This is a genomic window from Micromonospora endolithica (assembly GCF_003626595.1).
Classification (GTDB): domain Bacteria; phylum Actinomycetota; class Actinomycetes; order Mycobacteriales; family Micromonosporaceae; genus Micromonospora; species Micromonospora endolithica.
In genome coordinates, this window is sequence record NZ_RBAK01000001.1 from 114,765 (window position 1) to 228,210 (window position 113,446).

A 113,446-nucleotide genomic window follows, 5' to 3' on the forward strand; every position below is an offset into this window, starting at 1 on the left:
GGCCGCACCGAAGTGTTCGTCGACTCCGTGCCGCCGACCCGTTCCGGGGTTCGCCCTGCGGTGATCGCGGTAGGACGGACGGTGTCGAGTCCGGCACGGACCTGCCTGACTACGGTCGCGTACCGGTCGAAGGCGACGGTGCCGGGCCAGGTGAGCCGGGCAGCGCCGAACTCCTCTGGAGTCGGCGGCCGGTCGAGCGCCTCCTCGATCTGGACGAATCGTGGGGCCTCGGCGGCCAGCCTGCGGAGGTCCCACGAGAGGCGGTTGCCCTCAATGTCCTCAGCCGCGCGACTGTTGGGGACGTACCGGCCACCGAGGGCGGTGAAGACCCGGTTGCAGAACGCCGCCCGGCCATAGGGCATCAGCTGCACGCGAGCCTGCTCGACCGCTGCCCTTTCGCCGACGGCGGCGTAGAGCGCGGCGAGGTCTCCACCGAACCACGAATTGGCGACCGGCGCCCCGAGGGTGGCGAACTGCTTGGCGGTAGGGAGCTTGCCGCGGCGGGTGACGGCAAGGTTCACCTGGCGGGCGAGCTCGCGCAGCGGCACCTCCCAGGCGCGGTTCAGCGCAGTCTCCAGGTTCTGGGCGGTCCATGCGCGGCGATGCGCGGTGACGATGTCGCGGAGGATCTCGAACCCGTCGCGGCGAACGCCCCCGCCCATCGACATCGTCACGGTGACGCCGATGCCTGCGTCGAGGACGCGGCGGTCGGCCCACAGTTCCTTCGGGGGACCTAGCCGCCGCTGCGCGGCGCGCAGGTCACCGAACAGTTGCGGGTCGACCGGTGTGCCGGCAGCGGCGAGGGCCTTGACGTCGCGGCTGTAGTGCTCTGCCGCGCCGTCGATGTCAGTGCGGGAGTACGGGCCTTCGCAGTAGTACCAGCAGGTGAGCGCTATGTTGTTCCAGAAGGTCAGAGCGGGGCCGAACGCGGCGACCATCTCCGCGTGTGGGAACAGCGTCGAGACGATGCGGTCGGGGTAGCGCGGAACGCACGCGCCGCCCCACAGGGCGTCGATGTCGACGAGCACGGCTGAGGGCAGAACCCGCTCGAAATCGGGGCGGGTGAACGGCACGTCCTCGCCGATGCCGAAGCCGCGGCCTGGCGCCAGGTCCGGTGGCGCCGGCATGCCGGACACCTGCCGCGCGTGGATGGTGTCGAACGCGGCCCAGTAGCGGCGCAGGACGTCGAGGCGGCGCTGGATGGGGGAACGAATCTCGTCGGTGCCGAGGTAGCTGGCGAGGATCTTCGCGACCTCCTCGACCGGCAGGTTCTTTTCAGCGGCGGCCTGCTCGACCTTCGCTGAGGCCTGCACATACAGCCGCGGCTCAGGCAGAGCGGTGGTGATCTCCTCGCCCGCGGCTACCGCCTCGCCGAGGTAGTCCAGCAGCGCCAGCCAGTTGCCGCCGAAGTAGGCGGCGGCCGCTGGTTGCAGCGCCTTTGTCAGTACCGCGCGTGCGGTGGGCGCGTCCTTGTTCGCCTTCGCGTAGTACCGGCGAACCAGCGGCCGGAGCACCTCGGCGCGCCAGCGGCTCACTGTCTGCCGGCCGACGACCTGGCGGAGCGCGTCGAGCAGCGCTACCTTCGTCGCGGTCTGCTCCGCGGTCGGGAGCTGTGACCAGCCGTTGCCCGGACGCATCCGGGTCAGCGCGGAGTGCACATGCTCGCTCGTGAGTCCGAGCGCGGTGTAGGAGACGTCGACCGCGGCCCAGGCGGCGTCTCGGGCGGCGGGCACGTGCGCGCCGGCGTCGGGGCCGCGCAGGATCAGTGGTGCGTAGAGGGTGTTGGCGAACGGGATAAGCAGCGCCCAGTTGGCCAGCGCGTCCGGGTTGCCGCTGAACTTGACGCGTACGCCGTCGGTCGCCGCGGTGTTCATCGCCCACCGCGGCTCGATGGCGTAGTACGCGGGGAGGTTGACCGTTCCCGGCTTGATCGGCGCGGACTCCGGCAGCCACCACGCGCCCGCGGCCTGTTGCGTGGCGAGGTCGAACCCCTCCTTGAGCGCCGCACGGGTCGAGGCGGGAACGTGCCGGAGCGTGAGTGCCCTGGTGGCTCCGGCGGCGGTCACCTGCACGGGGGGCTTGCCTGCGAACGCCGCAGCGGTGACCGCGGCCAGCAGCTCGTCCACCGCGGCGAACCGCTTGCCGGCACCGGCCTCGTCCTCGACGGCCAGCCACTCCTCTGCATTTGTGGTCGCGGCCAGTCGGCGCCCCAGGCTGTCAGTCACGCAAGCCTCGCATCACCTCGACGTACTGCTCGAACGTCACCGGGTTGGCGGTGCTGGCCGCGTAGGCGGCGTACCGGGCGGCCAGCGCCTCCCGTTCGCGTTCCGCGCGGCGGGTCTCGACCCGATCGGCGTCGTACACCACGCGGGTGGCGATCTCGCCGCGCTCGAACAGGACGAAGGCGTCCATCCGGCCGGCTTCGTCACCGCCGGTAGTTCCGGGCGACGGCGGCCGGGTGCCGCCCGGGCGGGCATCGAGCGTCGCGTCCCCGGTGACCGGGTCCATGTCGTTCTCGGCGTAAAGGGTGTCCAGGTGCTCGTTGAGGCCAAGCTCAGCGTGCAGCACGACGTCGAGGAATTGCTGCTCCGGGCCGACCCGGCCGATCAGCGCCGGGTGGAGCAGCACGCGGATCCCGCGGCCGATGAACTGGTAGAACTCGCTGAAGCTGCCGTACGGGCGCATCGGGACGACGACGCAGATTGGCGGGAAGTCGTAGCCCTGGCCGAGCATCTTCAACTGCACAATCGCGTCCAGGTCGCCGGCATCGGACTCGAACCGCTCGCGGACCCGCTTGATCTGGGTGTCGGTCATCGAGTGGTGCAACACGTCGCAGGCGATGCCGTGCTCGTTGGCGATGCGGGAGATCTGCTCGGCGTGCGCCTGCCCCATCGCCGCGAACAACACCCTCGGCTTGACCGGGAACAGCAGCTCCCGCTGAGCGTCCAGCGCGCTGGCCACCGCCCGCATGACCTGGCGGATGGGTTCGGTGGACCGTGCGGTGATACGTGACAGTTTGCGTTCGTCTCCGAGTACGGCGAGCAGCGCGTCGCGGCCGACGATCTCCTCTCGGCGCCCGTCGGGCCACACCAGCTCGTAGGTGGTCACTGCGGTGTCGGGGACGAAAGGCAGCACCCGCAGGTTCTTGGCGTTGCCGTCTGCGATGGAGTCGATCAGCCGGTAGCGGTAGACGACGTCGCCGTCGATCGGTTTGCCGTCCAGGCGGGTGAAGCAGGCGCTCATCAGCAGCGACCGGGCGCCAGCAAAGTGCGCGAACAGTCGCTGGTAGGACTCCGCGGCGGCGATGTGCGCCTCGTCGACGACGATCATGTCCACGTCGCCGGGGGCGAGCTTGGCCAGCAGGTCGTCGGGGTCGTCACCGGTGCCCAGGGAATGGAAGTTGGTCACGATCACGTCGGCGGCGAGCAACTGTTCTCGCGTGACGCGCCGGATGCCGCCGGTGTCCCGGTCGAGCACCCGCACCACTGGCGGGCGGCGGCCGGGGATGAGCGGGCCGCCGGGGAGCCCGTAGAGGGCGTTGCCAGGCGTCTGGTGGTCGAAGGCGCGATCGAATGCGCCCCGGATGACATTGCCCGGCGTGACGACCAACGCGCGGCGCCGGGTGAACGCTAGGGCCGCGACCACGCCGAGGACCGTTTTGCCGGCACCGACGCTCATCACGCAGGCGGCCTTCGTGCCACCGGAGCCGTAGTAGTTGCCGAGCGCGGCGAATGCTTGCTTCTGACACTCCCGCAGCGTGCGGAGGTCGACGGCGGATCGGACGCCGACGAAGTACCCGGAGGAGGTCGGCGTCGCAGCGCGTGGTGAGGGTGCCAACGCCCACATCGGGTCGGGGGCCATGTCGGGCGTCTCCACATGGGGATCGGGAATGACGAGGAGGGCAAGCGCGGCGTCGCGAGTGAGTACCGCTTGAAGCTGGGCAATGCAGCGGGCGGCGTCGGTGCGGATCGCGTCGTAGGAGAACCGGACGACGGCACGGCCGGTGGCGGTCAGGTCGTTCTGCCGGAGCCGGTCGTACGTGAACGCCGCACGGGTGCCATGCACGGCGAAGCCGTCGAGCTCGACAGCGACAGCCAGCTCGTCGCCGACGATCTCGTAGTCCAAGCGATAGGTGTGTCCGTCGACGGTGACCTCGGCCTGCGGGCGGACGCGAGCGGCGATCGCCCGGGACGCGGCCGGCGTGAGTACCCACCGCAGGAACGCCCACTCGAGGAACGAGTCGCTGGGCAGCACATCCGCCAGCGACGTGACCTTGCCCGCCTGGGTGGGAATCATCCGCCGTTGTCCTCCGCGGCGAACGCTACACACCGCTCCCGTGCGCGCCGGGCAGGTGGAGTGTCGCTGTTGTCGAACTGGTCGGCGAGCTCCAGCACCCGGGCTGCGTCGCCGAGCGCCCCCTCGGTGAGGTAGAGGTCAAGAAGTGTCCGGAACGCCGTGATGCTGACGAACCGCACCCCGCCGTCACGGTGCTCATAGGTGACCGCGCCGGGGCAAGCCTGGATCAGTTGGAGGTCTAGCCAGCACAGCCGTTCCAGCTCGACGAATGCCTGCGGCCCCTCGGCGCGACGCGACCACAGCAGCGAGATGACCTCCTGGATCGCGAAGTGGTAATCGGCGGGTTCACCGGGTAGCTCGAGAGCTTCGGCGAGGGTGCGCAGCACCCGGGCCGTTGTCGCCTTACGGGAATCATCGAGACGGTGAGCACCGGCAGGGGCCTGACTGGTGGTTCCGTTTGGCAGCGGCCAACTCAGCGACGGCGGCATGTCCGGCCAGCGGTTCACTGTCGGGCGGACGCTGCGCTGCCTGAGCTTGGACACGTCCAGCCCGGGCGGCGGGGAGTAGCGGACGCCTGGCATATCCGCGAAGCGCGGGAACCACAGCGGCACCTGCGAACTCATCGGACGCCCTTCCCCGCAACGGCGGCGGCGGGGCCGCGTTGCTGAATCAGCACGTAAAGTACCGACGGCCGGCTACGTTGTCACGCTGCGCCGCCCCGACGCACCCTCATCAATGAGTAGCCGGGCTGGCCGTCAGACTCCGTCTCGATCGCTGTCCGTCAGCCGACCGGCCGGATGCCGCCGATAGCACCCGAAAGGGTGACAGAGCTGCGTGAACCAACCGCTCCTCCTACTCTGGACGTGAGAACCATGACGGGGGTAGATGCGCCGATCGTGGAGGTCCTATGGCGACGAGGATGACGGCAGCCGCGGAACGGGGCACTCTTTCGTCGTGGGCCGCCGGGCAGCGGAAGCTACGGCCGCAGCGGTTCACCACCGCTACGGATGGGCTGCGGTTCGCGTTCTACGGCCGGATGTCCACCGTCGACTTCCAAGACCGGGCTTCGTCCTGCCGGTGGCAGCGCGACTACGCCGAAGACTTGATCGCCAGTCACGGCCGGATCGTGGTCGACTTCTTCGACGAGGGCACCTCTCGCCGGGTGGCCTGGTCGGACCGGCCGCAGGCGGCACGGCTGCTCGCCGCCGTGACAGACGCGGCACGCGGGTTCGACGCGATCGTCGTCGGTGAGTACGAGCGCGCCTTTCACGGCCAGCAGCTTGAACAGTTGACCCCTCTCCTCGTTCGGCACGGCGTGCAGCTGTGGCTGCCGGAAACCTACGGGCCGGTGGACTTCGACAACCCCCGGCAGTTGGCGCTGCTGGACCTGCTGGGCGTGCACTCCCAGCGGGAGGTGTCCCGGGCCCGGCATCGCACAACTGCAGCCATGCGCGCCCAAGCCGAGTTGCAGGGTCGACATCTCGGCGGTCGGCCACCCTATGGCTATCGCCTTGTGGACGCCGGCCCGCATCCGAACCGCGCTCACGCCGCTTGGGGACGCCGTCTGCATCGCCTAGAGCCCGACCCTGCCACCGCGCCCCCTGTGCGGTGGATTTTCGAGCAGCGGCTCGCGGGGCGCAGCGTGGCCAGCATCGCCCGCGCCCTCAACGACACCGGCATCCCCTGCCCGTCCGGCGCCGACCCGGCACGTAACCCGCACCGCAGCGGCCGATGCTGGATACTGACCACGGTCGCGGCGATCCTGGCCAATCCCCGATACACCGGCCGCCAGGTGTGGAACCGGCAGCGCACCGACCAGGACGACGTCGAGCCCGATGGAACTCTCGCGCGGCACCGCGAGGTCCAGCGCTGGAACACCGCCCCGCACTGGGTCATCTCCCGACAGATCGCGCACCCACCGCTGGTCACCGAGGAGCAGTTCGTCGCGGCTCAGGCGATCCACACCGCGCCGACGCCAACCGACGGCGCCCATCGCCACTACCTGCTTGCCGGCCTCGTGTGCTGCGGCATCTGCGGCCGGATCATGGACTCCCATTGGGTCCACGGCCGACCAGGCTACCGCTGCCGCCACGGCCACACCAGCAGCCGCACCAAGACCTCACCGCGGCCGAAGACTCTGTACATCCGGGAAGACCACCTCCTCGACCGCATCCGCCACGAACGCGGACTTCACCGCCACCACCCCGCGCTGCGCAGCCCCGACTCAGTGAAGGTCGCTTCCTACCTGTGCACGGCTACAGGACGCCGACGAGCTGCGGTGCGGGTGTGAGGTTGAGGTGGCTGACGGCGTCGCGGAGGTCCGTAGGCCAGATCCACAGCCGGTATTCCGGGTCGATGTCGGCGTAGTCCTCGGGGCCGTGCAGGACTCGAGTGCGCATGTCGGCGCAGTATCGCTCGCGCCAGGACCGCTCATGGACGGTGAGCGGCTGGTCGGTGACCTTCTTGCGGGTGATCTGAAACAGCTTCTCGATGGCCCGGTACTCGTAGGCCAACAGCGTCTGTGGGTCGGCCCAAATCCCGGCGCGGTTGGTGCGGGCATCGGCGGCGGCCTGAATCAGCAGGGCCAGGTCCTCAGCGCCGGGAATGGACGGGTAGATCACGAATGGGGCGGCCCAGCCGGCGGTGACGAGGTCGAGGTTGAACGTTGGCCGCTGGTGCTTGGGGATCTCGCGGCGTTCCTTCTCGGTGTAGTTCGGGGCGACGTAGGCCAGCAGCCGGTGGTTGTCGTCGAAGGGGCTGTCGGCTGTTCGGATGAAGATGGACCGCGGTGTCCCGCCCGGTCGGGCCAGGCGGGTGGTGATGTTCTGCTTGCCGAACGCGGACGCGGCCTGGCCCTGGGTGAAGTGCAGGCTTCCCGCTTGTCCGGTCTCCAGCTTGGGAAGTAGGAACTCGGCCAGGCCGGGGCCGACGGGCGCCTTGCCCTGGCGGATCCACTGCGCGAGCTGCGCGAAATCTTGGTCGATCTCGCTGGCCCGCTGGACGCTGCGGGCGGTGACCTCGGGGGTGTCCACGGACAGCATCCGCACCGGCATGCGCAGGTTCGGGGTGTCCCCGTCGGTGACATCAACCAGAGCACGAGACCCCAGCGACGGCATGCTCTCCCCCGCCGGCGACCAGAAGATCTGCACAGCCTCGATCACGGGTCGCCTCCAAGACCTACACGGCACCACTGTCACCAGCGAGTGCACCACGACCAGAGCAGCAGGCCAGCGATAGTGGCAGGAATCCGACCACGAGGTCCAAGCCAAAGCGGATGGCAGCCGCGATCGCTTCTCTACAGGCGGCCCTCGACCATCACCTGCCGCAGTCGACGTTGGTCGATCACGTGCGTCAGGTACGTGGCGGGTCAGCCGCCAGCGCGCCGTCCTCGACGCTGCCGCTCAGCGGGTTTTCCTTGTCGCTCGTTTGCGGGGCGGCGTCAACAGCTCGGCGATCGCGGTGATCGCTGATGGCACCAGACGGTAGTACGCCCAGACTCCGCGCTTCTCGCGCTCGATCAGGCCGGCCTCGGTGAGGATCCGTAGGTGGTGACTCACGGTTGGCTGGGACAGACCGAGCGGCGCGGTGAGGTCACTCACGGACGCCTCGCCTTCGGGGGCCGACTGGATCAGACTGAGCAGTCGCAGCCTGGCCGGATCAGCGAAGGCTTTGAGCACTCCCGCGAGCCGCTCGGCATCGGCACGTTTGATCGGCTCGCCAGCGAGGGGCGAGATCGCAGGCGTTGACGTTTTCGCGGTTCCCACGTCTTGCATCGTTGCAGCAACACCCCTGCAAGGCTTGTGAAACGAGGGGCGAATCACGCTAACTTCACCGCGTAGGCCCTCCACGGCTGTTGCCGTCTTGTCGGTGTCTATATGGCGAGGACCCGGTCGACAGAGATCGGCGGAACCAGTAACCGCTGACTCCGAGGAAGGCTTGGTCAACTTCCATGGGCGACGAGTGGCGTTCGTGGTGGTCGCGGACGGTGACTGCAAGGTACCGCATCTGTTGTGGTCCGCTCGGGAACGGGTCACCGCCGCTCGTGCCGATGGTGGCATCGCGACAGTCTGAAAGCTGCCGACGACCCGGCCAGCGCCGGTGCCAAGGTCTCGCACGTGCAGCGGGGTCCGTTGGAGGTTTGGCGCCTACGACGGAACGACGAATTCGGTGTTGACGTAGCTTGGGCGGAGGCGGCCGATCCAGGCGAGGTCGACGATGAACGCGCAGCCAAACTGCTGCGGATGGCTCATCCTTTGAACCCGCTTCACGACGGTGGCGTCGACCTCGGGCCAACCTTGATGCGGGCAGTCAGGGCGCCCTCTTCGTCTGGTACCAAATGTTCCAAGGCTAAGCTGGGAGTGCGCCTGACCTGACTCGTGGCGCCGTTCCTGTTGGCACGTAGACGGGGCGGCAAGGGGCGTCGGCGCTCAGGGGAGAGTCTTTAGTCTGGTCCGATGGACGGGTCTGGTGCCCCGCTAGGAATCTCGCTGTCATGGTCAGGCCCAGATACTGCGCCGAGGCTGCCGACTGCGGCTGCGCCGTCAAGGGCACCAATCTGGCCGGGGCTTGCACCCTCATCGAGAAGCTCGGCGAGGTGCTCCTGCTGGCCCTCGGTGGTGTTTCCCGCGGCAGCCACATCGTCTCGTTCTCCGGCGCCAGAGCGCCGCTCATCACTGTTGTCCATAACGGAGTGCCTTTCCCGGTTCAAGTTGAGGCAAACACACCGGCCGGCCTGGTGTGAACAGGGGCGTCACCGGCGTCACTTGGGGCAAGTAGGCTCGGCGCCTCGCCCCTGCTTGACCGAAGCGCTGGGCGACTGCGCCTGCCCGCGTTGCGCCGGGCCGCCTCGCTACGCCATGAGCGCCCGGCAGTGTCGCCGGGCTTGTGGTCGCGTTCTCATCGAGCAGGACAGCCTTCGACACTCGAGGCGCCAGTCGGCTCGCTGCCCAGCGCGTTGTGTAGCCGGGCGGGCCTGGTAGACAGCCGGTGGACAGGCTGAACGTCGGCGTGGTTACATCATTAGGTGATGATATCACCGTCGCCTGATGTAATCAGGTTGCTGGCGGACCCGATGCGAGCGCAGATCGTCGCGCTGCTCGCCGACGGCCCTGCCTGCACCTGCCACTTGGTGCAGGACACCGGGGCGAAGCAGTCGAACGTCTCGAATCATCTCCGGCTGCTACGCGAGGCCGGCCTGGTGGTCGCCGAACCGTACGGCCGGTTCACCTACTACCGTCTGGTGCCCGAGGCGCTGGAGGCCGCTGCAGGGCATCTCGCCGATCTGGCGAGCAGGGCTCGCGCCCGGTCCGGGGCTCGCAGGGAGTGCCCATGAGCAGCGTCGACCAGCGCGGGACGCAGCCCTCCGCGGTGGTGGCCCGGTTGTCCCGCCTCGATCAGTTCCTGCCGGTCTGGATCGGTGTGGCGATGGTGGCCGGCCTGCTTCTCGGTCGCCTTATCCCGGGCTTGAACAGTGCGCTGGAGGCGGTGAAGGTCGGCGGGATCTCCCTGCCGATCGCGGTCGGCTTGTTGGTCATGATGTATCCGGTGCTGGCCAAGGTCCGCTACGACCGGCTGGACACCGTCACCGGTGACCGGCGGCTGCTGCTGTCGTCGTTGCTGCTGAATTGGATCGTCGGGCCGGCGCTGATGTTCGCCCTGGCGTGGATTTTCCTGGCTGACCAGCCGGAGTACCGCACTGGTCTGATCATCGTCGGTTTGGCCCGTTGCATCGCCATGGTGATCATCTGGAACGACCTGGCCTGCGGGGACCGGGAAGCTGCTGCCGTCCTGGTTGCGCTGAACTCGGTTTTCCAGGTCCTCGCGTTCGGTTTGTTGGGCTGGTTCTATCTGACCCTGCTGCCGCAGTGGCTGGACCTGCCCGGCGCCGAGTTGGCCGTGTCTGGTTGGGACATCGCCGTCAACGTTCTGATCTTCCTCGGCGTCCCGCTGCTCGCCGGGTACCTGACCCGCCGGCTGGGCGAACGCGCGCGAGGCCGTGACTGGTACGAGGCCTGTTTCCTGCCGAGGATCGGTCCGGTCGCCCTGTACGGGCTGCTGTTCACCATCGTCATCCTGTTCGCGCTGCAGGGCGGGGCCATCACCTCCCGCCCCTGGGACGTGGTGCTGATCGCGGTGCCGCTGCTGGTCTACTTCGCGCTCATGTGGGCCGGGTCCTACGCCCTCGGTCGGGTGATCGGTTTGACCTATGAGCGCACCACCACCCTGGCGTTCACCGCCGCGGGCAACAACTTCGAACTCGCCATCGCCGTTGCCATCGGCACGTTCGGGGTAACCAGCGGCCAGGCTCTCGCCGGGGTGGTCGGTCCGCTGATCGAGGTGCCGGTGCTGGTAGCGCTGGTTTACGTCAGCCTCGGCCTGCGGCGTCGGCTGTTTCCCGACGCTGCGCCGGCGGTGCTGCGATGAACTGCCTGGACTGCGGCGCCACCGGCGTCGTGGGTGTCTGCACCGACTGCGGCGCCGCCGTGTGCCGCGATCACGTCGTCGTCGCCGAGGTGCACCTGACCCGCATCGCACCGGTCGACCGGCAGGAGACGGTCGAACCAGCGGCACGTCAGTTGCGCTGCACCACCTGCAACGCCGCCTATCTCGCCGCCACCAGCTGACCACCGCAAGGAGTGCTGACATGAGTGACAAGCCCAGCGTTCTGTTCGTCTGCGTGCACAACGCCGGTCGCTCCCAGATGGCCGCTGGCTGGCTGCGTCACCTCGCCGGCGATGCCGTCGAGGTCCGCTCCGCAGGCTCCGCGCCCGCCGACACGATCAATCCCGCCGCGGTGCAGGCCATGCGGGAGGTCGGCATCGACATCACCGGCCAGAGTCCCAAACTCCTGGAGTACGCCACCGCGGAGGCCTCGGACGTCATCGTCACCATGGGCTGCGGCGACGTGTGCCCGGTGTTTCCCGGCAAGCGTTACGAGGACTGGACACTCGACGACCCCGCCGGCAAGGGCGTCGAGGCCGTGCGTCTGATCCGCGACGACATCCGGGACCGGGTGCAGCAGCTGGTCCACGAGCTTGTCCCCGGCGCAGCCCGCTCCTGACGCCTTCTCGCCGTCGGCGACAGGACCGGCAGGTTCAGGCCACCGACGCCGCCGCCGTTCGTGCGGTTGCAACGCGACGTGGGTCGCCGCGCTGCGCCGAACAGCAGGTGGCGTTGAATCCAGGTCGGCGCGGCGCGCAGGTCTCGATCTGAGTACCCCCGCCGGTGCAGCCCAACATGCTGTCGCTGCCGAGCTCACCTACCCGGCCTCGTCGATCCGGCGGGCACGAGCGGTCCTGCCGGCAGGTCAGGAAGCCGGTACGGTTCTGGGCAGACCCTGCCTGCCGGCGGCGACGCTCGGCGGCCCGACGCCGGCCGGCTGAGGTCGCGGCCCAGTGGGGCAGTGGCGGAGGAGGGACGCGGGTGAGCAGGGACAGCTACGGCGAACAGCTCGACCGGCTCACCGGACTCCTCGCGGCGATGAGCCGAGACGCCGCGGCGGCCATCCGGGGCGCCAGCAGCGGCCTGCTGCAGGTCGACCGCGACGCCGCGGAGGCGGTGCTGCGCGGTGACGCCCTGCTCGACGCCCGGCGCACCGACGTGGAGGCGATGATTCCGCTGCTGGTGGCACGGCATCAGCCGGTCGCCGGGGACCTGCGGCTGGTGCTGTGCGCGATGCGCATCGCCGGGGACCTCGAACGCATGGGGGATCTGGCGGTGCATGTCGCCAAGGTCGCGCTGATGCGTCATCCCGTCACCGTCGTGCCGCCGATGGCCACGGGCGTGCTCACCACCCTGGCCGACGCCGCCACGCGGATCGCGGACAAGACCGCGGTCGTCCTGGCCACCCGGGACCCGCTGGACGCGATGCAGCTGGGTCTCGACGACGACGAGGTCGACGCCGCCCACGCCAGCCTGCTGTCGATGCTCGTATCGGCGTGGCCCTACGGCATCGAGTCCGCGATCGACCTGGCTCTCGTGGGCCGCTACTACGAGCGCTACGCCGACCACGCGGTCAACGTCGCCCGCCAGGTGGTGTACCTCGTGACCGGTGACATCCGGCTCTGACAGGGCTTCATTTTCCGGACATCTGGGCATCCGCCCGCCGCCATGTCACATTTCTGCAACGGTGGGCCACTTTCCGCGCCGTGGAGTTCACTTTTCGTTCACCTGCGTCCGGTGGGCCGGCTACCTGGCCCTCCTACCTTGGCTGACGTACGGCCCGGACGGGCTGATGCACCCCGATAGAGAGGCTTACCTGGTGAACCGCAACGTGCTTTCGCGGCGCGTCCTCGCTGGCGTCGCAGTCGCCGCGCTCGCGCTTGCCGGCTGCAGCGATAACGCCGAGAACACCGACGCCGCCGGTGGCGAGACCAAGCTCTCCGGCGAGGTGAAGGTTGACGGGTCGAGCACCGTGGCCCCTCTGAGCGAGGCCGCCGCCTCCATCTACAAGGAGGAGGGCGGTCAGGCCGGCGTGAACGTGTCCGTCGGCACCTCCGGCACCGGTGGTGGGTTCGAGAAGTTCTGCAAGGGTGAGACCGACATCTCCAACGCCTCCCGCCCGATCAAGGACGCGGAGAAGGCGGCCTGTGAGGCCGCTGGTATCAAGTTCAAGGAGCTGATCGTCGCCAACGACGCGCTCACCGTGGTCGTCAGCAAGGACAACACCTGGGCCGACTGCCTCACGGTCGACCAGCTGAAGAAGATCTGGGAGCCCAACTCCAAGGTCAACAACTGGAACCAGGTCGACCCGAAGTTCCCCAGCGAGCCGCTGAAGCTGTTCGGCGCGGGTACCGACTCGGGCACCTTCGACTACTTCACCGCCGAGATCAACGGTGAGGAGGGCGCGAGCCGCACCGACTACACCGCGTCGGAGAACGACAACGTTACGGTGCAGGGCGTGTCCGGCACCAAGGGTGGCCTCGGCTACTTCGGCTTCACCTACTTCGAGGAGAACGCCGCCAAGCTCAAGGCGCTGAAGGTCGACGGCGGCGCGGGCTGCGTCGAGCCGAGCCTGAAGACCGCCCAGGACAACACCTACAAGCCGCTGTCCCGCCCGCTGTTCATCTACGTCAGCGACGCCGGGGCCAAGAAGCCGCAGGTCGAGAACTTCGTCAGCTTCTACATCGAGTCGATCGACGACATCGTCAAGGAGGCGAAGTTCGTCCCGCTGACCGAGCAGCAGAAGGGCACGCTGAAGAGCGAGTTCGACGCCCTGAAGGCCGCGGTCTGACGTGACCACCAGCACCCAGAGCGCCGGTTCTGTCGCAGGGAACTCCCTGCGGCGGGGCCGGCGCCGCCCCATAGAGAGCATCGTCCAGGTGCTCCTTGTCGCCGCCGCGCTGGTGTCGATCGTGACCACGGTCGGCATCGTGATCGCCCTGGCCGATCCGACGATCGAGTTCTTCCAGCAGGTCAGCCTCGTCGAGTTCTTCACCACCACCAGCTGGACGCCGACATTCGCGCAGAAAGCGTACGGCGTGCTGCCGCTGGTGTCGGCGACCCTGGTGGTGACGGCCATCGCCCTGATCATCGCGGTGCCGATCGGTCTCGGTTCGGCGATCTACCTGTCCGAGTACGCCAAGCCGGCGACCCGTAGGGTGCTCAAGCCGATCATCGAGCTGCTCGCGGGTGTGCCGACCGTGGTGTACGGCTTCGTGGCGCTGTTCGCGCTCAACCCCCTACTGCAGAAGTGGTGGCCCACCGACAACGGTCCGGGCTTCCAGAACCTGCTCATCGCGGGTATCGCGATGGGCATCATGATCGTTCCGACGATCGCCAGCATCTCCGAGGACTCGATGGCCGCCGTGCCGCGCAGCCTGCGCGAGGGCGCGTACGCGCTGGCCTCGACGAAGATGCAGGTGTCGACCCGTGTGGTGGTCCCGGCGGCCATCTCCGGCATCGTCGCCGCAGTCGTGCTGGGCGTCTCCCGCGCGGTGGGCGAGACGATGATCGTCACCATCGCCGGTGGCCTGACCTCCGACCGGGTGGTCTTCAACCCGCTGGAGGGCGCGGCCACCATGACCGCGTTCATCGCCAACATCTCCTCCGGTGACATCCCGGTCGGCTCGCTCGACTACGACTCGGTGTTCGCCGTCGGCGCGCTGCTGTTCCTGATCACTTTCGCGCTCAACGCCGTGTCGATCCGGATGGTCCGTCGCTTCAGGGAGGTCTACGAGTGAGCGCCCCCACCCTCACCCCTACCCGGCCGGAGCCCTCCGCGCCGGGTGCCGCGCTGACCCAGCGCCGCAGCCGCCCCGGCGAGGTGGCCTTCCGGCTGGCCATGCAGTCCTGCCTGGTCATCGCCTTCGGTGTGCTCGCCTCGCTGCTGGCCTGGGTGCTGATCAAGGGTTGGAACCGGTTGGACTCGCGGCTGTGGACCGAGATGCCCACCGGCCTGACCAGCCGGCTAGACGGTGCCGGCGTGCAGTCCGCCCTGGTCGGCACCTTGTGGATCATCTCGTTGGTCGCGGTGATCTGCCTGCCGATCGGCATCCTCTCCGCCATCTACCTGGAGGAGTACGCCGACAACACCCGCTGGTACAACCGGCTGCTGGAGCTGAACATCCAGAACCTCGCCGGCGTGCCGTCGATCATCTTCGGCATCCTCGGCCTGGGTATCATCGCCCGCGCACTCGGGCTCGGCTTCACCGTCATCACCGCCGCGATCGTGCTGTCGCTGCTGGTGCTCCCGGTGGTCATCATCGCCACCCGGGAGGCCATCCGGGCGGTGCCGCAGTCGATCCGTCAGGCGTCGTACGCGCTCGGCGCCACCAAGTGGCAGACCGTCTCGCGGCAGGTGCTGCCCTCCGCGGTGCCCGGCATCGCCACCGGCTCCATCCTGGCCCTGTCCCGCGCCATCGGCGAGGCCGCACCGCTGATCGTGCTCGGTGCGGTCACCTTCATCACCTTCAACCCGGACGGGCTGGACAGCGCCTACACGGCTCTGCCGATCCAGATCTACACCTTCATCACCCGCCCGCAGGCCGAGTTCGCCGAGCTTGCGGCCGGTGCGATCGTCCTGCTGCTGGCCATCGTGCTGGTGATGAACTCCATCGCGATCTTCGTGCGGAACCGGTTCGAGAAGCGTTGGTGAGCACCCGTGACGTATCAGCCGCTGCACCGCCGCCCCAAGAACGAGTCTGAGGTGAGAACCGTGAACCCCGATACCACCAGCCGCCCCGCGGTCAACATCGCCGGCGTCGGCGCCCAGCCGGTCGCCGGGCACCAGCCCCGCGCAGCCGCACCGGTCATGGAGCTGTCCGGCGTCAGCGTGTACTACGGCGCCTACGAGGCCGTGCGCGGCACGTCGATGCCGATCCAGGAGAAGCAGATCACCGCGATGATCGGCCCGTCCGGGTGCGGCAAGTCCACGATCCTGCGCTCGCTGAACCGGATGAACGACCTGATCCCCGGCGCCCGGGTGACCGGCTCGGTGACCTACCACGGTCAGGACCTGTACGCCAAGGACGTCGACCCGATCGAGGTCCGCCGCCGCATCGGCATGGTCTTCCAGAAGCCGAACCCGTTCCCGAAGTCGATCTACGACAACGTCGCCTACGGGCCCCGGGTCACCGGCATGAAGGTCGCCAACATGGACGACCTGGTCGAGAAGGCACTACGCGACGCCGCCCTGTGGGACGAGGTCAAGGACAAGCTGAAGAGCAGCGGGCTGTCGCTGTCCGGTGGTCAGCAGCAGCGCCTGTGCATCGCCCGGACCATCGCGGTCAAGCCGGAGATCATCCTGATGGACGAGCCCTGCTCGGCGCTCGACCCGATCGCCACGGCCAAGATCGAAGACCTGATGTTCGAGCTGTCGAACGATTACACGATCGTCATCGTCACGCACAACATGCAGCAGGCCGCCCGGGTCAGCCACTACACCTCGTTCTTCACCGCCGAGGTCGACGAGAAGCAGGAGCGCCACGGCCGGCTGGTCGAGTTCACCAACACGAGCAAGCTGTTCACCAACCCGACCGACAAGCGCACCGAGGACTACATCACCGGCCGGTTCGGCTGACAGCCGCACCAACGGTGCCCGTGCCGGCAGGACTCACCGCGGAGGTGCAGTCGGCGAATCGTTACCTCACGTGGGGCTTCGCAGGTGTGGCGAAGCCCCACTACTGAGGCCCGTGACCTGCACGATGGGCTCACGGGCCGTTGTCTCATGCCGTGCGTGCGGGCCGCAACACGGCGGACCGTCCTCAGCCCACCGCGAGCCGGCCTGAGGGCCATGAGCTGAACCGGAGCCGGTACCGATGAACAACCTCGTCGAGGCCACCACCGGCGACCGACGCAACGACGGTCGCCTCGTGCTGCTCGTGGTCGATGACGACGACGTGCTCGGCGCGGAGCTGGTCGACAAGCTGTCCGCCCACCGGATCCGCGGGCACCACTTCCCGCACCCCGCGGAGGCGCTGCTCGGCGCGGGCGCCCTGCAGCCGGACGCCGCGCTGGTCGCGGCGGGACTGGCCACCATGAGCAGCACCGACATGGTGCGGCTGCTCGCCGGCCGGGCGGGCATCCCCACCGTCGTCGGGGTCGGCGACGACGACGGACCGTTGGCCGCCGCCGTGCTCAAGGAAGGCGCGACCGCTTGCGTGCGGCGCCCGTACCGCACCGACGAGATCATCCCGATCCTGCGGGCCATCCGCCCGGACAGCGCCAGCTCCCTCGACCCGCCCGTCGAGATCGGCGGACTCAGGGCCGACCCCGCCACGCTGGAGGTGCACCTGCATGGCCGCCTCGTGGCGCTGCCGATGAAGGAGTTTCAGCTGCTGTACTTCTTCATGACCCACGCCGACCGCACTGTCACCCGCGAGCAACTGCTGTTGGCGGTCTGGCACGGGTTGTCCGGGGACGCCTCCAACACCCTGACCGTGCACATCAAGCGGCTGCGCAAGCGGCTGGGCATGGACGACGGCCAGCCACCCATGATCGTGACGGTCCGGGGGTTGGGCTACCGGTTCATCCCGTCCACCATGACGGTGTCGGCCTCCCCGCCCCTGCCATGACCACCGCGGACGAAGCCGCGGAGCCGGCCGAACCCGCGGAGCGGACCGAACCAGCGGAGCTAATCGGACCGGCGAAGCCGTCCGAACCGGCGGAGCTGATCGCGCCGGCGGAACCGACCGACCCGGCGGAGCGCGCGGAGCCGATCGAACCGGCGGAGCTCGCGGAACCGACCGTGCCGGCTGCGGAGCAGGCGCCCGCCACGGTCGATCAGGACTCGGACGTGGTCATGGTCGCCGTGCCCGTCGCCTACGTCGCCCACGTCGCACGGCTGCTCGCCGAACTCGACGCCGAGGCGAAACCACGCCCCGTGCCACGAGGACCGCTGCGTCCCAAAGAGCAGCCGCCGGCCAGGCCCTGGCCGGTGGAGGACCTACGCCGACTGAGCACCGGACGCAGCCTCACCCACCGGACCGTGATCCAGGTCCTGGACGCGCTCGCGCGTCGTCCGGGGGAACTGTTGAGCAGCCCGGAGCTGGCAGCCGAGGCCGGCACCACCCGGGACAAGATCGTCGGGGCGTTCGCCGGTCTGACACGACTGCTGAAGGCGCACTACGACTTCCCGGCCCTCGGCCTGCCATTCACGCGCGTGGCGGGTGGTCCCGAAGGGCGACCGCCGGAGATGTTCTACCGCCTCGACGAGGAACAGGCGATGCGATGGAGGCAGGCACGCGGTCTCGCCCCTGAGTGAGGTCGGTGCGGCGACGTGGCCACGCAAGCACCGGCGACATGCTCCGTTCACCTGTCAGATTTATGCCTGTCGTTTTCCGTCGTGTCTGCGGTCCACCTCGCCTGCCTAGCGTCCCGGGTGACAACACTTCGGACCTGCTCAGGAGAGACCCCATGACGGAGTTCCGGCCCTCACGCCTGTTGCCGGTCCTGACCGGCCACGGCGGGCGCAGCGCGATGACCTGCCAGTACCGCTGCGGCAACGCCTGCTCCCACCCGGCGCCCAACACCTCGGACAACCCGTACTTCGGTGACATCGCCGGGGAGGTGTCGCGCCGCGGCCTGCTGCGCGCCGGCGCCCTGGGTGCGCTGGTCGTGGGCGCCGGCAGCACCGTGGGCGCGATCGGCGTCGGCGGCGAGGCCGCCTATGCCGCACCGGCTGCCCCCGACGCCGCGGCGGCGCCGGCCGGCTCCGGTGCGCTGACCTTCAAGCCGATCCCCCCGAACACCCTGGACACGGTGATCGTGCCCAACGGCTACGACCACTCGGTCCTGCTCGCCTGGGGTGACGAGGTCGTGCCCGGCGCGCCGGCGTGGCGGGCCGACCGGCAGAGCCCGGCGGCGCAGGCCAGGCAGTTCGGGTTCAACAACGACTGGCTGGTCACCCTGCCGCTGGACCGGCGCGGCCGTCGGGCGCTGCTGGTGGTCAACCACGAGTACACCAACGAGAACCTGATGTTCCCCGGCTTCACCACCCTCGACGCGCTCACCGTCGAGCAGATCAAGATTGCGATGGCCGCCCACGGTCTCAGCGTCGTCGAGGTCGAGCGCGTCGGCGACAGCGGCGAGTGGCGCCCCGTCGGCAAGGGCGCCCGCCGGCTCAACCGGCGGATCACCGCCTCCACGAAGATGCGGTTCACCGGTCCCGCCGCCGGCAGCCCGCTGCTGCGCACCGCCGCCGACCCGCGCGGGCTGACCGTGCGGGGTTCGCTGAACAACTGCGCCGGCGGCCTCACCCCGTGGGGCACGATCCTGTCGGGTGAGGAGAACTTCAACCAGTACTTCGTCGGCGGCGACGGCGTCCCGGCGCAGACGAAGCCGGCGCTGGCCCGCTACGGCATCGACACCGTCAACCGGTACCCGTCGGGCTCGCGCAAGTGGGAACGGGCCGACGAGCGGTTCGACCTGACCCGCAACCCGAACGAGGCCAACCGGTTCGGCTGGATCCTCGAACTCGACCCCTACAACCCGGACTCCACGCCGCGCAAGCACACGGCGTTGGGTCGGTTCAAGCACGAGGGCGCCGAGATCATCCTGGCCAAGGATGGGCGGGTCGTGGCGTACATGGGCGACGACGAGCGGTTTGACTACCTGTACAAGTTCGTCTCCGACAAGAAGATGCGCCGCGGGAACGGCCCGGCGCAGCGCGCGCACAACATGACGCTGCTGGAGTCCGGCACGCTGTACGTGGCGCAGTTCGAGGCGACCTCCGCCGCCGAGATCGACGGCAGCGGCACACTGCCCACCGACGGGGCGTTCAACGGCGCCGGCCGCTGGATCCCCCTGGCTCGGGGCAACCAGTCGCTGGTTGCGGGAATGACCATTGACGAGGTGCTGGTGCACACCCGGCTCGCCGCGGACAAGGTCGGCGCGACCAAGATGGACCGCCCCGAGGACGTCGCCCCGAACCCGCGCACCGGCAAGGTGTACGCCGCGCTGACCAACAACACCCGCCGCGGCGCCGCCGGCCAGCCGGCCGCCGACGAGGTTAACCCGCGCGCCAACAACAAGCACGGCCACATCCTGGAGATCACCGAGAACAGCAGCGACAACGCCGCGGAGACGTTCACCTGGACCATCCCCATCGTCTGCGGTGACCCGACCGACCCGTCGACGTTCTTCGCCGGCTACGACAAGACCAAGGTGTCCCCGATCTCCTGCCCGGACAACCTCGACTTCGACGCCCACGGCAACCTGTGGATCTCCACCGACGGCAACGCGCTGGGCTCCAACGACGGCCTGTTCGCCGTCCCGGTCGAGGGCCCGGAACGCGGACACGTCAAGCAGTTCCTCACCGTGCCGACCGGCGCCGAGCAGGCATCGGCGCACATCGCTCCGGACAACCGCACCGCCTTCGTCTCCGTGCAGCACCCCGGTGAGCTCGACGGCGCCAGCATCGACAACCCCGCCTCCACCTGGCCTGATGGGGACTTCGCCCGCCCGGCCGTGATCACCGTCTGGCGACTGGACGGCCGCCAGATCGGCGCCTGACCCCACCTCCCCGACGAGGGTGCCCTCCCCGCCAGGGAGGGCACCCTCGTCCCATATCCGCGGCCGAGCCGCAGGGCACGGGCACCGACTCCCCCCGCCTCCCCAACCCGGCCGATCGCCGAGGCGAGGAGCAGAGTCTTCCGATGGACATCGCCGCTGATCGCGGCGTGCTGCGCGCCGACTACCACGACCGTGGGCCAGGTGCCCACTACGTCACCCTGACCGGTGCGCTGCTGGTGCGCGACGCCCGGATCGCCTGGTTGAAGCCGATCTGGCTACCGCCGGTCAGCTCGCGCACGACCTTACGCGCCTGTTGGCCCCCGCCTGGGCCACTCCGTCTCGCCGTTGATCTGACCGCGCTGCGGAACCTCGACTGCGCCGCGCTCGCCGTCCAACTGCCCGTCCGGGACTACGCGTCGTCGCTCGGCCAGCAGATCGTGATCACCGCCGCCGCCGGTGCGCCGGCACGTGTTGTGAGACTCAGCGCAGTCAACCCGCTTCTCGGCTATCCAGCGCTGCCTCCTCGGCCGGGCGGTGAGGACCCGACACGATCGAAAGCGGCCTGACCGGTCGGGCAGGTCCCCGTGCCGACGGTGTTCGATCAACCTCAGTCTCTCTGGCCGTGACGGCGGCTCGGGTCCGTTCGGTCGCACCTGGCCGGGTACCCGAACCTGTTCACCGACATCGAGGCCGATCACGTGAGCTGCGCTCCTAGCAGCAGGTCGTCAGGTATGCCTGTAGGTCCGCCAGCGCCGTCATCACCCCGTCGCGGTCAGCCCGGTAGTACACCGACTTGCCCTCACGCCGTGCCGCCACCACCCTGCCGCGTCGCAGCAGCGTCAACTGCTGCGACGCGGTGGCCTGGCTGATCCCGACCCGCTGCGCGATCTCCCCGACGGACAACTCCGCTCCCTGGGCGAACAGCATCATGATCCGTTGGCGGGTCGGGCTGCCCAGGGCCTTGAGGAACTCCTGCGTGTCCTGCGCCAGCGCCGCGTCGCCGCTGTCTGTTCCGGTCTCGGGGGTCCGGTGAGCCTGCTCGGACCTCGACTGCTCCATGCCTTCCACCCTCCCCCACAAGCATCGTATTGTCATTCAACGAAATGACGATACGATGATGAGGTGACCACCTCTACCGAACCCGTCATCATTGTGGGCGGCGGGCAGTCCGGCCTCGCCGCCGCCCGCACGGCCCTCGCCGCACGCCTGCGACCGATCGTGCTGCAAGCCGGTGCGGAGCCGGTCGGCTCGTGGCTGGACTACTACGACAGCCTCACCCTGTTCTCCCCGGCCCGGTACAGCGCGCTGCCCGGCATGGCCTTCGACGACGGCGACCCGGACCGCCACCCGACCCGCGACGAGGTCGTGGCGTACCTGCGCCGCTACGGCGAAGGCATCGACGCCGACATCCGCACCGGCGTGCGCGTCACCGCCGTGCATTCGCGCCCCGGCGGCGGCTACCTGGTCCGCACCGGCGCCGGCGACGAGATCGCGGCGGCGGGCGTCGTCGCGGCCAGCGGCTCCTTCGCCAACCCCTACCTACTGGTGCTGCCCGGCCGGGACGGCTACACCGGCGAGGTTCGCCACGTCGCGCACTACCGCCGCCCCGAGCCCTACGCGGGCAGGCGGGTCGTGGTGGTCGGTGCCGGGAACTCCGCGATCCAGGTCGCCTACGAACTGGCCCCGCACGCGCAGGTCACCCTGGCGACCCGGGCACCGGTCCAGTTCGTGCCCCAGCGCATCCGCGGCCGGGACCTGCACCACTGGCTGCACGTCACCGGCACCGACCGCCTGCCCCGATCCGTGCTCACCCGGCTGATCCGCCACGCCGCCGTCCTGGACACCGGCGCCTACCGCGGGGCCATCTCCTGCGGGCAGCTCGCCCGCCGGGAGATGTTCACCACCTTCACCTCCGACGGCGTCACCTGGCCCGACGGGACGTCCGAGCCGGTCGACGCGGTGATCTTCGCGACCGGCTACCGTCCGCACCTCAACTACCTCTGGCCCCTGCCCGGTGCCGTTGCGGCCAACGGCTCGCCCCACCAGGCAGGTGGCGTCTCCACGACCCATCCCGGGCTGGTCTACCTGGGACTGGAGTTCCAGCGCTCGTTCGCGTCGAACACCCTGCGCGGCGTCGGCCGCGACGCCGCGCACGTCGTCGCCGCCCTGGCCGAGCGCGGGTCGGCGCGAACGCGACGCGCAAGCCTCACGAAGCAGGCGTCGACTCGACGGTGAGCAGTGCCGCGAGCTGGCGCAGGACCGCCGGCCGGGCCCGGTAGTACACCCACGTGCCGCGCCGCTCGGCGTCGACGAGGCCGGCCTCGCGCAGCGCCTTGAGGTGATGCGAGATCGTCGGACCGGTCAGCTCGAACGCCGGTGTCAGGTCGCAGACGCACGCCTCCCCGCCCTCGGCGGAGGCGATCATCGACAACAGCCGCAGCCGTACCGGGTCACCGAGGGCCTTGAACGCCGGCGCGAGCACCGCGGCGGCCTCCGCCGGCACCCGCCGCTGCGCCAGCGGCGCGCAACAGGGGGCGTCGGCGTCCAGTTCGACGAGCGCGAGAGGCGACGCTTGTTTCAACATGCCTCTAGGTTGACATCCCTCTAACCAACGTGCAACTCTCTGGTTAGACAGACATCAAGACAGCCGCCGAGGGAAAGGGCAGCAGCATGTTCCACGTCACGGGTCGGCCGAACAGGCGCACTGCGGATGTCCGGTTCTGCGACTCCTGCGCCGAGGTCACGACGAGCAGGCAGCGGGCCGAGCGCCGCTACGACCGCGCCCGTACGGCCGTGTACGCGGCCATCGGCCCGCGATAGCCGGCCGAGACCGGCTAGACTCAATCGCCTATCGGCGATAGACGATCGAGGGCAAAAACGTGGACGAGCTACTGGATCGGGCGACCGCGCAGACGTACGCGTCGTGGTTCCGGGCCCTCGCCGACCCGACCCGGGTGCAGATCGTCGAGTACCTGGCCCGCCACGCCCGGCCCATGAGCGTGGGCGAGATCGTCGCCGCCGTCGGCCTTGCGCAGTCCACCGTCTCCCAGCACCTGAAGATCCTCACCGAGGTGCGCTTCGTCCTCGTCGAGCCGGTCGGTACCGCCCGGCACTACCACATCAACGACGCCTGCGTCGACTGCTTCCCCTCCGCCGCCGACGTCGTCATGGGCCGACCCGCCCCGAGCCCGAACGGAGCCTGCTGATGGCCGACCTCACCGTCCGCCCCATGACAGCCGACGACGCCCCGCCGGTCCTGGCCATCTACCAGGCCGGCCTCGACGGCGGCCACGCTAGCTTCGAGACCACCGCACCCACCTGGGCCGCGTTCGACGCCGGCAGGCTGCCCGACCACCGCCTCGTGGCGGCCGACGCGCGCGGCCCGGTGGTCGGCTGGGTCGCGGTCTCGCCGACCTCGACCCGCGCCGTGTACGCGGGCGTGGTGGAACACTCCGTCTACGTGGACCCCGCCGCCCGCGGCCGTGGCGTCGCCCGGCTGCTGCTGGACGCGCTCGTCGCCTCCACCGAGGCGGCCGGCATCTGGACGATCCAGTCCGGCGTCTTCGGCGAGAACGCCGCCAGCCTCGCCCTGCACCAACGGGCCGGCTTCCGGGTCATCGGTGTCCGAGAACGGGTCGCGCGCCACCACGGCCGGTGGCGCGACGTCGTCCTGCTCGAACGGCGCAGCCCCGCCATCACCTGACCACCCCTCGGTCCTAGGCACCGGGGCCGCCGTCTACCTGTTTGATTCGACAGTTCTCGACACAGAGGAGTTTCCGATGAGCGCCTTAGACAACCTTCCGGTCGTGGTGATCGGCGCCGGCCCGGTCGGTCTGGCCGCCGCCGCGCACCTGCACGAGCGCGGCATCGCCTTCACCGTACTCGAAGCCGGGGACACCGCCGGCGCCGCCGTGCGGCAGTGGGGACACGTGCGGGTGTTCTCGCCGTGGCGGTACAACATCGACCCGGCCGCCCGCCGGATCCTGGAGGACGCCGGCTGGGTCGCCCCCGACGCGGATGCCCTGCCCACCGGCGGCGAACTCGTCGCCGGCTACCTGCAGCCCCTCGCAGAGCTGCCGGCGCTCAAGCACCACCTGCGCTACGGCGCCCGGGTCGAGGCGATCAGCCGGCTCGGCCTGGACCGGCTGCGCACCGCGGGACGCGAGACGACCCCGTTCCTGATCCGTCTCGCCGACGGCGAGGAACTGCTCGCCCGCGCGGTGATCGACGCCTCCGGCACCTGGGGCATCCCGAACGTGCTCGGCGCGTCCGGCCTGCCCGCCCGGGGCGAGGCCGACGTGGCGGCGTACCGGGAGCACGCGCTGCCCGACGTGCTCGGGCAGGCCCGGGACCGGTTCGCCGGCCGGCACACCCTGGTCGTCGGCGCCGGCCACTCCGCCGCCAACACCCTGCTCTCCCTGGCCGAGCTCGCCGGGTCCACGCCGGGCACCGAGGTGACCTGGGCGATCCGATCCGCCTCGCCGTCGCGCACCTACGGCGGCGGCGACGCCGACGCCCTTCCCGCGCGCGGCGCCCTCGGCTCGCGGCTGCGCGCCCACGTCGACGCCGGCCGGATCCGGCTGCTCACGGGCTTCTCGGTGCAGGCCCTCACGCCGGCCGGTGACCGCGTGAGCGTGGCCGTCCGGCACACCGCCGGTGGCGAGGAGGCGATCACCGTGGACCGCATCGTCGCGGCCACCGGATTCCGTCCGGACCACTCCATCACCGCCGAGCTGCGCCTGGACCTGGACCCCGTCATGGGCGCCACCCGCGCCCTGGCACCGCTGATCGACCCGAACGAGCACTCCTGCGGCACCGTGCCCCCGCACGGCGTGGACGAGCTCGCCCACCCGGAGACCGGCTACTACGCCGTCGGCATGAAGAGCTACGGCCGCGCGCCGACGTTCCTCATGGCCACCGGCTACGAGCAGGTCCGCTCCGTCGTCGCCGCTCTCGCGGGCGACTGGCAGGCCGCCCGCGACGTGCAGCTCGACCTGCCCGAGACCGGCGTCTGCAACAGCAACCCCGACGACTCCGCCACCGGCGACAGCTGCTGCGGATCAACTTCGGCCACCGAGCCGACGGGACGGGGGCTCGCCACCGGCATCTCCGGTGGCCTGCTCGCCGCGCCGTTGGGCCTGGTCACGCTCGACGCCGCTCCCGCCGACGCTGCGACCGGCGGCTGCTGCGGCAGCTGATGCCCACCACCACGACGGTGCCCGCCGACCTCACTGTCGGTGGGCACCACGCCCATGGCTGGCGGATCGTCGCCGCTCTCGCCGTCACCTCGACCATCGGTTACGGCGTCCTGTACTACGCCTACCCGGTCCTGATGACACCCATGGCCGCCAGCCTTGGTGCGTCCACCACCGCGGTCACCGGCGCGCTCACCGCCTCCGTCCTGGCCGGTGCCCTGGTGGCCATTCCGGTCGGCCGATGGCTCGACCACCACGGTGGGCGCGCGCTGATGACCGTCGGCTCGATCACCGCCACCGCGCTTCTGATCGCCTGGTCCCAGGTGCAGACCATCGGCCAGCTCTACGCCGTCATGATCGGCATCGGGATCACCGGCGCGATGGTGCTCTACGAACCCGCCTTCGCCGTCATCGTCTCCTGGTTCACCCCCCGATCGGCGCGCCACCGCCCTGCTGGTGGTCACGATCGTGGCCGGGTTCGCCAGCACCGTTTTCATGCCCCTGACCGGCCTGCTCACCGCGCACCTCGGCTGGCGCGGCGCGCTGCTCGTCCTCGCCGCCATACATGGCCTGGTCACCGTTCCCCTGCACGCGCTCACCGTCCGCCAGCCCCGACCACCAGCGACGACAGCATCGTCCGGCTCGGCGCGGCCCGAGCACGTCCAGCGGCGGGCGGTCGCCCGGGCAGCGATGGGCGACGCCCGCTTCTGGATCCTCGCCGTGACCTTCATCGCCCACGGCGCAGCCACCAGCATCATGACCGTGCACCTCATCGGCTACCTGATCAGCCGCGGGCACCCCGCTACCTTCGCCGCCACCGCCGCCGGCCTGCTCGGCGTCCTGTCCGTCGCCGGCAGACTCGTCCTCACCGCCGCCCGCCGACGACTGCCGGTCGTCACCATTGTCGCCGCGGTCTTCGCCACCCAGGCCACCGCCGTGCTCGCGATGCCGCTGCTCGCCGGCACCCGCACCGGAGCGATCATCAGCGTGGTCGGCTTCGGGCTCGGCTTCGGCATCACCAGCCTCGCCACCCCCGCCCTGCTCGCCGACCGGTACGGCACTACCGCCTACGCCACCATCGCCGGCCGACTCGCCACCCCCGTCACCGTCGCCAAAGCCGCCGCGCCCCTCGGCGCTGCCACCCTCCTGCACACCGCCGCCGGCTACACGCTGCTGCTCACCACCGTCGCCGCCTGCTGCGCGCTCGCCTCCACCGGCATGCTCCTGCGCGCTACCGCCACGCCGCCGGCCGCCAACGGCTGAGCTGGACACCCCTCGAGCGAGAGAACCGCCGCTGCCGGGCAGTTCGGTGTGGCGATCAGTGGGATTGTGGTTGCACGGACAGCAGGCGCGCAACAATGCCGCTGTCACGCGGGCGCCAGTGTCGACCCGGCCAACAGCCACCCGATCAGGATGAGGTGGTGATGTCGTCTACGCCCGGCGTCCCCGCAAGCCGCCGTCAATCAACCTGTGGTGGCGTGGCGCCATACCTTGATCGAGGACAGGGCCAGCAGGACGGCCAGGCCGGGGACGAGAACCGCGTCGGGGATGACGCCGAGCAGCAGGCCGCCGCCGATGGTGCCGGTGATCGAGCCGAGCGCGAGGACGCCGGTGAGGCGGGCGTGGCGGCGCAGGACGGCGAAGCTACCGTCGCGGCTGTAGCGGGCGAAGGCGACGAGCATGGTGGGCAGCGACACGGCCAGGGATAAACTCCCGGCGATCTTGATGTCGGTGCCGAACAGCAGCACGATCGTGGGGATCAGCAGTTCACCGCCGGCCACGCCCATGAGGGCGGCGACAACACCGATGAAGAACCCGGCGACCACGCCGGCGGTGACGACGACGGCCGGCGCCAGGGCGATGTGGTGCAGCGTGCCGGTGTGGTTGCCGATGAGATCCGCGGCGATGGCGACGAGCAGGACGGCCAGGACCCGGTAGAGGGTGGCCGAGCGCATCCGGGTGGCCCAGAACGCTCCGGCCCACGCGCCGGCGAGGCTGCCGAGCAGCAGGTTGGCGACCACGTCCCCGTGCGGGGCGAGGGCGGACAGCGGCACCGCGCCCAGCCGGGCGGGCAGTGCGGTCAGGACGACGACGAGGCTGAGGGCCTTGTTGAGGATGACGGCTTGCAGCGCGGCGAACCCGAGCATGATGAGCAGCGGCAGCCGGAACTCGGCCCCGCCCAGGCCGATCATGCCGCCGAGGACCCCGACGGCCGCGCCGGCGGTGAACGCCAGAGGCAGCCAGATACGAACGGCACGGCGGTCCGTGGCTGGCGATGTCTGCACAGGCGGACCCTACGGGGCGATCAACGTGCCGGCGGTTGAGGGCCAGCAGGCGGTGCTGCTCACGCCGTTTCGCGCGCGTCGGTCCTCGATGGATTGGCGGACAGGGCTCGCGGCCGGGCTCCCCGCTACCCGTTTGGATCGTTTCCGTCTCGGGGATGGGGCGCCGATCGGTGACGGGCGGGTGAGTCGTGGGGAACTATGGGACGCCGAGGCGCGGTGTCCGGTGGTGGTGATGTCTCCTCCATCAGCCTGGCCAGTCCGGCCCGGGTGGCAACCACCAGCAGTTTCTCGCCGCGCTGTAACCGGCGGCCGGAAGGCAGGGAGGACGGCAGGCGAGCGCCGAGCGTGTTGGTCACCTCAAGTAGCCACGCTTCGCCGGGACGCCGTAGATCACCAACGGTCTGTTCCTCGACAGCCGAGTACGGGGCGACCACGAGGTCAGCCATCAGCAGGACCCGTCGGTCGATCGGTATCGCCTCCAGGTTCTGCCCGAGCAGGCGCGCGGCGAAGAACGGCACCGCCAGGTAGCTGACGCTGCGCGAGATGGTCAGATCGAAGGCCTGCTGTACTTGTTCGGCGAAATCGCCGTCGAAGAGTCTCAGGACCACCCGCAGGTCGCGGTGAACGGCCCGGCTGATCAACGCTGTCTCCAGATTGACAGAGTCGTCGGACGTGATCACCACCAACGCACGACTGGTGGGCACCGAGGCGGCCAAGAGTGTGCCGCGCCTGCTCGCATCGCCGATGATCAACGGAACACCCAGGTCCCTGGCGACCTGCACACCACGCGCGTCGGCCGATCTGTCGATCGCGACGACGTTGACGCCGAGAGCGTGCAGCCCTTCGATCACATGACTGCCGACGCCTCCCAGCCCCACCACCACGACGTGGTCCGCTACCCGCTTCGGCAGCGTGCCGTCGAGGACCTCAAGCCGGGCCTTGACGACGGCGTCGACCACGGCACCGGTCAACAGGGGGATCAGCGCGATACTGACGATCGTCAACACGAGAAGGGTCACCTGTTCCAACGCGGTAGCACTCAGCTCAGCGTCGGCTCCACCGAACGCGGCGAGAACAGCTGCGTAGATCACCTCCCGCCAGGAGTCGTCCGGACGCTGCAGCGCCAGAATCGCGGCCCCGGCGACCAGGAGGCCCACGAAACCCGCCAGCACGAACCGCAGCCTCCGCCACACTCGTTCGAGGATGGCCCCGACAGGATGGCGCTGAGTGCGCCGGGAGTGAGTCAACGCTGCCGGCTTGCGGGGTACGGCGGAGGCAAGAACGAGATCAGCTGCGTCTTGGTCCGCTGGTAGAACGTCCGCTCCCTCGCGCCCCTCGCTGACAGCCAGACCACACAGGACCGCGCGGGCGGGTACGTCTTCTCGGCGTGCCACGACGATGGTGCCGCCACGCAGCCCTTCCGTGGGCGTCACCTCCCCCACGGTTGCCGCCACGAACGCCGGCGCAGCCAGAGCCCCATCCGACAGCACCGTGCAGTACGGCAGCTGCGCGATGCCCTCACTCAGGCTCGTGTTGAACATCCGCACGACGATCCGCAGGCCCGGGTTGAGGCCGTGCGCCAGCAGAGCCGCCTCGATGTTCGCGACATCGTTGCGCCCCACCAGGGCCAAGGCGTCCGCCTCGCCGAGCTCCGCCGCCCGATACGCGTCGGCGTCCGGCCGCTCCGACTCGATGATCCTCACGCCGTCCAGCTTGCCGATCCGGCGTCCGTAGGTGGACGCCCGCGAAGGCATGATCACCGTGACGTTGCGCTTGTGCCGGTTGACCAGTTCATCGGCCAAGCGGTAGGCCAGGGTGTCATCGCCACAGATGACGAACCGACGTGCTTCGCCGGCATCTACCCGAACCTCGGCGGACGCCGCGGTGACAGCCACGCCACCGATCGTATCGAGGGCTGACAAGACCGCGCGACCGGCGAGATCGCGCGAATCCGTTGCAGCGGAGGAGGATGCGAGATCACGCATCAGGCCAGAGCGGTGAACTCGCCCAGCTCGACGCCGACGGGTACAGGCCCTTGCGCCCGACGGCCGCCACTTCGGCCGACTGACCCGGGGTGGAAGCGACGGCGACGCCCCCCGCCCGCCCGGATCAACGGGCCTGGCGTCGGCGTCGGACGATCAGCAGACCGACGACCACGGCCAAGAGCACACCGGCGGCGAGCAGCGGGGCGGCGTTCGCGGTGGCAACACCGAGGGCGGCGCTGATGCCGGCGAGACCACCGGTGACCAGCAGAACATGCACGGTGCAGCACACGGCCAGACCGCCGGCCGCCCACAGAACGCTTCGGCCGCCGCCGTGTGGGGTGTCAGGAACAGCAGGAGGTCGGTAGCTCGTTGCGGAACGTTCCGGCGACGATCCGCAGGCTTTCCGCCATGGTCAGATACGGTGCCCAGGTGTCGGCGATGTCGTCGACGTTCATCTGGGCCTTGATGACGTACGTGGCGGCGAGCATCATCTCCCCGGCGCCGTCGGCCAGGGCGTGCACACCCAGTACCCGGCCGGTGGCGGTGTCGGCGACGAGCTTGACAGCGCCGCGGGTGTCGCGGTTGACCAGCGCCCGCGGCACGTCTGCGAGGTCGAGAACCCGGCAGGTGCAGTCGTGCCCGGCCGCGAGGGCGTCGGCTTCGGTGAGCCCGGCTGAGGCCATCTGCGGGCGGGTGAACACCACCGACGGCAGGCCGGTGTAGTCCACCCGGGCCGGGCGCGTCCCGGTGTCGGCCAGGGCGTTGACCGCCGCGACCCGCCCGGTGGCGGCGGCGGCGTAGACGTAATGCGGGGCGCCGGTGACATCGCCCGCGGCGTAGATGCGCGGGTTGGCGGTGCGCTGCGCGTCGTCGACGTTCACGAACCCGCGCCCATCGGTCGTCACTGCGGCGGCGGCCAGGTCTAGGCCGTCGGTGCGGGCTCGGCGGCCGGTGGCCACCAGCAGCCGCTGCCCGAGCACCCGCCGCCCGGATGCGGTGACGACCTGCACCCCGCCGTCGACGTCTTCCACCGCAGTGACGTGTTCCTCGATCACGGTGATGGCGTCGCCGGCGAACACCTCCCGCAGCGCCGCGGCGAGTTCCGGCTCGGCCCGCGGCGCCAACCGGCCGACGACCGTGACCCGGGTACCGAGGTGGGCGAACAGCTGCGCCTGCTCCATGCCGACGTACCCGCCGCCGATCACCACCAACGAGGTGGGCAGCACGTGCTGCCCCATCGCCGTGGTCGACGTCAGGTAGTCGACGTGCTCCAGGCCGGGCAGGTCCGGGCGGTCCGGTTCGGCGCCGGTCGCCACGACGTAGGCACGGGCGTGCAGTGGCTGCCCGTCGACGGCGAGGGTGTCGCCGTTGACGAACGTCGCCTGGCCGGGGCGGATCTCGAAGCCGTAGGCGGCGGCGACGTCGGCGTACTTGGCCTGCCGCAGCTGATCGACCAGTTCGTTCTTCTGCCCGACCAGCGCACCCAGATCGACCCCGCCGGCCGACGTCGGCGCGCCGGGGAACGGGTTGGCAAGCGCAGCGTGCCTCGTGCCGGCCGCTGCCAGCAGCGTCTTCGACGGCACACAGCCGATGTTCACGCACGTCCCACCGAGGGTCGCCCGCTCGACCAGCACCACCCGGGCGCCAGCCTGCCGGGCGGCGATCGCCGCGGCCATCGCCGCCCCACCTGTGCCGATCACCGCGAGATCGACGCCGTAGTCCTCATCCATGAGATGCCCTTCGCTGGTCACCGGCCGGGTACAGGGTTCAGACTGGACCTTCCAGTGCAGGGGAAGGTCAAGGGCGGGAGGTGACCGGGGTGCGGATCGGGGAGCTGGCGGCGGCGACCGGCACGACCACCAAGACGCTGCGCTTCTACGAGGACGCCGGCCTGCTGCACCCCGCCGGGCGTACGCCCGCCGGATACCGCGAGTACGGCCAGGACGCGGTCGCCCGGCTGGACTTCATCCGCCGCGGCCGCGCCGCGAGCCTGACCCTGGCACAGATCCGCGAGGTCCTCGACGTGCGCGACCAGGGCCACGCGCCGTGCCGACACGTCGAGGACCTGCTCGCCACCCGCCTGCGCGCCCTCGACGCCCAAATCGCTGACCTGCAGGAACTACGCGCCACCGTCGCGCAGCTGCACGACGCCGCCCGCGGCGGCGACCCAGACACCTGCGGCGCCGAACAGGTCTGCCGCTACCTGTAACCCGAGGAGACCACAGTGACCGCCGCCGAGACCCCTCGAACGTTCGACCACGAACACTGCGGCTGCTGCGGCCGCCAACTCCCCGCCAGCGAGGTCGTCGAGCTGGGCACCACTCCCGGGGTGTTCATCTGCGTCGGCTGCGCCCTCTGGGCTGCCCGCCGCGCCGGTCCCGTCGCGGCGCTACGGCAGCTGCGGTTCACCCCGCTCGGCGCGTTGGCGCGCCGGCTCACCGGCAGCCGCGCCACGCCGGGAACGGCCCAGGCAGCCGTGCCGATCCTGCCCAGCGCCGACCTGGACCGCACCGCCGCGTTCTACACCGCCGCCGGGTTCAGCGAGACCGAGCGCCACGACGGCTACCTGCTGCTGCACAACAGCGGGGTCGAGCTGCACTTCACTCACGAGAGCACCCCGACGCCCGGGCAGTGCTTCGTCCACGTCGCCGACGCGGTGAAGCTGTGCAAGCAGCTACGCGAGCGCGGCACCGCCGGCGCGGGCGAGGTCGCCGAGCAGGACTACGGCTTGCACGAGTTCGTCCTGACCGACCCCGACGGCAACCGGATCAGGTTCGGCAGCCCCACCAGCTGAGCAGCTTTCAACACCCCCGGCGCTCTAGCCTTGCATCCGGTACCTAGGTACAGGCTTACCGTCATGGGTATGACCAGCGATGACCAGGCGTGGGTGCCCGAGGCGTGCACCCTGCCGACCGTGGACCGGCCGCTGCGGCTGGCCGAATTCGACCACCTGTTCGCCACTGCCGTGCGTGCGCAGCAGCGGCTGTCCCCCACCGCGCTGCGGTTGCTCCTCGACCCGGCCGCCGAGGCCACGGCCCGGGACCTGACCGGCCGGGAGAGTTCCTGCTGCTCGTTCTTCACGTTCACGTTCGCCGGTGACGACGCCGGTGACAGTGGCGGGCTGCGCCTGGACGTGCAGGTGCCGGCCGGGCACGTCGACGTCCTGGACGCGCTCGCCGGCCGGGCCGCCGCCGGGATGGCCGGGTGAGCGGGTTGCGCAGCAGCCAGGTCGCCGCAGCGACCGGGGTGAACCTGCAGACGCTGCGCTACTACGAGCGCCGCGGGTTGCTCGCCGAGCCGGACCGCAGCCTCGGCGGGCATCGCCTCTACCCGGAGCACACGGTCACCGCGCTGAAGGTGATCAAGGCGGCGCAGCGGCTCGGGTTCACCCTCGATGAGGTCGCTGACCTGCTGGAGGCCGGCCAGCACCGGCATGCCCGGCGTCAGGACGCCGGGTTACAGGCCCGTGCCCGGGCCAGGCTGTCCGAGGTGCAGGCGAAGATCGCTAACCTGCAGGTCATCGCCGGCACGCTGCGCGCCGCCGTGGACGCCGGCTGCGACGACCTCGTCGCCTGCACCGATCAGCCGTGCTGCCCCATCCCGTTCGCGACCATCGCCGTAGGAGCCTCCGATGCCGACCCTCGTTGACCGTGCCCGCCGGGTGCTCCCGTCCGGGTTGACCGGCCTAGCCGGGGTGGCGTGCGCGGCGTGCTGCGCCATCCCGCTGCTGCTGGCCGCCGGGGTGTTGTCCGGCGCCGGGTGGGCCGCCGCCGGGGCGTGGATGCCCGGCATCGCCGTCGCCCTGGCCGCCCTGGCCGGCGGCGCCTGGTGGTGGGCGGCCCGGCGCCGGCACCGCGGCGACTGCGCCGACGGCACGAGCTGCGGCTGTTCGACCGGATCACCGGCATGACCGCGGGCCGCGGCCGGGCCGGTACGGTCCCGGCATGACCGTCGCCCGTTCCATCCTGTTGTTCGTCGTCGCCGCGCTGTTCGAGATCGGCGGGGCGTGGCTGGTCTGGCAGGGCTGGCGCGAGCACCGCGGCCTGTGGTGGATCGCCGCCGGCGTCATCGCCCTCGGCGCGTACGGGTTCGTCGCCACCTTCCAGCCCGAGGTGAACTTCGGACGCATCCTCGCCGCCTACGGCGGCGTGTTCGTCGCCGGATCTCTCGCCTGGGGCATGGTTGTCGACAAGTTCCGGCCCGACCGTTGGGACATCATCGGCGCCGGCATCTGCCTGATCGGCGTCGCCGTGATCATGTACGCGCCAAGGACCGCCGGCGGCTCCTGATCGCCAGAAACCACCGCTTCTTGACGATCGTCGACACAGCCTGAAGATTCGACCCCGTGTCTCGGCCAGGCCGGTGAGGAAGAGCGTGCCTGCGGTCACGAGCCGGCCTCAACGAGGAGGACGAACACCGAGGGCCGTGGTGACAACCGCCAGCGGGCCAGTGACACCTACACCAGCGTCCTACCTGCCGTGAAACGCCGCTGCGCCACCGCCCCCGCCAAACTCGTCCTCGCCGCCGCCCCGCCGCGCCCGCACCAGAATCCGCAAGAAGGGCCGCCGCAACCGACCCGCGCCGCAGCCGCGACGGGTGTTCCCGTCAAAGCACAGCCACCACAAGCTAGAAGCAGCGGCAGGTCAGAGCCCAGTCGACCCAATCGACGTCACGGACGGTCATGACACCTTTGGGGCGCCAGGCGACGCATCTCGCGCGCGGCGCTTAAACGATATCGATCGTGTACTGCGCGGTGTGCACCCGGCCGTCGACCTGGAAGTCGAAAAAGGCCCGGTACCGGCCGGCGCTCGGCGCGGTCAGCCAGAACGTGATCGCCCCGTTGACCAGGTCCGGCTCCGGGTGGACGTGCACATAGCCCAGGTCGCCCTCGCGGACGACGACCAGGTGCCCGTACGCTCCCAGGTACCGCTGCACCTGCACCGGGCCCGCCGTGCCGTCACGGCCGACCCCGAATGCCATCGGCACGGTCACACCCGCCGTGGGGGTGCCGGTCATCTGCACCGTGAACGGTCCAGCCTTCGCCTGTGTCTGCGCCGACGGCAGCGTGACCGGGGCGTATGCGCCGGGCACGTGGTGGTCGGCACCGAGAACCAGCGGCTTCGGTGTGGCGTCGTCGGTGGTGACGGTGAAGTCGGCGTAGATGCGGTAGGTGCCGGCGCGGGCCAGTCGCAGGGGGACGCTCCAGGTGCCGTCGGATGCCATCGTCGGATGCAGATGCTGGTAGCCGCTCAAGTCCCGGCCCACCACAACGAGGTGCAACGGTTTGTCGTGAACGGTCACGAACTGCGTCGCTGCCTGCCGGTTGGTCCCCAGGATGCGGAACCGGTAGTCGACGGTCTGGCCCGCCGGCTGGGACCGCTGCACCGGCTGCAGGGTGTACCCGCCGGCGCTGACCGTCGTTCCGGTTGCCTGCGCCTGGCCCGCGCTGCCGTCACCCGGATGCGTGTGCGGCCCGGTACCGGGCGCATGTTGGTGCCCGGCTGCCGCCGACGCCGCCTGCTCTGTCGCCGCTGCCCCGACGGATGCCGGACCCGCCTGCGTGCCGGCGGCGGTCGGCTCGCCCGCACCGGTCCGTCCGAGGCCGAACCCGACCAGTAAAGCGACCACCAGGCTACCGACGAGCACCGCGAGGCGCGCGGTGCTTGTATGAGGCCCGAACGTCGAGGCGACACGGGGCCCATCGAACTGGCCGGCCGGTGCGGCTGCCTGCTGGTTACCGTTTGTCGCTGCGGTCGCCGGGCCCGCATCCTGTCCGGCCGTCGACCCGGTCGCGGCGGCGATGCCCGCGGTGGCAGCCTCCACGCGCTTCCTCGCCGCGGCAACGGCAGTCGGTCGTCTCGTGTCCCCGGAGTGTGCGGAGCTGGCCCTGCGATCGGCGCCGCCGCGACCAGGTGTTTGCCCCTTGCGCGCCGAGGACGCCCCCGTGGTGCGGGAGCCCGCACCGCGCCGGCGCGAGGCCACGCCAGAGGTGCGGGAGCGCCCGGAGGGCCTGCCTGCCGAAGTTGGGCGAAGTCGCCACACCACGAATCCGGCGACCATCGCGACCAACGCCACCGCTACACCCCACCAGAGCAGCAGGCCGGGTCCACCGTCGTCATCTGCTGCGGGGCCGGTCGCGAGCGCGGGGGGCGCCGCCGAGACCGGTGGTGCGGCCGAGGTGGTTTCCGCCCCGGGCCCGTGTCCGGACGTCTCGTGCTGCTGAACGGCGGCCATCAGCGCCGCGTCCGGTTGGTCGGTGGGCCGGCTCCAGCCCGCCGGCGCGGCCGTCGGGCGCCCCGTGTAGCGGAAGGTCATGCTGCCTCGTACCGGCTCACCGTCCGATGCCACCGACAGGTAGCTCACGGAGTACTGCCCTGCGGCGGGCAGGTGCGCAACCTGCACCACCGCCGGGAACCCCGTGGTGTACTCGCGCGGCTCGAACGTCCCGTTGACCAGGACGTACTCCCGCACCGGCTTGTCCAGCGGCTTCGGCTCGCCGTAGCGCCAGCTGTGGTCAACCCGACCGCCATCGGGGGCGGTGATCGTGAAGTACGCGTTCGAGGCGACCTTCTCGGTGAAGTAGAGCTGCACGTCGGTCATCGCCTCGGTCACCGTGGCACCCGGCGCGGGCGTGGACATCGCCAGGGATCCGTGCGCCGCAGCCGGCTGTACGGGCACGAGGACGATGACCGCTACAACAGAGAGCGCGAGGATCCCGCAGACAAGCCCTCGGGGTGATCGGCGATGAGGACGCATCAGCACATGCTCGTGACAGAACCGTCTTTAGTCGAGATCGAACTATCTTTTTGTTCGCATGGCAGAAGCTGCGGCCCGCCTCGATCGAAGTCGCTGCCCGATGTGACCTCGACCTGATGATCGTGGCGGCGCCGCTCCTTCGGTCTGCCCTGGATTGCCACCCGGGTGTGGCGATCCGTCGCCGACCGGGCTGTCAGCCGGTGATGACCTGCCACAGCAAGAAGCCGTTGAGGGCGATGACCAGGGCGGCGATGGCGCAGGCGGCGGCGGTGGTCGCGGGGTGATTGACCAGGTTGCCCATCAGGTCGCGGCGGCGGGTGAAAACGACGACGGGGATGAGCGCGAAGGGGATGCCGAAGCTGAGCACGACCTGGGAGAGGACCAGGGCGGTGGTGGGGTCGAGGCCGAAGGCCAGGATGGCCAGGGCGGGGATGAGGGTGATCAGGCGGCGCAGCAGCAGCGGAATGCGCCGACGCAGGAAGCCTTGCATGATCACCTCGCCGGCGTAGGTGCCGACGCTGGTGGAGGCCAGCCCTGATACCAGTAGTGCGATGGCGAAGCCGAGCGCCGCGGCGGTGCCGACGCTCTGGGCGAGGCCGGCGTGCACGCCGTCGAGGGTGTCGGTGCCCGGGACGTCAGAGCGGTGGAAGCTGGCAGCGGCGATGAGCAGCATGGCCAGGTTGACGGTGCCGGCGGCGGCCAGGGCGAGCAGCACGTCGGTGCGCTGGCCGCGGAACAGGGTCCGCCGTTCGGCGTCGCACGTCGGCGGGATGCGGTCACGAGTGAGCGCGGAGTGCACGTAGATGACGTGGGGCATGACGGTGGCACCGAGGATGCCGGCGGCGAGCAGAACGCTGTCGGTGCCCTGCAGGCGCGGCACAAGGCCGGCGGCGGCGGAGCCCACGTCGGAGCCGGCGGCGAGCAGGTTCGCGGCGAACGCGACCACGATGACGCCGAGCAGGCAGGCGATGACGATCTCAAAAGCACGGAAACCGCGGGCGCGCAACGCCAGGATGGCGAAAGAGGCAACACCGATGATCACCCCGCCCGGCAGTAGGGGAATGCCGAACAGCAGGTACAACGCGACCGCGCCGCCGATGACCTCAGCCAGGTCGGTGGCCATCGCGACGAGTTCGGCCTGCACCCACATGACCCGGTTGACCGGACGGGGCAGGTGCTCACGGCACAACTCGGGCAGGCTGCGCCCGGTGGCCAGGCCGAGCTTGGCGGTCAGCGTCTGCACGAGCATCGCCATCAGGTTGGCGACAACAACCACCCAGACCAGCAGGTAACCGTAGCGGGCGCCGGCGGTGGAGTTGGTGGCGAAGTTGCCGGGGTCGACGTAGGCGACGGCGGCCACGAACGCCGGGCCCAGCAGGATCAGTCGCCCACCCAGCCGACCGCGGGCCCGGGCGAGCTGCAACGGCGACGCCGCCGATCCAGCGGCGAGTTCATTAGTGACCACCTGGCACCTCCCGACAACACCGATTAGACGCGGGTGCTGTTCCCGCTGGTGGTGGCCTCCTCGGGCCACGTCGGGTCCCGGCAGGGCCAAGCCCGCTGCATCACGGGAGAGGACAGGTGTTGGCGACGCTTCAGGCGGCGTCCGGTGTCAGACAGGAAGTGCTGCTTCAGCCGAAGGCGCCCATCGCGGCATCATGCGCTGTGAGGTCAGCCGATCTGCCGTCGTACCCAGGCTGTCGACAACTCAGCCAGGCAGGCCAGGGCGCGCGAACCTTCCGGCGCCGACCCCAGGCTCGCCGGTCGGGATGTGACGCTCGACGCTCATCAAATGCCGATTTGCCCAGGGCCCAGCGTGGCGCGCAGCCAGATCGTGAAGTCGCCCCACGCGCCGGTGAGCAGGGCCAGACCGATGGCGATGAGCAGGATGCCGCCGACCCGGGTGACCCACTGGTGGTGGCGGCGGACGAAGCCGGTGAGCGCGAGCGCCCGGCGCAGACCGAGTCCGACGAACAGGAAGGGCAGGCCGAGTCCGGCACAGTAGGCCAGCGCGAGGATCGTCGCCCGCCCGGCCGTCGATTCGACCGCCGCCATACCGAGCACGGCGCCGAGGGTGGGCGACACGCACGGAGTCCAGGACAGGCCGAACGTCGCGCCGAGCACCGGAGCGCTGGCGAGTCCCGCCGTGGGTAACCGTGTGAGCCGGACCTGCCGTTGCAACAGTGGCAGGGCCCCAAGGTAGGCGACCCCGAGCAGGACGGTCAGCGCTCCGGCAGCGATCTCGATCGGACGGGCGTTGCTCACCAGCGCGCGACCGGCGGTGTTGAACGCCACCGCCACGGTGACGAAGACGACGGCGAAGCCGGCGATGAACCCCAGCGTGCCTGCTGTCACCCGGCTTCGGGCCCATCGGCGCCGGGCCGCGTCCGGACCCGGTGCCTCAAGTGCGGTCGCCCGCGAGGTGCTCGACGACGCGACGGTTACCGGAGTCGGCACGGGTACGCCGGTGGAGCGCCGTGGACGGGCGGCGTTGTCCAGGTCGGCGCCCGCCAGTCCCGTGATGTATGACAGGTAGCCGGGCACCAGCGGCAGCACACACGGTGACAGGAAGCTCACCAACCCGGCTGCGGCAGCAACGGCCATCGCCACGACCAGAGGTCCGGACGAGGCAAGGGACGCGAACTGCTCACCCACACCGCACCGCCGCAGCCGCGCGTGCTGCCGCTCCGGTATGACGCCGCATCCGCACCAACTCCCCAGTTGAACTCCGACTATCTGATCCTCGCAGGTCCTACTACTGGAAGTAGTATCGGGGTGGCGGGCAGGCTGACGACACCAGATGCACCGAAAGTTCCGGGCCTGCGACGAGAGCGTCGGTTCCGGTAATCCGTAACCAACACCCCGGGTCAGCGCCTGTTCACGTCTTGCGCGATCAGCGGACCGTCACGGTGGCGGTCACGGTGGCCTGGTCGATGTCGGTGGTACGGGCGGTCATCTTCAGCGTCCAGTCTCCGGCGACCGGGAAGCGGATCTCTGCGCTGCCGTGGTTGGGCTCCAGCACGTCGACCCGGACGGCGATCGGCTCGATACCGGCGCCGGGCAGAGCGACGCTGAGGGTCCACTGGGCGACCGGCAGTGCGCGGCCTTGTGGGGTGTAGACGAAGGCGTGCAGGCTGTTGGCGGTACCCGCCTGCGCCGGATAGATGTCGAACTGCAGCGTGTACAGGTCAATGGTCACCGACTGGGCGATTCCGGCACGGTCGGCCCGGGCGGCCTCGGCATTGGCGGTGCGGCCGGGCGGGGTCTGCACCAGCACCGCGGCCAGCGCCAGCACCACAGCGGTGACGGTGAGTTCCACCCCCGCGGCCCGGGCGACCCGCCGGGGATGCTCGGCGGCGGTGCCACGCTGGACGAGGCGCCGTTGCCGCGCCGCCACCGCGAGGACGCCGGCCAGCAGCGCCGCCTTGGCGATCAGCAGCTGGCCGTACGGAGTGTTTACCAGCGCTGTTGGCCGGCCGAGCTCCATCACCGCCTGGCCGGTCCCGGCGACGATGAGCCAGCCGACGGCGAGGGTGGCCCAGCGGGACCAGGCGGGCAGGATCCGGGCGAGAACCCGCTGGTGGGTGCGGCGCAGCAGAAACACGGTCACCGCGAGGAGCCCACCCAGCCAGACGCTCATCGCGGCGAGGTGCACGGCGCCGGCGGCGACACTGACCACCGGTATCGGTGCGGCGACAGGGTGCCCGGCCAGCGGCCAGGTGAGGAACACGCACACTGCCACCACGACAACCCCGACGACACGGCCCCGGCCGGCGATGCCGCGCACGGCGGCGGGAAGCAGCACCGCGGCCAGAGCGGTCAACGCGAGTCGGGCGGCGAGCACCACCCCGACGTCGCTCTCGCCGACGGCCCGAAGGTCGGCTGGCCCCAACTCGCCGACGGGCGCGCCGACCGTGTCGGCGGCCTGACCGATCCAGGTGCCGGCCGTGGCCACCGCGACCAGGGCCAGCCCGGCGTACACCGTGACGGCCACCCCGCGGCGAGACCGTCGGCGGGGCCACATCGTGGCCGCCAGCAGGGTCGGTCCGACCGCCAGGACAAGGCCCAGGTAGCCGGTGAACTTGGCTGTCGGCAGCAGCAGCCCGGCATTCTGGCGGGCCTGCTCGTCCGGTGGGCGCGGCGGCGTGGCCGACGGGGCCCCGGCGGAGTAGACGAAGCTGCCGGCTATCGGATGGCTGTCGGCGGAGACGACACGGTAGCTGACCAGATAGGTGCCCAGCGGCCGCTCGGGCACCCGGACCGGGATGCGCATCGTCCTGTCCCGGACCTCGGGTCTACCGACGGTGATCCGCCTGCCGTCGGGCGCCAGGACCTGCACCCGGCCGGGCACGGCGGTGACCGGCTCGCTGAAGGTGAGCAGCACCTCCCGCGGCGCGTAGCCGATCACCTCGTCCCGGGCCGGCGTGGTGGTGACCAGGGCGGCGTGCGCCGCCGCCGGACTCGCCGGGGCGAGAGGGACGCAGAGCAGGGCCAGGACCAGCCCGAGCAGGACTGCGATTCGGGTACGCACACTCCATGGTTCGGACACGGCGACCGAAGGGTTCAACGCGCGACGGATCCATCCGGGCTTCGATTGCCCGGCGGCCCACCGCCGCCCGCCGCACGGGTTGACGGATCGGCTCGCCGGCACCGACGATCGGGACCGCGATTGAGGAGCGGTTCGCCTCTGCCTCGTGGAGAACCATCTAACGGTGTGCCGGTGCGCGATGACGGCCGATGCCGGGCAGGAAGCGGCCGACTCGGCAGGCGTAGTCGAGGTAGGCAACACCGTGGGCGCGGATCAGGTGAGGCTCCTCGACCACGCGGACCTGCATCTGGATCGACGCGAGTAGCGTCACGGTGGCGGTGAGGCTGAGCGGGTTGGGCACGATCGCGGTAAGGCCGAGGCTGGTGGCGGCCATCGCGGTGAAGATGGGGTTGCGGGCAAGGGCAAACGCCCCGGTGGTGATGAGCTTGGTGCGCTCCTCGGGGTCGACACCGATGCGCCACGAGGCACCCATGTGCAGTTGCGCCGCCAGCGTCGCTGCGATCCCGGCAACGGCCAGGATCAGCCCGGCGACCGGCAGCCAACCGGAGTCCAGCGCGCCGACCGGGTCCAGGCCGGCGAGCCCGGCGAGCGGCCCGGCGGCGCCGAGCAGCAGGGCGGCGACGAACAGCAGCTTGGCCCACCACCGCACCGACCCCGGCGGGCCGGCGTCCAGCCGCAGCCCGGTGTCGCCGGTGGCTCGCCACTGCGCCACGGTGCGCCACCCGAACGTCAGGGCCAGCCCCAGCAGGTACAGAGTCAGCGCAAGGCCGGGCATCACCGCGCCCATTCTCCGAGGCGGACCCGCACCTGTCCATGCGTCGATGTCTCCATGACCCGACAGTACATCTAGTGCTGTATTCAGTAAAGAGTGAACTGAAGGCGTCGAGGCGCACCGAGGCATCACAGACGCGAAGCGTTGCGCAAGCTCGTCGACCATCGGGCTGCACCGAGATTGCTTCGTCAGTAAAGGCGGTCAATGCTTAACGCCGTCCGTTACAGTAGTTTCGTGCTGTTTGACCGATTCAAGTCCCGGTGGGCTCTCGGCTGGCTGGCCGCCGCCGTCTGCGTGTCTGTGCTGCTCGCAATCGTGCTGCTAGACAGGCTGCCGATGAAGCGCGAGCCGGCGGCGCCGGCGGTCCACCTCGCCCCGCCCGATTCAGCCTCGACCGAGCGAGCGCCGATCGACAGCACGCGGTCTCCGGAATCGGTGCCGAGTGCGGCCCCGGCACCTGACGGGCTCCCCGTCGTTGACTACGACCCGGCACCGGCTGGGTTTCCGCCCGACCGCGACACTCTCGACACCACTCCGCTGACCGAGGGGTTGTCGCCGACGCGGAACATCCCCGCGTACGACGCGCCAGGCGGGCGGCCACTGGCTTACCTCGCTCCCACCATCAACGGCGTGGAACTCATCACGCCGGTCGTCGAGCGACGTGTGGGCTGGGTGGCCGTGCTGCTGCCCTCGGCGAACCGCCGTCTCGCCTGGTTGCCACCCGGCGGCTGGACCACGATGCCTCTGCGCGACCAGCTGGTAGTAGAGCGCCGGCCGCACCGACTGACCTGGTTCCGCGACGGCCGCGCCATGCACTCCTGGGAGGTCAGCCTTGGAATGCCGGGGCAGGCCACCCCGCTCGGGAGGACCTTCATCCTCGGCCGCACCCCTCCCCCAGAGGCCGTCTATGGGGGTGTGGACATCTACGCCTTCGGCGCAGTGCCCGATGACCCGAGCGCGGTGCCGGCCAGCTTGCGAGGCGCGCACATCGGCCTACACAGCTGGCACAACGACGACACCCTCGGAGAAGACGTCACCAACGGCTGCATTCGCCTGACCCGCAGCGCACAGCAGCAGATCCTCGACGAGGTCCCCCCGGGAACCAGCGTGGTGGTCGTCGACGCGCTGCCGACGCCGCCCGCGACATCCCGATGACTTCGTGGTCATCCAAGCCTCGCATCTCTTTGTTTGACGACGTCGGCCTTCCTGGGAAGCCGGCCGTCTGCAGGGAACCCGTCCTGTGGAGGGCCGTTCGCCGCCGCGGGCCGAAGCCCATGTGTCAGCCTTTCACGCGCATGCCGGACGCAGATAGCCGGCAAGCCCCTTCTCCCACAGGATTGGCGTTTACTTCGGCAGCCCGCCACTCATGCTGCGCGTAGGTGGCGTGCTCGGCTTCGTCAGGACGCACTGGGCCGGAGAAGCCACGCGAAACCTGGGCCCGCAGGCGTGGGGCGGGCGGCAGCGCAGCCTCAAGGCGGGGCCACCGATGAAGGATCACGCTGGCCGCCGGGGGGCGCCTTCGCGATTGGTCCTGACCCGCCCCCACACCGACGCGCGCGAAATCGGCCGCTGGCCGGGCTCCGTTTCCGGGAGCCCGGCCAGCGCTCGTGCCGACGATTCGGCTCAGCTGGAGTAGCCGCGCTCGGCGGTCCAGTCAGCGAGCTCTTCGTCGTCAATCCAGTAGTACTTCTTCGGGTCGTACGGGTCGGCGATCTTCATTTCCTCGCTGCCGTCGCGGTAGCCCACCACGGTCACGTAGTGCCCGCCCGGGAACACATGTGCATCCCCATCGGTGTCGACCCCGGTGCCGATGGTGTTAACCACCACACCACGCTTGGCGTCGACCGCCTCCGTCACGTCGGTCCGGAGCTTCTCGACCTGCTCGGGCTTCGCGGTGGTGCCCTTGATCTCGGTTGTCTCGTAGCCGCCACCGGTCATCTCGTTGAGCACCCGGGTGGTGTCATTGACCGAGTTGGTGCCGGCTTCGGTCGTGCCCAGCTTCTTGGCGACCTCCTTCTGGCTCGGGTCCTTGCCCTGGGTGGAAAGGGCGATGCTGGTCGCGGCCGGGGCGCAGTAGTAGGCGTTCGGCTGCCTCTCGTAGTCGTGCTCGAGCAGGCGCTTGTCCTCGGCTGACTGCTCCGGCGGCACCGCGACGGCCGGCCTGCTTTCCATGGGGCCGGCTTGGACGGCCATCGCGGGGCCGGCGACGCCGCCACCGGCGATCATGAGACCAGCAATGGACGCGACACTCGTGCGGACGATCGAGTTCATTGATGAAGCTCCCATCGGTTATGCCGCTTCCATGTGAAGTGGAAGCGCACGCACCACGGGGAGGAGTGGACGCCCGCGGTGCGCCGTTGGTGGGCCTCGGACACCCCCCGACACCGGAACATCGACCGGCTGTCGGGCTCTCGACCAACGGTTACCCCAGCCAGGTTCATGAAAACGCTGTGACCTGCTAGAAGCAGTGGGAGAATGACGGACCTCTGAGCGTGGATCGGGCATCCCGGGGGCGTGAGGGCCACGTGCTGGGCATGTCGGCGTTGACGGGGCGAGGGGTCAGCAATCTCAGCCCATGACCAGATCGGCTGACTCCCGCGATGGCAGCCGCTGAAATGTCCGCGCTCGCCGCTCGAAGGCAACCTTGCGCTCTATCAGCAACGTCTCGTCGAAGTCGCCGAGTGATCCGGGGAGGGCGCTGAAAGACGATTGGCGGGCACAGCAGCCGAGGGTCTCGATTACCGCATGCCCCGCTTCTCCTTTCGGGTCCGTTTTCAGCGAACTCGCAGGAACCCGGTACAGCGTTCCCTGTACCTTTGCCCGAGTGCCCGCCATGCCGGGTGCTTGAGGCCGTACTGACCGACCGACAGGGGACGGATACATGACGAGGAACACGCGGCTGACCCTGGCAGCGATCGTGGTGCTGATGCTGGTGGTGGCTGGCCTGCTGGCCGTCGACCGCCGCGACGAGGTTCCCGCTGCCAAGACGGCCGGCGGAACGGTCGACACGGCGATGCTGGTCCGCGACGACAGCCACCGGCTGACGACTGCCGCCGACGGCAAGGTGACGCTGGTGGAGTTCCTCGATTTCGAATGCGAGGCGTGCGGCGCCGCGTACCCGGCGGTCAAGCAGGTCCTCGCCGCCTACGAGGGGCGGATCACCTTCGTGGTGCGGTACTTCCCGATTGCCAGCCACCCCAACGCTGACCTTGCCGCGCGGACCGCGCAGGCCGCGGCAAACCAGGGTCGCTTCGCCGACATGTATCGGCTGCTGTTCGAGAACCAGACCGTGTGGGGCCACAAGGAGCAGCCGCAGACCGAGGTGTTCCTCGGCTATGCCCGGGATCTCGGTCTGGACGTTGACCAGTTCCAGCGCGACCTCGACGACCCCGCCACCGCGGCGCGGGTGGCCAGGGACCGGGCGGACGGCGAGGCCGCGGGTGTGCAGGGCACCCCGACGTTCTTCCTCAACGGGCGCCCCCTGTCCGACCTGCGCAGCAAGGACGACCTGACCGGCGCGATCGACGCCGCTCTCGCCGGATGAGCGCCGCCACCACCACCAGCAAGCCTGCTGTCGCCGCTCCGGGAGCCGGCCAGTTCCTCAGCACCGTCGCCGCGTGGGTCCTCACCGTCGGCGGTGGCATCGGGCTGCTCGCCGCGGCCGTCCTGACCGTCGAGAAGATCAACCTGCTGACCCGTCCCGGCTATGTCCCGACCTGCAGTATCAATCCGATCCTGTCGTGCGGCTCGGTGATGACCACGCCGCAGGCCGAGGCATTCGGGTTCCCCAACCCGCTGATCGGCATCGCCGGGTTCGCCGCCGTCACCACGATCGGCGTCATCTTGCTGGCCCGTGTGCGGCTTCCGCGCTGGTTCTGGCTCGGCCTGCAGGGCGGTGTCACCTTCGGCGTCGTCTTCGTGCACTGGCTGATCTACCAGAGCGTGTACGTCATCGGCGCGCTGTGCCCGTACTGCATGGCGGTCTGGGCGGTCACTATCCCGATCTTCCTCTACACCACCCTGAGCACTCTGCGCGCCAACGCCCACGCGCTGCCTGCGACCGTGCGTGCCGTCACCGACGGGGCCGCCCGCTACCACAGCGTCATCCTCGTCGCCTGGTACGCCGTCATCGTCGCCGCGATCCTGCACCGCTTCTGGGACTACTGGAGCACTCTGGCCTGAGATCCACCGTTACAACTCACTGTTCGCGGTCTGACAGCTCACCGTCCTGGCCGCTCTCCTCGCCGTCGCCGTCGAGGGATTGCCCGAGTGAGTGCTTAGCTGGTACCCGGTTGCCGACTCGCTCGGCCAGGTTCCGCACCGCCGCCGACCCTCACGGCCAGCGCCGCGACGGTGGTGCGAGTCGCGGTGGCCGCCGCTCGTCAGGCTGAGACTGCGATCCCGGTGACGGTGGGCACGGCACAGGCGGGGGCGTCGGCGCGATGTGCACGCCGCGTCCGGGTTGTGGCTCAGGTGCGGCCACAGAGCCACTCGCGGGCCGTCGCCGGTCGGCTGCCGCTCGACGACGGCCTCGACGGCGAGGTCGGCGGCGGCCACGGGGGCGGGGGTTCCCGCCGCGGCGGCCCGTCGTACGTACACCGGCCGCCGGCTCGGCGCCTCAGTCATCGTCGTCGTCTTCGACGAGTTCGCCTTCCCAGGCTTCGCGGCCCTCGTGGATGGCGAATGCGGCGATGACGAACCCGGCGACCGGGTCCAGCCACGCGGCGCCGGTGACGGCGTACAGCGCGAGGCCGACCAGGGTGGAGATGCTCAGCAGCACGCAGATCTTGGTCTCGGCGGCGTCGGCCAAGATGAGCCGGTCTCCCCCGAGCCGCATCGCCACCCGCTTCTTCGCCGCGGCCAGCACCGGCATGATCACCACGGAGGCGGCCAATAGCACCAGCCCTACGACCGAGGTGTCCGGCTCCTCCCCACCTATGAGGCTGCGCACGCCCTCGAACACGACGTACGCCGCGAGGACGAAGAAGGTGACGGCGACGGCCTTGAGGGTGCGGCGTTCCTTGGCCTCGTCGATGTCGCCGTGGCGCAGCCGGGCGGCCAACCGTAGCCCGACCAGCACCGACGCGGCGGACTCGATGCCGGAGTCCAGACCGAAGCCCACCAGCGACACCAGGCCGGCGAGCAGCCCAACGGTGATCGCGATGGCGCCCTCGGCGACGTTGTAGACCACGGTGAACTGCGCAAGGAGCAACCCCCGGCGGGTCAATCGCTCGGTCTCGGCCAGGCTCAGCGCCGCCGACTCGGCGCTCACCGCCGGTCCTCAGCGCAGCCGTAGGCCGGGCACAGCGCGACGGCCTCACCGGTCGCGGCGAGAAGACCCTCGGCGGCGCGCAGCAGGTCCATCAGCTCGGGCCGGGCCAGGGCGTAAAACATCTGCCGACCCTGCGGCCGGCCAGCGACCAGACCGCAGTCGCGCAGGCAGGCCAGATGCGCCGACACCGTCGACTGCGCCATCCCCAGCTCGCCGGTCAGGTCCACCACCCGCAGCTCCCCGTCGGCCAGCCGCCGAAGGATCGCCAACCGGGTCGGATCCCCCAACCCGTGGAACAACGCCGCCGCCGGCGCCAGGTCCTCCACTGGGCGAGTCGCCACCCGCCCACTTTTTCTAATCGCCATGTAGCGATTATATCGACCCTGTACGATCATCGCTACAGTCCGGTGTCATCGGACGACAGCGATGAAGGAGCAGCACGTGTTGATGAACAGGATGGAGACCGCACTGATCAACTCGCCGCCGCGGCGGTGGCTGCAACGCTGGTACGAGGCGCCGTGGCTGCGCCGCCTCGGCGGGCCGCTCCCGCCCGGCGCCCGGGTGCTGGAGATCGGATGCGGTCCCGGCTACGGCACCCGGCTGATCCTGGAGCGGTTCGGCGCCGCCCACGTCGACGCCCTGGACCTCGACCCGGCGATGATCGCCCGGGCGCGGCGGCGGCTGGCCGGCTACGGCGACCGGGTACGCCTCCAAACCGGCGACGCCGTCGACCTGCGCGCCAGCGTCGACGCTACCGACCCGAGCTACGACGCGGTGTTCGACTTCGCGATCGTGCACCACATCCCCGCCTGGCGCGCCGCCATCGCCGAGATCGCCCGCGTACTACGCCCCGGCGGGCGGTTCTACTTCGACGAGGTCACCGCCCGCGCCCTCTCCCGCCCGACCTACCGGGCGCTGTTCGACCACCCCCGCGACGACCGATTCACCGCCGAGGAGTTCCGCGCCGAGCTGCACCGCCACAGCCTGCACGTCGGCGACCAGTGGCGCACCCTCGTCGGCGGGGACTACCTCATCGGCGTCGCGACCCGCCGCTGACCCACCAGCCAACCTCGAACCGCAATCGTTGACTGCGCTGGAAGCGACGGCCAAGCCGACACCGTCGGGACGTACCGTTCCGACGGCACGCATCTGAGCTGACGGGGTCGGCCGGCGTAGTACCAGCAGCCCGGCGACGACGTACGCACCATCATCGCCCCACAGCGGAAGGGGCGGACGTCAGTCGGCTACGCCCGGTGGCGCCGCTGCCGCAGGTAGAGCGCCGCGCCTGCCGCGGCCAGGATGGCCAGCGCGGTGCCCAGGCCGATCCACAATCCGCCGTTGGTGCCGGCATCGCTGCCAGCGGCGGGGGACGGCAGTGCGGTTACGGGGGCGTCGGTGGCGGGGGCCGTGGTGGGCGTCGGCGAGGCTGGGGTGGTTGGTGCGGTGGAACCCGCGGGTGCGGCGGCGAGCTTCACGGTGGGGGCGGAATTCGCCGGTTCAGGGTTGGCGGCGCTGGGTACCTCGATCCACCGGTCAACGCGGCCGTCGCTGTAAGTTTGCAGGATCTTGAAGGAGATCTGCGGCGCGTCGGGCAGTTGCCGTACCCGAATCCGGTGCTCGGCGTCGTCGCCGACGGCCAAGGCGGGACCGGCGACGGTGTAGCTGTCGCCGGCTACGCTGCCCAGCTTCCACCCCTTGGGTGCGGCGATCAGGGTGACGTCGCCGGGCGTGATGCCGTCGGGCAGGTACACCTGCACCGAGGCGACGCCGGCGCTGTCGGACTCGGCTTCGGCGTTGACGGTGACCAGGGCGTTGCTCGCGCCGGCCCGGGCGGGAGCGACGGTCACCTTGGTGTGCGCCCAGGCCGGCGCGCCGACCGCCACGGCCGCCGTGGTCGCGGCAACCGCGGCCACCACCCCGGTGAGCAGACGCTTCATGATGTGCCCCTTTCGCGGCGCTGTTCGCGTGGTCTCTGGTCGTCGCGCCTGGCGCGGGCGGTCCCGCAGCGCTGCGTCGCGGTGGCGGCCTCGCCGAACCTGGTCACGTCCGGACCTGCCGGTCGCGTTCGGCGAGGTCGGCGAGCATGCGGTTGTAGGCGGCCAGTTCGTCGTCCTCGCGGCCCTCGGCGGCGGCGCGGTCCGCGGCGCGGTCTCGGCGGCGGGCCTCGCGCTGGTCGGCGCGCATCCACTGCAGCATCAGCGCACCCAGGACGACGACGGTGGGCAGTTCTCCGAAGGACCAGGCGATGCCGCCGGCAGCGCGTTGGTCCTCCAGCGGGGTGGGTCCCCACGGACGCGCCAGCGCCGTCCACCAGTCCGCGGCGAGCAGGGTGGTCGACTGCATGAGCGCGACTCCAAGGAACGCGTGCAGCACCATGCTGATCAGCACCAGCACAAGCTTCAGCGGGTGCGGAATACGGCGGGGAGCGGGGTCGATGCCGATGACCACCCAGAAGAACAGGTACCCGACGCCCAGGAAGTGAACGATCATGGCGAGGTGCGCCGCGTGTGAGCGCACCGCCAACTCGTACAGGCCGGTGAAGTACAGCACGTAGAGACTGGTGACATAGAGGGTCAACGCCGCCACCGGATGAGTCACCAGCTGGGAGACCCGGGAGTGCAGCGCGGCCTGCAGCCATTCGCGAGGCCCGGGCCAGCGCGGATCCGTCGACGGGGGCAGCGCCCGCAGGCCGAGGGTGACCGGTCCGGCCAGCACGAGCAGGATCGGCGCGACCATCATCAGCAGCAGGTGCTGCACCATGTGCACGGAGAACAGCACGGCACCGTAGCGGGCCAGGCCGCTGGAGGTGGCGACGACGATCACTGCGCAGCCGGCGAGCCACAGGGCGGTGCGGGCAGGTGGCCACGCGTCGCCGCGACGGCGTAGCCGCCACACACCGGCCAGGTAGAGGCCGGCGGCGGCCAGGGTCGCCGCGATGATCAGCGGCTCGGGCATCCAGGCCGTCGTCGCGGTCTCGACGCTCAACGGTGGGGGCATCGGAAACCCGAGCAGCGCCGTGACGGCGTCCTCCTCCCCTTCTCCGACAGGGGCGGGGGTGCGCGACAGCGCGACGGCGGCGCCGACCGCAGCGGCGAACAGCAGTGTCTCCACCACCGCGACGCGCAGGAAGGGACGCCGGTCTCCCCCGGCCAGGGCCCCGATCGCCCAACGGCGGTGCAGCAGTCCGGCGACCGCCACCGCGCCCAGGGCGGCCATCTTGACCAGCGCCAGCTGTCCGTACCGGGTGCCGACCAGGTCAGCCGGCGTGGTGAGGCGCACGGCCGTCGACAGCAGTCCCGAGGCGGCGACGGCGACAAGACAGGCCAGGGCCAAGGGAGAGAAGCGGCGGACGGCGCGGGTGAGGTCGGCGGTGCTGCCGCGGCGGGTCACGGCCAGCGCGAACAGGCCACCGGCCCACACGGTGGCCGGTAGCACGTGCAGCAGCAGGCCGGACACGGCGAGCTGATGATTGTCGGCCGCGGCCGCGTGCCCGGTGAACACCGGTGGCACGACACCGGCGAGCGCCGCCAGCAGCGCCACCGTCGCGCCCGCCGGGCGCAGACTCATCGCGGCCACCACGGCCGCGAGCAGCGCGAAGGCGCCGCCGAGGGTGAGAGCTTGACCCAGCGGGATGGTGAGCGCGAAGTTCAGCACCGCCCGGGCCGACAGCACCTGGGAGGCGGGCAGCCCGAACAGGTCGACCAGGGTGTAGCACACCGCGACACCGGTCGACGCGGCCCACACGCCGGCGCTCCACGCCGCGGCGCGCAGCCGCCGGTAGCCCAGCGCCGACAACCCGCCCTCGTCACTGCGAGGCGACAGCAGGACAACCGCCAGCAGCAGCCCGACGGTGGCCACCGCCCCGACCCGCATGCCGAGGCGGGCGGTCGGCAGCAACCAAGCCGTGGCCGGACCCGGGTCAGGCAGCCCCGGCACCGTCTGCGGGACCGCTGCACCGCCCCACCAGAGCAGCGCCGCGCCGACACCGGCGGCGACGAGGACCGTGGCTGCCGGCACCAGCACGGGCCGACGGCGGATGACCTCGAGATTCATCGACGGCCCGCCCGCACCCGCCGAATGAGCACGCCGGCGCCGGCCGCGGCCACCGCCAGCACCGCCACGACAACCGCCGCTCCCGAGCCCCCGTCAGCGTTGTCGGTCTGAGCGGCCGCAGCGGCCGCAGGGGCGGCAGATGGGGGCGAGATGGTGGCCGACGGCGTCGGCGAGGCCGACCGCGTGGGCGTACTGGTGACGGTGAAGGCGAACGATCCCTGCACTGGGTGCCCGTCCACCGATACCACCCGGTAGGACACGGTGTACTCGCCGGCCGGCAGGTCCGGGTTCACCGGCTGGGTGGCGCGGGTGCCGGACACCGCCGGGGCGCCCGCCGTCACCGCGGCGTCGCCGGGTCCGGTCACCGCGATGGTGGTGAACTGCGGGTCGAGGCGCTCGGCGAACACCAGCTCGACCTGCCGCGGCGCGGACGGCACGCGGGCATCCCGGCTCGGGGTGGACTCCCGCAGCGCGTTGTGCGCCCAGGCAGGTGCGGCCGGCAGGAGCACGGCCAGAACGGCGAGCAGCGCAGCGGCCAGGCGGGCGGACTGTGGGAGTAGGTGAGGGCGGTGCACGGACAACTCCTGGATCGGTGGTGCGGGCTTCAGGTAGTCGGTCCGGTACGCCGGAAAGTTCCCGGTCACCACGTGCTGCCGTCGCACACGCCGTCGGCGTCGCGCGGCTCGGCCTGCAAGGTGGCGTGCTCGATGGCGAAACGGTCGTGCAGCAGTCGCCGCGACGACGCCAGCACGGCGGCCAGGTCGGCCTCCCGGTCAAGCACCAGGTGCGCCGAGGCGACCTCCATCCCCGAGGTGAGGGTCCAGACATGCAGATCATGCACGTCGGCGACACCGTCGACGCCGCGCAGCGCGTCGCGGACTGTGGCGACGTCCAGGTGCGGCGGGGCGGCCTGCACGAGGACCCGCACGGCCGCCCGCCCGAGCTGGTAGGTCCGCGGCAGGATGAACAAACCCACCGCGACGGCGATGATCGGGTCGGCGTACCACCAGTCGGTGACCGCGATCACCGCCGCTGCGACGATCACCCCGACCGAGGTGAACAGATCGCCGAGGACCTCCAGGTAGGCGCCGCGCACGTTCAGGCTCTCCTGGGAGCCCGACCGCAGCAGAAGGAACGCGACGATGTTGGCCACCAGGCCGGCCACAGCCACCGCGAACATCGGCCCGGCCAGGACCTCCGGCGGCGCGGTGAACCGGCGCACCGCCTCGACGAGCACGTAGATCGCGACGCCGAACAGCAGCACCGCGTTGGCCAGCGCCGCGAGGACCTCTGCCCGGTACAGCCCGAAGGTCCGCTGCCCGTCCCGGGAGGCCCGGCTCGCCGCGGTGATCGCGGCCAACGCCATCCCGATGCCCAGGACGTCGGTGAACATGTGCCCCGCGTCCGACAGCAGCGCCAGCGAACCGGTCACCCACGCCGCGACCGCTTCGACCACCATGAACATGGCCAGCAGGACGAACGCCGCCCAGAGCCGGCCACGGTGCTTCTCGCCCGCCCGCATCGCCTGCTGGCCGTGATCGTGCCCGGCACCCATCGCGTCCTCCTCGTCGACGTCCCGCGCCAACATATGCGGATATTGCAATAAGTGCAAGCGAGAGGGTCGACGCGGGACGAGTGACCGCACCTTTCGGTCAGCGGCGGGACGTCGCCTGATCCGGCTGCCGGCTGTCCGTGTGCAACTGGCGCAGGCGGCGCACCGCGGCGACCGACCGTTCGCCGTCGAAGACCTGCACCGCCAGCAGGGCCACCACCTCGCCGTTGGTCAGCTCCAGCGACGCCCACACCGCCTTGCGGTCGAACCGCACCCGCTGCACCATCTCCCACGGCACCGTGACGTCCCCCAGGAGGTTGCGCACCCGTACGCCGTCGCGGTCGGCGTGCACCCGCAGCCGCCAGGGCACCAGCGTCAGCGCCGTGAAGAACACTCCGATGCCGGCGACCGCGAGCCGGTCGGTGGGGAAGTACTGGCCGCCGTTGGACGTCGTACCGCTCAACGTTGCCGCGGACAGCAGGTTGAAGCCCAGAACGACCACGGCGGCGGCGGCGCTGATCCACCTCACGCACCGGGGCCGCACGACAACGCCTCCGGCCGCCGCGTTCCCGCGGCCGTGCCGCGTCCCAAAGATCAATAGCGGCATCTGTCCTCCACTCGGTACCGGCCGGCCACGGCCAGCTTGTCAGGCCACCCGGCTGTTCACCGCATGCCGCTGCTCACACCGCATGCCCGGGTAGTCACCGGCCGGCGGGTCTGCCTTCCGGCCGGCGAGGACACCTACCGCTCGATCGGCTTCCTTCGAGGGGTCGCGATCGGCGCCGACCGCCATGCTGCAGATCGCACTCGAGTGACGGTGCAAGGTCAGCGTGGCCACCGCCGCGCCGGTGAGTAGCCGGGATACCCCTCGACCCGGCGAGCAGGGTCGGCATGCAGCCAAGCGAGCATCTCGTTGTAGGCGAGCACGTCGGGATCCTCGGACTCCCTCCGCCGCGCTTGCGGGGTGGGCTCGGGCACGATCGTCTCGGCGGAGCGCTGGAACGTCCACGCCAGCGGTACCGCAACCGGCGCGGCGGCCGGACCTCGGGACGGCCCACCGCCTTTAGGGGTCCGGTCGGGCGGGGAGCCTGTCAGCAATCGGATCCAGAAGAAGACGCCGAACGCGGCGAACACCGGCCATTGGAGGGCGTAGCCGTAGCTGAGCGTATTGCCGGCGAGGGCGTGCTCGAACTGCCACCAACCCAGGCGTACGAACACCCCCGCCACCACCAGCACCACGAGGTGACCGACGAGCCGTGCCGGGGTCAGATAGCGCCGCATCCCCAAAAGATAGCCGCGCTGACTGGCCGGGAGCAGAGCGACCCGACCTGGGACTATTGTGTTCGCCATGCGGGTCACCGACGTACGCCACGGGGATGGGCTCGTGACGCTGCTGTTCGCGATGGACGGCCTACGCGTGTTGCCCACCGGCAGGCGTAGCCCGCTGCGGTTGAGCGGCGCCGCTGTTTTCGCGGCCATCGCGCTGGGCCTGCTGAACATCGTCGTCGCCCATGCCAGCGCCACGGCGGGCGTAGCGGTGTGGCTCCTGGTGATCATCCTGCTCCTCGGGGGCGGACTGGGCGCCCTCGCCGCCCAGTTCGCGTCGATACGACGAGAGAAGCTGGCCCTGAGCGCGCCGGCGACCTTCCCGTGGGCGTCGGTGGACTGGGCACGCAGCGAACCCGACGCCAGCCGGGTGTCAGTCACCCTGGGCACGGGGGACGGCGGCAGCCTGACCTTCGAAGCCAGCGGTATGACCGGCGCGCGGATGGCCTCCTGCTTCGCCCAATTCCTCATTCCCCAGTCGGCGCCGGCCGCTCCTTCGCTTCCCACCTGATCCGGCGGCCTCCCGGTGAGGGATGGCCCGGCCGGTGGGCCGAGCCATCCCCGGGGCCATGGGGCTTAGGTGCCGGCGTAGGAGTGCAGGCCGGAGAACACCAGGTTGACGGCGAACAGGTTGAACATCATCGTCAACCAGCCCACCACGGCAATCCACGCCGCGACGGGGGCACGCACGCTCGGCGTCGCGTGGGCGTGTAGGTAGGCCGCGTACGCCACCCAGGAGATGAACGCCCACGTCTCCTTGGGGTCCCAACCCCAGTAGCGACCCCAGGATGCTTCCGCCCATACGGCCCCGGCCATCACCGCGAACGTCCAGATCACGAATCCGACGGAATGCATCCGAAACGACAGACGCCGCAACAGGGGCTCGGTAGGTAGCCGCGCGCCGAGGGTGTCGCGCACGTCCGCGGACCGGCCACCGCTTCGGCGTTCATGACGGGAGCGCAGCAGTAACGCCACCGCCGCCAGGAAACCGACCAGGAACAATCCGGTGGCCACGGCGGCGGCGCTGACGTGCACCGCCAGCCACGCCGACTGCAGGGCGGGCACCAACGGACCCGCCGGGGTGTACAGGTGCAGACCTGCCGCACCCAGCAGGATCACGGCGCAGGACGCGACGTACAGGCCGAGCGGCCGAACGGCCGGGTGCCGCGCGGCCAGCACGAGCCAGGTCGCCGCACCCACCAAGGTGACGGCGACGATGAACTCATACATGTTGCCCCACGGCACCCTGCCGGCGGCCACCGCACGCGTGACGAGGCAGGCGGCCTGCGCGACGGTGGCCACAGCGACGGCGACGGCGCCGCCGGCAGAGGCACGCGAAGCGGTCAGCCAGGGCGACGCGGCAGGTGCCCCTGGCCTCGCCACCGTGCCCGGCGCAGCCACGGCGACAGCAACTTGTGGGCGGCGCGCCGGCGTACGGCGCAACGTCTCCGCAACACCGAAGACAACGAGCGCCAGCAGATAACCGAGCAGGGAAACAGCGAACAGTGAATCAGACAACTGGTTCATGAGCCTCTCCAACAGACGTCATCGCCCCGCCGTACACCTGTGCGGCCGAACACCTGCCCGAGGCTGGCGGGGGTGGGTGGGTTATCGGGGTTGCAGGCGAGCGGGATAGCCGGCTGCTGCGAGCGCGGCGGTCAGCACCGCAGCGTCGACGTAGGCGGGGTCGGCGTCGACGGCGGCTCGGCCCGCCGCTGCGGACACCTGCGCCCGGTGCACACCGGGCAGCGCTTCGAGGATCCGCTGCACCGCTCGTTCCGCCTGGTCGCAGCACAGAGCACGCACAATGATCAGATAGGTCACGGTGTCGTTCATGAGGGTCCTTAGCAGCAGGGACGGCCACACCCCTCGCGGCGAAGCTGGTGACAGCGGCACGCCGGGGACGGCGTCGGGGAACCGACCGGCGGTGGCGTCACCCGACGACCGTCGGCCGGTGATCACGTGTCAACGAGCGCTGATTGGTCCGTCAGCGACTGACGGAGGTCAGCTGCAGATCACGTCCGCGACACGCCCAGCTGCGACAACGTGTGTCCGAGGGCAGACGGAAACTCCGGACGCGCCGGTGCCCGGTGCCCGGCCGCCACGCGAACGGTCCATCGGCCCGGCGTGGCCAGCAGAGCCGCCCCTGCGGCGACCAGAAGGATCAAGCAGGCGGCAGCCACCAGGCCATCGCGGTCGGCCGGCAGATGGTGACCGTCCACGGTCATGGCCACGCCCGAAAGGCCGCGCTGCGGCGCAGCCTCGGCGGCGGCGTCGCCGGTAGCCGCCTGCACTGCCGTAGACGCCGTGCTCGCGGGCGACGAATCCATGCCGGTTGCGCACTGCAGCGCGTGCAGAAGCACCAGGACGGCCACCATGACCGCCACCGTCACCGCACGGGACAGCGGCCGCACGACACCGGCAGGCCACGACGACACCACCGGTGCAGACTACGGCAGCCACAGCTCATGGCCGCACCGTGGCCCACGAAAGCGACGCGCCCCTACACGCCCGCCCCAGGTCAGCCATGAACATCCGCTCGCGGGACCTGGCGAGTGCGGCCGCAAGGCGACCTCGGACGGGGGCAGGCAGATGGTATCGACTGCCCGAACGTCCGTCCGCGCGCGTAATGTCCGGATCTCGGACACTCGCCGCGGGCCGTTGCCGGAATGTCGCTGGGCCGGCGGCCGTTATGCCACCCGACGCTCGAGCACCCCCGCTCGGGCGTCGCTGCTTCATCGCGGTCCGCAGGCCACCTGCGCGGCCGTCCCCCGGATGAGAGGTGAGCACGATGACCACGACCACGCGTTGGCTGCCGGGCCTCACCCAGGCTCCGGTGATCCGTAAGGCCGCCCTCGCCGTCGCCGGACTGGCGATGGCCGGCGGCGCCATCGCCGGCCCGGTGGCCGCCGCGAACGCCGCCCCGGCCACGGCCGGCACTGCGGCTTCGGTCCAGCAAGAGCGCGGCAACGGCAAGGGCGCCGGCGGTAAGGAGCTGGACTTCCATTACAAGTTCCAGGAGACCTACTTCTACTGCGCGCCCGCGGCCACCAAGATGGCGCTGTCCGCGCTCGGTAAGGACCTGAGCCAGGACGAGCTGGCCAAGAAGCTGGGCACCACCGAGGCCGGCACCAACTCCGCCATCGAAACCACCCGCGTCCTCACCGAGGTCAGCGGTAAGGGCTACCGCACCGTCGAGATCCCCGGCGACAAGGCCGACCAGGCCGAGACCGACCGGCTGCGCGACGACGTCGTCCGCGCCCTCGACGAGGGCCGGCCGGTGGTCGCCAACATCATCGGCACCGGCGTGGACACCGACGGCCACGCCCACGCCTACCCCGGCGGCCACTACGTGACCGTGGTCGGCTACCGCGACGGCGGGAACACCGTCAAGATCGGCGACTCCTGGTCAGACGAGGGCCAGTACTGGATCAACACCGACACGTTGGCCGACTGGATCGCCTCCCGCGGCTACTCCGCCTGACCGGCTCGCACAGGGGCCAGCCCACACCCGGGCTGGCCCCCTGCCCGTGCACGCACACGTCGGTCCGCCGCCGGCGCCGCCTACGGCGGTGGCCGGCGGCGCGGTGAGGTCATCGCCGCACGGCGGCTTCCCGGGCACCACCCCTCCTGCCCGCCATTCCGCCGCCATTCGTTTGTCCCCCTTCGGGGCTCCTGCCGGCGTTCGGGTCTTCGCCCGCCGTTTCGTTCCTACTGTGCGGGTATGGGCGACGAGGCGACGAATGAGACGGCGCAGCGCGGGACTCTGTACGGGCGTCCCCGACGCCACGCCGGGCGCAGGCTCCTGCGCCGCCACGGCCGGGGACGGGTCGCGGCGACGCTCGCGGTGGCGCTGGTCGGGATCGTGGCGTTGACCGGAGCGGGCATGATCGGTGCCGCACTCACCGACCCGTCATCCCAGCCGCCCCCGCAGCCACCCGCCGCGGCCGCGCCCGCGACGGTGGCGCAGCCCGCCCCGGGCGCGTCGTCGCGGACCGGTCTTCCCGCATCCGCACCAACGACGATCTCGATCACCCGCATCGGCGTGCGCGCCAACATCCTCGCCCTCGGTGTCCGCGACGACGGCACCGTCGACGTGCCGCCTCTCGATCAGGCCATGGATGCCGGCTGGTACAAGCTGGGCGTCAGCCCCGGCGAAGTCGGTAACGCCGTCATCATGGGCCACGTCGACTCGGTGAAGATCGGACCGGCGGTGTTCTTCCGGCTCGGCGAACTCCTGCCCGGCGACATGATCCAGGTAACCCGGGCCGACCGCAGCGAGGTGAGCTTCCGCGTCGACGGGGTGAGGTCGTACCCGAAGGACGCCTTCCCGACAGAGCTGGTGTACGGGCCGTCCGACACCGCGAGCCTGCGGGTCATCACCTGCGGCGGAATCTTCAACGAGCAGGCAGGCAGCTATCCCGACAACGTCATCGTCTTCGCCACCCTGGTCGGGTCCCGGCAGACATGACAGCGGGTCCGTCGATGGACCGGCCCCTGTCGGACCGGCCCCACCGACGGTCGCGCCTTCTGTACCCACGAGCCGCCGATCTCGTCGGTGTTGCCCGCCATCGCGGTAGCCGGTCACGGGACTGCAGTGCCCGCCCTCACCCCGGTGTGACTGACCATCGGTGCGAACGCTGCGGCGATGACGGCCATCGGCAAATAGAACACTTGCGCCGCACCCCTGCCGAGCTCGGCAGCGACCGGGATCAGCCGCCAGCGACAGACGGCGTCGGCGTCGGCGTCGGCGAGCCGCCGGCCACCGCGCCCGAATGCGGCACCCGGGTGGGGGCCGGCCGAAGCCCTGCGGGCACCGGCAGCGCGCTGCCCTTGACGAACTCGGCCCAGCTGACGTTCCACGCCGTCCAGCCATTGCCCTCAGTCAACTGGACCTCGGTGCCCTTGAAGGAGACCAGGTCGCCGACCTGGGTGATGTTCATCAGCCAATCCGCCGCGGCCGGGGAGACGTTGGTGCAGCCGTGCGAGACGTTGGTTTTGCCCTGGTCCCCCACCGACCACGGCGCGCTGTGGATGAACTCCCCGCCCCAGGTGAGCCGCTGAGCGTCCTCGACGTCGACGACGTAGCCGCCATTGGGCTCCCCCCGGGTGTCGAAGGTCGTGTACTGATGCTTCTCCATGATCACCATCTTGCCGCTGGAGGTCGGCGTGCTGGGCTTGCCGAGGCTGACCGGGATCTTGCGGACGAGCCTCCCGTCGCGGAACACCGACATCTGCTTGGTGGCGTTGTCGACCTCCAGTGACACCTGCCGACCAATCGTGGAGGTCGCCTTGCGGTCAGCGTCGCCGACGTGGTCCTTGCCGATCGGCAGCCCTTCGAGTGCGGCCCGGACGCTGATGGTGGTGCCGGGGCGCCAGAAATCGGGTGCCCGGTAATACACCTGGGAACCGTCGGACACCCAGGACCAGGTGCCGGGCTGCGGCGGATTCGTTTTCACGAACAAACGGCGTTGGACATGCGCTCTGGCCTGCTTGGGGATGGGAGGGTCGAAGGCGACCGTTACCGGCATCGCCGTGCCGTACGTGCGGTTCCCGGCGAAATACAACGTGCTGGTGATCGCCGGCTTCGTTGATTTCGGCATCGTGGTGAACGTGGTGTTGCGGACGACGGTCTTCCCCTTGGCCCCGGTGGCGGTCACCTCGGCGCTGTAGGTGCGCTGTGGCTGCAACGGTGAGATCGGTACCCACGCCGATCCATCCTCGCGGGGCTCCGCCTTGACCTCCACACCCTTGTCGTCGGTGATGCGCACCGCCGTGACCATGCCATTCTTGACTGCTGCGCCCACCTCGGCCGTGATCGGAACGTCACTCGCCCGGTCGGCCGGTGTGATGATCAGCTCCGGCGGCGCCCACCCCTCTGCCCCCTCTGCAGGGCGGGTGCCGGGCTTACGCTCGGTGGTGCATCCACCGAGAACCGCCGGTGTCGCCGCTGCGATCACCACCAACATCGTCAACCGCCGCTTCAACTTCGCCATGCGTCCCCCCGCGTCTATCACGTGCCCTCGTCACATTCTGTCGACATCACGGAGCTATTCCCGCGATTTCGAACAACTCGGATCTGATGCTCGACCAGCACAGGACGCGGCGCTCCAGATCGCACACTCGTCGTTCAGGAATGGCCTGCCGGAATCTCTCTCGCTGGCGATACAGCAGGTAGCGGATACCGCGCACCGCCAGGTCGGACATGCCGAGGGGTCGCCGGCCGCGAGGTGTCGGACGGCAAACGCCGACAATGACTACGGCGATGCCTCACGCGGCCCGCGCACCGACGACATGCGTAGCCGCGTCCTACAGTCGGACTGTGCGGATTCGGATCGAGGGCAGCGACCTGCCGGGGCGGCGCGCCGGCGCGGCGGCCGACGCGCTGCGGCTGAGCAACGTGCACGTCGGGGTGCAACGCAAGGCCGAGGTGATCGACCGCGTGCGAGCCGATGCGTCGGAGGCGACCTGGGAGATCGAGGTGACCAGCCGCGACGTGAACGGGCTGCTCGACGTCGGCGGGCCGTGGGTGCACGGCCGGCCCGGGGCGCGATTCCTCTACCTCAGCTGGGGTGCGGTGACAGACGACGAGTTCGCGATGTTCCGCCGCGCGAAGCTGTTGTTCGACGACGTCCCGGGCGAGCTGCTGCGCGCCGCGCACGACGGCGCGGGAGCGCTAGTCGGGCGACTCGGGTTGACTGACGCCACGGGCGGGCCGCGGTGCGCCCGAGTCCGCCCGCCCAGCATCACCTGGACGGTGGAGTAGCGCAGCTCCACCCGCAAGCAAATCAGTGCCGAGGTCTTCCAGGCCGGAGCATCCGAGGTCTGCGCTATCCCGGCCGAAGCGCCGGTTAAGAGACGGGCAGTTTCGTTCGGGGCGCTAAGCCGTCCTCACTCACCCGGTTCGACCGGTTGCCGTTGGTGGCGTTCGTCTTCGTACAACTACAGCCTGCACCTCTGAGCCGGCCCGATTTCCATACATCGACGCGACCGGAGCACCAATCGCCGCCGCTGATGATCGAGAACAGACGCCTCGGGACCACCCGCGCCCCGATCTATGACGCGCGTGCGAGTCCGATCAAGATCTCGCCCATACCAGCGCTCAAGCCCGGCATCGCCCGGTCGACGAAGTCATCGGCATGGCCCTGGGTGGCGCTGAAGGCGCGTCGCGATGCAGTGGCCCGTCGACGACCGGAGCAATGAACTCGACGACCCGGACGGTCAAGAGTGCCGGCTGCCAACGCAGACTTATCGTGAGGGAGCGGGCCGCGGCCTGCGCCCGAGGGCCGGGACAGGATGCGCGTGTTAGGCCACGCGGTCGCCGCTCAGGTTGCGGTGCCGGCGGTGGCCAGCTCGACGTCGAACAGGCCCCGCACAGTCGGCGGCATCCGCCGTGCGAGCATCCGTGCGGTCATGTCCCGTCCGCCGAGCAGCAGGAGCATCCCGGCCGGCACGCGCACGCGTCACCCTCGGCGGCACCGGCTACGGCGTCGGCGCGGGTGTTGGCCAGCGGGACGGCGCAGCAGGCATCACCGCGCCACGCCTCGCGGCCTTCCTTAACCGCCACGGCGGCGATGACCAGCGCGGCGATGGGGTCGGCCCAGGACCACCCGAACAGGCTGTTCACCCCGAGGCCCACGAGCAGGACGGCGGACAGGTACGTGCACAGAAGCGTCTGCTTGGAATCGGCAACCGCCGAGCGTGAGCCGAGTTCCCGGCCGGCGCGGCGCTGCGCGTAGGACAGCACCGGCATGATCGCCAGCGACAGTGCCGCCAGCACCAGACCGATGCTGGAGTGCTCGGCCTCGGCGCCGCCGATCAGCGCCCGCACCGACTCCACGGTCACATAGGCGGCGAGAGCGAAGAAGGAGACCGCGATGACGCGTAGCGCCACCTTCTCCCGAGCTTCCGGGTCGGGGCCGGCGAACTGCCACGCCACCGCCGCCGCCGACGCCACCTCGATCACCGAGTCCAGGCCGAAGCCGATCAGCGCGGTCGACGACGCGATCGTGCCGGCGGTGATCGCCACAATCGCCTCGATGACGTTGTAGGTGATCGTGGCGGCGACGAGCAGCCGCACCCGGCGGGCGAGCACCTGACGACGCGCCGCCGACGGTGCTGCCGGCGTCAGGTTGATCAAGGGCAGGTTCATCAGCAGCAGCCCTTCTCGTCGGATTCCGGGCACGCGGCTGGGTCGACGGCCAAGACGAGGCCGAGCAGGTCCGCAAGGGCATGTGCCAGGCGGGCGTCGGCCAGCTCATAGCGCGTGCGGCGGCCCTGCGGCGCCGCGACCACCAGACCGCAACCGCGCAGGCACGACAAATGGTTCGACAGGTTTTGCCGGGTCGTGCCCAGCAGCTCCGCCAGTTCGGCCGGATAACCTGGCCCGTCGCGCAGGGCCAGCAGCAGCCGCGCCCGTGTCGGATCCGACAGGGCATGGCCGAAGCGGGCCAACACCTGCCCGTGCGTCAACGTCTCCACGCCACGGATAGTACATCCCATGATGTACCAAACAAGGCGACCGGCAGCTCCCACATACAGCAAACCCTCAGCCGACATCCATGCCGGCGGTAAAGCCTGCGCTGTATTCTCGCCTGGGTTGAGCAGGGGCGGGGCCGCTAGCGGGTTGCCCTGTTGGACAGCGAGGGGTGTTTTATGCCGGCGAAGAATGCCAAGGCGCGCAAGCGCACCGCCAGGACCGCCACGGCGGCCGGTGCGAGCGCGGCGCGTTCCACGCCGGCGGCAGCGAACAGCGCCAGGGCCCAGGCGAAGGCGAACGCGGGCAAGGCGGCACGCAAGATCCGCAAATCTGGCATGAGCACGAACATGAAAGTCACCCTCGGCATCGTCGCCGCCGCCCTTGTCGCGCTGATCGGCATCGTGGTGACCAACCAGGGTGACAACACCCCCGCGCCGGCCGCCACGTCCGAGACGCTCGTGCGCGCCGACAGTCACCGGCTGTCGACCGCCTCCGACGGCAAGGTCACCGTCGTGGAGTTCCTCGACTTCGAATGCGAAGCCTGCCTGGCCGCCTATCCGGGAGTGGAGAAGCTGCGCGCCGAGTACGGCGACCGGATCACCTACGTGGTGCGCTACTTCCCCATCCCCAGCCACCCGAATGCCTACAACGCGGCACACGCCGCCGAGGCCGCCGCTAGGCAGGGCAAGTTCGAGCCGATGTACAAGAAGCTGTTCGACACCGCCACCGCCTGGGGACACCAGCAGCAGCCGCAGACCACCGTCTTCGAGGGCTACGCCCAGGAGCTGGGCCTGGACATAACCCGCTACAAGGCCGACGTGGCCAGCGCCGAGGTCGACGCCCGGGTCAAGGCCGACGCCGCCGACGGCGAAGCGCTGGGCGTGCAGGGCACCCCGACCTTCTTCATCAACGGCGCCAAGTACACCGACCGGCCCACCTACGAGGGCCTGAAGGCGGCTATCGACCAGTCCCTGGCGTCATGAGCCAGACGCTGACCTACAACACCACGGCCGACGACGTCGACACCGCGGCGAAGGCTGGACTGTCGGACCGCCTGATCGGGTGGGTCCTGATGATCGGCGGGCTCGTCGGCGCTCTCGCGGCGTTCGTCCTGACGGTCGAAAAGATGGCCCTGCTCAAGAACCCGGCCTACGTACCGAGCTGCTCCATCAACCCCGTCCTGTCCTGCGGCTCCATCATGACCACCAGCCAGGCCGAGGTGTTCGGCTTCGCCAACCCCCTCATCGGCCTCGCCACATTCCCCGTCGTGGCCGCCACCGGCGCCGCCATACTGGCGAAGGCCTGGCTACCCCGCTGGTGGTGGCTCGCCCTACAAGCCGGCGTGGTCTTCGGCGTCGCGTTCGTGCACTGGCTGTTCTTCCAGAGCCTCTACCGCATCGGCGCACTCTGCCCGTACTGCATGATCGTTTGGGTCGTTATGATCGTGCTGTTCACCTACACCACCCTGCACAACCTCGACCGAGGCCACCTTCCCGCACCCCGCAAGCTCACTGACGCCCTGGTGCGCATTCACAGCGCCATCCCGACACTCTGGCTGCTGACCCTCGCCGTGTTGATCGCCATCCAGTTCTGGAGCTACTGGAGAACCCTCATCTGACCGCCGACGGCGAGCATTCCAAGCCGGGTGAGCCGAACCGAGGCAGTGACTCCGGACAGCTCAAGCAGGACCACCAACGTCGAACGCTGCTTGCCGGGGCATGCTACGCACACTGGGCAGGTGAAGGTGACGAACGGAGCAGCCCGCGGGCATCACCCCGTGGGAGGTCGACAAGGGTCAACGGCAACGGCTGCACGATTCTCGGCAGTAGGCCCACGGCGCGGGCATTGAGGGCATCTCCAAGATGACGGAGGAGCATCTGCGCAAGGTTGGCAGGCGCGAGCAGCCCCAGATGGCCAAACGTCAGGCTGGGCGGCCATAGCCCCCGAGCGGCGCCGCACACGTCGCGGCGTTGCTCACGGTGCTGAACCAATGGTGGCGAGCAGGTCCCAACAGGCCTGCTCGCATGCCCGGCAAGACTCGGCGCAGATGCGGCAGTGCTGTGCACTTCCGGACGGACGCAAAGCCCGGGTGGCGCCAGGAAACCTCAGTCCCGATCGAAACCGGCAGCCTTGACGAGTGAGATGGGAGTGCCAAGTTCGACGGTACGGGAGACGGTGCAGAGCCGGTCGTGCGACTGCTGCATCGACCTGGGCAGTGCCTCGCGTGCCTTGTCGCCGTCCGCGCCCGCCGGGAACGTCACCGTGAACTCGACCGTGAGGTTCTGCATCCGGTTTCCTCCGGCCGCGTCCCGGATTTTGTCGCCAGTGACTCCGACGGAGAACTGGGTCGGTTCGGCGCGGCGGCTGGTGATGTAGTCGACGTCTACGGCGGTACAGCCGCCGATGGCGGCCAGCAGCAGCTCCACCGGCGTGAAGCTGGCATCCTCACCCGTGCCCATCGACATCGATCCGCCTCGGGCGTTCCGCACGACGTATTTTCCCACGCTGGTGCGCTCGATCTCCACCGAGCGGAAGCTGTCCTCACTCATGACCGGGACGCTACCCAGGCCTTCTGGCCCCCGAGTCACCGGCCTAGCCGACCGATCGCCCATCCTCTACTGCCAGTGACTGCCATGCCAGGACAGCGTCGATCAGAAGTGCCGCACCGGCGCCGTGTGGGCCACCCACCTCGGTCTCAGCTAAAGGTTCGAGCCGTGCCCCACCGGTGCCGGTACTTCTCGGGACCAAATGCGTCGGCGAACAGGAACTGGTACCTCTTGCGCTCGTCGTCGACATTGCGCGGGTTGTGGACTGGCGACGTCAATCATCGGCTGTTGTGCAGGGGGCTGCCCGCGTAGTCAGGGACGGGTCTTCGCCTTGCTGAACACGGGCGGCACGTCGTACACCGACAGCTCCGGGCGGGGTCGCCCGTCGGACGTGGTTACGCCCACCGGCGCTCGAGCGCGGTGTCCGCGCCGGCCGGGTGCACAAAGAAACGGGGGCGATACCTGCGCCGGGCGCAGCCGCAAGACGCCCCATTGGTTGAGTCACTGCCTGCTCGACTGCCATAACGCCAGGCCATGCACCTCGCGGCCCGCCGGAGCAGCCAGAAGCCATCCCTCTACCCCATGAACACGGTAGGCCGGGTGGGTTTGCTCCGCCGCTGCTCGTTCTGTTTTCGCCACCCGTACCGGGTCACGCCCTGCGGCTTGAACACCGAGAGGATCACGGTGAGGAGCAGCATTACCAGGCCACCGACGGAATGGAGCAGTGTTCCAGGCAACCCGCGCGGATCGGGGCTGGACGCCGCCGCCTGCGCCAGGTAGCTCACGGTCTGTGTCTCTAGCAGCAGGATGGTTGCGGCAAAGACGGTGAGCAGGAGTTTTGCCAACACCCAGTAGTGCCGGAACAGGCCCCACGGCGTGCCTAGCGCGTTGACGGTCCCAACGAGCACCGATGCGAGAGCCAGCGGGACGATGGCGTACAGGATGATCACTTCCATCGCGAAGTACGCGCCACGAACCGTCTGGACGCTTTGACTGGTCACCGCGGTGACGTCGAGAGCGAGGTAGGCGAGGACCGCGCCCAGCCAACCGACCGAAGTGGCGACGTGGATGGTCAGCACGGCCTTACGCAGACGGGGAGACATGGTCATCGATAGCTTCCGTGCGACGCGTGGTTCGCGCCGGGACTACTGACGAAGACTGCCGGTATGTCGCCGTCGGGCGTTGGTGCGCCGGTGGCAGCGGCGTGCCGGCCGGGACCGTGGCCGCTGCCGGTAATCGCCAGGATCACGGCCAGCAGGATCAGGACGCCGACGATGACCGCGGACACCTTCACCCAACGCGGCGCCCGGGGAGGTTCGCTGCGGGGCGACCCACGGTCGGAGTCCAGGCCGGTGCCCTCGCCAGCTGGGCGGGAGCGGGGCGGATCTGTCATGAGCTTCCTCCCGGGTGACCTTTTGCGAGACACTTCGCCTCCATCAAATCATAGTGTTCTGGTGGTAGCCATCCCGTATGCTTTGGTGGTGCCGAAGTTGTGGAACACGACGATCGAGGCGCATCGCCAGACGGTGCGCGACGCGATCTTGGAAACCACCTGGGCGCTGGTGAGCAAGCATGGGTTGATGTCGGTGACGATGACGCAGATCGCCGAGAAGGCCGGCATCGGTCGCGCCACGCTGTACAAGTACTTCCCGGATGTCGAGTCCATCCTGACCGCCCAGCATGAACGTCACGTCGCCAGCCACCTCGCGCATCTCACTGAACTCCGCGACCAACCCGGCACCGCGGGCGAGCGGCTCGAAGCGGTTCTCCAGCGCTACGCCATCATGTGCCACTACCGGCAGCGACACGGCACGGAAGAACTGGCGGCACTCCTGCACCGAAATGAGCATGTCGCTAACGCTCAGCAGCAGCTCATCGACCTGTTCCGAGACCTGCTGACCGAGGTCGCCGCAGGCGAACTGCGCGACGACGTCGCGCCTGACGAGCTTGCGAGCTACTGCCTGCACGCTCTCACCGCAGCCAGCAGTATGCCGAGCGATGCCGCAGTCAACCGCCTTGTCGCGGTCACGCTGGCCGGGCTACGGCCTCCACCCTCGTAAGCCCAGAACCGGGGATGCACCAGCAGGACCGGGAGACCTTCGGCAGGCGGCCACAGGGTTAATCATCGCTGCGAACAGCGTGGCGTTCCACTACACCGGGCGCGGTGCGCGAACAGCCGTTCCCCGAACTCTGTGCCGATTACGAGAGACCGCCTATTCGCGGTCCTGGCCAGCGGGGAGCACGTGAAGCCGCCTGCCACGCCCGGAGCGGGACGGCAACTGCCATGGGTTACGCGGACTGCTCCCGTTGCTGCGGGCTGGGCGCCTGGAGCAACGAGCAGGCTCGCCTGCAGGACTGGTGCATGAGGCGAGACCCAGAACCGCGCGAGCCACCCGCTCCGGACTCTGGCGTGGACGTCGGTCTTCGACGTCCACGCCAGAGGAGTGATCTTCAAAGTGCCGATGGTAGCCAGTCCCGCCGCGACCGCCTCCAGCACGCAGGCTGTTCAGTGCGCGTGGGCCTGAACGTCGGCAGATGGCTTCAGGGTCGGCACGATGAGCAGTGCGAGGACAGCGGAAACCGCAGCCACGATTGCGGCAAAGGTGAAGCCGCGGGTAAAGCCGGTGCTGCTGCTGCCGGCGATGCTCGCCGCGGCGATGCTGGAGACCACGGCGGCTCCGAGGGCGGCGCCGAACTCGTGGAAGGTGCTGAGCAGGCCCGACGCGATTCCCGCCTCGTGATGAGCGACGTGTCCCAGCGCGGTCGTGGAGGCGGCGACGAAGGCGGCGCCGATTCCCGCTGCGCCGACGCTGATCCCCGTCACCACCAGAGCCGGACCGGTCCCGAGCGCGGGTACCGCGGTGCCGAGGGCCGCGATCGTAAGGCCCGTCATCGCGATGGGCCGGGCGCCGATGCGGCCAACGACCTGGCCGGCGACGTGGGCGCCGATGATCGTGGCCACGGCGACCGGCAGGAACAGCAGCCCGGTTCGCAGGGGGCCGTAGCCCTTGTGGTGCTGCAGGTAGAACGAGCCGAGGAAGAACACCGCGATCATCAGCGCGGTTGCCACCAGGATCAGGAACGTGCCACCGGCCACCGACCGTCGGGTCAGGAGCCGCAGGTCCATCAGCGGCGAGCGCACGGTGCGTTGCACGACGGCAAACAGGGCGTACAGGATGACGGCGCCGGCCAGGGTCCCGAGGGTCGCGGCGGTCAGCCAGCCCCGGTCGCCCGCGTTGATCAGCGCGTAGATCGCTGCGCCGGTCGCGGCCGTGACAAGGATGGCGCCCGGAACGTCCAGGCGCGCCCGAGTTCCTTGCGGCAGCTCTGCCGGCAGCATCCGGGCTAGTACCGCCAGCACGATCAGGCCGATGGGCACGTTGATGTAGAACACCCACTGCCAGCCGGGACCGGCGGTCAGGACACCACCGAGCAGGACACCGATCGCAGAGCCGCCACCGCCCAGCGCCGACCAGATGCCGAGCGCCTTGTTGCGCTCCTGTCCGTGGAAGATTCTCGTCACCACCGACAGGGCCGCGGGTGACAGCATCGCCGCACCAACGCCCTGCGCGACGCGGCCGCCGATCAGCATCGCGGCGTCGGCGGCCAGACCGGTGACCAGAGACGCGACGGTGAACACGAGCAGGCCGAGCAGCACCACGCGGCGGGAACCGAACAGATCCGCCGCCCTGCCGCCGAGAAGCATCAGGCCGCCGAACATCAAGGTGTAGGCGCTGACCACCCACGTCAACGTGTCGCGTTGCAGCGCGAGGTCCGTGCCGATGTGCGGCAGCGCGATCGCCACCACGGTGACGTCGAGGATGAGCATGAACTGGGCGATGCCGAGCAGTGCCAGCATGCGCCAGCGGCGTGAGTCGGTTGCGGTGGTTTCCGGTTGGTCGACGGCCTGAGCGGACACGGCGTCGCCTCCAATTCGAACAGCAGTGTTTGACTTGTGTCGGGGTACAGTAACTCGTACACCACTGTTCAACAAGGGGGATCGGGTGACGGTACCGACGTCGGCGCAGCCGCTGGCCAGGCGAGCGGATGCGCAGCGCAGCATCGCGGCGATACTCAAGGCCGCGGTGAACGCCCTTAGCCGCGACCCGGATGCCAGCGTCAGCGACATCGCCAAGGCGGCCGGCGTCGGGAGGGTCACGCTCTACGGCCACTTCCCGAATCGCGCCGACCTGGTCGAGGCGGCGCTCGCCCACGCCATCGACCAGGGCCACGCCGCACTCGACGCGGTCGACCTGGTCGGCGACACCCGGCAGGCACTCACGCGGCTGATCGACTCCAGCTGGCTGCTGGTAAACCAGTCCCGCGCCCTCCTGCTCGCCGCCCAGGCAGTTCTCCCGCCAAGCCGCATCCGCGACCTACATGCCGGACCGGTCGAGCGCGTCGAAGGCCTCGTCAAACGCGGTCAGGACGACGGAGCGTTCCGCAGCGACCTATCCACTTCATGGCTGGTCGGTGTCATGCACAGCGTGATGCACACCGCCGCCGACGAGATCAACGCCGGCCGCCTCGATCCTGACCAGGCCGCGGCATTCATCACCGCGACCGTCCTGGCCGCCTTCACGCCGCCCGGACGGCGCGTCCCCGCCTGAGAACCGTCAGGCCAACCGGTCCCGTCCGCGCTGGCCCCCCGGCGGCGCGCACTCGGGCAGCGGAGGCCTCGCGAGCCGCTACATCGGTCGCGACGACATGTCGCAGAAGTCGTTGCAGCGCTCCGGTGAGCAGGTCCGCCGCTCAATGGACATCCCGAGTGAGCAGACCGCCGTCCCGCCTCGATCAGTTCAGGGATGCAGCAAGCGGGGACCGGAGCTACGGGAGGAGTACGTCTTGCTGTATCTGGAGAGGGCAACTGGCGGCCGGTCTCCGAGTGGGTAGGGCCGCAGGCCGAGCCCCCTGTCGGCGCCCGGCCTGCAGCTGTTCGTGAGTGGTATCAGCTGGAGTAGCCGCGGGCGGCGATCCAGTTGGCCAGCTTCTGGTCGGTCATCCAGTAGTGCTTCTCCGGGTCGTACGGGTCGGCCACCTTCAGCCGGTCGCCATCGTCGCGGTACCCGACAATGGTCACGTAGTGCCCGCTGGGGAACACGTGCTGGTCGCCTTCGGTGTCCACACCGGTGCCCATGGTGTTGGCCACGACGCCTCGCTTGGCGTCGACCGCCTCAACCACGTCGGTACGCAGCTTGTCGACCTGCGCAGGTGTGGCGGTGGCGCCGCCGATCTCGGTGGTCTCGTAGCCACCGCCGGTCACCTCGTTGAGTACCCGGGTGGTGTCGTTCGCAGAGTTGGTACCGTCCTCGGTCGTGCCCAGCTTCTGGGCGACCTCCTTCTGAGGCAGGACCTTGCCCTGAGTTGACAGGGCGATCCGGGTCGCGGCCGGGGCGCAGTAATAGCCGTTCGGTTGCTTCTGGTAGTCGTACTCCAGCACCCGCTTGTCTTCCGGCGGCTGCTGCGGCGGCTCCGGCGGCGGGGGCGGCGGCTGCACAGCAGCGGTCGGCTTGTTCTCTGTGGGGCTGGCGTGAGCGGCCATCGGAGCGGCAACAGCGCCACCGGTGACCATGAGAGCAACGGACAGAGTGCTCTTGCAAAGAAGTGACTGCATCGTCAGGCTCCCATCGAGTTGAGGCCTCCGGTACGTCGGAGGGGCGATACCCACGGGGACGGAACGCCCGTAGTACGCCATTGGTGCCTCGGATACTCCCGGCTTCTGTGGCTCACCATCGGCTTGCCGGGCTCTCGGCCGTCGAATACCCGGTGGAGTTTCGTGAAAACACTGCGTATTTCGCGGAGTAGGAGGAGAATGGGCCGCCTTCAGGCGGCCAGCCGGACCGCCGCACCGCCGGCCCGTGCTCTGAAGCCGGCCCAGGCCCAGCAGATGATCGCCGCCGCGTTGAAGGTGACCGACGCATGCACGTCAACGACGAACCGCACCCTCGGGCGTATTGACGTGCTCGACGAGCGGATCCTCACGCCGAGTGGCAGCCGCACCGCTGCGGGCCGGAGGCGAAAGCCCTCGTGGCTACTCTCGTCTGGCCACCATCCCCACCTCCCCGGCGGTAAGCAACGGTGGCGGCTCATCCGCCGCGAGCGGACACGGCGAGCTGACCTTTACGCGTGCTGGTCACCGCGCCCGGCGTCACTGCACACCCTCATGCAGGTGGCCAGGTCCCCCTGGCCAACGTCGCCCTCAATGTGCCCCGAGCAGCGCAGCACCTCTGCACGGCTTCTTCGCAGGAAATTGCTGGCCGAGGCCCGCCGCCACGGCAGGCGCTGTCCGCCACGACGACGCGCCTACCGGCCCGGCGGCGGTTGCCCATCCCGGTTCGCTGGCGCAGCGGTAGACCCATCCCTCACATCGCCGCCCGCCAGGAGCAGCCAGTGACGAAGACTCCCGGAGAGTCGAGTGCGGCGCTGAGGGGTCGGGCCATATGCGTCAAATTCGGCGCGCGGTAAGCCATCGGTCTGGCCAGTAGCCGCTGCCGTCCAGCAGCGGTGCGCCGGAAAGGTCACCCATGGTCGGGCCGTCTGTCTGGGACCTGCTGGAGATGAACCGGTGGTGCCCCCCGTCGTCGAGGCCCAGATAGATGCCCGAGTGATCGATTTGGTCGTTGGGTACCGGCTGAGCGTTCAGGAACACCAGGTCGCCGGGGAGCAGACGGTCGATGGCTCGGGCTCGCTGCCCGGAATTGGGCATCAGTTGCGCACCGGGGCCGAATTCTGCCATCGCATATGCCCGTCGGGGCAGGCCCTCACCGGGCGTGTTCGTGCCGCGCAGCGGATAACCGAGGCGGTGACCGTAGACCATCCGGAGGTAGCCGGAGCAGTCCAGTGCCAGCTTGCGTTGCGGCTCGGGCGTTTCGCTTTTGCCGTCCGGGAACGTCCAAGAGACGCCAAGGTAGTCGTAGAAATCAGATCGCTCCTGACGGCCATCCGGGTCCGCAGGGTCCGGCGGCCCGAATGATGCGTCCCCCGCATACTGTTGTCCATCGTTGTTCTTCTTCGCCGGGGCTTCGTCGACGTATTCGAAGGCGATCGCCAGCACATCCGGTGAGCGGTCCTGGCGGGCTGCTGAGAGCCAATCAACGAACCACGCCTGGGTTTCCGCGCCGGCCCGCCACGGCTGCGGTGCGATCCGAACCCACACCTGCGTATCGACCTTCGCGGATGTAAAGGTCGGCTCCTCAAACGTTCGCGTCGGCCCGTAGATTTGCACAGTCCGCGCGCCATCAGTCATGACCGCCACAGGTTGCCCGGACGAGTCGATGATCTCCGTACGGTCTGGCTCCTTCGACCGCTGGTAGGTGTAGCCCGAGGGGCCAGATGTGCGCCCCCCGGCCGCACCCGCGCCACCTAACGTGATTTCGGGTTGATCGTCTGGATTTGGCCGCACCGCCACATAGGTGATCGCGGCGGTAAGAACCAACAGCATGAACCCGGCGATGTTCAGTAGGACGACGCGTCTACGAAAGTGCGCCCAGAGTTTCATTCCACCTTCTCCCCTCTTGGGACTAGGCCTGGGCGATCGGCCAGCTCACTGGCACAAAATCGGCGCATAGCAATATCATTTCGGCCTACAACTGTTCGCTGGCCCATTACCCGCTACTGGCTTCTACTAACGAGCAGTAGTAGACGTGCCGGGCGCATCTGTCGAACGTCCGGTGGTGTTCGGTGTGCGTCCACTCGGCTTGGCGCTGCCTTGCCTGTTTGCGTTCGGCGACCTGCTTGCCCGGCAGGGAGCAGCCGAAGTGCGGCCAATAGCTCGGTGGGTGCCTTCGTTCTCTGGTGGCCCACCGGCAACTGCGCGGAGTCCCCAGTTAGAGCAGCGGCAGGACGGGTAAGCGCTGTCGCCCAAGTCCTACTATCCGCGGCCGTAGTTCGCCCTGATCTGACAGATCCGTCGTCAGCGGCCCTTGCCGGACATTGCGGAGGAAGCATGAGCAGGAAGCGTTTCCCACTCGTCGGGGCAGGTGGCTTCGTCGCTCTGGCCATCGCTATCGGGGGCTGCAGCGATGGGTTGCTGGTCACCGCGGCGGTCGCGACGGCCAGCCCGCACACGCCCGGCCCAGCGGGGTCCGCGCATGGCTCGGCCATGTTCGCGGCGATGATGGTCTCGCACCACGAGGAAGGCATCGAGTTCGCCCAGCTGGCGGTGAACAAGGCGTCAACGCCTGGTGTGAAGACGCTGGCTGAACGCTCGTTGCGCCATCAGCAGGCGGAGCTGCCCGAGCTTCGACGAATCGCGCAAGGGGGGAACATGACCGCGGAGCCGCCGGAGCCGCCGCTGGCAAAATTCAACGAGCAGGAGATGAGCGAGCTGCAGGCGCTGTCCGGCCGCGAGTTCGACCTCGGCTGGTTGGACGCGTTCAGCGCTCACCACATGTCGGCGATCATGATGGCGGACATGGAACTGGCCTCCGGTGAAGGCCAGGCCACGGACCTCGCCAGGAAGATCCACGACGAGCAGCTGCAAGACGTTAGCGAGATGAACAATCTGCGCGACCAGCTGCGATAGCGCATTTGCTCTGTCGAGGACGTCGTTGACGACGAACTGCCTGGGTCTGGCAGGGCGGCTCTGAACGAGATGACCGTTTCGTCGGTCAAATGACGGTCGAGGCGCACCTGTCCTGGCAGGTGCGCCTCGACGCTGTCTCAACTGGCGGTGCGGAAGCGGCGCAGCCGGAGGCTGTTGGCGACCACGAAGACCGAGGAGAAGGCCATCGCAGCGCCGGCGATCATGGGGTTGAGCAGGCCGGCTGCGGCCAGTGGCAGGGCGGCCACGTTGTAGGCGAAGGCCCAGAACAGGTTGCCCTTGATGATGCCGAGGGTGCGGCGGGAGAGCCGGATCGCGTCCACGGCGGCCATCAGGTCGCCCCGGACCAGGGTCAGGTCGGACGCCTCGATCGCCACGTCGGTGCCGGTGCCCATGGCCAGCCCCAGGTCGGCCTGGGCCAGCGCGGCGGCGTCGTTGATCCCGTCGCCGACCATCGCCACGGTCTTCCCCTCGCCCTGGAGCCGCTTGACCACGTCGACCTTGTCGGCCGGCAGCACCTCGGCGATTACCTCGTCGATGCCCACCTCGGCGGCCACGGCCCGGGCGACGGTGGTGTTGTCGCCGGTTAGCAGCACCGGCGTCAGGCCGAGGGCGCGCAGTCGGGTGACCGCCGCCCGGCTGGTCGGCTTGACCACGTCGGCCACCGCGAGGACGCCGCGGGCGCGACCGTCCCAGCCGGCCAGCACCGCCGTCCGTCCCTCGCCCTCCGCGGCGGTCACCGCCCGCGCGACCTCGTCCGGTACGTCGAGACCGCGCTCGCGCAGCAGCCGGAGCCGGCCGACGAGCACGTCACGGCCGTCGATGGTGCCGGTCACGCCGAGCCCTTCGACGTTGGCGAAGTCGGTCACTGATGCCAGCGCGCCGGCCCGCGACGCTCCGACGGCGATCGCCTGAGCGATTGGGTGCTCACTGGCGGCCTCCAGTGCGCCGGCCAGCCGGAGCAGTTCGTCGGCGTCCTGGCCGTGGACGGGCAGGACGTCGACCAGGGTCATCTTGCCCGTGGTGACGGTGCCGGTCTTGTCCAGCACCACGGTGTCCACCCGCTTGGTGGACTCCAGTACCTCCGGGCCTTTGATGAGGATGCCGAGTTGGGCGCCGCGGCCGGTGCCGACCAGCAGGGCGGTCGGGGTGGCCAGGCCGAGGGCGCACGGGCAGGCGATGATCAGTACCGCCACGGCGGCGGTGAACGCGGCGGTCAGGCCGCTGTCGTTGCCGACCCAGAAGCCGAGGGTGGCGACGGCGAGCGCGATCACGATCGGGACGAAGACGCCGGAGATCCGGTCGGCGAGGCGCTGCACGGCGGCCTTGCCGGTTTGGGCCTGCTCGACCAGCTTCGCCATCTGGGCCAGCTGGGTGTCGCCGCCGATCCGGGTGGCGGTGACTACGAGGCGACCGCCGGCGTTGACGGTGGCGCCGACGACGGTGTCGCCTGGGCCGACCTCGACCGGCACGGACTCGCCGGTCAGCATGCTGGCGTCGACAGCGGAGGTGCCTTCGTGGACGACGCCGTCGGTGGCGATCTTCTCGCCGGGGCGGACCACGAACCGGTCCCCGACGGCGAGCTGGTCGACCGGGATCCGGGTCTCGACGCCGTCGCGCAGCACCGCGACGTCCTTGGCCCCGAGTTGGAGCAGGGCGCGCAGGGCCGCTCCGGCGGTGCGCTTGGAGCGGGCCTCGAAGTAGCGGCCGGCGAGGATGAAGGTGGTGACCCCGGCTGCGGCCTCCAGGTAGATGTTGCCGGCGCCGTCGGTGCGGCTGATGTCGAAGCTGAAGGGGTGGGTCATCCCCGGCGTGCCGGCGGTGCCGAAGAAGAGCGCCCACAGCGACCAGCCGAACGCGGCGATCGTGCCGAGCGAGACCACGGTGTCCATGGTCGCCGCGCCGTGTCGCAGGTTGATCCAGGCCGCCCGGTGAAACGGCAGGCCGCCGTAGACGACCACCGGCGCGGCCAGGGTCAGCGACAGCCACTGCCAGTAGGTGAACTGCCAGGCCGGCACCATGGCTAGCAGGACCACCGGCACGGTCAGCGCCACCGAGACCCACAGCCGGGTCCGCAGGCCGCGTAGCTCGTCGGCGGGCTCCGCGGCCGCGGGCGCGCCGGCCGGGGTGGGTGGAGGCGGCACGGCGGCGGTGTAGCCGGTCTTCTCCACCGTGGTGATCAGGTCCTGCGGCGTGACCGTGCCGTCGTAGCGGACGGTGGCCTTCTCGGTGGCGTAGTTGACCGTGGCGGTCACGCCGTCCAGGCGGTTGAGTTTCTTCTCGATCCGGGCCGCGCAGGAGGCGCAGGTCATCCCGCCGATCGCCAGTTCGATCTGGTTCGGCGCGACGCGCAGCGGCTTGGCGGGTGAGGTCATGACAGGCTCCGGTTTCAGTTGTGGGCGTGGCCGGGCTCGCCGTGTCCGTCGGTCGCTGACGGACGTGGGGTGGCGGGGCCTGCCGGGGCGGTGCCTCCACTCGTGGGGGCGTCGCCGGCGGTCAGGGTGAATTCCGCGGTGCGGACGGTGCCCTGGTGCTGGAAGTCGAGGAAGAGCCGGTATGTGCCGGCCGATGGGACCTCGGCGAAGAAGGTGACCTGCGGTCCGGGTTGAGTCCGCCCGTCGCCGGGCTCGCCGTCCGGGTGCACGTGCAGGTACGCCAGGTCGCCCTGACGCAGCGCCACCAGGTGCCCGTACGCGCCCAGGTAGGGCTGTAGGTCGGTCACCGGAGCGCCGTCGCGGCTCACGTTCAGGGTCAGCTCGGCGGTGCGGCCGGGTTGCAGGGTGCCGGCGATGGTGACGGTGTACCCGTCGATGGTGCTGCTGGCTGCCGGTGCCGGCAGCGGACGTGGGGTGAACGGACCGGGGACGGGCACGTCCACGCCGAGGGTCAGCGGCTCGGCCCCGGTGGGGGTGAAGTCGGCGAACGCCCGCCAGGTGCCCGGCTCGCCGAGCGGTGAGGCGACCCGCCAGGTGCCGTCCGGCGCCATCTCCGGGTGCACGTGCCGGAAGCCGGAGAGGTCCCGCCGGGTGACGATCAGGTGCATCCGCTTGTCGTGTGCCTCGTCGAAGGTGGTGACGGGGCGTCCGTCGGGGCCGGTGATCCGGAAGGCGAACTCATCCGTCGGGGCGGTGATCGGGGCCAGGGTGTAGCCGCGGTCGGAGACCTGCAGTCCGCCGGGGATCTGTTCGGCGGCCGCGGAGCCGGTGTCGTGGCCGGCGTCGTCGTGGCCGGTGGTGCTGTCGTGGCGGGTTTCGGCGGCCGGGGCGACGGGGTCGGCCACGTGGCCGACCCCGTACGCCGCGCCGAACACCGTCGCGAGGCCGAGGGTGAAACCGCTCAGCTTCGTCGCCGTGTTCATGTGACTGGCACCTCGGTTCTTCGGGTTGGTGAGAACTGTCAGGCGTCAACGAGGTCGTAGCCGGCCTCGTCGACGGCGGCCCGTACGGTGGCCGGGTCCAGCGGCGCCTCACTGGTCACGGTGACCTGACCGGCGGCCAGGTCGACCTGGACCTCACTGACGCCCGGAATGGCACCGACTTCGCTGCTGACCGAGTTGACGCAGTGGCCGCAGGTCATGCCCTTCACCTGGTACGTCGCGGTGGTCATGGAATGCTCCTCTCACGATTCACAATATACCCCCGGGGGGTAATTGGAGAACGGACGCGTCGGCCGCTCAAGGCAACACATACGGGGAGGGGGTATCCCGCATCGGCAACCGTAGCATACCCCCGAGGGGTACGCTATCCTGGATCTCATGACCACACCGACGCCCACCCCGACCAGGGGCTACACAGCCACCAAGGACCAGCTGCTCGCCCGGCTGCGCCGCGTCGAGGGGCAGGTCCGTGGCATCGAGAAGATGGTCGACGACGACCGCTACTGCATCGACGTCCTCACCCAGATCTCCGCCATCCAGGCCGCCCTGGACAAGGTCGCCCTCGGCCTGCTCGACGGACACGCCCGGCACTGCATGCACGAAGGTGCGGCGGAGGGCCGGGCCGACGAGATGGCCACCGAGATGATGGCCGCCGTCGGCCGCCTGATGAAGCGCGGCTGATTGCTCCCCGAGTAACCCGGTCAGTGCGCCGACGGCGCACTGACCGGTAGACATACCTGCCAGGAAGTGCGCGGACCGACTGTGTGGGTGGTAGAGGTAACGGTCGCCGCCACTGGTCGCTGCCAGCTACTGCTTGGCCGGCCCGCCGCCTGTGTGACGAGAAGGATCCGGCGGTGTCCGTAGGGCGGGTTTCCGCCCGTCAGTCGGAGTTGACACCTCGATCGGTCTCCGCAGGACGATCCGGACCGGGTTGGCCGGACGGCGTAACCCCGACGGTCCGTCCGTCAGGGCCCCGCTCGAGGGTTGCTTCATCCGCAGGCAGTGGGCTGCCACACCGACGGAGCGGAGGGCCCTCTTCTGCTCCCATAACGGCGGCAGGTCCTACTCCCCCTACCCCCCTGCCCGCCCTTGGGGCGGTCGGCCATGGCGGCCGGCCGTCCCACAGACACCATCACGCGGGTTCGCTCCGCGGGAAGAGCCAGGTCAGCCGACCCGAGCGGGCTCGGCGGTGGTGGTTTCCGGGCGGGGTGCGGCGGTGCGCAGGGTGATCGCGGCGATGACAGCTCCGGCTGCGGCGACGACGCCGGCACCGATGAAGGCGGCGGAGTAGCCGTTGGTCAGGGCCGGCAGGTCGCCGAGTTGGTCGGCGCCCGAGGAGGCGGTGACGGCGGTCATGGCGGCCAGGCCGAGAGCGGAGCCGACCTGGTAGCTGGTGTTGACGATGCCGGAGGCCAGTCCGCCTTCCTCGGGGCGGGCGCTGGAGATCGCCGTGCCCAGCGACGGGATGAAGGCCAGCGACATGCCCAGGGCCGCGACGAGCGAGGCGGGCAGGACGTCCGCCACGAACGTGCCATCGGGACGGATCAGGGCGAGCCACCCGAGGCCAGCGGCGAGGACGGCGAGGCCGGTCACCACCATCGGCTTGGGTCCGAACCGGTTGATGGCCCTCGGCGCGAGGGTAATCATCGCGACCATGATCAGGACGGTCATCGGCAGCAGCGCGGCGCCGCTGGGGAAGGCGCTGTAGCCGAGAACCTGCTGCAGGTAGAGGTTGAGGTAGAACCACATCGGAATCCACGCCGCGCCGAGCAGAAGCTGGGTGACATTGGCGGCGGCGAGGTTCGGAGTGCGGAAGATGGACAGGCGCATCAGCGGCTCACGACGCGCCGCCTGGATGGCGACGAACGCGACCAGTGCGGCGACGGCACCGGCGAGGGCCAACCAGGTCTGGGCGGAGGTCCACCCGACCTCGGGGGCGCGGACGATGGCGTACACGGCGGCGCCGAGACCCGCGGTGACGGTCAGGGCGCCCGCGACGTCGAGGGAGCCCCGGCGCGCGCCGCCGGCCGGCATCAGCGCTGGGGCGGCGAGGACGGCGAGCAGGGCGATCGGGATGTTGATGTAGAAGACCCAGGGCCAGCTGACGTACTCGGTGATGACGCCGCCGAGGAAGACGCCGGCGGTGCCACCGGCGGGGGCGGCAGCCCCGTAGAGAGCGAGGGCCCGGGTGAGCTCCCGCGGCTCGGCGCCGAAGAGCATCATCAGCAGCGTCAGCGCCGACGGCGCGATCAGGGCGGCACCAGCGCCCTGCACCGCGCGGGCGGCTAGCTCGACGGCGACGCTGTCGGCCAGGCCCGCGGCGGCCGAGCCGACCAGGAGGATCAGCCAGCCGGCGGTGAACATGCGGCGGGCGCCGAACAGGTCTGACAACCGACCGCCGAGCAACAGCAAGCCACCGAACGCGACCACGTAGGCGTTGAACACCCACGACAGGTTCTCCGGTGAGAATCCAAGATCGGTCTGCATCCTGGGTAGTGCGACACCGATGATCGAGGTGTCCATGATGACGATGAACTGGGCGAGCGCGATGAGGCCGAGGGCCCACCACCGCTTGGTTCCGTGAGACATCACAACCACTCCTTTATGCCCCTGGGGGGTATTGGCAAGTGGTGAAGGTGTACCCCCTGGGGGTATGCGATGTCAAGTGATCCACCTCAGCCACAGCCGGACACGCCTCCCCTTGCGGCACATACCCCCCTGGGGTAGCTTCCGTGTCAGCAAGAAGGGCGGGTCCTGGCGACGCAGGCTGCATGAGGAAAGGGGCGACCATCAGCGGCACGACGCCGAATCGAGGCACGGGTCCGCAGCACCGGACGGCCGCCGAGGCCGGGAGTCCATGAGCATCCGGCGCGGTGCGCGCCCAGGCCGCTGCACCGGCACCGAGGGCCGCGCTGCGGGTCACCGTCGATGCCATCGGCGGCGTCGCGCTCCTGATCCGCCTTGCACCCCACATCACCAGAGGAGATCACTTATGTGCACCAGCGAAACTAGTTGCGGCTGCGCCACGTCCGCTGACACTGCCGGGTCGGCCACCAGCGCCCCGGACGGCATCCGCACCACCTACACGGTGTCCGGAATGACGTGCGGGGGCTGCGCGAAGTCCGTGAGCGGGTACATCAGCGCGCTGGCCGGCGTCACCGGCGTTGAGGTCAATGTGACCGACGGCGCGGTCACCGTCACCAGCGACGCCGCTCTGGAGACCGCCGAGGTCCGCAGCGCGGTGGAGCAGGCCGGCTACCAGCTCGTCAGCTAACACGGGGGCTGGCCGAGTCCGCCCACGTCGCGGGCGGACTTGGCCGGCCTCTGCCGCCGCCGCTTCCGCCATGACATTGGCGCAGGAGACGACGTGATCGGTGCAGATCGCCGCGAGCACCACCCGACCAAGTTCGGCTCGTGTCTACGGCACTGACTGGTGCCCGACGTCCGACGCAGCCGGACCCTGCTCAACGCCGCCGGCGTCACCTACCAGTGCGTCGACCTGGACCAGGACACAGACGCCAGCACGCTCGTCCGACGGTTGCAGCACGGGCGCCGGCGTATCCCCCCATGCTCAGGCGCAGAAGATGATGGCGGTGGCTGCGCTGACCAGTGCCGGTGCGACCACCGCGACCAGCGGAAGGGCGACACGAGCGGAAGCGCGGTAACCCGGTGCCCCGGCCTGCAGGCGGTGAAGCCGCGCGGGCACGTCCGCTCCGGCCATCGGCAGGGCGTGCACAGGGTGCGGGGCACCGTCGAGGGCGATCAGTGCCGCGCGAACTGCGGGCACCCCGCAGGCGCGCACGGCGGCGGCGTCGGCGCACAGCTCCACCAGAAGCCGCATGGCACGCGGGGCGCGCCGGGTCAGCGGCACCCACGGTGCCGCTGCGGCGAAGGCCTCGGCGAGGGCGACGATCACATGGTGGCGGCCGCGGAGGTGCGCCCGCTCGTGGCACAGCACCGCCGCGCGTTGGGCCGGAGGCAACCCCAGTACACCGGCGCTGACGACGAGCAGTCCCCGGCGGCCACCAACGCTGTAGGCCAGAGGCGCGCGGTGCGGAACCCGCAGCACCGGTTCACGCTCCGGCGTGAGGGTCTCGCCGAGCAGAGTCACCAGATCCTCGTGCGCTTGGCGGGACTCGCGCTGGGCGCGCCATTGCCGAACGGCCACCATCACGAATCGCCCGACCAGAGCAGCGACCCCCACCACGCCGGCCACGCCGAGGACCTCGTCCTGCGCGGGCAGATGGCCGTGGCGCACCGCATGCCAGCAGTGGTGCGCCAGTTGCTCCGCCTTGTTCTCAAGACGCTTGACCGGCGCGAGCAGCAAAGCCACCCCGGCGGCGAAGGTCAGCATCACTGCGGCCAGACTGCCCCACCAGGCGAGCAACACGGCGACCGGATCACGAACCCGGCCGACGGCGCGCTCCAGCAGAGCCGGGGCCAGCCAGGCAACGACGAGCGCACCGACGATGAGGGCGACGGCGGGGCTCACCGGGGATCCGACCGCTCGTCAAGAACCTGCCGCAACACCGCCAGTTCCCGGTCAGAGGCCGAACGGGCGAAGTGCAGCAGCACCACGTCCGGTTGCAGACTGGTCTCCAACACGCGCCGCAAGGTCCGCGCCACGAGTTCCTCCCGGCTGCCGGCGGGCCGATAGTGGTAGGCCTTGCCGCTCTTGTCACGCAGCACCCACTGCTTGCGGTGCAGGTTGTCCAGAACAGTCATGACGGTGGTGTAGGCCAGGGTCCGCCCGGTCAACCTGTTGAGCACCTCACGCACCCGCAGGGGCTCGTCTGCCTGCCACAGCACGTCCATGACAGCGGCTTCCAACTCGCCCAGGCCGTTCAACGTCACAACGCCTCCCACGTCCACGTCAGCCTACGCCGACGTCGAAGCGCCGTAGCTCTGTCTGCGTCCCCGGGGCCGGCAGAAGAGACGAATGCGGCGGCCCTGGCGTCGGACGCCAGGACCGCCGCGTTCGGTGGTGCTCAATCGGTGGTCGTGTCAGGCGGAGTAGCCGCGCGAGGCAGCCCACTCCGCCAGCTCGCCGACGGACATCCAGTAGGTGCCGTCGCCGACCGGCTGCCACGGGTCGGCGATCTTCACCTGGTCCCCGTCATAGGCCACCGCGGTCACGTAGTGCCCGACCGGGAAGTCGCGCGACACGCCGTCTGCGTCGGTGCCCGCGCCGATGACGTTCACCACCGCAACGCGGTCGTCGTCGAGCGCGGTGATCAGGTCATCCTTCAGGCGCCGCACCTCGTCCGCGGTGGCCGTGTCGTTCGGGATTTCGCCGGTCTTGTAGACGTCCTTGCCGAGCTCTTCGTTGAGTACCCGGGTGACGTCGAAGGCCGAGGCCGTCCCGGCGACGGTGGTGCCCAGCTTCGACGCCAGCTCGTCCTGACTCTGGATGTTGCCCTGAGCGCTGAGCGCGATGCGGGTCGACGCCGGGCCGCAGAAGTAGATGTTCGGCTGCGCCTGGAAGCGGTAGTCGACCCGCTTGTCCGACTTCTTCTCTGCCTGCTGCAGGGTGACCGACGGCACCTGCGACGGCGCGGCCAGCGCACCCGTCGCCGGTGCGGCGACGCCGGTGGCGACGAGCGCCAGTCCGGCCAGGCCGAGGGCGCTGCGGCGCGTCACTGCGGTACGAGCCGTGGTCCATGATGTGAGGGCATTCATCGTGTGTCACCTTTCCTCGGAGTGACCAGACCGATGGTGTTTGTCGGCCGGCATCACGGGGATCCACCACCTGGCTTCCAAGACCAGATATGGCGAACGCCGGGGCATGCTGCTCCGGCGCACATGTGCGCAACCAACCCTGGCCGGCCGGCATTCCGCGATCACCTCACCGGCGCCGTAGGACCCTCCTCAGCACCCTCTTGAGACCGGACGATCTGCCGTAGCTGGGGACATCCGAACTGCGCATCTACCGGGGCCAAGGGCCGCAGCTACACGGCGACGGCCGGACCCGAGGTGGGTCCGGCCGCCGTCGCTGTCGTGTTACAGGCGGTCGAGGATCTTCTGCAGGGTCTGCACCTCCGCGGCCTGGTCCGCTTCGATCTTCGCGGCGAGGGCCTTGGCGTCGGGATTCGCGCCGCTGGTTTGCTCGGTCTTGGCCATCTCAATGGCGCCGTTGTGGTGGGCGATCATCATCTGGGCGAACATCTTGTCGAACTCGGTGCCCTTGGCCGCCTTGAGCTTGTTCATCTGCTCGTCGTTGGCCATGCCCGCCATCGCGGACGGGCCGGTGCCGTGCATGTCGTGGCCCTCGGGGGCGGCGGTGGGCTTGCCCCACGAGGTCAGCCAGCCGGTCATCGTCGCGATCTCCGGGTCCTGCGCGGCCTTGATCTTCACCGCGAGGTCCTTCAACTCAGCGTCGTTGGCGCGGGTCGGCGCCAGGTCGGCCATGTCGACGGCCTGCCGGTGGTGCGGGATCATCATCTGGGCGAACATGACGTCAGCGTCGTTGACGGTGGCGTTGGTCTGCGCCGACGCCGACGCCGTCGCGGCCGGGGTGTTGCCGCTGCCGTGGTCCATGCCGCTCATGCCGTCGCCGCATGCCGTGGCGGTGGCAAGGAGAGCGGACAGGGTGGCGCCGGTCAGGGCGCGGCGCAGCACGATGGTGTGCTTCATGGTGAAGGAATGCCTTTCGGATCGAAGGTGTGCACATGCGGGGGTAGGCGGTCGGCTCAACCGGCCGCGTCCTATATCTGCAACACCGACACCGCGGCGACGCGGAGGCCCAGCAACGTCACAGGGGGTCCACGCCCACCCCTGTGGGCTGCGCAACGAGTCCAGGCAACACACGTGGCCCGCCGGGATCGGACACGCAGCAGCGCCAGTCCGAAGGCCAGCCCGAACGCGCCGAGTACCGCCAGGCACACCGAGAAGAGCTCCGCCCCGGTGCTGCCGCCGGTCGTCGGCTCGCCGACCTGCGCGACCTGGCGCACCTGGTGCACGTCGACCTGGTCCGCAGCGGTGAGCGCGCCGTGCGGCAGACCGTTCGCCGCGGTCTCATGCCCGCTGGCGGCGTGGCCGCCGTGGCCGAAGGTGTGCATACCGGCGACACCGAGGGTCAGCAGGACGAGCAGCAGTACCCACGGCAGGCTGGTCGGCCTCGCCGGGTGCTGGCGCGCTGTCCTGTTCATACCGTTCCAGGGTAGTAGGTGGCATAAGTGGCGGCCAGGAGCGCGGCGGGGAAACGGTCCGTGCACGGCAGCCAGACGGTGCATGTGTGACGGCTGGGGTTACGGCGTCAGGTTAGGAATGTCGAACCAGGAGAACGGCGCCCAGGGCACATTACGCAGCACCGTGCTGTAGAGCAGGAAGACGGCGATGTACGTCCCGTACACCCAGGCGGGCAGGCGCAGCGCGGGTAGTTGGCGTCCAAGCCAGGCCGAGGCGAGGAAGCGTACGCCGAGGTAGGCCACGAAGGGCACCGCGACCAGCGCGACCAGGTGGTGGCGAGCGGCCTGGGCTAGGTCGCCGTGCAACAGGTAGTAGACCATGCGGGTGCCACCACAGCCCGGGCCGTTGATGCCGGTGAGGGAGTGCCAGAGGCAGGGGCCGGTCGGGTCGGCGACCCGGTCGGTCGGATCGAACCGGAGGACGAATCCGATCGCCGCAGCCAGTACCGCACCCGCGGCCAGTGACGTTGCACGCCGCATCGTCCGGCCAGGCGCCGCCGTCACCTGACGCACCAGTAACCTCCTCGCTGCGCCAACGAACGGCGCCCACCTGACCCGTCGCGGTCGCGCCTGCACCGTGACTTCCCATGACGCTACTACTAGCCATCAATAGTAGATGGTCTACCATCGGACCGCGGCCGCGGATGGCGCGTTGTCATGGCGGAGTCGAGGCAAGGGAGCTCGGTGTGGCCCTCAAGGGGCAGAACCGGTTGGCGTGGCTTGGCGTCGCTTTCGGCGTCCTCCTGCTCGTGGCGGCCGTGGCCACCGCGGTCAGCTGGCGTGAGGGCACCGCCACGTCGACCGCCTCGACCACGGCGAACAGCGGTCGGCTCACCCACGTGCACGGCCTCGGGGTGAATCCCGCCGACGGGCAGCTGTACGTGGCCACCCACCACGGGGTGTTCCGGCTCTCCGGCGCCGAGGCGACCCGGGTCGGGGACGGCCGGCAGGACACCATGGGCTTCACGGTGACCGGCCCCGACGAGTTCCTCGCCTCCGGACACCCGGCCCCAGGCGATCAGGGGCCGGCGCACCTGGGGCTGATGCACAGCACCGATGCCGGACGCTCCTGGCAGAACCTGTCCCTGGCCGGGCAGGCCGACTTCCACCTGCTGCGCTTCTCCGGCGGCGTGGTGTACGGCCTCGATTCGACCACCGGCGCACTGATGGCCAGCAGTGACCGGATCACGTGGCAGACCCGCTCCAGGATCGAGGCCTACGACCTGGCGGTCGATCCCACCCACCCGGACACCCTCCTGGCCACCACCGAGCAGGGTCTGCGCCGCTCCACCGACGGCGGCCGCACCTGGACCTCAGCCGGCGGCCCGCCCGCGGTGCTTCTGCACTGGTCCCCGCGGAAGCTGGTGGCGGTCACGGCGGACGGCACGCTGGTGCGCTCGCTCGACGCGGCGGCGACCTGGTCGGCGACCGCCGGCCGCGCTCCGGGCGACCCGGCCGCGCTCACCGTGCACGAGAACGTCATCTACCTGGCCACCCGGGACGGCCGGGTGCTGCGCAGCGCTGATGCTGGCGCGACGTGGCAGCCGATGATGGCCTGACCAGGGGCCCGACGGCTAGACCCCCGTTGCGGCGGTGCGGCGGCCCGGTCGGATCATCCCGACCGGGCCGCCGCACTTGCCCGCGTCAGTGCTGGCCGGGGGTGAGCTTGACCCGGCGCAACAGCTGGGCGTTCAGCGCCACCACGATGGTGGAGGCGGACATCAGCACTGCCCCGACCGCCGGACTGAGCGTCACGCCGGCCCAGGCCAACGCTCCCGCGGCGAGTGGAATCGCCACCACGTTGTAACCGGCGGCCCAGGTCAGATTCTGGGTCATCTTCCGGTAGGACGCCCGGGACAGCCGGATCACACCGGTGACGCCACGCGGGTCCGACGAGGCCAGGATGACCCCGGCGGACTCGATCGCCACGTCGGTGCCAGCGCCGATGGCCAGGCCGACGTCGGCGCGGGCCAGGGCGGGTGCGTCGTTGACACCGTCTCCGACCATCGCCACGGTCAGCCCCCGGGCCTGCAAGTCGGCGACCGCCCTGTCCTTGTCCGCGGGCAGCACCTCGGCGAAGACCTCATCCACCCCGGGCCGGAACCCGAGGTCGGCGGCGACCGCCTCGGCAACCGGACGGGCATCTCCGGTGATCATGACGATCTTCTTGACGCCCTGTTCGCGCAGGTCAGCGATGGCCTCGCGGGCCTCCGGACGGACCTCGTCCTCCAACGCGAACGCGCCGACCGCGGCCGGTTGGCCGTTCTCCGGCAGACGGATCAGGTGCAGCACCGCCGCGCCGCGGGCCGACCATCCCCGCGCGATGGTGGCCAGTTCCTCGGGGACCGCCGCGCCGAGTTCCCGCAGCAGGGCGGGGCCGCCCACCGCCCAGGTGGTGCCGTCGACGACCGCCTGGACCCCTCGGCCGGTCAGGGACCGGAAATCCCGGGCGACCGCCCGCAGCCCTCGGTCCTGCGCGACCTTGACCAGAGCCTTGGCGAGCGGGTGTTCGCTGTCGGCCTCCACGGCGCCGGCGATGCGCAGCACCTCGTCCTCGCTGACGACGCTGGCGGCGGCCATGGCGGTGACGGTGTGCGCGCCCTTGGTCAGGGTGCCGGTCTTGTCGAACAGCACCGCGTCGACGGTGCGCATCCGTTCCAGGGCGAGGCGGTCCTTGACCAGGATGCCGGCCTTCGCCGACACCGCGGTGGAAAGCGCGATCACCAGCGGGATGGCCAGCCCGAGGGCGTGGGGGCAGGCGATGACCAGGACCGTCACCGTCCGGACCACGGCCTGGTCGAGGTCGCCCAGCGCCCACCAGGCGGCGAAGGTAACCAGCGCGGCGGCGGTGGCGACGTAGAAGAGCATCGCGGCGAACCGGTCAGCCAGGACCTGCGCCCGGCCGCTTGAGGCCTGCGCCTGCGCCACGAGCCGGCCGATGCCGGCCAGCGCCGTGTCCTCCCCGACCGCGTCCACCCGGACCCGTAGCGCGGAGTCGGTGGCCACCGTGCCGGCCACGACCCGATCCCCGACACTGCGGGACACTGGCCGGGACTCCCCCGTGATCATCGACTCGTCCAGCTCGGCGGAGCCGTCGACGATCCGGCCGTCGGCCGGTACCCGGGCACCGGAGCGGACCAGCACCACGTCTGCGACCCGCAGGTCGGACACCGACACCCGGTGCACGGCGCCGTCGTCATCGACCCGCTCGGCGTCGTCCGGCAGCAGCGCCGCCAGCGCGGCGAGGGCCCCCTGCGCCTGACCGATCGCCTTCATCTCCTGCCAGTGACCCAGGAGCATGATCGTGACCAGCGCGGCCAGTTCCCACCAGAAGTCCAGATCGAACGCGCCGAGGCTGGTGGCCATCGAGGCGACGTAGGCCACGGTGATCGCCATCGAGATCAGCAGCATCATTCCCGGCGCCCGGTCGCGTACCTCGCGAACGCCGCCGACCAGGAACGGCCAGCCTCCGTAGAAGAAGACCACCGAGCCGAGAACCGGGCCGACCCAGCTCATGCCAGCGAAGTCGAGGGTGTAGCCGAACCAGCCCATCACCATGTGGCTGGTGGCCACGATCGGAATCGTCAGCGCGAGGCTCAGCCAGAACTTGCGCCGGAACTGCTCCGGGTCGTGCCCCGCGTGCTTGTCATGACCCCCGTGCCCACCGGCGGACGCCGCGTGGTCGTGGTGACCGCCGTGGTGGCTAGCCGCCGGCCGGGCAGCGCCCGGGTGGCCGTCGTGCAGTCCACCTGTGGCGTCTGCGCCCCCTTGCGCCGGGTGCCCGTGGCGTCGCGCCTGACCGGTGATGACCGTCGGCTCGCTGTGGGTCGTGTGTTCGTGTCTCATTGCCGTTCACCTCCAACCGGCACCATATACCCCCTAGGGGTATTGGGCAACTGGTTGTTGTTGGGCCGACCATCACCTGGTGCCACACGGATTCGAGCCTCAACGGGCGCTACCAGGCAACTACCCCTACCCCCAAGCCGTATAGGATGTGCGGCTGACAGGCAGATACCTTCATCCCCGTGCTCGCAGCTCACAAAGTGCATAGGCCGCGAACTCGGGCGGCAAGGCGCGGGGGTGTTCCGGTCCGGTCGCTCGGCCGTGTCGGGATGTCTGGTTCCAGCCCGGGTCGGGTTGCCTGGACTTGCGATCCGGAGTGGTCTCCGGTGTGCCGGTGTCCGATGACAGGGCTGCGCTGCGCGCGCCGCACGTCCGAGTCTGGGCCAGCCAGTGACGGGTCGTCCCATGGCCGGCGGTCTCCCGGCGGCGGAATGGCGGCCCGGCCGGTGTCGTTACATCACCTGCACGACCGCAGCAGCACCCCCTGGCCCGGCCGGAACGCGTGGCCGGCCTGGGGACAGACCCCGGAATGATGGTGGGCCGCCGGTCGTTACACATGACCCGGCGCCGCGAGCCCCCCTCGCGAAGCCCACCGGGGCGAAGACCTCCCCTGATCCTTGAGCGCCGTCCAGGTGCCTGCACCCGCTCGACTCCCATCGAGCCGGGTGCCGACCCCCGAATGGAGCCACTCTGATGAACACGACGATTCTGCGTAAGAGCGTTCTGGGTATTGCTGGTCTGGCCTTCGCCGGTGGCGTCTTCGCCGGCCCAGTGAACGAGGCTCACGCCGCTGCGGTGGTGGACGCCAAGGCGGTTGCCGTGGTGCAGGCCGACAAGCCGAGTGTGGACAAGGGCAAGCTCATCCCGCACGGCGTACAGGGCAAGCAGTCCCGTATCGACCTGGGCGACGAGCAGACGAAGAACGTGAAGGCGATCATCGCCGCGACGAAGAAGTCGGGCATGGACGAGCGCGCTGCCGTGGTCGCGATCGCGACGGCGTTGCAGGAGTCGAAGCTGGAGAACCTGGGCCACCTGGGTGAGCGCAACGACCACGACTCGCAGGGCCTGTTCCAGCAGCGCCCGTCCTCGGGTTGGGGCACGGTCGAGCAGATCACCGACCCGGAGTACTCGACGATGGCGTTTCTGAAGGGTCTGAAGCAGGTCGACGGCTGGAAGGACATGCCGCTGACCGAGGCCGCCCAGACCGTCCAGGTCTCGGCGTACCCCTTCCACTACGCGCAGTGGGAGCAGCAGGCCGCCGACCTCGTCGCCGAGCACTGGAACAGCTGACACATGAACGACACGCTGGCCGGCACCCCGAGCGGGGTGCCGGCCAGCGGCATTGACAGACCCCACGGGAGCCTTCGGGGGATGCCTTTCGGACCGGCTGAGGCCCGCTGGGCCCACTGTGCTGGCGGCACCACTCCAAGGACCACCCAAAAAGTGCAATCGCCCGTAAAACCCCTCTCATGCACGCCGGCACAGCGAGACTCACTCATGACAGCACCGCCGCGCCGGCGACTGCCGTCGCCGCCGCTGTCGACCAAGGAGCTGCCATGACGCCCGCCATCACCCGCCGTCGCCTGCTGGTCGGATTGGCAGGCACGGTGGGTCTCGCCGGAACCGCTGGCACCTCCGCCTGGGCCGGCGATGCCGTCGATCCGCGGCCAGCCAGCCCGCAGGCCGACCTGGTGTCCCGCGTCGACGCGGCCCGCCGTCGTCGTGACGCGGCCACGGTGACCGCGTCGCTGAATCCCCGACCGGTCACCATCGACCTGGGCGGGCCGCAGGTGCGGACCTGGGGCTACGCGGACGACCTGCCCGGTCCGCTGATCAGGGCTCGCGCCGGCGATCTCATCCGGGTCGACGTGGACAACGGCCTGCCCGCTGACACCAGCGTTCACTGGCACGGCGTCGCGCTACGCAACGACATGGACGGCGTCCCGGGTCTCACCCAGGCGCCGATCCCCAGCGGAGGCAGACACCGCTACGAGTTCACCGCACCCGACCCTGGCACCTACTTCTACCACCCGCACTCCGGGTTGCAGCTCGACCGGGCGCTGTACGGGGTCCTGATCATCGACGACCCGCACGACCCCGGCGACTACGACCGCGAGTGGATCGTGGTGCTCGACGACTGGGTCGACGGCACCGGCCGCAGCCCGGAGGATGTCCTCGCCGCCCTCACCGCGGGCACCGGCCACGGCGGCACGCCGGAAATGGATCACGGCGGCGCGGGCGACATGCCGAGCATGGGCCACGGCGGGATGGACAGCGCACCCGGGGACAGCGGCGGGCACGAGGACATGGGTGGCATGGAGATGATGACCTCGCCGCTGCTCGGCGGCGCCGGCGACGTCGCCTACCCGCACTATCTGATCAACGGCCGTGTTCCCGCCGCGCCGGTCAGCTTCCGCGCCTCGCCCGGGCAGCGAGCGCGGATCCGGCTCATCAACGCCGGCTCGGACACGGCATTCCGGGTAGCGCTGGGCGGGCACCGGATGACGGTCACTCACACCGACGGCTTCCCGGTCGCCCCGACGACGACCGACGCGGTCGTGCTCGGTATGGGCGAGCGGGTCGACGTCACCGTGGAGCTCACCGACGGAGTGTTCCCACTGGTCGCCGCCGCCGAAGGCAAGACCGGGCGGGCTCTCGCCCTGGTCCGCACCTGTGCGGGCGACCCGCCCCCACCTGGCGCCCGGCCGGCCGAGCTGAACCGGCGGGTGCTACTGACCCACACGCTGCGCGCTGCCGAAAGCGTGACGCTGACCGGGCAGCGACCGGACCGGGTGCACCAACTGGTGCTGGGTGGGTCGATGACGCCCTACCGATGGACCATCAACGGCGTCACCTTCGACCACGCCGACCCGCTCCTGGTCGAGCACGGTGAGCGGGTGCGGCTCGAGTTCGTCAACGACACGACCATGTTCCACCCCATGCATCTGCACGGGCACACCTTCGCCGTCACCGGCGGCGGCGCCCGCAAGGACACCGTCATCGTCACCCCGGGCCGCACGGTCACCGTCGACTTCGACGCCACCAACCCCGGACAGTGGATGACCCACTGCCACAACGTGTACCACGGCCAAGCCGGCATGATGGCCCATCTGACGTACCGGCTGTGACAGCCGGTCACGCCACCCAACGACTCGCGGGCGTTTGCCCGACAGGTACCCAATCAGTAACCGCCGGGGGCGCATTCACCTCATCCGACACCCGGCGCAACCGCCCACCGGTCGATGCCCGGAACCCTATGGGCCGCTCACCACAGTCCACACCACTCCCCCGGCGAGGCCAGCGGCAAGACTCAGGGCGGCGGCCGTGACCGCGGTGCACGAGGCCCATCGCCCTCGGGCGTGAGTCTGCCCCGCCGCGGGCGGGCCCGGCTCCGGCGGCCGGTAGGTGGGGACGATCCAACGCAGGTAGTAGAACAGGCTGACCAGGGTGTTGACGAACACGACGACGGCGAGCCAGCCGTAGCCGCCGTCCCAGGCGGCGGTGGCAGTGGTGAGCTTGCCGACGAACACCCCGGTGGGCGGGGTGCCGACCAGTCCGAGGAGCACCACGACCAGGGCGGCAGCGAGCCAGGGGCGCTGATACGCCATGCCTCGGTAGTCGGCGAGATCCCTACGCTCAGGCACGGCGGCGGTGACGGCGAAGGCCGCGATGTTGGTCACCGTGTATCCGACCAGGTACACCAGCAGCGACGGCAGCGCCAAGTCACTGCGGCCAGCCACCACCACGGGGACAAGCACGAATCCGACCTGGCTGACGGTGGACCAGCCGAGCAGCCGCCGCGGGTCGGACTGCCAGTACGCGGCAAGGTTGCCCAGCGTCATGCTCGCCACTGCCACGGCGGCCACCAGCACCGGCCAGGGCACCGCGTCGGGCAGCACACCGACCAGGCGGTACACCGCGACCAGCGCGCCGATCTTGGGCACCGTGGTGAGGAACGTCGCCGCGGTGGCGTGGGCAGCCTGCGCCGCATCAGGCACCCAGAAATGACCGGGCACACCACCGGCCTTGAACATCAGCCCGGCCACCAGCGCCACGGCGGCCCCCGTCACCGCCGCCGGTGGCGCGTCGGCCAGCGCACTGGTGAGGTCGGTATAGCCGGTGCTCCCGGTGAGTCCGGACAGGATCGTCACGCCGAGCAGGAGCAGGATGCCGAACAACGCCCCCAAGAGATACGTCTTCACGACTGCCTCGGCGCCGCTGGCGGTGAACACGAGACCGATCAGCCCGTACAGCGGGATGGTGGCGAGGAGGAAGCCCACGGCGAGGACGAGCAGATCGTGTGCGCCGGCGAGCAGCACGGTTCCGGCGGTGCCGAACAGCAGCAGTGCGCAGGTCTCGCTCTCCCGCGCCGTGCCGGCGATCTCGTCGGTGGCCAACACGAGCACCAGCAGCGTCCCGACCGCGGCGAGGATCCGGGCCACCCCGGTGGCGGTGTCGACGGTGAAACTGTCGTCGAAGGCGGTCCGCGTGGGCCCGGCCATCCCGATCGCGGCGGTAACGATCACCGCGACGAGAACAACGGCGGAGAGAATCTGGATGATCCACTGTTGGTGTCGGGGGACGAACGAGCCGCCGAGCAGGGCGGTGAGCGCTCCGACGACGAGCAGCATCTCGGGCAGCAGCAACAGCGGCCGCATCATCTCCGTCTGCACCGGCTACCTCCCGACGAGGTCGACGACGGCGGCGGCGGCGGGTTCGATGACGTCGAGCAGCGGACGCGGCAGGACACCGAACAGCAGGGAGAGCAGCAGCAGCGACCCCACCGACCAGGCCTCGGCGGGGTGCAGGTCAGTGAAGCCGACCGAGTGGCCGCGGGTGTCGCCGGTGAAGACCCGTTGCAGCGCGCGCAGGAACAGCGCGGCGGTGATCAGGATGCCGAGGATCGCCACAGCGGTGGCCGGAGCGGCAGCGACACTGCCGGTGAAGATCTGGAACTCGGCGATGAAGCCGGTGAACGCCGGCAGGCCCAGCCCGGCGAAGGCACCGACGGCGAACAGCGCCGCGAAGCTGGGTGCGGTGGTGGCGAGTCCGCCGTAGCTGCGCATGTCGTAGCTGGCGGCACGGTCGCGTAGGACGCCGGTGAGCAGGAACAGCGCGGCGGTGATCAGTCCGTGGCTGACCATCTGGGTGACCGCGCCGGTGACCGCCACCGTCCGGGCCTGCGCGGTGTCGCCGGCCACCAGGCCGCCGACGCCGACGGCGAGGACGACGTAGCCCATGTGGTTGACCGAGGTGTAGGCGATCATGCGTTTGAGGTCGGTCTGGGCCAGCGCGACGAGCGCGCCGTAGAGCACGGACACGACGCCGACGACGATGATCACCCAGGCCCAGGCGCGCCAGGCCTGGGGCAGCATCGGCATGGCGATGCGGACGAGGCCGTAGGTGCCCATCTTCAGCAGTACGCCGGCGAGCACCGCCGAGCCGACGGCGGGGGCGTCGGTGTGCGCGGGCGGCAGCCAGGTGTGGAACGGGACGGTGGGGGTCTTCACGGCCAGGCCGAGCAGGATCGCGGCCAGGACCAGCCCACCGGCGAGCGGCCGGTCGGCCAGTGGCGTGGCGGCGGCCAGCGTGGGCATGTCGAAGGTGTGCGGTTCGGCGGCGACGTACAGGCCGATGAAGCCGACGAGCAGCGCCAGCGAGCCGAGGAAGGTGTAGAGGAAGAACTTCATCGCCGAGCGGCCCGGGTCCCCGTGCCCCCAGCCGGCGATGACGAAGTACATGCCGACGATGGACAGGTCGAAGAAGACGAAGAAGAGAATCAGGTCGGCGGCGACGAACAGACCGAGGCTGACGCTCTGCAGGAACAGAAACAGCGCGGCTTGCACTCGGGGGCGGTGACGGTTACGCAGGGCGTACACCGCGCACGCCAGGAAGATCACCGCGGTCATCGCGACCAGGGGCAGGGACAGGCCGTCGACGCCGAGGTGGTAGCTGCTGTTCACGCCGGGGATCCAGGCCGCCTGCTCCTCGAAGGCCAGAGCGCCCGGTGGTGGGGTGTCGTAGCGCAGCCAGAGCCCGACGATCAGCGCGAGGTCGACGGCGGTGACCGCCACCCACGTCCAGCGGGCGGTCCGGTCACTCAGCCGCGGGAGTGCGGCCAGGACCAGACCGGCGACCAAAGGCAGGAAAATGATCACGCTGAGCACGGCTCACCCCAACGCCACGAGGATGACGACGCCGAGGAGGAGCACCACGACGGCTTGCAGGTAGTACTGGTGCAGTTGCCCGGTCTGCGGCCGGCGGGCCAGCCGACCCAGCCGACGCATCCCGGCAGCGAGGTGTTCCACCGCCGCGTCGAGCCACCGGTCGTCGGCCCGTCCCGCTCGCTGCGCGACCCACAGCGATCCGGCGGAGACCCGGCCCACGGCACGGTCGAGGATCCGGTCGTCGAACCGGCCGGCTCGGCGACTCACCGCCAGCACGGCTCGCGCAGCGCCGGTGATCCCCCGGTCCAGGATCCGGTCATCGAAGCGGGCCAGAGCGTTCGCGCAGCGCAGCGTGGGGCGCACCACGAGCGCCGACGCGGCCGCCTGCAGCCCGAGCCAGCGCAGCGCCCAGCGCGGCTCCGGCACCCGCCGGCGGGCGACGACGACCAGCAGGACCACGAGGGCGACGACCGCCGACACGACCAACTCCCGCGCGGAGGCGTGAAACTTCCCGGGCTCCCCGACGGCCCGCCCGACGGTTCCGGCCAGCGGTGGGAGAGCCAGCAGACCGGCGTACGCGGCGCCCGCCGCCAGCGGCAGCAGGGGTACCTGCTGCCACGCCGTCACCCGCCGGGTGCCCCGCTGCTCCTCGTCGAAGCGCGCCTGCACCTGCGCACGGCGGTCGGCGGGCACCCGCGGCCAGATGACGACGAGGATCTTCGCGGCGTAGGCGGCGGACAGCGCCGACGCGGTGAGACCAGCGGCGTACAGCCACGACGACTGCTCGCCGACGGCGGTGAGCACGCCGTCCTTGGTCGCCCACAGCGACAGCGGCGCGATCCCCGCGAGCGCCAGCGCACCGATCGTGGCCGACCATCCGACCAGCTGCCATCGCCCCACGACCCCGCGCAGGCCCGCGAGCTGCTTGGCGCCCAGGGCGGTCAGCCACACCCCGGCGGCAAGGAACAGCAGCGCCTTGGTCGCTGCGTGCGCGACCAGGTGCACGGCGCCGCCGGCGACCGTTCCGGCGCCGGCGGCCATCACCACGAAGCCGAGTTGGGCGGCGGTGGAGGCGGCCAGCAGTTGCTTGAGGTCCCGCTGCGCCACCGCCACCGCGGCGAGTAGCAGCGCGGTCGCGGCACCCAGCCCGGTGGTCACCGGGCCCGCCCACCCGGTGGCGGCCAGCAGCGGCTCGACCCGCAGCAGCAGGTAGCCGCCCATCGCCACCATCGCCGCTGAGTGCAGCAGGGCGCTCACCGCGCTCGGGCCGGCCATCGCCCGGGAAAGCCAGAACGAGAACGGCAGCTGCGCGGCCTTGCCCAGCGCGGCCACGAGGATGCCGGCGGCGATCACGTGTCGCCATCCCGGGCTGCTCTGCGACAGGTCCGCCAGGGCCAGGCCCGCGCCGCCGGCGAGCGCCGCTGCGGCGGCGACGTAGAGGCCCAGGTCGGCGGCGCGGGTGGTGAGGAAGGCAGTCAGGCCGGCCGACACCCGGTCGTCGTCGCGCCACTGGAAGCCGATGAGCGCGTACGAGGCGGCGCCCATGATTTCCCACGCCAGCAGCAGCGCCGGCAGGGTCGCCGCTGCCGCAGTGACCGCGGCAGCGACGGCGAAGATCAGCATCACTCCGTGGAAGCGGGCGGTCGACGCCCGGATCTCCCCCGTCGCGGCCAGCAGCACCAGCAGGGTCACCACCGTGAGCATGGGCAGCATCAGCGCGGCGAGCCCATCGACGGCCAGCGCGAATTCGGCGCCGGCCACAAAGGGCACCGCGACGGCCGGGCGGGCGGCTGCGACCACCGCCGACAGGCCCACCATGACAGCGGCGGTCGCCACCGAGATCGGTACGGCGACCCGGTCCGCCCGCCGGACGGCGGCGAGCAGACCGCCGACGCCCACCGGGAGGGCCACCAGAAGCCACAGGCACACCTGCCCGACATCATTCATCCGGACAGGTCCGCGGCCATGTCGGTCATGTCGGCCCGGCGAATCCGGTGCAGCAGGGTGGCCACCGCGAAGCCCATCGCCATCTCCACGGTCATCGCCGCGATGATCACCAACAGCAGCACCTGCCCAGACGGGTCCGGGGCGAGGAACCACCAGAAGCCGGCGGCGGCCAGGATGAGACCGTTGAGCATCAGCTCCAGGCCCATCATCACCATCACCACGACCTGCTGGGACAACGCGCCATACAGGCCGACGCTGAACAGGGCCGCCGCCACGAGCAGCACGGTCGGTAGGGTCATCGGCCGACGCCTCCCGGTTGGGGATCGTTCGCGGGGCGGCGGCGCAGGTCGTCACCGAAGCGGTCGTAGCGGCTGCGGTGCGCGGCCAGCACCACGCCGGCGACGATGGTGACCGCCATGACCACCCCCACGGCGGCCATCACCAGCATCTTCGGGCCCATGAGCTCCTCACCCAGTGCCGCCGTCACGTCGTCGGCGGGGGCGCCGCGGCGGGCCGGCCAGGGAACGAGCAGCGCCCCGGCGGCCAAGGCAACGAACACGCCGATGGCAACGGCGCGGGCGTGCCGCTTGTCGTGCACCATGCTCATCGGCATCAGCGCCGGGTTCATGCCCATGAACATCACCATGTAGACGGCCATGACGGCCATCTCCATCACCATCATCAGGATCGTCACCACCCCGATGTAGTTCTGCTGCAGCAGCAGGACCTGCACCCCGACCGCGATGAACGACACCGCGAGCGCGTAACTCGCCCGGGCCATCGAGTTGACCCAGAAGACGGCGGCACCGGCCAGCACCGCGGCGACGGCGAGCACCCAGAACGCAATGTGCGTGAGCATGCTCAGCCACTTCCGACCGCGATGACGGCGACGATCAGGTCCTGCACCAGCACGGCGGGCAGCAGCACCACCCAGCCAAACTCCATGAACAGATCCGGTCGCACGGCGGGCAGCCGGCGGCGCAGCCACACGAACACCCCGAGCACCGCGGCCGTTTTCACCAGCACCCACGCCCAGCCGGGCAGCAGCGGACCGGCACCACCACCGAGAAACATCGGCACCGCGAACGCCGCCCCGGCAGCCAGCACCGCGTAGCGTCCCCCCACGAACAGCAGCCGATCGACGCCGGACAGCTCGGCGGTGACCCCACCGGCGATGTCCGCACCGAGGGCCGGCGAGAACGGCCCCCAGACAGCGATCGCCACCGCGCCGAGACAGTAGGCCAGGAACGCCACCGGCATCCACACCACGAACCACAGGTCGTCCTGCGCGGCGGCGACCGCCCCGACGTTCAGGCTCGACGCGGCCACCGCGGGCGCCACCAACGCGAACATCAGCGGCAGCTCGTAGCCCAGCCCGTGGGCCAGGAAGCGGTACCCGCCGACGAGGGAATGCGCGGAGTTAGCGCCCCACCCGGTCAGCCACACGAACGCCCACGCCAGGACATCCATCGCGTTGAACCAGACCACCCCGACATCGAGGTCGACCAGCGTCCACCTGTCCAGCGGCACCACAGTGATAATCATCAGCGCCATCACCAGCAGCCCAGCGCCGCCGATGCGCCACAACAGGCGGTCGGCCGCGACGGTCGTGCGGCGCCGCTGCCGCAACAGGCGGGCCACCTCCCCCACCGGCACGCTCAGCCCCAACGAGCGTGCGCCGGCAGCCCGGGTGCGCAGGACCCCGTCGAGCATCGCGGCGGCGATCGCGAGCAGGCCGAGGAGCCCAGCCGCGACCGTCGCCCAGCCGGCGGACACCGTCGTGATCGCGGAGTCAGACACGGCTGACCTCGCCGTGCGCACTACTCAGGGCATCAAGGTCGAGGCTGGCCACCACCAGCCGCGCCGCGGCGAGGTCCAGTCCGCGTACCAGCTCCGGGATGCGGCCGACGGGCGTGGGCGATGTGTGTCCGGTGCCCGGTTCGCCAGCGGTCCCGGCAAGGATCGTCCCGGCCTGCTGCAGCATCGACAGCACCCGGTCACGCGTGTCGCCCCCCAGGTGAGCCGGCAGGCCGTGACGGTCGAGGTCGTCATCGCTCAGATATCGCAACCGCCTCAGCGACCAGCGCAGCAACCAGGAACGGCGCACCGAGCGGCACAGCCGGTCCACGTCCGCTGCGGCTCGGTCGACATGAGCATCGGACAGCAGCGCGTCGCGGATGCGGCGGGCCCGGGACGCCGCATCGGTCCACCCGGCAAGCGCCAGCAGATTCAGGGCGTTGTCGCACCGCCGCGCCGCCCAGCGAAGCTGATCAAACAGCACACGGTCATGCGCGGTGGAATCGACGTCGGCGTCGATCAGGCGGGCCTCGGCGTCGACGATCACGTCACCTTGCAGCGTGCAGCGCAGGACCAGGCCCGCCGGCCAGTACGCAAGCACGGGACCCAACTGCACGTGCAGGACGTCCAGCTCCAAGCCGTCACGGTCCTCGCCTCCCCGCGCCAGCGGGATACCAGCCGGGGCCATCTCCATGTCCCCGTGGCCCATACCTTCGTGGCCCATGTCGGCGTGACTCTCGCCTGCGTGGTCCATGTCCCCGTGCTCCATGGCGCCGTCACCGGTGTGCCCGCCGTGACCGAGCCCGCCGTGCATGTCATGCCCTGTCTGCGTAGCCGGGTCCGTGCCGCCGCGACCGGCGACGTCCTTGCCACTCATGGGGTCGTGGCCGGCGTGCCGCCCATGGCGCATCCCGCCGAGCTGATCATGACCGAGGTGCTGGCCATGGTTGCGCAGAAACGCTGATTCCGCTGCGTCGTGGCCGGCGTGCGGACCGGGTTCGCCGTGACCGGACGCCGCCGCGGCGTGGTTGGTGGTCGATGTCTCGTCCTGCCTCGATCCACGTGGGTGTGCGTCTGGCCGGTCGCGGCTGTCGGCCCGTTGCCGCGCCCAGTCGAGCAGCTCATCCTCGGCCGCTGCGAGGGCGGGCACCACCGCGTCTAGGCTGCCCACCTGGATACGGCTTCGTGGTCCGGGCATCTGGACCCACAGCCGCGTCACCAGCTGCGTCAGCTCAGGGCCGGGGGTACCGCAGACCGCCAGGACGTCCGCGTCCGCTGGTGACGTGGCTAGCCGCCAGCAGCGCGCCGAAACGTGCCGTTCGACGGCGACGCGGGTCAGCCAGTGTCCGGGCACCTCCACCACCAGCACGTGCGCGTGGCGCACCGCGGACCGGGCGATGGCATCGGTCATGCCCATCTGAGGGCTCCCTCCCGCCAGGCCCACAGCACCGCCACGAAGACTGCGCCCAGGAACAGGAACATCTCCACAACCGCCGTGACCCCGAGGTCAGCGACGACCACCGCCCACGGGTACATGAACAGCATTTCCACGTCGAAGGCGAGGAACAGCAGGGTCGCGAGGTACCACCGGACGTGGTACCTCGACAGAGCATGCTCTTGAGGCTGCCAGCCGGACTGGAACGGCAAGACCGTCAAGGGGTCAGTGGCGACCGCCGCGAACCGGTGAGCCAGGTACAGTCCCGCAACGATCAGGGACGCGATGAGCGCCATGCCCACTGCTCCTGCAAACATGCCGCCTCCGCTGATCCCTCCCGCATTACCGGTCAATACGGTCTTTCTACCCGTATGGTGAGTGCTCGCGTCGCGTGTCCTGGTTACGGCCCTCTCTACTATCACCGGATAGTAGGCGATGGTCTGGACAGCCACCCTGCAAGGCGAAGAGCGGCGAGGCGAATGCACCACGGGTGCCACGGCACCAGCACTTACGGAGCCGCGCCTGCAAGCCGGCCGCCGGGCGAGTCGGTACAGGGCTGCCGGGCAAAGGCACCCGAAGGTCGCCGGGTCCCGACGCTGGCTGGAGGCGTAGAGGGGTTTCCAGCCGACCGTCGCCCTACCACCGGGACCGGCTAAGAGATCGCCCTTGTGGCGGTGACCGACCTTGCCGACAAGGTGCGCAGCTACAACCTGGCCGAGACCGGCCACAGTCGGCAAGACCACGGGGCCGGCCCACCAGGTGGCGGGCCGGCCCTCGTCGCATATCACCCTGGTCAGCCGCCGGCGATCGACGGGACGGGTGCTGGCGATCCACCGGCCACCGCGCCCGAATGCGGCAGCTGAACTGGAGCCGGCCCGAGCCCGGTCGGCACGGGCAGGGCGCTGCCCTTGACGAACTCGTCCCAGCTGACGTTCCAGGCCGTCCAGCCGTTGCCCGCCTGCAACTGCACCTCGGTGCCCTTGAACGTGACCAGGTCCCCGACCTGCGTGACGCTCATCAGCCAGTCCGCGGCGGCGGCCGAGATGTTGGTGCAGCCGTGCGAGACGTTGGTCTTGCCCTGGTCCCCCACGGACCACGGCGCCCCGTGGATGAACTCTCCACCGTTCGTGAGCCGCTGGGCGTCCTCGACGTCAACGACGTAAGGGTCGGCCGAGCCGCGGGTGTCGAACGTGGCGTACTCGTGCTTCTCCATGATCACCATCTTGCCGCTGGAGGTCGGCGTGCTCGGCTTGCCGAGGCTGACTGGAATCTTGCGGATCAACTTCCCGTCACGCATGACCGACATCTGCTTGGTGGCGTTGTCGACTTCCAGTGACACCTGCCGGCCGATCTTGGAGGTGGCACTGCGGTCCGCGTCACCGATCCGGTCCCTGCCGATCGGCAGACCCTCGAGGCCGGCGCGGACGCTGATTGTGGTGCCCGACCGCCAGAAGTCGGGCGCCCGGTAGTAGGCCTGGCTGCCATCGTCCAACCAGGACCAGGCGCCGGGCTGCGGCGGGTCGGTCTTCACGAACAACCGCCGCTGCACATCCGCTCTGGCCTCTTTCGGAATTGGCGGGTCAAAGGCGACCGCTACCGGCATGGCGGTGCCGTACGTACGTGCGTCAGCGACGTTGAGGGTGCTGGTGACTGTCGGTTTGGACGATGTCGACATTGTGGTGAAGGTCGTCTTTCGGGTGGTGCTCGTCCCGTGGTCGTCGGTTGCCGTTACCTCGGCGGTGTAGGTGCGTTGAGGGTGTAGGGGCGCGTTCGGCACCCAGGCCGACCCGTCCTCCCGCGGCTCCGCCTTGATCTGCACCCCCTTGTCGTCGGTGATCCGCACAGCCGTGACCCGACCGCCCCTCACGGCGGTGCCCACCTCGGCGCTAATGGGCACATCGCGCGTGCGGTCCGGCGGCGTAATGGCCAGTTCGGGCGGCGCCGTCGGCCCATTGGCAGGCCGGTCGCCCAATTTGCGCTCGACGGTGCAGCCCCCGAGGAGCAATGGTGCGGATGCGATGGTCACCGCAAACAGCGTCAATCGCTGCCTGATCTTCATCATGCGTCCCCCCGTGGTGACTTCCCTTCGCCACATTCTCTCTACGATCCGGCCCTAGTAGGCCGGTTTCGAGGATTCGAGGACGCCCTGATGGGCGCGTCTGCGGCTTCGCGCAGGGTAAGGATGAACTTATTGTTTCCGGTATGCGGCTGTTGCGGGCGGAGCAGGCGGCGCGTCCTACCCCTCCCCTGTCGGCCTTTCACCCGACTTTGCGCACATTCCGAAACACGAAGCGCGCAGTCAAGCGACCCGAAGAACGCCGTCCGTGGCCGACCGAGTCCGAACCCGCAGCAAAGCCTTACTGCGGTACAGACCAGAGCCCAACCGGCATTCGTACCGAAACGGGATTACGGCATCGATGGGGAGGCCAGCCGGAATAACGGCAAACGCAGAGTTCATACCGGACAACCAGTAAATGCACGATCTGCTGCCGTGCTCGACGATTGAGGATGCGAGTCGGCACAGCGAGAAAAAGGCTCCCGGCCGGCCGGGGTGGAACAAAAACCTGCCGTCGTCGCGGGCTTTCACAAAGCCAATCCCACCGATCCAGCAGACGGTTACCGTCCTTAAGGTGACCACCTCTCGCATTGCGTCGATGACGCTACAGATCTTGAAAGGCCAGGTTGATCCACCGTGGCCCGGTGTGTCGGCGTGATCTTTGCCGTCGATCGCTGTAGGCCGGGGTGATGAGGTATGCCGATGGAGGTGGGTTGTCCGCGCGGGGGCGGGCGAAGCGGGAGGCGGTGCGGCGGCAGGCGGCGGGGTGGTTCGCTGCGGGGGTGTCGGTGCCGGAGGTCGCGGCCAGGCTGCGGGTGTCGCAGACTGCGGTGTACGGGTGGCGCAAGCGGTGGCGGGCCGGTGGCGAGGACGCCCTTGCGTCAAAGGGGCCTGGTGGATCTCGGTGCCGGCTGGATGAGGCTCGGCTGCGGCGGCTGGCCGACGCGTTGGACGAGGGGCCGGCGACGCACGGCTTCGGTGATGATCAGCGGTGGACCCTGGTGCGGGTGTCGGATCTGATCGTCCGGATGTTCCGTATCCGCTACACGCTGCGCGGCACGTCGTACCTGCTGCATCGCATCGGCTGGTCGGTGCAGGTCCCGTCGCATCGGCCGGTCGAGCGCGACGAGGGTGCGGTCGCGACGTGGCGGCGGGAGGTGTGGCCGGCGGGAAAACGGTAGCGGCGCAGCGGCAGGCGTGGATCTGCTTCGAGGACGAGGCCGGTCAGACGCTGCGCCCACCGAAGGCCCGCACCTGGGGCCGACGCGGTCACACTCCACAAGTCCCCGTGTCGGGTAAAGGATCCGGAAGGATCTCGATCGCCGGCCTGGCCTGCTACAAACCCGGCCGGCGTCCCCGGCTGATCTACCGCACGATCGTCCACCGCGGCCGCAAGAACGAACGCCGCAGCTTCGGCGAACGGGACTACATCAGCCTGCTCGACGCCGCCCACCAGCAGCTCCGTGGGCCGATCGTGCTCGTCTGGGACAACCTCAACACCCACATCAGCGCCGCCATGCGGCAAATGATCGCCGCCCGAGACTGGCTGCACGTGATCCGTCTGCCCGCCTACGCCCCCGACCTCAACCCCACCGAGCAGGTCTGGTCTCACCTCAAACGCAGCATCGGCAACCTCGCCGTCTGCGGCTTGGACCACCTCCTGGCGATCATCCGCAACCGACTCAAACGCATCCAGTACCGCCCCGATCTACTCGACGGTTTCCTCACCCACACCGGCCTGACCCTCCTGCCGCACCGGCCCTAACTTGAACGGCCAACCCACTTGTCATTGCCGGCTTCAAGCCAAGCGTCAGCCGTCGCCTGCAGCCCGTCGTCTCGCACACCGGACAGCACCTGAAAAAACTTCCAGGCATACCCGTATGGGTCCTCGACCTCGACGTACCGCTCGCCCCACACAGCATCCAGCGGGCCAGCCCCGATCACGCAGCCCGCGACGCGGCACCACCGGGCCATCTCATCAACGTCTTCTACCTCGATACCGATGACCACGCCCAGACCGCGCGGCCCTGCCAGCGTCTGACGCTCCCGCGCACTGTCTGGGAACGGCATGCCCACTAACGCATCGACCAGCAGCTGCAATGGGCCCCGACGCAGGATCGCCATCAGCACCTTGCCATCCCGACCCGGCACCGTTCCGACCGGCACGAAACCGAAGCCTTCGTAAAACGTCGCAGCCGCGCCCACGTCCTCGACCCGGAGCCCGACCCGCACCGGAGGCTCATCGCTCACAGTGGCGACCCTACCGAAACGCTCCGACCGCGCGGAATCCAACCTGACCTTTCAAGATCTGTAAGTGCAGCTTTGGTTGTGCCCGTCGTGGCGATCGTGCCACCAACACGGGCGGCGGTCGCGGCGGGCGTGCCATGCCCGGCGGCCAAGCCGCCGGTGCCACCACCCGCCACACAATCCCCGCCACCGGTTGACGCCGCCCACCGCAAAGTCGGAGGGGACGCGCTGGCCACAGCAGGCTTGGCGATCCCCGCGGAGGCGCGCAGGCCACCGGCCGTGACCGCCACCTCGTGGCTCGTAGCGGACCTCAACAGTGGTGAGGTCCTTGGCGGATGTGGCCCGCACGAGCGACGAACGCCGGCCAGTGTCCAGAAGCTGCTGCTAGCCGCCGCCCTGATGCCCCGCCTCGATCCGGCCCAGGTCGTCGAGGTGAAGAGGGAGGATCTGAAGGATCTCGATCCAGGCAGCTCGTTGATGGGGGTGGTCGAGGGCGGCCGGTACTCCATCGAGAACCTGTGGTTGGGGCTCCTCCTCACATCCGGAAACGACGCGGCCAACGTGCTGGCTCGCGTCGGCGGCGCAGGCACCGGTCGACAAGGCGGCGTCGACGCGATGAATGACGAAGCCCGGCGCCTGCGCGCGAACCAGACCCACGCCGCGACGCCTTCGGGTCTGGACGGCCCCGGCCAGTACACCAGCGCGTACGACCTCGCGCTCATCGCGCGCGCCACCTTCGCCAGAGAGGACTTCCGGCAATACATGCAGACCAGGGAGGCGACGGTACCGGCGCAACGGGGAGAGCGGGCATTCGAGATCACCAACGACAACACTCTGCTCGACCGCTACCCGGGGATGCTGGGCGGGAAAACCGGCTTCACCCGACTGGCCCGGCAGACGTATGTCGGCGTGGCCGAACGCGACGGCCGCCGGCTCGCGGTGACCTTGCTCGGGGCAGAGACCGAGCCACGGGGAAGTCTGGGAGAGGCGATAGCGCTGCTCAACTGGGGGTTTGCTATCACGGCCGATGCCTCTGTCGGCCGCCTGGTCACACCCTAGGAGCACGAGTCCTCGCTGCCGGGCGGCCTCGGCCTCAAGTGCCGTCGGACTGGTGGTCCTGAGGTCGCACGCTTGCTGGCGGCGCATCGGTGCGCGCCGCCACAGCGAGGTCCAGGGGTAGTGGACCCCGGTACTGGCGTAGGTGCCGATCATGGACGAGGCGGCCGCGGTGTTGACCTGGCGATGAACGGCTGGCTCTGCCGTCCACTCCGGGTCATGTCCCGAGGAGCGCGCTGTCGTGCTGCCATGCGGTGATACCTGCTGTGCTTCGACCAGGCAGCGTGAGCCTTTCAAGGATGGAACCCCCAGCTGCCGGGCTGCTGCACGCATCGCTCAAGCAACGGTCTTGCCCCGTCGCGGGTCGGCCTGAAGCACCCCCGTCGTTTCGCGGCTTACCGTTGCACCCCTACACCGAATGGATGAGGTCGGCGCGATGTCGCGGCGTTCAGGCGCAGGTGGGGCTTAACGTGCGGGGGTGAACAGCGTGCGTGTGCCCCGCCGGCTGCTTCTAGCCGGCGCGGGCTCGGCCGCGGTGGCGGCACTTGCCGGCTGTCAGTCCAGCACGGCGACCGGGCCAAGTGCCCGTTCGACGACGCCATCGACAGGCTCCCCACCGGGGTCGGCAGGCGATGAGGCCAGGCTGCGCCGGAAGGTGGCGAGTTTGCTGGTCGTTGGATTCCGCGGCGAGCGGGTCAACGGCAACGATTGGATCGTCAAGGCGGTCAGGGAGGGTCTCGGCGGAGTGATCCTGTTCGATCAGGATCTGGAGACGAGGTCGGTGCGCAATATCCGCTCACCAGCCCAGGTCACCGCCCTGGTGAAGACCCTGAAGGAGGCTTCGCCGGGGCGGCTGATCGTGTCGATCGACCAGGAAGGCGGCCGCACGTCCCGACTCAAGCCGAGCAACGGCTTCCCGGCGACCAAGTCGCAGGCCGAGATCGGCGCGGAGAACTCCCCGCCCGCGACGCGGGAGTGGGCCCGAGGGCTGGTCGCCAGCCTCACCGAGATCGGCGTCAACCTCAACTACGCGCCGGTCGTGGACGTGAACATCAACCCGGAGAGCCGGGCCATCGGCAAACTCGATCGGAGCTTCTCCGCGGACCCGGACGTCGTGGTCAGTAACGCCAGTGAGGAGATCCGGGCCCACCGGGCCGCGGGCGTCAAGACCTCGCTCAAGCACTTCCCCGGCTCCGGTAGCGCGGCCGGCAACACGGACTTCGAGGTCGTTGATGTCAGCTCCACGTGGCAGCGAACTGAACTCGAACCGTTTCAACGGCTGATCGAGGCTGGTCTCGGGGACTCGATCATGGTCGCCCATGTGCTCAACAGGCAGCTTGACCCGACCTACCCGGCGTCGTTGTCCCGCGCGGTCGTGACAGACCTGCTCCGGGGCAGACTCGGCTGGCAGGGACCGGTCGTCAGTGACGACATGCAGGCGGTGGCGATCACCCGCCGTCACGGCTCGTCAGAGGCCGTCGCGCTGGGATTACAGGCCGGCCTGGACCTTCTCGTCTTCGCCAACCAGCAGGTGTACGACCCGGACATCGTCAATAAAACGCTCGACACCGTGGTCGGTCTCATCCGCTCCGGCCGGCTCACCGAGGCGCGCATCGACCAATCCGTCGCCAGGGTTGACACGCTCCGTCCGAAACGCTGACTGTAACGGCGGGCCTGCCTGCCGTCAGTCCAGCCAGGATCGCGTGCCTGGCTGCGGGGTTAGTCGACCAGCGCGGTCCGCGACACGTCGCCATCCGGACAGCGCGTCACCGTGGCGGCTACCGGCGGGGCCTGGCCTGCCTGGCCCAGATTCGAGGCCGACCCCAGCCGGTGCCTTTGTTGGCGCGTTTTCGCTAGCCGAGGAACTTCTGCAGCGTCTGAACCTCGTCGGCCTGAGTCCGCTCGATGGCGGCAGCCAGGTTCTTGGCTTCGGCGTTGGTGCCGTCGGATTGCACGGTGCGGGCCATCTGGATGGCGCCGTTGTGGTGGGCGATCATGAGCCGGGCGAACATCCGGTCGAAGTCGTCGCCACTGGCGGCCTTCAGCGCGGCCAGGTCCTTGTCGGAAACCATGCCGGGCATCGCGTCCGTACCGTGTATCTGGTGCCCGCCAGGGGCCTCCGTCGGCTTACCCATGGCGGTCAACCAGCCTGCCATCGTGGTGATCTCGGGGGCCTGTGCCGCTTTGATCTGGGCCGCGAGCTTCTTCAGATCGGGGTCCTTGACACGGGTTGCGGCCAAGTCGGCCATCTCCACGGCCTGCTCGTGATGGGGGATCATCATCTGGGCGAACATCACTTCAGCGTCGTTGAGTTGGGCGCTCGCGGCTGACGACGATGCGGTGGCGCCTGGGCTGGCGTTGTCTGCGGTGCCGGTCGACTCACCGCCGCCGCAGCCGGTCATGGCGAGGAGTGCGAGCATGGCGGAGCCACTCAGGAGGGTACGGCGCATCAACGAACGGTTCGTCAGACTTGCGGCCTTTCCTGGCACATTGGGGATTACGCATCTTCGCTCGTCATAGGGGCTTGCCAGCCACCGGTCGCTCAACCTTGCCCGTCCTGCGGCACCCCTACTAGCCGGGGATAGTAGTGCCCTACCATGGCGACCGGCGGCAGGGGTACGACCCCACGGACACGCGTCATGCCCACGAATGGTCGACAGAAGGATCTACAGTGCCCTTCAAGCGGCAGCCCGGGCGGCCGGACCTTGCCTGAGACATCGTCGGGTTTTCAGCGGGGTCGCCTGTCAGCAAGTCGAGCCGTAGGCTGGGCACTGCGGTACTGGCTGGTCCTGCTCCCCGCCCTCGTCGCGGCGCTGGGGATCGCCTCCCCTGCGACGGCACATTTCAAACTGAGTGAGGCCGTACCCGCCGACGGTGCGCGGGTCAACGCCCCGGTCAAAGAGATCCGACTGAGCTTCAGCGCCGAGGGCACGCCGATCGGTGCCGGCTTCAAGCTTTTCGACGGCAATGGCGGTGCGGTCACGGTAATCAGTCACACCCCGGACCGCGGTCGGACCTGGCTACTCCATCCCGCCGCACCTCTGACCACAGGCGCCTTCGAACTACAGTGGAACGTCGCGGCTCCGGACGCACATCCCCTGAACGGCACCGTCAGATTCACGGTGCGCCCCTCCACCGCTGATCCGGGAGCCACCGCTGATCCGCACACCACGGCCGGCTCCCACGGGCACGACGGCCATGGCGCGCCCACCATGCCCTCCGGAAAACCGGCTACCCCCGCCCTCGGACACCACATAGACCACAACCGCAACGCGGAGCAGGGGGCGGTAAGGCTCGTCGGGAGTCTCGGGCGCTGGGTCTCCTACGGAGCCATCCTGCTCGGTGTCGGAGGACTTGTCTTCGCGCTGACCACCCTGGTGGGTACTCGCAGTGACATCCGGGTGGTGCAGAAATGGGTCCGGGCATCCGGGCTGGCCGTGGCGGCCGGAGCAGCCCTTGAACTGCTTGCGCTCGCCGCCATCTTCAGCGAGGAGGGCACCTTTGCCTCCGCGATCAGCGCCCACGCCATCACCGCCCTCAGCCAGACCCCCGTTGGCGCCGGTTTGGCCCTGCGGTTCACCGGCGCCGCCGGCCTGCTCACCGCCGGCACGCTCGAAGCGGCACTAATCAGGGGGCGCCACGCCGCAGGACGCCATTCCGTGCCGACCGTGGCCGCGATACCCACCGACTCCCGTCCATTGGCGAGGTCGCCACGGCGGGCCCGGCCGACGTCGCCGCCCAGCGGGTACGAGCCCGAGCCGTCCGGCCCGTCCTGCTGGCCGCCACCGTGGCACTGCTGCTGAGTTCCTTCCTCCTCGACGGGCACACCGTCACCGCCGAATCCCGAACCGTCATGGTCCTCGCCGACCTCGCCCACACCATTGCCGACGCGGTCTGGGTCGGCGGTGTCCTACTGCTAACGGTCCTGCTCGTGGGCCGGGCCCGCCTGGGCGTACCGACGGGGGCCGCCGAGATGGCGGTCCGCTTCTCCGTACCGGCCACCGCCGCGGTCGCACTGACCGGTATTGCCGGCACCGCGTTGACTCTGCTGATCCTCGACCGGCCCGCGAACCTCGTGACCACCAGTTGGGGACGGGTGCTACTCGTCAAGGTCGTCTTGGTGGCGGTCGTCGCCCTGGTCGGCCTCTACAACAGCAGGCACATCCTGCCCAAACTGGATCAGCTGCCATGGACCCCACCTATCGACTACGGCGTACGTCGTGGTCGAAGCGGTTCTGATGCTCGGCGTCCTGCTCGTCACCGCGATCCTCGTCAACGCCGAAACCTGACCCAGTCAGGACCGGAGCGTCCGGGCTCCGCCAGCAGCTCCCGCTTCCGTCCCGCACAGGGGAGAGAACATGGCAGCCGCCACAGACTCACAGAGGAACGACGCAGGCAGGTACTCTTGCCGCCCGCCCTCCGGCAGGAAGAACTACCTGACGCCCTGCCGGCTCGTGCGAATACGACGTCATCGCCTACGCGCACAATCTCCTCGCCGGCGGCAGCTCAAAGCGTTGGAAGACCGTAAAGCGGTCACAGCAAGGGCGGCACTTCCGCGCCGGTCGTCCACGCCTCTTCGCCTGGGTCCCCCGCGCGCCCAACTTCGCCGGGCCAAGTAGGTTGAACTAGCGAAAGCAGCGGGTGCAACTCACCCGTCAGAGCTACCAGCGCGCGAGCCACCTCGTACGCGTCTGCTCTCACGTACGTGCTAGTCGTAGCTGCATCAGATCTGCCGGAATGCCCCGCGTATGCTTGAGCTACAGCATATCCGAATCTTCGCTCCACCCACGTTAGGGTCGTGTGGCGCAGCCAGTGAGTGCTGATCTGCTGGGTTCTCACCCAAGGCAAATGTTTGCCTAGGCGCTGCCAAAGGTAGTCGTGGCGACGGCGGGTAATCGGCCTGCCGTTTCGATACCTGAGAAGCTTGTCGTGGGAATCGGTGCCGCCTCGGTCGGCGGCAAGCCGGTCAATACGTCCCGCCAGCGTGGGAGAGATGGGTTGCCAACGCACCGTCTCTCCTTTTTCATGCAATCGCACTAGGCACTGGTCTGCGTCAAGATCGGCCCGCCGGAGCGAAAGTCCTCCGTCGCGCCTGCAGGCGGTTTCGATATGAAGACGCAACAGCAGACAATCGAGGTCAGGATCATCCCCAGTGGTAGCAGCAACATCGACAATCAGGGCTAACTGCTTCCGCGAAAGCGCGCGCCGTGTGCTGGCTAACCGTCGTGGCTTCGGGACCCGCTTTGCCGGGTTGTCGGACTCGGACATGAGCCCATCGGCGACCGCGTAGGCGTAGATGCATCTGAGTGAAGAGATGAGATGCTCGGCGGCTGTGCGGCCTCCCCGGGAGTTACGTCGGACAACAACCTGCTCCTTCATTCGCTCAGCGAACTGTTTAATCTCTAGAGGACTTGGCTCATCGATCCGTCTACTGCCCCATGCATCCCGCACCCGATTCCAGTAGGTGCCATACACCCGTCGCGTGCCAGCCGTCACTGCGGCGGATACGAGCTCAATGTATTCGGTGAACGTAGGCATCGGGCGAGCCGCAGGCGGCGCCGATAGAAGCTGCTCGGGTGTTACACCCAGCCGGGCCAACAGTAGGCGCGCCGCCCTCAAGTCCTCGCCATCGGAGCCCTTCTCGTTCACTCCTTCCATCGCGCTTCCGTTCCGCTCGCGAACATGGTAACCATCCTTTCAACAGCGCCCATGTTGTACACCATCAACGTTCCACGGATCGGATTGGCCAAGGCCAAAACTCGGTCACCGACCGCCATCCCGCAACTACGCCGCACCGACGACGGAAGCAATAGGTAACCTTGCCGAGTGAGTTTCGATCGCCCACCGCGCCGCGCCTCGACAACAACGACGCCATCTTGACAAGCGATACTGATTGGGACGTTCGCTTCCCACCCAAGGGCCCGCAGGGGGTTACGATCCGCAAGGCGACCATTCACATCGAGTGGAGTGACGGTGCCATAGATTCCCGTTGAGTGATTAACTCGCACGAGGCGCGGCAAGGGCAAGCCCTGAGCCCGGTGGGCGACATCGCTGCCAGACCCTGATTCTCTGCGCCGATTCATCGAGGCCCCCTTCACCTTGCACCCGGTTCTCCTCCGTGGCGTTCGGCCGCCATAGCACAGAAGCGCTGCCTCGGGTCCCCCTCCCCGATACGCCTACACACACCCAGCCCGTATTCGCTTTGTCGCCCGCAAGTGGTTCCGGAGCGCGGCGCAAAGTGTTATCGGTCCGACGGCTATAGGCGCCGCCTGGCTTGCTAGGTGAGGTTCCACCACCACCGAGCCTATGGAGCGGCACGACAGCATTCAAGGGAATCAAACACTGTTGGCCGTTCCATCTCGCCGGCCGCAAGCGTTATCAGCGGCCGTTTTTTATCGGCTGCCCGTAACCAACAGGCAAACACCGACAACAAGTTGATCTCGGTCGCAGTACGGCAGGCGCCCGCAGGAAGGAGCGGCGCGAGCACCACCGCCCCATGCAGCGGGAGCCCAACAGCCACCCCGGGGCGCCAGCCGTACTGCGCTTCGTCAACGGTGCAGTGCGCAGAGGTGGCACTTGACCGCCGACAGCGCGACCCCTCCCGTCGGTCGATGGTGCCGATGGTGACGGGTCAAGCTCGACATGAATAGCCGGGCTACAGCTCGGCCGGGACCGGCTGACGCCAAACGCGTCCGCTGGCCCTACAGCGCCGCCGACGCGATTTCATCGAGCCGGTCGGAGATCCTGCGCCCTTCCCCCGGCCAGCTCGGGGTCCAGCCTCGTCGGAAGCCAGGCCACAGGCGGGAGTCTCCGCTGCCAACCGTCGTCACGGACCACCGAACACGTCGACCAGGCCGTCCCGGAGACCCTCGTCCCCGCGCACGCCAGCGCAGCTGGCTCGCCGAGCATCTCGCACGAGCAGCCCGCCGACGACACCGGAAACCGCGCGACGCTGCCGCCCATCGTGCGGTTGATGACCGGGCGGACGATCTGCCGCACACCGAGTAGTGATCATTAACCGCTGTCACCGGCGACGAACTCGCTCCGGTCCAATACGCCTTCCTTGCAGTGGTCAGGCCCAATCAGGGCAGCCGGGTCTGGTGGGGTCGGCCTCAGAGCGGCCTCGTGGGATCGGAGCCGTCGCTGGCGGCCTGTTTGATCATTCGCTCCGACCAAGACATCAGCGGCGTGAGCTAATCCAAAACCTCTAATCCGTCCTAGGACAATAGGTGGTTCGCTTGCTCGCCAGTAGTTCAATGAGAAGGCTCCTGGCGCGAGCCGGCGTTCACGTTCAGTTCGGCGCGGTGGTATCGACGGCTCTACCTCCCCCTGGGCGTGCCATCAGTCAAGGGCAGAATCATCCTGACAATCGAGCCATCTCGCCCGATCGTGATCGAGCGGTTGAGTCGGGCGACGGTACGTAGCATCGGCGTGTTCTGCGCCTCGGTGTGTATGACGAGGGCACGGTAGCCGGCGTCCTCGGCATATTGGAGGAGACGCCGCAGTAGTTCGGTCCCGACGCCGCGCCGCTGCCAGTCGTCACGCACGAGAAGGCCCACCTCCCCTTCGTCTCCCTCAGCAACGAGGTTCGCCATCGCGACCGGCTGCCCTGGCTCCGCACGAGCTGCGGTGGCGAGAAGGGTCAGCCCTCGGGGAGGGTCGAGCAAGCGGCGCAGCCGACCTGGTGCCGGCGTTGACCCTCCAAGGTAGCGCTGCTGGCGGCTACGGCTCGAGCAGCGCTGGTGTAGCTGCTCGACCGCCGCCGTATCGTCTGCGGTAGCGGACCGAACGGTCAGCTCCGCGCCATCGGGCAGGATCAGGGACACGGGTTCGGTAGTCCAGTAGTTGGATGCGGCCCACAGCTCGCCCAGGTTGCGCACTTCCGCCTGCTGTACGGCATGGCCGGCTACGGCGGGGGCAGCAAGTTGCGCGAATTCAACGCCGGACAGTTCTCCTGACAAGTCCCAGAGGAGACGCGCCGCGGAGGCGTTCTGGGAGTCAGCGCTGGACTGTTCGAGCCCGACCGGTCCACGGGTGCGCCACCAACGAGTTGGCCCGAGATAGGTGCCGGACGGTACATCGGCAGCAGCGGCGAGCAGCAGCGGCCGTGCGCCGTCCTCCGGTTCCTGTCCAACGATCGCCCCTATCGCGCGCAAGGCCGCCACGCCTGCTCGGCGCCGGGCGCTTCGGGGCTTTGAGGATAGGAGCTGCGTAGCGACCCAGCCCGGGTGGCAGGCGATGCTACGCATCACGACACCGGCTGCTGTGATCTGGCGGTGGAGGTGGTAGGCGAAGAGGAGGTTCGCCAGTTTGCTCGCGGCGTACGCACGGTAGATGTCGTTGACCCGCGGGTTTGGCCAGTCTTGGGGGTTGAGGTGGGCGACGCGGTGGGCGGTGCTGCTGACGGTGACGATCCGGGCCTCAGGAGCGGCGAGCAGCCTGTCCAGCAGCAGTCCAGTCAAGGCGAAGTGGCCCAAGTGGTTGACGCCGAAGCAGGTCTCGAAACCGTCGAGCGTCCGCCATCCCGGCTCGCCGATCATCCCTGCGTTGTTGATCAGGATGTTGACATGTGGATGGCGATTCGCGATAGCGCTGGCTGCGGCTCTGACGCTTCGCAAGCTCCCCAGGTCGATAGCAACCTCGTCGATAATGGCGTCGGGGTGCTTGGATCGGATAGCTCGAGCGGCCTCGGCCATCCTGCCGGGGTGGCGGCATGCCAGGACGACTGTGGCTCCTGCCGCCGCGAGTTGCCGAGCGGCTTGGAAGCCGATGCCCG

The 113,446-nt window shown here is 69.7% G+C and carries 112 protein-coding genes and 1 pseudogene (2 of these 113 only partly in view); 50 read left to right on the plus strand and 63 right to left on the minus strand.

Translation table 11 applies throughout. The annotated features are described in order from the left end of the window. The 3 genes in view from D7223_RS00475 to D7223_RS32395 are tightly spaced (each overlapping or abutting the next) and all read right to left on the minus strand, a layout consistent with a single transcriptional unit that may run on beyond the window. On the minus strand, positions 1–2,225 hold the 5' portion of the coding sequence (locus tag D7223_RS00475) for a DUF2510 domain-containing protein (protein ID WP_120723631.1). It extends 373 nt beyond the left edge of the window; only the first 2,225 of its 2,598 coding nucleotides appear in the window; it begins with the start codon at positions 2,223–2,225; the stop codon falls past the left edge of the window. Next, positions 2,218–4,296, minus strand: coding sequence for a DEAD/DEAH box helicase family protein (locus D7223_RS00480; RefSeq protein WP_120723633.1), 2,079 nt, complete (start codon positions 4,294–4,296; stop codon positions 2,218–2,220). The genes D7223_RS00475 and D7223_RS00480 overlap by 8 nt, the downstream gene beginning before the upstream one ends. Continuing rightward, positions 4,293–4,919: a hypothetical protein gene (locus tag D7223_RS32395; protein ID WP_147252460.1), complete on the minus strand. Its 627-nt coding sequence runs from the start codon at positions 4,917–4,919 to the stop codon at positions 4,293–4,295. Before D7223_RS32395 ends, D7223_RS00480 begins: the two co-directional genes overlap by 4 nt. A gap of 284 nt (positions 4,920–5,203) precedes the next feature. Here D7223_RS32395 and D7223_RS00490 point away from each other — a divergent pair, with 284 nt between their 5' ends. Continuing rightward, positions 5,204–6,586 (plus strand): recombinase family protein, encoded by a 1,383-nt coding sequence (locus D7223_RS00490; RefSeq protein ID WP_238161387.1) that lies wholly within the window; start codon positions 5,204–5,206, stop codon positions 6,584–6,586. Here D7223_RS00490 and D7223_RS00495 read toward each other — a convergent pair. Continuing rightward, a complete protein-coding gene (locus tag D7223_RS00495) occupies positions 6,552–7,457 on the minus strand; it encodes a thermonuclease family protein (protein WP_120723637.1) in 906 nt (301 codons plus the stop codon). The two genes, D7223_RS00490 and D7223_RS00495, sit on opposite strands and share 35 nt — an antisense overlap. A 240-nt stretch (positions 7,458–7,697) precedes the next feature. Then, complete coding sequence (locus tag D7223_RS00500) at positions 7,698–8,069, minus strand: ArsR/SmtB family transcription factor (RefSeq protein ID WP_120723639.1); 372 nt, start codon at positions 8,067–8,069, stop codon at positions 7,698–7,700. A 719-nt stretch (positions 8,070–8,788) separates the two neighbouring features. Here D7223_RS00500 and D7223_RS00505 point away from each other — a divergent pair. The 14 genes from D7223_RS00505 to D7223_RS00575 all read left to right on the plus strand — a co-directional run bounded on the left by D7223_RS00505 (position 8,789) and on the right by D7223_RS00575 (position 20,813). Beyond that, the gene (locus D7223_RS00505) at positions 8,789–9,037 is read left to right on the plus strand and encodes a hypothetical protein (RefSeq protein ID WP_120723641.1); all 249 of its coding nucleotides are present in this window, start codon (positions 8,789–8,791) and stop codon (positions 9,035–9,037) included. 285 nt (positions 9,038–9,322) lie between these two features. Then, positions 9,323–9,628: an ArsR/SmtB family transcription factor gene (locus D7223_RS00510; protein WP_120723643.1), complete on the plus strand. Its 306-nt coding sequence runs from the start codon at positions 9,323–9,325 to the stop codon at positions 9,626–9,628. Beyond that, positions 9,625–10,719 (plus strand): ACR3 family arsenite efflux transporter, encoded by a 1,095-nt coding sequence (arsB, locus tag D7223_RS00515; RefSeq protein ID WP_120723646.1) that lies wholly within the window; start codon positions 9,625–9,627, stop codon positions 10,717–10,719. The genes D7223_RS00510 and arsB overlap by 4 nt, the downstream gene beginning before the upstream one ends. Continuing rightward, positions 10,716–10,919 carry a DUF2180 family protein gene (locus tag D7223_RS00520; RefSeq protein WP_120723648.1) on the plus strand — a complete coding sequence of 68 codons (204 nt, stop codon included), beginning with the start codon at positions 10,716–10,718 and terminating at the stop codon, positions 10,917–10,919. The genes arsB and D7223_RS00520 overlap by 4 nt, the downstream gene beginning before the upstream one ends. Positions 10,920–10,939: 20 nt before the next feature. Beyond that, positions 10,940–11,356: an arsenate reductase ArsC gene (locus tag D7223_RS00525; RefSeq protein WP_120723650.1), complete on the plus strand. Its 417-nt coding sequence runs from the start codon at positions 10,940–10,942 to the stop codon at positions 11,354–11,356. 362 nt (positions 11,357–11,718) lie between these two features. Next, positions 11,719–12,363 carry a phosphate signaling complex protein PhoU gene (phoU, locus tag D7223_RS00530; protein WP_120723652.1) on the plus strand — a complete coding sequence of 215 codons (645 nt, stop codon included), beginning with the start codon at positions 11,719–11,721 and terminating at the stop codon, positions 12,361–12,363. Between the two features lie 193 nt (positions 12,364–12,556). Next, entirely contained in the window at positions 12,557–13,528 is a 972-nt protein-coding gene (locus D7223_RS00535; protein WP_120723654.1) for a PstS family phosphate ABC transporter substrate-binding protein, read from the plus strand. Position 13,529: 1 nt separating this feature from the next. Continuing rightward, positions 13,530–14,477, plus strand: coding sequence for a phosphate ABC transporter permease subunit PstC (gene pstC / locus D7223_RS00540; protein WP_120723656.1), 948 nt, complete (start codon positions 13,530–13,532; stop codon positions 14,475–14,477). Beyond that, a complete protein-coding gene (pstA, locus tag D7223_RS00545; protein ID WP_120723658.1) occupies positions 14,474–15,391 on the plus strand; it encodes a phosphate ABC transporter permease PstA in 918 nt (305 codons plus the stop codon). Before pstC ends, pstA begins: the two co-directional genes overlap by 4 nt. Before the next feature lie 60 nt (positions 15,392–15,451). Further along, a complete protein-coding gene (gene pstB / locus D7223_RS00550) occupies positions 15,452–16,315 on the plus strand; it encodes a phosphate ABC transporter ATP-binding protein PstB (protein WP_120723660.1) in 864 nt (287 codons plus the stop codon). 238 nt (positions 16,316–16,553) lie between these two features. Continuing rightward, positions 16,554–17,309 (plus strand): winged helix-turn-helix transcriptional regulator, encoded by a 756-nt coding sequence (locus tag D7223_RS00555; protein WP_120723662.1) that lies wholly within the window; start codon positions 16,554–16,556, stop codon positions 17,307–17,309. Beyond that, positions 17,306–17,998: a hypothetical protein gene (locus D7223_RS00565; protein WP_238161391.1), complete on the plus strand. Its 693-nt coding sequence runs from the start codon at positions 17,306–17,308 to the stop codon at positions 17,996–17,998. The genes D7223_RS00555 and D7223_RS00565 overlap by 4 nt, the downstream gene beginning before the upstream one ends. Positions 17,999–18,150: 152 nt before the next feature. Beyond that, positions 18,151–20,247, plus strand: coding sequence for a PhoX family protein (locus D7223_RS00570; RefSeq protein ID WP_120723666.1), 2,097 nt, complete (start codon positions 18,151–18,153; stop codon positions 20,245–20,247). Between the two features lie 143 nt (positions 20,248–20,390). Beyond that, the gene (locus tag D7223_RS00575) at positions 20,391–20,813 is read left to right on the plus strand and encodes a hypothetical protein (RefSeq protein ID WP_120723668.1); all 423 of its coding nucleotides are present in this window, start codon (positions 20,391–20,393) and stop codon (positions 20,811–20,813) included. 145 nt (positions 20,814–20,958) lie between these two features. Here D7223_RS00575 and D7223_RS00580 read toward each other — a convergent pair whose 3' ends face one another. Continuing rightward, entirely contained in the window at positions 20,959–21,306 is a 348-nt protein-coding gene (locus D7223_RS00580) for an ArsR/SmtB family transcription factor (RefSeq protein ID WP_120723671.1), read from the minus strand. 63 nt (positions 21,307–21,369) lie between these two features. Between D7223_RS00580 and D7223_RS00585 the strand changes: the two genes are divergently transcribed. Then, positions 21,370–22,482, plus strand: coding sequence for a flavin-containing monooxygenase (locus D7223_RS00585; RefSeq protein ID WP_120723673.1), 1,113 nt, complete (start codon positions 21,370–21,372; stop codon positions 22,480–22,482). On the opposite strand, the gene D7223_RS00590 is transcribed toward D7223_RS00585, so the two are convergent. Next, a complete protein-coding gene (locus D7223_RS00590; RefSeq protein WP_120723675.1) occupies positions 22,454–22,831 on the minus strand; it encodes an ArsR/SmtB family transcription factor in 378 nt (125 codons plus the stop codon). The genes D7223_RS00585 and D7223_RS00590 overlap by 29 nt on opposite strands. A 295-nt stretch (positions 22,832–23,126) precedes the next feature. On the opposite strand from D7223_RS00590, the gene D7223_RS00595 reads away from it, so the two are divergent. The 4 genes from D7223_RS00595 to D7223_RS33295 all read left to right on the plus strand — a co-directional run bounded on the left by D7223_RS00595 (position 23,127) and on the right by D7223_RS33295 (position 26,705). Then, on the plus strand, positions 23,127–23,453 hold the full coding sequence (locus tag D7223_RS00595) for an ArsR/SmtB family transcription factor (RefSeq protein ID WP_120723676.1): 327 nt from the start codon (positions 23,127–23,129) through the stop codon (positions 23,451–23,453). Beyond that, entirely contained in the window at positions 23,453–23,950 is a 498-nt protein-coding gene (locus tag D7223_RS00600; RefSeq protein WP_120723678.1) for a GNAT family N-acetyltransferase, read from the plus strand. Before D7223_RS00595 ends, D7223_RS00600 begins: the two co-directional genes overlap by 1 nt. A 76-nt stretch (positions 23,951–24,026) precedes the next feature. Continuing rightward, on the plus strand, positions 24,027–25,445 hold the full coding sequence (locus tag D7223_RS00605; RefSeq protein WP_120723682.1) for an FAD-dependent oxidoreductase: 1,419 nt from the start codon (positions 24,027–24,029) through the stop codon (positions 25,443–25,445). Positions 25,446–25,898: 453 nt separating this feature from the next. Then, entirely contained in the window at positions 25,899–26,705 is an 807-nt protein-coding gene (locus D7223_RS33295) for an MFS transporter (protein WP_272948663.1), read from the plus strand. A gap of 200 nt (positions 26,706–26,905) precedes the next feature. Here D7223_RS33295 and D7223_RS00615 read toward each other — a convergent pair whose 3' ends face one another. The 4 genes from D7223_RS00615 to merA form a co-directional block, all read right to left on the minus strand. Continuing rightward, a complete protein-coding gene (locus tag D7223_RS00615; RefSeq protein WP_202864559.1) occupies positions 26,906–27,727 on the minus strand; it encodes a sulfite exporter TauE/SafE family protein in 822 nt (273 codons plus the stop codon). A gap of 125 nt (positions 27,728–27,852) precedes the next feature. Continuing rightward, a complete protein-coding gene (locus D7223_RS00620) occupies positions 27,853–29,712 on the minus strand; it encodes an NAD-binding protein (protein ID WP_120723684.1) in 1,860 nt (619 codons plus the stop codon). A gap of 124 nt (positions 29,713–29,836) precedes the next feature. After that, the gene (locus tag D7223_RS32645) at positions 29,837–29,989 is read right to left on the minus strand and encodes a hypothetical protein (protein ID WP_158610802.1); all 153 of its coding nucleotides are present in this window, start codon (positions 29,987–29,989) and stop codon (positions 29,837–29,839) included. A 64-nt stretch (positions 29,990–30,053) separates the two neighbouring features. Continuing rightward, the gene (gene merA / locus D7223_RS00625) at positions 30,054–31,442 is read right to left on the minus strand and encodes a mercury(II) reductase (RefSeq protein ID WP_120723686.1); all 1,389 of its coding nucleotides are present in this window, start codon (positions 31,440–31,442) and stop codon (positions 30,054–30,056) included. An 89-nt stretch (positions 31,443–31,531) separates the two neighbouring features. On the opposite strand from merA, the gene D7223_RS00630 reads away from it, so the two are divergent. From D7223_RS00630 to D7223_RS00655, 6 genes are all read left to right on the plus strand, one after another. Further along, positions 31,532–31,921: a heavy metal-responsive transcriptional regulator gene (locus tag D7223_RS00630; RefSeq protein ID WP_120725543.1), complete on the plus strand. Its 390-nt coding sequence runs from the start codon at positions 31,532–31,534 to the stop codon at positions 31,919–31,921. A 15-nt stretch (positions 31,922–31,936) separates the two neighbouring features. Beyond that, on the plus strand, positions 31,937–32,506 hold the full coding sequence (locus D7223_RS00635; RefSeq protein WP_120723688.1) for a VOC family protein: 570 nt from the start codon (positions 31,937–31,939) through the stop codon (positions 32,504–32,506). Positions 32,507–32,575: 69 nt separating this feature from the next. After that, positions 32,576–32,920 carry a hypothetical protein gene (locus D7223_RS00640; RefSeq protein ID WP_120723690.1) on the plus strand — a complete coding sequence of 115 codons (345 nt, stop codon included), beginning with the start codon at positions 32,576–32,578 and terminating at the stop codon, positions 32,918–32,920. Further along, positions 32,917–33,360, plus strand: coding sequence for a MerR family transcriptional regulator (locus D7223_RS00645; protein WP_120723692.1), 444 nt, complete (start codon positions 32,917–32,919; stop codon positions 33,358–33,360). Before D7223_RS00640 ends, D7223_RS00645 begins: the two co-directional genes overlap by 4 nt. Beyond that, positions 33,344–33,622 (plus strand): hypothetical protein, encoded by a 279-nt coding sequence (locus D7223_RS00650; protein ID WP_120723694.1) that lies wholly within the window; start codon positions 33,344–33,346, stop codon positions 33,620–33,622. The genes D7223_RS00645 and D7223_RS00650 overlap by 17 nt, the downstream gene beginning before the upstream one ends. Positions 33,623–33,656: 34 nt before the next feature. Beyond that, positions 33,657–34,001 (plus strand): YnfA family protein, encoded by a 345-nt coding sequence (locus tag D7223_RS00655; protein WP_120723696.1) that lies wholly within the window; start codon positions 33,657–33,659, stop codon positions 33,999–34,001. 436 nt (positions 34,002–34,437) lie between these two features. Here the strand turns inward: D7223_RS00655 and D7223_RS00660 are convergent, their stop codons facing one another. The 5 genes from D7223_RS00660 to D7223_RS00680 form a co-directional block, all read right to left on the minus strand. Continuing rightward, positions 34,438–36,468, minus strand: coding sequence for a copper resistance CopC family protein (locus D7223_RS00660; protein ID WP_120725545.1), 2,031 nt, complete (start codon positions 36,466–36,468; stop codon positions 34,438–34,440). Between the two features lie 193 nt (positions 36,469–36,661). Next, positions 36,662–37,933: an Nramp family divalent metal transporter gene (locus D7223_RS00665; protein WP_120723698.1), complete on the minus strand. Its 1,272-nt coding sequence runs from the start codon at positions 37,931–37,933 to the stop codon at positions 36,662–36,664. A gap of 323 nt (positions 37,934–38,256) precedes the next feature. Further along, positions 38,257–39,123: a cytochrome c biogenesis CcdA family protein gene (locus tag D7223_RS00670; RefSeq protein ID WP_120723700.1), complete on the minus strand. Its 867-nt coding sequence runs from the start codon at positions 39,121–39,123 to the stop codon at positions 38,257–38,259. Between the two features lie 238 nt (positions 39,124–39,361). Beyond that, positions 39,362–40,999, minus strand: a complete 1,638-nt coding sequence (locus D7223_RS00675; RefSeq protein ID WP_238161394.1) for a copper resistance CopC/CopD family protein — start codon at positions 40,997–40,999, stop codon at positions 39,362–39,364. Positions 41,000–41,174: 175 nt separating this feature from the next. Next, complete coding sequence (locus D7223_RS00680) at positions 41,175–41,792, minus strand: methyltransferase family protein (RefSeq protein ID WP_120725547.1); 618 nt, start codon at positions 41,790–41,792, stop codon at positions 41,175–41,177. A 231-nt stretch (positions 41,793–42,023) separates the two neighbouring features. Here D7223_RS00680 and D7223_RS00685 point away from each other — a divergent pair, with 231 nt between their 5' ends. Further along, a complete protein-coding gene (locus D7223_RS00685; protein WP_120725549.1) occupies positions 42,024–42,944 on the plus strand; it encodes a L,D-transpeptidase in 921 nt (306 codons plus the stop codon). Positions 42,945–43,412: 468 nt separating this feature from the next. On the opposite strand, the gene D7223_RS00690 is transcribed toward D7223_RS00685, so the two are convergent. Next, positions 43,413–44,060, minus strand: coding sequence for a C39 family peptidase (locus D7223_RS00690; RefSeq protein WP_120723703.1), 648 nt, complete (start codon positions 44,058–44,060; stop codon positions 43,413–43,415). Between the two features lie 297 nt (positions 44,061–44,357). After that, positions 44,358–44,684: a hypothetical protein gene (locus D7223_RS32940; RefSeq protein ID WP_186832449.1), complete on the minus strand. Its 327-nt coding sequence runs from the start codon at positions 44,682–44,684 to the stop codon at positions 44,358–44,360. Here D7223_RS32940 and D7223_RS00695 point away from each other — a divergent pair. Further along, positions 44,671–45,333 carry a DsbA family protein gene (locus tag D7223_RS00695; RefSeq protein ID WP_120723706.1) on the plus strand — a complete coding sequence of 221 codons (663 nt, stop codon included), beginning with the start codon at positions 44,671–44,673 and terminating at the stop codon, positions 45,331–45,333. The two genes, D7223_RS32940 and D7223_RS00695, sit on opposite strands and share 14 nt — an antisense overlap. Next, entirely contained in the window at positions 45,330–45,971 is a 642-nt protein-coding gene (locus D7223_RS00700; RefSeq protein ID WP_120723708.1) for a vitamin K epoxide reductase family protein, read from the plus strand. The genes D7223_RS00695 and D7223_RS00700 overlap by 4 nt, the downstream gene beginning before the upstream one ends. Before the next feature lie 436 nt (positions 45,972–46,407). Here the strand turns inward: D7223_RS00700 and D7223_RS00705 are convergent, their stop codons facing one another. Beyond that, positions 46,408–47,061: a cation efflux transmembrane domain-containing protein gene (locus D7223_RS00705; RefSeq protein ID WP_120723710.1), complete on the minus strand. Its 654-nt coding sequence runs from the start codon at positions 47,059–47,061 to the stop codon at positions 46,408–46,410. Continuing rightward, positions 47,058–47,426 (minus strand): ArsR/SmtB family transcription factor, encoded by a 369-nt coding sequence (locus D7223_RS00710; RefSeq protein WP_120723712.1) that lies wholly within the window; start codon positions 47,424–47,426, stop codon positions 47,058–47,060. Before D7223_RS00710 ends, D7223_RS00705 begins: the two co-directional genes overlap by 4 nt. An 82-nt stretch (positions 47,427–47,508) precedes the next feature. Here D7223_RS00710 and D7223_RS00715 point away from each other — a divergent pair, with 82 nt between their 5' ends. Continuing rightward, positions 47,509–48,117, plus strand: a complete 609-nt coding sequence (locus D7223_RS00715; RefSeq protein ID WP_120725551.1) for a class I SAM-dependent methyltransferase — start codon at positions 47,509–47,511, stop codon at positions 48,115–48,117. 188 nt (positions 48,118–48,305) lie between these two features. Here the strand turns inward: D7223_RS00715 and D7223_RS00720 are convergent, their stop codons facing one another. From D7223_RS00720 to D7223_RS00745, 6 genes are all read right to left on the minus strand, one after another. After that, complete coding sequence (locus tag D7223_RS00720; RefSeq protein WP_120723714.1) at positions 48,306–48,998, minus strand: DUF1775 domain-containing protein; 693 nt, start codon at positions 48,996–48,998, stop codon at positions 48,306–48,308. 103 nt (positions 48,999–49,101) lie between these two features. Next, entirely contained in the window at positions 49,102–51,114 is a 2,013-nt protein-coding gene (locus D7223_RS00725; protein WP_120723716.1) for a bifunctional copper resistance protein CopD/cytochrome c oxidase assembly protein, read from the minus strand. After that, entirely contained in the window at positions 51,111–51,758 is a 648-nt protein-coding gene (locus D7223_RS00730; protein ID WP_238161395.1) for a copper resistance CopC family protein, read from the minus strand. Before D7223_RS00730 ends, D7223_RS00725 begins: the two co-directional genes overlap by 4 nt. Then, entirely contained in the window at positions 51,755–52,669 is a 915-nt protein-coding gene (locus D7223_RS00735) for a cation diffusion facilitator family transporter (RefSeq protein WP_120725555.1), read from the minus strand. Before D7223_RS00735 ends, D7223_RS00730 begins: the two co-directional genes overlap by 4 nt. Before the next feature lie 97 nt (positions 52,670–52,766). Next, entirely contained in the window at positions 52,767–53,195 is a 429-nt protein-coding gene (locus D7223_RS00740; RefSeq protein ID WP_238161397.1) for a PH domain-containing protein, read from the minus strand. Positions 53,196–53,491: 296 nt separating this feature from the next. Continuing rightward, complete coding sequence (locus tag D7223_RS00745) at positions 53,492–53,947, minus strand: hypothetical protein (RefSeq protein ID WP_147252459.1); 456 nt, start codon at positions 53,945–53,947, stop codon at positions 53,492–53,494. A gap of 67 nt (positions 53,948–54,014) precedes the next feature. Here D7223_RS00745 and D7223_RS00750 point away from each other — a divergent pair, with 67 nt between their 5' ends. Beyond that, positions 54,015–54,503, plus strand: coding sequence for a hypothetical protein (locus D7223_RS00750; RefSeq protein ID WP_120723722.1), 489 nt, complete (start codon positions 54,015–54,017; stop codon positions 54,501–54,503). A 65-nt stretch (positions 54,504–54,568) separates the two neighbouring features. Here the strand turns inward: D7223_RS00750 and ccsB are convergent, their stop codons facing one another. The 3 genes from ccsB to D7223_RS00765 all read right to left on the minus strand — a co-directional run bounded on the left by ccsB (position 54,569) and on the right by D7223_RS00765 (position 56,433). Beyond that, complete coding sequence (gene ccsB / locus D7223_RS00755; protein WP_120725557.1) at positions 54,569–55,519, minus strand: c-type cytochrome biogenesis protein CcsB; 951 nt, start codon at positions 55,517–55,519, stop codon at positions 54,569–54,571. Between the two features lie 81 nt (positions 55,520–55,600). Then, the gene (locus tag D7223_RS00760) at positions 55,601–55,828 is read right to left on the minus strand and encodes a cation transporter (protein WP_120723724.1); all 228 of its coding nucleotides are present in this window, start codon (positions 55,826–55,828) and stop codon (positions 55,601–55,603) included. Positions 55,829–56,007: 179 nt separating this feature from the next. Then, entirely contained in the window at positions 56,008–56,433 is a 426-nt protein-coding gene (locus tag D7223_RS00765) for a hypothetical protein (protein ID WP_120723725.1), read from the minus strand. Positions 56,434–56,783: 350 nt separating this feature from the next. On the opposite strand from D7223_RS00765, the gene D7223_RS00770 reads away from it, so the two are divergent. Beyond that, positions 56,784–57,476 carry a C39 family peptidase gene (locus D7223_RS00770; RefSeq protein WP_120723728.1) on the plus strand — a complete coding sequence of 231 codons (693 nt, stop codon included), beginning with the start codon at positions 56,784–56,786 and terminating at the stop codon, positions 57,474–57,476. A gap of 240 nt (positions 57,477–57,716) precedes the next feature. Beyond that, positions 57,717–58,463 (plus strand): class F sortase, encoded by a 747-nt coding sequence (locus tag D7223_RS00775; protein WP_120723730.1) that lies wholly within the window; start codon positions 57,717–57,719, stop codon positions 58,461–58,463. A 241-nt stretch (positions 58,464–58,704) separates the two neighbouring features. Here D7223_RS00775 and D7223_RS00780 read toward each other — a convergent pair whose 3' ends face one another. Beyond that, a complete protein-coding gene (locus D7223_RS00780; RefSeq protein ID WP_120723732.1) occupies positions 58,705–59,988 on the minus strand; it encodes a L,D-transpeptidase in 1,284 nt (427 codons plus the stop codon). A 326-nt stretch (positions 59,989–60,314) separates the two neighbouring features. Between D7223_RS00780 and D7223_RS00785 the strand changes: the two genes are divergently transcribed. After that, positions 60,315–60,758, plus strand: coding sequence for a DUF5990 family protein (locus D7223_RS00785; RefSeq protein WP_120723734.1), 444 nt, complete (start codon positions 60,315–60,317; stop codon positions 60,756–60,758). A 645-nt stretch (positions 60,759–61,403) separates the two neighbouring features. Here the strand turns inward: D7223_RS00785 and D7223_RS00790 are convergent. From D7223_RS00790 to D7223_RS00800, 3 genes are all read right to left on the minus strand, one after another. Then, positions 61,404–62,144 carry a cation efflux transmembrane domain-containing protein gene (locus D7223_RS00790; protein WP_120723736.1) on the minus strand — a complete coding sequence of 247 codons (741 nt, stop codon included), beginning with the start codon at positions 62,142–62,144 and terminating at the stop codon, positions 61,404–61,406. Next, positions 62,144–62,494 carry an ArsR/SmtB family transcription factor gene (locus D7223_RS00795; RefSeq protein WP_120725559.1) on the minus strand — a complete coding sequence of 117 codons (351 nt, stop codon included), beginning with the start codon at positions 62,492–62,494 and terminating at the stop codon, positions 62,144–62,146. Before D7223_RS00795 ends, D7223_RS00790 begins: the two co-directional genes overlap by 1 nt. Before the next feature lie 116 nt (positions 62,495–62,610). Then, positions 62,611–62,820, minus strand: coding sequence for a hypothetical protein (locus D7223_RS00800; RefSeq protein ID WP_147252457.1), 210 nt, complete (start codon positions 62,818–62,820; stop codon positions 62,611–62,613). On the opposite strand from D7223_RS00800, the gene D7223_RS00805 reads away from it, so the two are divergent. Continuing rightward, positions 62,807–63,454, plus strand: a complete 648-nt coding sequence (locus tag D7223_RS00805; RefSeq protein WP_120723740.1) for a DsbA family protein — start codon at positions 62,807–62,809, stop codon at positions 63,452–63,454. The genes D7223_RS00800 and D7223_RS00805 overlap by 14 nt on opposite strands. After that, the gene (locus tag D7223_RS00810) at positions 63,451–64,089 is read left to right on the plus strand and encodes a vitamin K epoxide reductase family protein (protein ID WP_120723742.1); all 639 of its coding nucleotides are present in this window, start codon (positions 63,451–63,453) and stop codon (positions 64,087–64,089) included. Before D7223_RS00805 ends, D7223_RS00810 begins: the two co-directional genes overlap by 4 nt. Positions 64,090–64,576: 487 nt before the next feature. On the opposite strand, the gene D7223_RS00815 is transcribed toward D7223_RS00810, so the two are convergent. From D7223_RS00815 to D7223_RS32945, 3 genes are all read right to left on the minus strand, one after another. Then, positions 64,577–65,020, minus strand: a complete 444-nt coding sequence (locus D7223_RS00815) for an OsmC family protein (protein WP_120723744.1) — start codon at positions 65,018–65,020, stop codon at positions 64,577–64,579. A 572-nt stretch (positions 65,021–65,592) separates the two neighbouring features. Continuing rightward, positions 65,593–66,126 (minus strand): DUF2269 domain-containing protein, encoded by a 534-nt coding sequence (locus tag D7223_RS00820; protein ID WP_120723746.1) that lies wholly within the window; start codon positions 66,124–66,126, stop codon positions 65,593–65,595. Then, entirely contained in the window at positions 66,123–66,305 is a 183-nt protein-coding gene (locus D7223_RS32945) for a hypothetical protein (protein ID WP_186832193.1), read from the minus strand. The genes D7223_RS00820 and D7223_RS32945 overlap by 4 nt, the downstream gene beginning before the upstream one ends. Positions 66,306–66,471: 166 nt before the next feature. On the opposite strand from D7223_RS32945, the gene D7223_RS00830 reads away from it, so the two are divergent. Next, on the plus strand, positions 66,472–67,077 hold the full coding sequence (locus D7223_RS00830; protein ID WP_238161399.1) for a TetR/AcrR family transcriptional regulator: 606 nt from the start codon (positions 66,472–66,474) through the stop codon (positions 67,075–67,077). A gap of 446 nt (positions 67,078–67,523) precedes the next feature. Here D7223_RS00830 and D7223_RS00835 read toward each other — a convergent pair whose 3' ends face one another. Further along, positions 67,524–68,936 carry an MFS transporter gene (locus D7223_RS00835; RefSeq protein WP_202864563.1) on the minus strand — a complete coding sequence of 471 codons (1,413 nt, stop codon included), beginning with the start codon at positions 68,934–68,936 and terminating at the stop codon, positions 67,524–67,526. Positions 68,937–69,021: 85 nt separating this feature from the next. Here D7223_RS00835 and D7223_RS00840 point away from each other — a divergent pair, with 85 nt between their 5' ends. Beyond that, positions 69,022–69,627 (plus strand): TetR/AcrR family transcriptional regulator, encoded by a 606-nt coding sequence (locus tag D7223_RS00840; protein WP_120723752.1) that lies wholly within the window; start codon positions 69,022–69,024, stop codon positions 69,625–69,627. A 338-nt stretch (positions 69,628–69,965) separates the two neighbouring features. On the opposite strand, the gene D7223_RS00845 is transcribed toward D7223_RS00840, so the two are convergent. Together D7223_RS00845 and D7223_RS00850 are read right to left on the minus strand one after the other, a co-directional pair. After that, positions 69,966–70,631 carry a C39 family peptidase gene (locus D7223_RS00845; RefSeq protein WP_120723754.1) on the minus strand — a complete coding sequence of 222 codons (666 nt, stop codon included), beginning with the start codon at positions 70,629–70,631 and terminating at the stop codon, positions 69,966–69,968. 831 nt (positions 70,632–71,462) lie between these two features. Further along, positions 71,463–72,515 (minus strand): NlpC/P60 family protein, encoded by a 1,053-nt coding sequence (locus D7223_RS00850; protein ID WP_238161402.1) that lies wholly within the window; start codon positions 72,513–72,515, stop codon positions 71,463–71,465. 447 nt (positions 72,516–72,962) lie between these two features. On the opposite strand from D7223_RS00850, the gene D7223_RS00855 reads away from it, so the two are divergent. Next, on the plus strand, positions 72,963–73,541 hold the full coding sequence (locus D7223_RS00855) for a DUF305 domain-containing protein (protein WP_120723756.1): 579 nt from the start codon (positions 72,963–72,965) through the stop codon (positions 73,539–73,541). Between the two features lie 137 nt (positions 73,542–73,678). Here the strand turns inward: D7223_RS00855 and D7223_RS00860 are convergent, their stop codons facing one another. From D7223_RS00860 to D7223_RS00870, 3 genes are read right to left on the minus strand one after another with little or no spacing between them, the layout of a single operon-like run. Beyond that, entirely contained in the window at positions 73,679–75,934 is a 2,256-nt protein-coding gene (locus D7223_RS00860) for a heavy metal translocating P-type ATPase (RefSeq protein WP_120723758.1), read from the minus strand. A 14-nt stretch (positions 75,935–75,948) separates the two neighbouring features. Next, positions 75,949–76,917: a hypothetical protein gene (locus D7223_RS00865; protein WP_120723760.1), complete on the minus strand. Its 969-nt coding sequence runs from the start codon at positions 76,915–76,917 to the stop codon at positions 75,949–75,951. Between the two features lie 38 nt (positions 76,918–76,955). Continuing rightward, positions 76,956–77,165, minus strand: coding sequence for a heavy-metal-associated domain-containing protein (locus tag D7223_RS00870; protein WP_120723762.1), 210 nt, complete (start codon positions 77,163–77,165; stop codon positions 76,956–76,958). 148 nt (positions 77,166–77,313) lie between these two features. Between D7223_RS00870 and D7223_RS00875 the strand changes: the two genes are divergently transcribed. Continuing rightward, complete coding sequence (locus D7223_RS00875) at positions 77,314–77,616, plus strand: metal-sensitive transcriptional regulator (protein WP_089002271.1); 303 nt, start codon at positions 77,314–77,316, stop codon at positions 77,614–77,616. Between the two features lie 483 nt (positions 77,617–78,099). On the opposite strand, the gene D7223_RS00880 is transcribed toward D7223_RS00875, so the two are convergent. Beyond that, complete coding sequence (locus D7223_RS00880) at positions 78,100–79,524, minus strand: MFS transporter (RefSeq protein ID WP_120723765.1); 1,425 nt, start codon at positions 79,522–79,524, stop codon at positions 78,100–78,102. 403 nt (positions 79,525–79,927) lie between these two features. Here D7223_RS00880 and D7223_RS33300 point away from each other — a divergent pair, with 403 nt between their 5' ends. Beyond that, positions 79,928–80,209, plus strand: coding sequence for a heavy-metal-associated domain-containing protein (locus tag D7223_RS33300; RefSeq protein WP_120723767.1), 282 nt, complete (start codon positions 79,928–79,930; stop codon positions 80,207–80,209). Positions 80,210–80,506: 297 nt separating this feature from the next. Here the strand turns inward: D7223_RS33300 and D7223_RS00890 are convergent, their stop codons facing one another. The 6 genes from D7223_RS00890 to D7223_RS00915 all read right to left on the minus strand — a co-directional run bounded on the left by D7223_RS00890 (position 80,507) and on the right by D7223_RS00915 (position 84,635). Beyond that, a complete protein-coding gene (locus D7223_RS00890) occupies positions 80,507–81,427 on the minus strand; it encodes a M56 family metallopeptidase (RefSeq protein ID WP_120723769.1) in 921 nt (306 codons plus the stop codon). Beyond that, a complete protein-coding gene (locus D7223_RS00895) occupies positions 81,424–81,801 on the minus strand; it encodes a BlaI/MecI/CopY family transcriptional regulator (RefSeq protein WP_337589434.1) in 378 nt (125 codons plus the stop codon). The genes D7223_RS00890 and D7223_RS00895 overlap by 4 nt, the downstream gene beginning before the upstream one ends. Positions 81,802–81,939: 138 nt before the next feature. Continuing rightward, positions 81,940–82,614, minus strand: coding sequence for a C39 family peptidase (locus tag D7223_RS00900; protein WP_120723771.1), 675 nt, complete (start codon positions 82,612–82,614; stop codon positions 81,940–81,942). A gap of 321 nt (positions 82,615–82,935) precedes the next feature. Then, positions 82,936–83,568 (minus strand): DUF305 domain-containing protein, encoded by a 633-nt coding sequence (locus D7223_RS00905; RefSeq protein WP_120723773.1) that lies wholly within the window; start codon positions 83,566–83,568, stop codon positions 82,936–82,938. A 71-nt stretch (positions 83,569–83,639) separates the two neighbouring features. After that, the gene (locus D7223_RS00910) at positions 83,640–84,083 is read right to left on the minus strand and encodes a DUF6153 family protein (protein WP_120723775.1); all 444 of its coding nucleotides are present in this window, start codon (positions 84,081–84,083) and stop codon (positions 83,640–83,642) included. 99 nt (positions 84,084–84,182) lie between these two features. After that, complete coding sequence (locus D7223_RS00915; protein ID WP_120723778.1) at positions 84,183–84,635, minus strand: DUF2752 domain-containing protein; 453 nt, start codon at positions 84,633–84,635, stop codon at positions 84,183–84,185. A 173-nt stretch (positions 84,636–84,808) separates the two neighbouring features. Between D7223_RS00915 and D7223_RS00920 the strand changes: the two genes are divergently transcribed. Beyond that, on the plus strand, positions 84,809–85,681 hold the full coding sequence (locus tag D7223_RS00920) for a F510_1955 family glycosylhydrolase (protein WP_120723780.1): 873 nt from the start codon (positions 84,809–84,811) through the stop codon (positions 85,679–85,681). A gap of 85 nt (positions 85,682–85,766) precedes the next feature. On the opposite strand, the gene D7223_RS00925 is transcribed toward D7223_RS00920, so the two are convergent. After that, on the minus strand, positions 85,767–87,968 hold the full coding sequence (locus D7223_RS00925) for a heavy metal translocating P-type ATPase (protein ID WP_202864564.1): 2,202 nt from the start codon (positions 87,966–87,968) through the stop codon (positions 85,767–85,769). Positions 87,969–88,658: 690 nt separating this feature from the next. On the opposite strand from D7223_RS00925, the gene D7223_RS00930 reads away from it, so the two are divergent. Next, positions 88,659–89,255: a hypothetical protein gene (locus D7223_RS00930; protein ID WP_120723782.1), complete on the plus strand. Its 597-nt coding sequence runs from the start codon at positions 88,659–88,661 to the stop codon at positions 89,253–89,255. A 266-nt stretch (positions 89,256–89,521) separates the two neighbouring features. After that, positions 89,522–91,093 (plus strand): multicopper oxidase family protein, encoded by a 1,572-nt coding sequence (locus tag D7223_RS00935; protein ID WP_120723784.1) that lies wholly within the window; start codon positions 89,522–89,524, stop codon positions 91,091–91,093. 126 nt (positions 91,094–91,219) lie between these two features. Here the strand turns inward: D7223_RS00935 and D7223_RS00940 are convergent, their stop codons facing one another. The 9 genes from D7223_RS00940 to D7223_RS00980 all read right to left on the minus strand — a co-directional run bounded on the left by D7223_RS00940 (position 91,220) and on the right by D7223_RS00980 (position 101,370). Further along, positions 91,220–92,638, minus strand: coding sequence for an NADH-quinone oxidoreductase subunit N (locus tag D7223_RS00940; protein ID WP_186832192.1), 1,419 nt, complete (start codon positions 92,636–92,638; stop codon positions 91,220–91,222). A gap of 3 nt (positions 92,639–92,641) precedes the next feature. Continuing rightward, positions 92,642–94,132 (minus strand): complex I subunit 4 family protein, encoded by a 1,491-nt coding sequence (locus D7223_RS00945; RefSeq protein ID WP_120723786.1) that lies wholly within the window; start codon positions 94,130–94,132, stop codon positions 92,642–92,644. Positions 94,133–94,135: 3 nt separating this feature from the next. Continuing rightward, complete coding sequence (locus D7223_RS00950) at positions 94,136–96,079, minus strand: proton-conducting transporter transmembrane domain-containing protein (protein WP_120723788.1); 1,944 nt, start codon at positions 96,077–96,079, stop codon at positions 94,136–94,138. After that, positions 96,076–96,378: an NADH-quinone oxidoreductase subunit NuoK gene (locus D7223_RS00955; RefSeq protein WP_120723790.1), complete on the minus strand. Its 303-nt coding sequence runs from the start codon at positions 96,376–96,378 to the stop codon at positions 96,076–96,078. Before D7223_RS00955 ends, D7223_RS00950 begins: the two co-directional genes overlap by 4 nt. Further along, positions 96,375–96,938 (minus strand): NADH-quinone oxidoreductase subunit J, encoded by a 564-nt coding sequence (locus D7223_RS00960; protein ID WP_120723792.1) that lies wholly within the window; start codon positions 96,936–96,938, stop codon positions 96,375–96,377. Before D7223_RS00960 ends, D7223_RS00955 begins: the two co-directional genes overlap by 4 nt. Before the next feature lie 2 nt (positions 96,939–96,940). Next, positions 96,941–97,879: an NADH-quinone oxidoreductase subunit H gene (locus D7223_RS00965; RefSeq protein ID WP_120723794.1), complete on the minus strand. Its 939-nt coding sequence runs from the start codon at positions 97,877–97,879 to the stop codon at positions 96,941–96,943. Further along, positions 97,872–99,293 carry a hypothetical protein gene (locus D7223_RS00970; RefSeq protein WP_120723796.1) on the minus strand — a complete coding sequence of 474 codons (1,422 nt, stop codon included), beginning with the start codon at positions 99,291–99,293 and terminating at the stop codon, positions 97,872–97,874. The genes D7223_RS00965 and D7223_RS00970 overlap by 8 nt, the downstream gene beginning before the upstream one ends. Beyond that, positions 99,284–99,607, minus strand: a complete 324-nt coding sequence (locus D7223_RS00975; RefSeq protein WP_202864586.1) for an NADH-quinone oxidoreductase subunit A — start codon at positions 99,605–99,607, stop codon at positions 99,284–99,286. Before D7223_RS00975 ends, D7223_RS00970 begins: the two co-directional genes overlap by 10 nt. Positions 99,608–100,104: 497 nt before the next feature. Then, on the minus strand, positions 100,105–101,370 hold the full coding sequence (locus D7223_RS00980; protein WP_120725572.1) for a L,D-transpeptidase: 1,266 nt from the start codon (positions 101,368–101,370) through the stop codon (positions 100,105–100,107). Between the two features lie 710 nt (positions 101,371–102,080). On the opposite strand from D7223_RS00980, the gene D7223_RS00985 reads away from it, so the two are divergent. Together D7223_RS00985 and D7223_RS00990 are read left to right on the plus strand one after the other, a co-directional pair. Then, a complete protein-coding gene (locus D7223_RS00985; RefSeq protein ID WP_238161405.1) occupies positions 102,081–102,548 on the plus strand; it encodes a winged helix-turn-helix domain-containing protein in 468 nt (155 codons plus the stop codon). Beyond that, positions 102,527–103,132 (plus strand): transposase, encoded by a 606-nt coding sequence (locus D7223_RS00990; protein ID WP_238161616.1) that lies wholly within the window; start codon positions 102,527–102,529, stop codon positions 103,130–103,132. Before D7223_RS00985 ends, D7223_RS00990 begins: the two co-directional genes overlap by 22 nt. On the opposite strand, the gene D7223_RS00995 is transcribed toward D7223_RS00990, so the two are convergent. After that, positions 103,129–103,617 carry a VOC family protein gene (locus tag D7223_RS00995; RefSeq protein WP_120723800.1) on the minus strand — a complete coding sequence of 163 codons (489 nt, stop codon included), beginning with the start codon at positions 103,615–103,617 and terminating at the stop codon, positions 103,129–103,131. The genes D7223_RS00990 and D7223_RS00995 overlap by 4 nt on opposite strands. Positions 103,618–103,653: 36 nt before the next feature. Between D7223_RS00995 and D7223_RS01000 the strand changes: the two are divergent. After that, positions 103,654–104,670: pseudogene (locus D7223_RS01000) on the plus strand (D-alanyl-D-alanine carboxypeptidase family protein); the annotation flags it as partial. Between the two features lie 478 nt (positions 104,671–105,148). Then, entirely contained in the window at positions 105,149–106,330 is a 1,182-nt protein-coding gene (locus tag D7223_RS01005; RefSeq protein WP_238161407.1) for a glycoside hydrolase family 3 N-terminal domain-containing protein, read from the plus strand. A 193-nt stretch (positions 106,331–106,523) separates the two neighbouring features. Here the strand turns inward: D7223_RS01005 and D7223_RS01010 are convergent, their stop codons facing one another. Further along, positions 106,524–107,120, minus strand: a complete 597-nt coding sequence (locus D7223_RS01010) for a DUF305 domain-containing protein (RefSeq protein WP_120723804.1) — start codon at positions 107,118–107,120, stop codon at positions 106,524–106,526. Positions 107,121–107,309: 189 nt separating this feature from the next. Here D7223_RS01010 and D7223_RS01015 point away from each other — a divergent pair, with 189 nt between their 5' ends. Both D7223_RS01015 and D7223_RS33305 read left to right on the plus strand, forming a co-directional pair. Further along, positions 107,310–108,473, plus strand: coding sequence for a copper resistance CopC family protein (locus D7223_RS01015; RefSeq protein WP_238161415.1), 1,164 nt, complete (start codon positions 107,310–107,312; stop codon positions 108,471–108,473). Beyond that, the gene (locus tag D7223_RS33305) at positions 108,458–109,198 is read left to right on the plus strand and encodes a CopD family protein (protein WP_238161417.1); all 741 of its coding nucleotides are present in this window, start codon (positions 108,458–108,460) and stop codon (positions 109,196–109,198) included. Before D7223_RS01015 ends, D7223_RS33305 begins: the two co-directional genes overlap by 16 nt. A gap of 5 nt (positions 109,199–109,203) precedes the next feature. On the opposite strand, the gene D7223_RS01020 is transcribed toward D7223_RS33305, so the two are convergent. Together D7223_RS01020 and D7223_RS01025 are read right to left on the minus strand one after the other, a co-directional pair. Beyond that, positions 109,204–110,328 carry a tyrosine-type recombinase/integrase gene (locus D7223_RS01020; protein ID WP_120723806.1) on the minus strand — a complete coding sequence of 375 codons (1,125 nt, stop codon included), beginning with the start codon at positions 110,326–110,328 and terminating at the stop codon, positions 109,204–109,206. 1,661 nt (positions 110,329–111,989) lie between these two features. Further along, positions 111,990–113,446, minus strand: partial view of an oxidoreductase gene (locus tag D7223_RS01025; RefSeq protein ID WP_147442463.1) — the 3' portion only. 166 nt of this gene lie beyond the right edge of the window; only the last 1,457 of its 1,623 coding nucleotides appear in the window; the start codon falls outside the window, past its right edge — the gene reads right to left on this strand; it ends in the stop codon at positions 111,990–111,992.

What these genes read in the sequence shown, in the direction of transcription:
- D7223_RS00480 (WP_120723633.1), bottom strand. Translation starts at nt 4,296, where the DNA reads ATGATTCCCACCCAGGCGGGCAAGGTCACGTCGCTGGCGGATGTGCTG.
- D7223_RS32395 (WP_147252460.1), bottom strand. Translation starts at nt 4,919, where the DNA reads ATGAGTTCGCAGGTGCCGCTGTGGTTCCCGCGCTTCGCGGATATGCCA.
- D7223_RS00490 (WP_238161387.1), top strand. Translation starts at nt 5,204, where the DNA reads ATGGCGACGAGGATGACGGCAGCCGCGGAACGGGGCACTCTTTCGTCG.
- D7223_RS00500 (WP_120723639.1), bottom strand. Translation starts at nt 8,069, where the DNA reads ATGCAAGACGTGGGAACCGCGAAAACGTCAACGCCTGCGATCTCGCCC.
- D7223_RS00505 (WP_120723641.1), top strand. Translation starts at nt 8,789, where the DNA reads ATGGTCAGGCCCAGATACTGCGCCGAGGCTGCCGACTGCGGCTGCGCC.
- D7223_RS00510 (WP_120723643.1), top strand. Translation starts at nt 9,323, where the DNA reads ATGATATCACCGTCGCCTGATGTAATCAGGTTGCTGGCGGACCCGATG.
- arsB (WP_120723646.1), top strand. Translation starts at nt 9,625, where the DNA reads ATGAGCAGCGTCGACCAGCGCGGGACGCAGCCCTCCGCGGTGGTGGCC.
- D7223_RS00520 (WP_120723648.1), top strand. Translation starts at nt 10,716, where the DNA reads ATGAACTGCCTGGACTGCGGCGCCACCGGCGTCGTGGGTGTCTGCACC.
- D7223_RS00525 (WP_120723650.1), top strand. Translation starts at nt 10,940, where the DNA reads ATGAGTGACAAGCCCAGCGTTCTGTTCGTCTGCGTGCACAACGCCGGT.
- D7223_RS00555 (WP_120723662.1), top strand. Translation starts at nt 16,554, where the DNA reads ATGAACAACCTCGTCGAGGCCACCACCGGCGACCGACGCAACGACGGT.
- D7223_RS00565 (WP_238161391.1), top strand. Translation starts at nt 17,306, where the DNA reads ATGACCACCGCGGACGAAGCCGCGGAGCCGGCCGAACCCGCGGAGCGG.
- D7223_RS00570 (WP_120723666.1), top strand. Translation starts at nt 18,151, where the DNA reads ATGACGGAGTTCCGGCCCTCACGCCTGTTGCCGGTCCTGACCGGCCAC.
- D7223_RS00575 (WP_120723668.1), top strand. Translation starts at nt 20,391, where the DNA reads ATGGACATCGCCGCTGATCGCGGCGTGCTGCGCGCCGACTACCACGAC.
- D7223_RS00580 (WP_120723671.1), bottom strand. Translation starts at nt 21,306, where the DNA reads ATGGAGCAGTCGAGGTCCGAGCAGGCTCACCGGACCCCCGAGACCGGA.
- D7223_RS00590 (WP_120723675.1), bottom strand. Translation starts at nt 22,831, where the DNA reads ATGTTGAAACAAGCGTCGCCTCTCGCGCTCGTCGAACTGGACGCCGAC.
- D7223_RS00600 (WP_120723678.1), top strand. Translation starts at nt 23,453, where the DNA reads ATGGCCGACCTCACCGTCCGCCCCATGACAGCCGACGACGCCCCGCCG.
- D7223_RS00605 (WP_120723682.1), top strand. Translation starts at nt 24,027, where the DNA reads ATGAGCGCCTTAGACAACCTTCCGGTCGTGGTGATCGGCGCCGGCCCG.
- D7223_RS00620 (WP_120723684.1), bottom strand. Translation starts at nt 29,712, where the DNA reads ATGCGTGATCTCGCATCCTCCTCCGCTGCAACGGATTCGCGCGATCTC.
- merA (WP_120723686.1), bottom strand. Translation starts at nt 31,442, where the DNA reads ATGGATGAGGACTACGGCGTCGATCTCGCGGTGATCGGCACAGGTGGG.
- D7223_RS00640 (WP_120723690.1), top strand. Translation starts at nt 32,576, where the DNA reads ATGACCAGCGATGACCAGGCGTGGGTGCCCGAGGCGTGCACCCTGCCG.
- D7223_RS00650 (WP_120723694.1), top strand. Translation starts at nt 33,344, where the DNA reads ATGCCGACCCTCGTTGACCGTGCCCGCCGGGTGCTCCCGTCCGGGTTG.
- D7223_RS00655 (WP_120723696.1), top strand. Translation starts at nt 33,657, where the DNA reads ATGACCGTCGCCCGTTCCATCCTGTTGTTCGTCGTCGCCGCGCTGTTC.
- D7223_RS00660 (WP_120725545.1), bottom strand. Translation starts at nt 36,468, where the DNA reads ATGCGTCCTCATCGCCGATCACCCCGAGGGCTTGTCTGCGGGATCCTC.
- D7223_RS00680 (WP_120725547.1), bottom strand. Translation starts at nt 41,792, where the DNA reads ATGCCCGGCCTTGCGCTGACTCTGTACCTGCTGGGGCTGGCCCTGACG.
- D7223_RS00690 (WP_120723703.1), bottom strand. Translation starts at nt 44,060, where the DNA reads ATGAACTCGATCGTCCGCACGAGTGTCGCGTCCATTGCTGGTCTCATG.
- D7223_RS00695 (WP_120723706.1), top strand. Translation starts at nt 44,671, where the DNA reads ATGACGAGGAACACGCGGCTGACCCTGGCAGCGATCGTGGTGCTGATG.
- D7223_RS00700 (WP_120723708.1), top strand. Translation starts at nt 45,330, where the DNA reads ATGAGCGCCGCCACCACCACCAGCAAGCCTGCTGTCGCCGCTCCGGGA.
- D7223_RS00710 (WP_120723712.1), bottom strand. Translation starts at nt 47,426, where the DNA reads ATGGCGATTAGAAAAAGTGGGCGGGTGGCGACTCGCCCAGTGGAGGAC.
- D7223_RS00715 (WP_120725551.1), top strand. Translation starts at nt 47,509, where the DNA reads ATGAACAGGATGGAGACCGCACTGATCAACTCGCCGCCGCGGCGGTGG.
- D7223_RS00720 (WP_120723714.1), bottom strand. Translation starts at nt 48,998, where the DNA reads ATGAAGCGTCTGCTCACCGGGGTGGTGGCCGCGGTTGCCGCGACCACG.
- D7223_RS00725 (WP_120723716.1), bottom strand. Translation starts at nt 51,114, where the DNA reads ATGAATCTCGAGGTCATCCGCCGTCGGCCCGTGCTGGTGCCGGCAGCC.
- D7223_RS00735 (WP_120725555.1), bottom strand. Translation starts at nt 52,669, where the DNA reads ATGGGTGCCGGGCACGATCACGGCCAGCAGGCGATGCGGGCGGGCGAG.
- D7223_RS00745 (WP_147252459.1), bottom strand. Translation starts at nt 53,947, where the DNA reads ATGCGGCGCTATCTGACCCCGGCACGGCTCGTCGGTCACCTCGTGGTG.
- D7223_RS00750 (WP_120723722.1), top strand. Translation starts at nt 54,015, where the DNA reads ATGCGGGTCACCGACGTACGCCACGGGGATGGGCTCGTGACGCTGCTG.
- ccsB (WP_120725557.1), bottom strand. Translation starts at nt 55,519, where the DNA reads ATGAACCAGTTGTCTGATTCACTGTTCGCTGTTTCCCTGCTCGGTTAT.
- D7223_RS00760 (WP_120723724.1), bottom strand. Translation starts at nt 55,828, where the DNA reads ATGAACGACACCGTGACCTATCTGATCATTGTGCGTGCTCTGTGCTGC.
- D7223_RS00770 (WP_120723728.1), top strand. Translation starts at nt 56,784, where the DNA reads ATGACCACGACCACGCGTTGGCTGCCGGGCCTCACCCAGGCTCCGGTG.
- D7223_RS00775 (WP_120723730.1), top strand. Translation starts at nt 57,717, where the DNA reads ATGGGCGACGAGGCGACGAATGAGACGGCGCAGCGCGGGACTCTGTAC.
- D7223_RS00780 (WP_120723732.1), bottom strand. Translation starts at nt 59,988, where the DNA reads ATGGCGAAGTTGAAGCGGCGGTTGACGATGTTGGTGGTGATCGCAGCG.
- D7223_RS00790 (WP_120723736.1), bottom strand. Translation starts at nt 62,144, where the DNA reads ATGAACCTGCCCTTGATCAACCTGACGCCGGCAGCACCGTCGGCGGCG.
- D7223_RS00795 (WP_120725559.1), bottom strand. Translation starts at nt 62,494, where the DNA reads ATGGGATGTACTATCCGTGGCGTGGAGACGTTGACGCACGGGCAGGTG.
- D7223_RS00805 (WP_120723740.1), top strand. Translation starts at nt 62,807, where the DNA reads ATGAGCACGAACATGAAAGTCACCCTCGGCATCGTCGCCGCCGCCCTT.
- D7223_RS00800 (WP_147252457.1), bottom strand. Translation starts at nt 62,820, where the DNA reads ATGTTCGTGCTCATGCCAGATTTGCGGATCTTGCGTGCCGCCTTGCCC.
- D7223_RS00810 (WP_120723742.1), top strand. Translation starts at nt 63,451, where the DNA reads ATGAGCCAGACGCTGACCTACAACACCACGGCCGACGACGTCGACACC.
- D7223_RS00815 (WP_120723744.1), bottom strand. Translation starts at nt 65,020, where the DNA reads ATGAGTGAGGACAGCTTCCGCTCGGTGGAGATCGAGCGCACCAGCGTG.
- D7223_RS00820 (WP_120723746.1), bottom strand. Translation starts at nt 66,126, where the DNA reads ATGACCATGTCTCCCCGTCTGCGTAAGGCCGTGCTGACCATCCACGTC.
- D7223_RS00845 (WP_120723754.1), bottom strand. Translation starts at nt 70,631, where the DNA reads ATGCAGTCACTTCTTTGCAAGAGCACTCTGTCCGTTGCTCTCATGGTC.
- D7223_RS00850 (WP_238161402.1), bottom strand. Translation starts at nt 72,515, where the DNA reads ATGAAACTCTGGGCGCACTTTCGTAGACGCGTCGTCCTACTGAACATC.
- D7223_RS00855 (WP_120723756.1), top strand. Translation starts at nt 72,963, where the DNA reads ATGAGCAGGAAGCGTTTCCCACTCGTCGGGGCAGGTGGCTTCGTCGCT.
- D7223_RS00860 (WP_120723758.1), bottom strand. Translation starts at nt 75,934, where the DNA reads ATGACCTCACCCGCCAAGCCGCTGCGCGTCGCGCCGAACCAGATCGAA.
- D7223_RS00865 (WP_120723760.1), bottom strand. Translation starts at nt 76,917, where the DNA reads ATGAACACGGCGACGAAGCTGAGCGGTTTCACCCTCGGCCTCGCGACG.
- D7223_RS00870 (WP_120723762.1), bottom strand. Translation starts at nt 77,165, where the DNA reads ATGACCACCGCGACGTACCAGGTGAAGGGCATGACCTGCGGCCACTGC.
- D7223_RS00875 (WP_089002271.1), top strand. Translation starts at nt 77,314, where the DNA reads ATGACCACACCGACGCCCACCCCGACCAGGGGCTACACAGCCACCAAG.
- D7223_RS00880 (WP_120723765.1), bottom strand. Translation starts at nt 79,524, where the DNA reads ATGTCTCACGGAACCAAGCGGTGGTGGGCCCTCGGCCTCATCGCGCTC.
- D7223_RS33300 (WP_120723767.1), top strand. Translation starts at nt 79,928, where the DNA reads ATGTGCACCAGCGAAACTAGTTGCGGCTGCGCCACGTCCGCTGACACT.
- D7223_RS00900 (WP_120723771.1), bottom strand. Translation starts at nt 82,614, where the DNA reads ATGAATGCCCTCACATCATGGACCACGGCTCGTACCGCAGTGACGCGC.
- D7223_RS00905 (WP_120723773.1), bottom strand. Translation starts at nt 83,568, where the DNA reads ATGAAGCACACCATCGTGCTGCGCCGCGCCCTGACCGGCGCCACCCTG.
- D7223_RS00910 (WP_120723775.1), bottom strand. Translation starts at nt 84,083, where the DNA reads ATGAACAGGACAGCGCGCCAGCACCCGGCGAGGCCGACCAGCCTGCCG.
- D7223_RS00925 (WP_202864564.1), bottom strand. Translation starts at nt 87,968, where the DNA reads ATGAGACACGAACACACGACCCACAGCGAGCCGACGGTCATCACCGGT.
- D7223_RS00930 (WP_120723782.1), top strand. Translation starts at nt 88,659, where the DNA reads ATGAACACGACGATTCTGCGTAAGAGCGTTCTGGGTATTGCTGGTCTG.
- D7223_RS00935 (WP_120723784.1), top strand. Translation starts at nt 89,522, where the DNA reads ATGACGCCCGCCATCACCCGCCGTCGCCTGCTGGTCGGATTGGCAGGC.
- D7223_RS00950 (WP_120723788.1), bottom strand. Translation starts at nt 96,079, where the DNA reads ATGAATGATGTCGGGCAGGTGTGCCTGTGGCTTCTGGTGGCCCTCCCG.
- D7223_RS00955 (WP_120723790.1), bottom strand. Translation starts at nt 96,378, where the DNA reads ATGACCCTACCGACCGTGCTGCTCGTGGCGGCGGCCCTGTTCAGCGTC.
- D7223_RS00960 (WP_120723792.1), bottom strand. Translation starts at nt 96,938, where the DNA reads ATGCTCACGCACATTGCGTTCTGGGTGCTCGCCGTCGCCGCGGTGCTG.
- D7223_RS00970 (WP_120723796.1), bottom strand. Translation starts at nt 99,293, where the DNA reads ATGGGCATGACCGATGCCATCGCCCGGTCCGCGGTGCGCCACGCGCAC.
- D7223_RS00975 (WP_202864586.1), bottom strand. Translation starts at nt 99,607, where the DNA reads ATGGCGCTCATCGCGTCCCTGATCGTTGCGGGACTGTACCTGGCTCAC.
- D7223_RS00980 (WP_120725572.1), bottom strand. Translation starts at nt 101,370, where the DNA reads ATGAAGATCAGGCAGCGATTGACGCTGTTTGCGGTGACCATCGCATCC.
- D7223_RS01010 (WP_120723804.1), bottom strand. Translation starts at nt 107,120, where the DNA reads ATGCGCCGTACCCTCCTGAGTGGCTCCGCCATGCTCGCACTCCTCGCC.
- D7223_RS01015 (WP_238161415.1), top strand. Translation starts at nt 107,310, where the DNA reads ATGCCCACGAATGGTCGACAGAAGGATCTACAGTGCCCTTCAAGCGGC.
- D7223_RS01020 (WP_120723806.1), bottom strand. Translation starts at nt 110,328, where the DNA reads ATGGAAGGAGTGAACGAGAAGGGCTCCGATGGCGAGGACTTGAGGGCG.